The organism is Corallococcus sp. AB045 (assembly GCF_003668895.1).
Taxonomy (GTDB): Bacteria; Myxococcota; Myxococcia; order Myxococcales; family Myxococcaceae; genus Corallococcus; species Corallococcus coralloides.
The window spans coordinates 1-103,241 of the sequence record NZ_RAWN01000005.1; the positions used below are offsets into that span (position 1 = coordinate 1).

Genomic DNA, 103,241 nt, shown 5'->3' on the forward strand with positions numbered 1-103,241 from the left:
CCTCCCCCTCCCTGCCGCCCCGGCTGTGCGTGGGCGTGCTGTCCGGCACCAGCGTGGACGCGGCGGACGCGGCGCTGTGCCGGGTGGACGGCACCGGCGCGGACGTGAAGCTCCAGCTGCTCGCGCATGTCTCCCATCCCTTCACGCCGGACCTGGTCGCGCGGGTGCTGGGTCCGCAGGACGCCCGGAGCCTCTGCGCCCTCAACTTCGAGCTGGGGGAGCGCTTCGCCGAAGCCGTGCTGGCCGTCATCGCGCGCGCGGGCGTGAAGCGCGAGGACATCCACGTCATCGGCTCGCACGGCCAGACCATGGCCCACCTGCCTTCGGACCTGTCCGCCATCGCCTCCACGCTCCAGATTGGCGAAGCGGCCGTCATCGCCGAGCGCACCGGCCTGCCCGTCGTCAGCGACTTCCGCACCCGCGACATGGCGGTGGGCGGCCAGGGCGCGCCGCTCGTGCCCTACCTGGACTGGGCCGTCTTCCGGAACCGCGAACGGCCGGACGTCACGCGCGCGTTCCTCAACCTGGGCGGCATCGCCAACATCAGCGTCGTGGGCGAGCACGTGGACGACACGCTCGCGTTCGACACCGGGCCCGCGAACATGGTGCTGGACGGACTGGCGCGCCGGGTGACGAAGGGCCGGCTCGCGTGCGACCGGGACGGGAGCCTGTCCTCCCAGGGCCAGGTGATCCCCGCGCTCATGGAGGAGCTGCTCGCGCATCCGTTCCTCGCGCGGCCGCCACCACGCAGCGCTGGCCGCGAGGGCTTCGGAGAACCGCTGGTGGACCGGCTCTGGGCGGCGGCCCCGGAGCAGCCCCACGACTTGATGGCCACCGCGCGGGCCTTCACCGTGGAGGCCACCGCGCGCGCCTTCGACACCTGGGTGCGGCCTCGCTTTCCCCGGCTGGAGGCGGTGTATGCCTCCGGCGGCGGGACGCGGAATCCGGTGCTGATGGCGGACCTGCGGGCGCGTCTGGCCCCGGTGCCGCTGGAGCGGCTGGACGTGCTGGGCTTCCCCGAAGAGGCGAAGGAAGCGGCCCTCTTCGCCCTGCTCGCGGCCGAGCACCGGGCCGGGACGCCCGCGAATGTTCGCCCGGCAACTGGCGCCGGGCGCCGAGTCGTTCTAGGTAAGCTGACACCGTGAGCAGCGTGAACCTGATGGCCCGCGAAGTGGCCGCGAAGATCGTCTTCTACGGCCCCGGCCTGTCTGGGAAGACGACGACCCTGCGAAAGGTCTACGAGACCGTTCGCCCGGCCCACCGCGGCGAGATGATGTCCATCGCCACCGAAGGCGACCGGACGCTGTTCTTCGACTTCCTGCCGGTGAAGGTGGAGCGCGTGGGCGACTGCTCCGTGCGCCTGGCCCTCTACACCGTGCCCGGGCAGGTCTTCTACAACGCCACCCGCAAGCTGGTGCTCCAGGGCGCGGACGGCGTCGTGTTCGTGGCGGACTCGCAGGCGGAGGCCATGGACGCCAACCGCGAGTCGCTGGCCAACCTGGAGGAGAACCTCCTGGAGAACGGCATCCGCCTGGACCGCTTCCCACTGGTGATGCAGTGGAACAAGCGGGACCTGGACAACATCCTCTCCGTGGAGGATCTGCGCCGGGAGCTCAACCCGCGCGGCGTCCCCGACTTCGAGACGGCCGCCGCCAACGGCCGCGGCGTGATGGACGCGCTCAAGACCATCACCCGGCTGGTCATCAAGGACCTGCGCGCCAAGCGCATCGTCCCGCCGCCACCATCGCCGCCACGCCCGTGCCCCGCACGCTGACGACGCCCGCTCCGCCGCGCGTGGAGCCCGCCGCCGTGCCCGCCATGGCCGTGGCGCCGTCCACGGGCAGCAAGCTCCTGGGGCCCACCAGCGCGCTGGCGCCGGGGGACCTCTTCGACCACGCCCGGGCCGCGGAGGCCGCCTTCACCGCCGGGGACTACACCACCTGCGTCACCGCCTGCACCGACGCCGTCCGCCGCGCCATGGCGTTCGCGGGTGAAGGCTCCCTGGCCCAGCAGGCCTTCCTGCTGCACGTGGACGGTTCGGACCTGCTGCGCCTGCAGGGCCTGTCCACGCTGCCGCAGCTGCGCGTGGACGACGCGGCGTTCGCGCTCTACGTCCTCATGCAGGTCTTCGTGCGACTCAACGCCGTGGGGCTTCCGACCGCCGGGTGATGCGCGCGTGGGCCCGGCTCGAGCCCGGTGCCCACGGCGCTTCCGTTCAGCGCGGGAGCGTGAGCTGCAACAGCCCCATGCGGTGCAGCTTCGCCAGCGTCTTGAGCGTCTCCAGCTCTCGCGCGGGGCTGGCCAGCACCAGCGTGGACACGTCCCACGTCCCGCTGACGAGCCCGGCGATCTGCCGCTCCTCCGGCTTGAGCATCACCATCGCCTGGGGGGCCTGGATGAGCTGCGGCACCACCAGCGGCGGCAGGTCCGCGTAGAGCGCGGCCACGTGCTCGCGCTGCACCAGGCGCGCGAACTCGCGCACGCGCCGGTCCGCGGGGTCGCTGGCCAGCAGGGACGCGCAGACGATGCCGGCCGCGTCGTACTGGCCCTCGCGCATCAGCACCGCGCCCTTCTCCAGCATCTCCGCCACCGGATCCGCTTCCACCTGCGGCGCGCCGTCCACCTCCACCAGCTTCGCGCGCAAGAGTTCGTGCACCCGGCGCGTCACCGACGAGCGCGACACGCCCATGGACAGCCGCAGCCGCCCCAGGTTCTGCGGCGTCGTCGTCAGCGCCAGGATGATCCGGTGCATCAGCGGCTGGCTGGGGCTGGGCGGCGACAGCGCCTTCACGCTCAGCGCGTCGATGGGCAGCGCCTTGTCCACGTCCCCCTGCTCGTCCACCCAGCGCAGGGACTCGAAGAGCAGCTCGCGGATGCTCATGTCGGACGGCACCCAGTCCTCACCGGTGCGGTCCGCGTCCTCCGTCCAATGGAAGGTGCCCTGCCCCGCGATGGTCAGGTCCGTCATCGCCGCGAACAGCTCCTCGCGGCCCAGGTCGCGCACCCACCTTGCCTGGACACCGTGCGCGTCGAAGGCCGCGTCCACGTCCGGCGTGCGCGCCAGTTCGTCGAACGCCGCCAGCACGCGCGTGCCCGCCGCCAGCTTCGGCAGCGACAGCAGGCGGGCCACCCGGCCGCGCAGGCCTTCGCTCGCGGTGGCGCCCACCTGGCCGGACAAGAGGAACAACTTGCGCTCGCCTGCCTCCCACGACAGCTGGAGCGTCCCCGTCTTGCGGGAGCTGTCCAGCCATTGAAGGAACTCGGGGAGCGGGTAGCTGAAGAGGTCGCCGTGGATGGCCATGCGTGTCGGATTCGAGGATACAGTCCCAGGCCGTGCGCGTCGCGGTCCTGTTCATCGACGGGGTGGGCATCGGACGGAAGGACCCGGCCGTGAACCCGCTCGCGGACCGCGACCACCTCCTGGCCTGGTTCCAGGACGCCCCAGTCCCCGTCCTGCCCCATGGCGGCATGGGCCTCCCGGTGGACCCCACCTTCGGCGTGCCCGGCCGGCCCCAGTCCGCCTCCAACCAGACGGCCATCCTCACCGGGGACCCCGCCCCCGTCCTCGTGGGCGGCCACGTGCTGGGCTACCCCAACACCGCCCTGAGGGATTTGCTCGCGGAACGCTCCATCGTGCGGCGCCTCAAGGCCGCGGGCCGCACCGCCACCTTCGCCAACGCGTATCCCGCGCCGTATCTGGACGCGCTCGGCGTCCCCCGGCGTCCGTCCACGTCCCCGCCGGAGTTCACCCTGCCGGAGCGCGCCGCGCGCAAGGTGCGCCCCTCCGCCGCGAAGCTCGCCTTCGCCGCGGGAGGCGAAGCGCTGCGCACGCTGGACGACGCGCGGGCCGGAGACGGCCTCACCCACGACATCACCGGCGCCGCCGCGCGCGCGCACGGACTGGACGTGCCCCACCGCACGCCCGGCGAGGCCGCGGCCCTCTTCTGGCGCATCGCGGGACAGGCGGACTTCACCTTCTTCGAGCACTACCTCGCCGACGAGGCCGGCCACGCCCAGGACTTCACGGCCGCCCGCCTGGCGCTCGATACCTTCGACGCCTTCCTGCGCGCCGTGGCGGCCACCCGGCCGGACGACGCGCGCGTGTTGGTGTGCAGTGACCACGGCAACGTGGAGGACCTGTCGGTTCGAGGACACACCGTGCACGCCGTGCCCATGCTCTACTTCGGCCCCTCCGCCCCGGAGGTAGCGTCGTTCTCCACCGTCGCGGACGTGGGCCGCACGGTGATCCGCTGGCTCGGGGCCAACTAGAGGGACGCTGGATGCGGGTGGGCGGTACCGGACGATGGAGCCAGTTGCCCGCCCTGCTCGCGGTGACGCTGCTCCTTTCCGCGTGCGCCTCCGTGCAGAAGGCCCCCAGCCCCGCCGCCACGCTGGCGCTGCCCGGCGGTGAGTTCCTCTTCGAGCACTCCGCGAAGGACGCCCAGTCCGCGGACATGGTCCGCCGCGCCGTGGAGAACGCCGGGCCCCACCTGGCCCGCTGGGGCATCTTCCAGGAGCCCGTCACCCTGGTCATCCACCCGAACCACGCCGCCCTGGAGCGCGCCGCCCGCCGCTCCGGCTACGACTTCCTGCGAGCCTGGGCCCGCTACGAGCAGGTGGAGGTCCAGAGCCCCCGCACCTGGACGCGCGCCGGCGCCACCCAGAAGCAGGTGGACGAGCTGCTCCTGCATGAGCTCACCCACAGCCTCATGTGGCAGGCGTCCGCCACCGTGTCGGACTGGACGAAGAAGGGCATCCCGCTGTGGTTCAGCGAAGGCATGGCCTCCTACACCGCAAGCCAGGGCTACCGCGTCCCCAGCCTGGAGGACCTGGCCCGCTTCCTCCACCAGTACCCCCAGGCGGATCCGCTCGCCCGCGCCGAGTCGCTCTACGAGACCGAGAACGCCACCGTCTACGGCGCCGCCCACCACGCCTTCGCCTTCCTCATGGAGCGCTACGGCGAAAAGCGCGTCCGCGGCGTGCTCACCGCCATGCGCGGGGGCCAGGACTTCACCGGAGGCTTCCTGGAGGCCATCGGCCTGCCCGTGGACGCCTTCCTCCGAGACTTCCGCCGCTACGTGTACCTGCGCGGCTTCAAGGGGGGCCGGCTGACCCCACCTCCGGCCCCTCCACGCCCGGAAGGGCGTGGAATTCCTGGGAATCCGCAGCTCAAAGCGCCATCCACCCCACATTCGCCCACTTCCACGCCACCGGACACAACTCCGGAGGCCCCAAGTCCGACAAGTTGAGCAAGCCCGCTATGCGTGGGCCGCCGGAGGATTGCCCCGTGACTGATTCCAAAATCAACCGCCCGACCCGCACCTCGTCCCCCGCCACGGGAACCACCACGGATGCCGCCACGCTGGCGGAGCGGCAGAAGGCCGCCGCCGCGAAGGCCGCCGCCGCGAAGCGCAACCAGTCTGGCTTCGAGTCCACGCCCGCGTCCGGCGCCCGCGCCCCGGTGGCTGGCACCGGCAACCTGGCCCGCTCCGCCAACGCGAGCGCGCTGTTGGGCGCCGCGCCCACGTCCGCGGTGAAGAACGGCGCGACGGTGGCGAACCCCACCCCCCGCACCATCACCTTCACGTACGACGCGGGCCCGCACGCGGCGCTCACCAACCCGAAGCTCAAGGGCAGCTGGGACGCGGACGGCCGCTACAACGCGCAGTGGTCCTCTGGCGGCATCCCCATGAAGTCGCTGGGCAACGGCAAGTACGAGGCCACGGTGAAGGTGGCGGACGACGGCCTGGCGCGCAACTGGGAGTGGGGCGTCAGCGTGGACGGCCCGTCCGGCAAGGACCAGTGGGCGGTGATGGGCGAGGGCAACCTCAAGTTGGACCTCTCCAAGCCCACCGCGTCCTACTCGCCCACGACGTACCACACGATGGGCGCGCAGAAGTCCGGCCAGGACGTGAACTTCAAGTTCTGGGCGCCGGACGCGCGGGCCGTGCAGGTGAAGGTGACGGACAAGCAGGGCCACGAGCAGCGCATCCCCATGACGCGCGACGAGGGCGGCAACTGGACCACGCAGGCCAAGGGCGCGTGGTCGCAGATGGAAGGCAAGGCCTACGTCTACGAGGTGGTGGACTCCACGGGCGCTGTCAGCGACCGGCCGGACCCCTACGCGCGCCGGATGATGGGCGAGCAGCGCGGCCTGGACCGGCTCTACCTGGACCCCACGCGCGGCAAGGAGGTGGACCGCTACTTCACCGGCGCCACCGGCCTGATGCGCTTCGACATCGACAGCGCGGAGGACGCGGACAGCGCGTACCTCGTCCTCAAGGACGGCGACGGCAACCCGCTCAACAAGCAGCAGCTCCAGGAGCGCCTGGGCAAGTTCGACGACACCCTCATCGACAAGCTGCACGGCGGGAAGCTCAACGACTTCTGGTCTCGCAACGTCTCCGACGACGGCCGCATCAAGATGACCAACCAGGCCGGCGCCTGGACCGCGCTCGTCAACGACCCGGACAAGCTGGTCGGCCTGCGCTACGAGTTCCAGGTGTTCGACAAGGACGCGCAGGGCAAGCTGCACCTGCGCGACGACGTGAACAACGACGGCAAGCTGTCCGATGTGGAGCGCCGGGCGTCGACGGAGAACGACCCCTGGAGCAACCTCATCACCAAGGGCAGCGGCGTGGACTTCCGCGGCTCCATCCTCACCGACCCCACGACGTTCCAGTTCAAGAACGACGACGTCCCGCGTGAGAAGGATCCGTCCAAGTGGGTGGTGTACCAGCTCCACGCGGGCAGCTTCCTGGGCGAGGCGGGCAACGCCAACCGCTCCACCATGGAGGACCTGATCAAGAAGCTGGATTACTTCAAGGAGCTGGGCGTCACCACGCTGGAGCTGTTGCCCACCAACGAGGTGGAGGGCCCGCGCAACTGGGGCTACCTGGGCGTCAACAGCCTGGCCACGGAGAGCTCCTTCGGCTTCGAGGACGAGAACGGCCAGTGGGTGGAGGGGGATGAGGCCCTCAAGCGCTTCATCGACGCGGCCCACGGCAAGGGCCTGAACGTGGTGTCGGACGTCGTCTACAACCACGTCTTCGGCGACCACAACGGCCTGTGGAACGTGGGCGGCCCCAGCAACCCCTACTTCAACTGGGCCAAGCAGCCCGGCCAGTTCGAGCAGCGCGACACGCCGTGGGGCGCCGTGCCCGCGTACAACACGCCGCAGGTGAAGCAGCTCTTCGTGGACCACGCCGTGCAGCAGATCGCCGAGCTGAAGTTCGACGGCCTGCGCTTCGACTTCACGGAGCCCATCAAGGGCACGGGCGGCAAGGACGGCTGGGAGATGCTCCGGGAGATCAACCGCCAGGTGCACTTCCTCAACCCCAACGCGTGGACCGTGGCGGAGCAGTTCGACTACGAGCCGGACATCTCGCGCCCGGCGAAGCCGGACGGCACGGGCGGCGGCTTCGACGCCCAGTGGTACACGGAGTTCCAGCACAAGCTGGTGCGCGACAACAGCAAGCCGGGTCTGATCCAGGCCGCCTCGCGCGGGATGAAGACGGACGTGGACGCGTTCGTGAACCTGATGACGAACCCGCGCGGCCTGGACGGCTGGAAGCACGCGCTGTCCATCATCTCCAACCACGACGAGGTGGGGAACGCGGAGCGCACCCTGGACACCGCGGAGGGCGCCAACCCCACCGACTTCCCGGACAACTGGTCGCGCGGCGCCGCCCGCTTCGCCGCCGGCATCGGCATGGCCGGCCCCGGCATCCCCATGTTCTTCCAGGGTGACGAGTTCGGCGCCCAGAACCCCTTCAAGTGGGGCAACCCGTCCACCTGGGACAGCGACTGGAGCTGGCAGGACGTGGGCAAGGGCGTGGACTTCGGCAAGGTGACCTTCAACGACACCACCAAGGCCACCTACGAGCGCCTCTTCGAGCTGTCCCCGGACGCGCGCGCGAAGGACAGCGCGTACAAGGCCTTCTCCGCGGACGACAAGAAGCTGTTCGCGGAAGTGGCCGCCCTGCCCGCCTCCGAGCGCAGGGACGCGATGCTGGACGTCACCCGCCGGCAGTCCTTCAACTTCTACAAGGACTCCATCGGCCTGCGGAACAGCAGCGACGCCTTCAGCGCCGCGGCCGAGGTGAAGCGCGTCTACACCCACAACGACGACAGCGTGATGGCCTTCACGCGCAAGTCGGGCAACGAGGAGTTCCTCGTGGTGGGCAGCCTCAACAAGAAGAACCTGGAGGGCTACTCGCTGCCGCTGCCCCCGGGCCAGTGGAGGGAAGTGCTGAACAGCGACGCCGCGGCGTACGGCGGCGGCAACTTCGGCAACTACGGCGCCACGCTGAACGGCGGGAACACCCCGGTGAACATCCCCGCCGCCGGCTACGTGGTGATGAAGAAGGTCGGCTAGTCCTTCTTCACCTCCGGTCCGGCCGTCCCCTTCTGCGGGGCGGCCGGGCTGGGAAGCAGCGGCGGCCGGTCCTTGCCCTCCATGGTGCGCTGCAGCTCCAGCTCCTGGAGCAGCACCGCGGGCGCCACGGTGGACACGGGCACGTTGCCGCTCTCCGCACCGCAGAAGCCGTTGAACACGCCCAACCGCTGGCCCGTGGCGAGGATGCGGTTCACGGACGACAGCGGCGTGCCCACGATTTCAACCCCGCGCACCAGCGTCTCCTCGCCGGTCTTCACGTCCACGCGGTACACCATGCGCGGCACGCCCTTGAAGGCCTGGTAGCCGTAGCTGGACGTGTTGGTGTTGCCGCCGGTGATGTCGCGGATGATGAGCCCGTACGGCTTGCCCTGCCGCTTCGCCTCCGCGATGAGCAGCTTCTTCAGCTCCGCGTCGCTCACCTGCTTCGTGCTGTCCACGATGAGGTTCGCCATGCGCGCCACCGGCTGGAGCGTGCCCTGGCCGCGCCCGTGGCCGTTGGACTTGGGGAAGCCCTCCACGGGGTGACGGCTCATCAGGTAGCCCTTGAGCACGCCCTTCTCCACCAGGCTCACCGGCTGCCCCTTCACGCCCTCTTCGTCGTAGAGGTAGTAGCCATTGAGCGGCTCACCGTTCACCTCACGCTTGGACGGATCATCCCGCAGCGACAGGAACGCCGGGAGGATCTGCTTGCCCTCCTGTCCCTTGAACGTCTTTCCGTCGGTGTCGCCGTCCTGCCGGTCCGCCTCCAGACGGTGGCCCAGCGTCTCGTGGAAGAGCACGCCCGCGGCCTCCGGCGCCAGGATGGCCGGGCCCGCGTACGGGGTGATGGCCGGCGCCTGCCGCAGCGCGAGCAGCTCGTCGATGACCTTCCGAGCCGCCGCGTGCACGCGCGCCTCGTCGGGCAGCCCCGCCTCCGTGGGCAGGTAGAAGCTGCGCGAGTTGTCGAGCAGCTGTCCATCCGGCGCGCGCGTCACCGCGGAGACGTGCAACGCGTAGAGCGTCTCCTCCGTGATGAGGCGCGTGCCTTCCGAGGACACGAACAGCCGCGTGATCTTGTCCGCGGTGATGCGCACCTCTGAATCGAACAACTCCGGATGCGCGTTGAAGCGCGCGGACACGTCGCGCGCCAGCTTGCGCCACTTCTGGCGATCAAACGGGAACGCCACCGGCGGCTGCACGTAGGTGGCCGGCGTCTCCTTGGAGAAGGACGCGGGGCGCTTGGGATCCTCCACCGAGTAGACGTCCTCGCCCTTCTTCTTCAGGTACTGAAAGAGGGCGGCCTTGTACTTCTCGTCCGTGACGAGCCACAGCGCCGTGCGCAGCGCGAGCGGTGAGTCGTCCTGCGGCCCGTCCTTGCGCGCGGTGAAGCTGGAGCCCTTGCTGGTGCTGAAGCCGAAGTCGAGCGAGTCCGCCACGGAGCTGTCGTAGTCGTAGCTGCCCACGCGCACGTCCACGCCCAGCTTGCGCTCGCGGTAGTCGTCGTCCTGGAACAGCGCTCCGTAGCGCGCGATGATCAACCGCGACTCGTAGTCCTTCACGCCATAGCTCAGGAAGTACGGCGCTTCATGACCGTTCACCTTGAGCTGCTGCTGGTTGCGCTGAAGCTCCGCGCTCATCGCGTCCAGCAACGGCGCGCGAGGGTCGGGAGCGGGCGCCGCGCCCATCAGCAGGGACGCAGCCATGAACAGCGGGAACAGGGGGCGGGAGGAGCCAGGCACGGCCACGCACTGTAGCCAGAAACGCGGCGAGGGCCCTCCCCTCACGCGCCAGGCGTGAAGCGAGGACCCTCCTGCCCGCATGCCCTGTTCGCTACAGGCTTACGCCTTGACGATCTTCTCGCGGCCCTGGGTGACGCTCTTGGTCGCGTTGCGCGTGTCGACGACGATGTTCGAGCGCTGGACCAGTTCGTTGTAGTCGATGTGCGAGTGGTCGGTGAGGATCATCACCGCGTCGTACTGGCTGAGCGTCTCCGGGTCGAGCGGGACGGACTTCATCTCCATGTTGAAGCCGTGGCCCTTGTGCAGCTCCTTCACGAACGGGTCGTGGTAGGCGATCTCCGCGCCCTTCTCCTTGAGGAGCGTCATCACGCGCAGCGACGGGGACTCGCGGTGGTCGTCGATGTCCTTCTTGTACGCCGCGCCGATGCAGAGGACCTTCGCGCCGTTGAGGACCTTCTTGTTCTGGTTGAGCGCCTCCATCGTGCGCTGCACCACGTAGTAGGGCATCTGCCAGTTCACCTCACCGGCCAGCTCGATGAACTTGGTGTGGAACTCGAACTCGCGCGCCTTCCACGTCAGGTAGAACGGGTCGATGGGGATGCAGTGCCCGCCCAGACCGGGGCCCGGGTAGAACGGCTGGAAGCCGAAGGGCTTGGTGCTGGCGGCCTGGATGACCTCCCACACGTCCACGTTCATGCGGTCGCAGAGCATCTTCATCTCGTTGACCATGGCGATGTTCACGCAGCGGTAGATGTTCTCCAGCAGCTTGGCCAGCTCCGCCACGCGCGTGGACGACACAGGCACCACTTCCTTCAGCGCGCTGCCGTAGAGGGCGACCGCCACCTCCAGGCACGCGGGCGAGTAGCCACCCACGACCTTCGGAATCGTCTTGGTGTTGAAGCCCTTGTTGCCCGGGTCCTCGCGCTCGGGGCTGAAGGCCAGGAAGAAGTCCACGCCCGCCTTGAGGCCGTTCTTCTCCAGCAGCGGCTTGAGGACTTCCTCGGTCGTGCCCGGGTAGGTGGTGGACTCCAGGATGAAGAGCTGGCCGGGGCGCACGTACGGCGCCAGGGCCTCGCCCGTCTGGATGATGAAGGTCATGTCCGGCTCACGCGACGCGGTCAGCGGCGTGGGCACGCAGATGACCACGCAGTCCAGCTCGCGCGACTTCGCGAAGTCGTTGGTCGCCTTGAGCTTGCCCGCGTTGGTGAGCTCCGCCAGCGGCGCGCTGGGGATGTGCTTGATGTAGCTCTCACCCTTGGCGATCTTGTCGATCTTGCGCTGGTCGACGTCCAGCCCCGTGACCGGGAAGCCCGCTTCCGCGAAGGCCATGCCCAGCGGAAGACCGACGTACCCGAGACCCACCACGCCCACCTTCGCTTCCCGATTCTGAATCCGACCCAGCAACGGGTTGCCAACCATCACGCGCATTGTCGTTACTCCCAGCAGTTGACGTGCTGCCTCGCCGGCTCACACGTCCCGACCCACACCAATCACCTGAAGACGAACACCCACCCCAACCATGCCGGAGGCGTCAGCTGCCTCCGGAACTCCACCGACACCGCCGGCACCACGCGCCCATACGCAGGCGAGTAGCGAGACGGCACGAGCAGGGTCTCCAACCCCTGCCCGAAGAGCACCCAACCCGCGGGTGCATCCGCCGGTCCAATCTCCAGGGCCCGTGCATCGAAGGCCTCCGGGCCCTCCTGCACGCGCCCCGCCCGCGCCACCACTTCCGCCGCGGGCTGGCACCACCGCGCCTGCGCATCTGGCAGGTGCAAACGTCCGACCACCTCATGACGGCCCGTTCCGACGAGCCGGTCCCCCACGGCCAGCGCGCGCACGTGCCGGTCGAGGAAGAAAGTCCTCTCGATCCCTACCGGGGCCGGCAGGTGGCGGTAGCCGTCATGGCGCACCACCAACCGGTCATGCTTCGCGCCGGGCTGGAAGGCCACGACGCGAGCCCGGGCATCCTCCGGCAGCGCGAACAGCCGCGCCGGATCCAACGGGGCCTGCTCCGCCCCATCCACCTGAAGCGTGTTGTGCGCCGCGGTGCTCCGCATCGCGTTGCGCAGGGCCGGATCCCGCGTGTACGAACCCGTGCCTGAATCGACGATGACAGGGCGGCCGGCGAGGTGAAGCTCGAAGGAAAGCTTGTCGTTGTGGCTGTGTCCTCCGACGCCCCGCTGCCCCTGTTTTCCGGCCGAGACGGTGAGCACGACCCCTTCGCCGCGCAAGATGTGGAAGCCACCTTCCGAAAAGCTTACCGACGCGGGCACCGGAGCCACGGGCAGCGCGTTGAAACGCACCAGGCCCGCGTCGCCCACAAGCCACGCCGCCTCGTCCGGGAACACGCCGCCGCCCAGCCCCGCGTCGTTGAAGAGCGCCGCGCCCAGCCCCGCGAGGTAGCTGTGATCCCCGTCCTCGCGATCCTGGAACGGGAACACGCGGCCGCTGTCGTTGTCGCCAATCTGCGGCGCCAGCCCGGCTTCCGAAGACCACGCGCGGGCCGCGACGAACATCAGTCGCAGCCGCGCTTCATACGCGGGGCCCAGAGACACGCCCGCGCCGCGAGCGATGAGGTAGGCCAGGGTGAAGAGCTCCACCGACAGGCGGTGATAGGGAATGGAGCCCTCGAAGGACGTGCCCTCGGGGTGGACCTGCGCCTCCATCTGCGCGCGCAGGCCGTTCGCCGCGAGCGCCACCTGCCGGGGCGCGCCGGGCAGCTCCGGGAAGAGCAGCCCCACCACCGCGAGCCCCACGTAGTTGGAGACAAGGTGGTTGTTGGGCACCGCGCTGGTGTCCTCCAGGTGGGCCTCCACCCAAGCGCAGTGCTCCGCGAGCGCGCCCAGCACGGGCACCAGGAACTCCGGACGGCGCACCTGGGGCGCGTCCGCGAACATCGCCAGCGCCTGCGCGATATTCGCCGCGCGCAGTGCAATCTCCATGGGGCACGTCCAATGGACGCCCATGCCCACGGGGTTCGCCTGCAGGAAGTCCAGCGTCTGCGCGACGAATGCCGTGGCGAAGCGCGAGCGCTCCGCTTCCGTGTCCGCCACCCACGCGCCCTGGGCCAGGGCCAGCACGCTGTCCAGCCGGGCCATCACCCACGGGTACTTCGGATCCATGCCCGTCACGTGCAGCGGCATGCGCTCCACCGGATCCACCGGATAGTGCCGGCCGCTCACCGGCTCCAGGGACCAGTCCACCGGCTTGCCTTCACCGAAGGCCACCTGCGTGCCGAAGACGTCCCACTCCTGACGGAGCGCCTTCGCGGCGCGCTCCAGCGTGCGCGCCTTCGCGCCCGGAAGCTTCTGGATGGCGGCGCGAGCGGACTCGCGCTGCGACAGTTCGCACCAGGCCCGCGATGTGCGGTGATCCAGCGCGAGCGTCACCAGCTCCTCGGCGCGCGTGGCGCCGAACGACTCCAGCAGCTGCGCTTCGTCCACCTGCTCCCGGCGGCGGTACAGCGCCTGCCGTGCGACCTTCTGGACCCGGCGGACCGCGCTCTTCGCGAGCGCCCCAGGCGCCATCCGAGCCATCGTCGCGTAGTAATCGAGAGTACCCATCCGCCCCTTCCCGCCCAGCCTGACGTGGGCAGGTGATAGCAAGCGGCTGGCCAAAACCTTTTCCCAGCAAGAGCAAGGGTTTGGCGTGAGGGGGCTGCCCATACGGCGGTAAAAATGTCCGCCAGTGCCGATCACGGTGGGTAAAGGATTGCTGCCTGGTGCGGAACGGAAGTGCTCCCCGGTGGAGCCATTGCGCCTCTTGACGGGCATGGCCATTCCTTGGCGCGTGCGGGCTGGGGCTTGGATGGGGCGGCGCATCGAGGACGACCTCGATGCCAGGATGGAAACGACGCTGACGGCGGTGGCCGAGCAGGCGCTGCGCGGAGGAACGCGCGCGGGCCTGGAGGCTCTCCTCAAGGCGTCCTTGCGGCTGACCGGCGCGACCGGCGCGGCCCTCTATGAAGGACGCGTGTGCGTGATGAAGGTGGGCAATGTCCCCGCCCGTCGCGCGGATGCCACGAAGCGGTCCTCTGTCTTGGAGATCTGGCCCGCCCCCCTGACGACGTCGCAGCGGAGCGTGGTGAAGCGCTTCAGCGCGTTCGCCCCGGCGCTGCTCGCGGCGCACGCGCGCGAGGTGGCCCAGGGCGCGCGGCAGGCCCGGCTGCTGGAAGCAAAGCGGCGCCTGGAGCGGACCGTGGCGGTGCAGGACAAGCGGCGCTCGCGCGCGGCGCACGACCTGCGCACGCCGCTGATGGTCATCAAGGGCTACGTGGACATGATGCTCAAGGGCACCGGCGGACCGCTGGGCCCGCAGGCGCAGCGCTACCTGGAGCGGATCGCCAAGGTCGCCGCGGATCAGAAGGAACTCATCGACCGGCGCCTGTCACCACCCGTGCCGGGCCTGGATGACCTGCGCCCCGTGCTGACGCACGCCTTCGCACCCACGCGAGGCCGCGCCGCCGCCATGCTGACGCTGCCCGCGGAGCGGACCGTGCCGGTGAGGGGCGCCCGGGCGGAGTGGGAGCTGCTCGCCCGCACGCTCGCACGGGGCTCCGCTGGCGCTGTCGCCGTGGACGTCCACCTGGGCCCGGCCCAGGAGGCCTCCCAGTGGCTGCTGCGCGTCCGGGCCTGCCCTGGCGCGGCCCTGACGGCGCGGACGCAGGCCATGCTCCAGCAGCTCGCGGAGCGCCTGGGAGGCACGCTGGCGGTGGCCGTGGAGCCCCGGCTGGAAATCACCCTGGTGCTGCCAGGGGATGACGCCTTTCCCGTACCCGCCCACCGATAGGGGACATCGGGCCAGCGCACGAAAGGTAGGCAGAGGTCGCAACTCGCCTACCTGCAAGTGCGATAAAAGGGAAAGCGGTTTTCCTTCCTGACCCCGAAAGCCTCCCCCATGAAGCTCAACCGAAGCTCGAGCGTGCGCTCCACGCAGTCGACGCCGCAGCCGCGTCGCGGCAACTCCGTGGACTCGAAGCCCAACACGACGACGTCGCCGTCCTCGACGCCGACGAAGCCCACCCGGTCGAACTCGGCGCCCCCGACGGCCAACCGGCCGCCTTCCGACATGTCCACCGGCAGCCCGTCGCGCACGCGCCCGCGCAACCCGGAAGGGGCGGCGAAGGTGAACGGCACGGACGTGGGCGCCGCGAAGAAGCCCACGACCAACAGCGAGATCCGCGCCTGGTACAAGCAGCAGGTCGCCGGCATCCCCGCGAACGACGCGAAGCTGGCGGCGCAGGGCGCGTCGCTGGAGGACCGCGCGAAGGCCGCGCACTCCATCCGCCATCAGGCCCGCGTGGACGCGCGCCAGTTCATGGGCACGTTCGAATCCGCGATGCTCAAGGCGCGCGACTTCTTCAAGTACGGCCGGCTGGACGGCCCCTCGTTCGAGCAGCTCGTCGGTGAGGCCAAGAAGAGCGGCTTGAGCGAGGCGCAGGCGTACGACAAGATCATCAACAGCTCGCAGCGTACCAACCAGGCCGTGGACAACATCTACGCCAAGCCACAGGCAAAGCTATGACGGCTGATCAACTGATGAAGCAGAAGCTGGAGTGGGTGAAGACGTCGGACCCGCTCCACCCGCTGCGCACCAAGGCGGAGGGCAAGGAACTGCGCCTGCGCATCGGCGACTTCCCCGAGGAGTCCATGTACACGCTGCTCGTCGACGACCAGGAGGTCACCGAGTTCGACGACTGGCCCAAGGCGTGGGTCCGCCCGCGCTGAAAGAGCGGCTCGCAGCTGAAAGAACAGACGCCCTGTCCCTCGCTCCAGGCGAAGGACGGGGCGTCGTCGTTTCCAGAGGCCGCCCTGCCCGGCTCTCAGCCAGGCAGCAGCTGGCGCACGAGCTCCAGGAGCTTGCCGCGCTCCACCTCGCGCTTGACGAGGTAGCCGTCCGCGCCCGCTTCCAGACCAGCCGCGCGGTCCTCGTTGCTGTCCAGCGACGTCACCAGGATGATGGGCGTGCGCCGGAACATGGGGTGGCCCTTCATCCGCCGCGCCAGTCCTACGCCGTCCAGCCGGGGCATCTGCCAGTCGCTGACCACCAGGTGGCAGTGCACGCGCTCCAGCACCTGCCACGCCTCCTCGCCGTCCGACGCCGTCACCACCGGGTAGCCGGCGATCTCCAGCAGGGACTTCATCGCGAAGCGCGTGGTGAGCGAGTCATCGCACACCAGGATGCGCGGCAGCTTGGATTCGCCGCTGGAGGTGCGCGTGTCCGGCTTGGCCGCGCGCAGGAGCTCCGGCGCGTTGAGCACCGGCACCACGCGGCCGTCGTCCAGCACCGCCGCGCCCGCCAGGTGCGTGACGTCCCGCAGGTGCTTGCCCAGTGCGCGGACCACCAGCTCCTGCTGCCCCACCACCTCGTCGATGGCGTACAGCACGCGCTCCTCACCCAGGGACAAGAGCACCGCCGTCTGCCGCCGGCCCGACTCCAGCGCGAGCGGCATGCGCGGCAGGCCGATGGCCTCCGAGAGCGACAGGAACGTGAGCTGCTCGCCGTCCAGCCGCGCCACCACGCGCCCGGCCACCGTGCCCACGTCGTCCGCGTCCAGCCGCAGCACGCGCTTCACGGTGTCGGAGGGGATCGCGGTGACGGTGGTGCCCGTGCGCACCAGCAGGCCCAGCGCCGCCGCCAGCGTCAGCGGCAGGTCCACGATGAAGCGCGTGCCCTTGCCGGGCGTGAACTCCACGTCCGCGCTGCCCTGCAGCCGCTGCGCGGTGGCCAGCACCACGTCCAGGCCCACGCCGCGGCCCGACGTGGACGTCACCTCGTCACGCGTGGAGAAGCCCGGCTGGAAGACGAGCCGCGCGGCCTGCGCGTCCGACAGCTTGTCCGCCGCCTCCTGGTTCATCAGGCCCCGGCGCACCGCCGTCGCGCGCACGCGCACCGGGTCCAGGCCCCCGCCGTCATCCTCCACGATGACGCCGATGCGCGTGCCCCGCGCCTCCACCCGCACCACCAGCCGGCCCGTCTCCGGCTTGCCCGCCGCCTTGCGCGCCGCGGGCATCTCCAGCCCGTGGTCGATGGCGTTGCGCACCAGGTGCACCAGCGGATCCTTCAGCGCGTCCACGATGCGCCGGTCGAGCCGCACGTCGGTGCCGCCCAACTCCAGCGTCACCTCCTTGCCCAGCCGCGAAGCCGTCTCTCGCACCGTGCGCCGCAGGGGCTCCAGCACCTGCGAGGCCGGCACCATGCGCAGGTCGCGCAGGTCGTCGCGGATGACCTGACCGATGAGCGCTTGCTGCTCACCGTCGCGGTGCGCCTCCTTCGCATGCTCCAGCAGGCGCTTCTGCATCGTGCGCATCAGGCCCACGCCCGTGCGCAGCGGCTCCAGCGCGGGCCCGCCGCCGGACATGGCCAGCTGCGACGCGGCGCGCTCCAGGTGCAGCAGCACCTCATGCGCCTGATCCGTCAGCGACCGGAAGCCCTCCGTGCGCCGGCCCTGCTGCGACCGCCCGGACACCAGGTGCTCCACCTGGAGCGCCAGCGAATCCAGCGTCTTCACCGACACGCGCACCGCGCGGTCCACCGTCCCGGCGCGACCTTCCGGAGCCGGCGTGCTCGCGCGCGCCGCGGGCTTCGCGGCGGGGGCCGGAGCCAGCTTCACGGGCTCGGGCTCCTGGACCGCGACCGCGTCCTCCGCCACGCTCAGCGCCATGCGCAGGTCCACCAGCGCGCCCGCCACCTCCGACGCCGCCTGTCCCGCCGCGTCCCCACCCTCCTCCATGCGCGTGAAGCCCAGCGCCGCGGCCTCCGCCAGCGAGGCCACCGCGTCCGCCTGGACGGACTCCGCGCTATGGCGCAAGGCGTGCGCCTGCTCCACCGCCGCGCGCACCGCGCCCGCCCGGTCCTCCACCTTGGGGGACACCAGCGTGCTCAGCGCCGTCTCCAGCGCCACCAGCGCCTTCAGCCCGTCCTCACCCAACGGGCCGTTGATGGCGGCGTCGTCGGACCCGGGGGCGGCCGGCTCCTCGTGGCCCAGGGCCTTGAGCAGCGAGCCCACGCCGTCCACCACGGGCTGTTCGCCCGCGTCGCCCCGGTTGAGGGCGTTCTCGATGGCGGAGAGGCCCCGAAGCATCGCCTCCACGGCGCCCCGGGAGATGGGCTGATCCACGTCGACGTGGGACAACCCGTCCTCGATGGCGTGGACGATGCGTTCGATGTCGTCCAGCCCCAGGCTCGCAGCGGAGCCCTTGAGGCTGTGCACCACGCGCTTGAGCGACGGCAGCAGGTCCGCGTCGCGGGCGCTGGCAGGCTGCTCCAGCCCCAGCACCTTCGACCCGATGGCCTGAATCTGCTCGCGCGTCTCCGCGGCGAACACCGGCCAGATGCTGCGCAGCAACTGCGGATCCATGAAACCCCAGTCCCCTCTAGCCGCGCCGTGCGGCCGCCGGGTTGCCCAGCTGTGTGAGGTCCAGCACCGTGAGCCGGTCCGACGTCAGGAACAGGAACGGCCCCGGCGGCGGCTGGGACAGCTCCGCGCGCGGCAACTCCAGCCGTCCGTCCACGACCTCCGCCGCCAGCCCGAACGCCTCGTCCTCCACTTCCACCACCACGACCTTGCTCAGGTCGGACATGCCCCCGCCCTCCAGCCCCAACAACTGCCGCAGGTCCAACACCGGCACGATGCGCGAGCGCGACAAGAGCGCCCCCAGCACGTGGCGCGGCGCCCCGGGAAGCGAGCACATCCCGCGCGACTCCAGCACGTGGTCCACGTAGTCGATCTTCACCGCATAGCGCTCGCCGCCCACATGGAAGGCGAGCACCGTGACGACCTCCTGGCGCGTCTCGTGGCGCGAGTTGGCCAGCGCCACCGCGCGCTGATGCAGCACCTCGCGCCGCCTGTGGGCGCTCACCACCGTGGCGCCTTCCAGCAGCATCTGGGCCGCGTCGAGCGAGGCCTTCAGCTCGTCGAAGTCGATGGGTAAGAGCTTGCGGTCGTCGTTGGACATGGGCGGGCGGTCAGTACTTCGTGGCCGGCAGCTTGAGGATGTCCCGCACCTTGGAGCGCAGGTCGTCCACGGACACCGGCTTGTTGAGGAACGCGCTCGCGCCGACGAGCTTCCCCTTCTGGCGGCTCGCGTCGTCCTTCAGCGACGTGAGCAGCATGAAGGGCGTGTCGTGCAGCTTCGGGTCGCCTCGGATGGCCGCGCACAGCGCGAAGCCGTCCATCTCCGGCATCTGCACGTCGGAGATGATGAGGTCCGGCTTCTGCTCGCGCGCCCGCTTCAGTCCCACCGCGCCGTTGGGCGCGTCCACGAAGTCCAGCCCCCACCCCATCAGGTAGACCTGCAGGAGGTTGGTGATGGTCTTCGTGTCCTCCACGATCAGCACCTTCGCTGCCTTGCGTGCCCCACCCGTCACGTTGCTGTTCATAGCTGGTACCTGCCTACAAGTTCAGAGAAGCGCTTCGACAAGATGGAGAGGTTGCCGGCCACCTGCTCGATGCGCCGGGTGCCCTCCACCGAATCACTCATGGCGGACGTCAGTTCGCCCATCGCCGTGGCGATCTGCTCCACGCCAATGGTCTGCTGCCGCGTGTTGCCCGCGATCTGCCGCGCCGCCCCGGACGACTCGCGGATGACCTCCGACAGGCCCAGGATGGTGGAGCCCGCGCCACGCGCAAGATCCATCGCCGCCTGGGCGCGCCGGCTGCCCTCGTCCGTCGTCGTCACGGCCACGCGGGTACCCTTCTGCACCTCACCCAGGAGCACGCGCACCTGCTCGGCCGCCATGCGGGACTGCTCCGCCAGCGTGCGCATCTCCGTGGCGACCACCGCGAAGCCGCGCCCGTGCTCGCCCGCCTTCGCCGCCTCGATGGAGGCGTTGAGGGCCAGCAGGTTGGACTGCTCCGCGACGTCCTTCACCTGTCCGATGATGTCGCTGATCTGCAGCGTGCGCTCGTTCAGGTCGGTGATGGACAGGGCAATGGCCTTCACCTGTTCGCCCAGTTTCTCCATGCCCTCCACGCTCTCCGTGACGACCTTCTGTCCCTGAGCGCTGAGCGACTCCGACTTCTGCGTCTGGGCGATGACCGCGTCCGCGTAGGACGTGGCCTGCTTGGAGGTCTGGGCGATCTCCGCCACCGTGGTGCTCGTCTCGTTGATGGCGGACGCCTGCTGGTGCGCCATCGCGGACTGCTGCGTGGACGTGGCCAGCACACCCGCGGCCTCGTGCTCCAGGTCCGTGGCCGCGCCGCGCAGGTCGTGCAGCAGGTGCACCAGCGCGTCCGCCATGGTGGCGAAGCTGCGCGCCAGTTCGCCAATCTCGTCCGTGCCGGTGGTGTCGATCTGCTGGCGCAGGTCCCCCGCGGCGATGCCCACCGCCGCGCGAGCCAGCCGCTCCAGCGGCTGGATGAAGAGGCTGGCCATGCCGGCCGCCGCCAGGAGGCCCAGCACCAGCACCAGCAGGCCCAGGCCCGCGGTGCGCCAGGTGCTGGAGGACAGCGAGTCCGCCAGCGCCTCGCGGTCCAGCGCCAGCTGCACGGTGCCCACGCGCTTGAGCATGCCGCCCGGCGGGCCGAAGAGAATGGGCGCCGTCGTCTCCACCACGGGCAGCTTGCCGGCCGTCAGCAGGCGGTCCACCACCCCGTCACCGTCCGCGGGCTCCACGGCGGCGGCGGTCGCGAAGTGCTCGCCCGCGGAGCGCGCCAGCACCTTGCCGCCCGCGTCGCGGATGACGATGTAGGCGATGTCCGGCACGCTCTTGAGGGCCGCGTCAGTGCCCGCCTGGAGCATCACCGCGTCGTTCGCCGCCGCGGACGCCCCCACTGCGAACGCCATGCCGATGCTCACCGCGCGCGAGCGCTTGGTGAGCTCATCCAGCAGGCCGTCGCTCATCTGCATCCAGAACGCGAAGGTCAGGATGCCGACCAGCACGATGCCGAAGATGCCCGTACCCCCGAGGATCTTCGTCCGCAGGCTGAGCCTGGTCGAATCCGCCCCTTGAGGCGACGCCATCTTCAAACCTTTCGCTTCCACGTTGTCCCCACCTCACGTGTACCGGCGCGCCCCACGACATCAGCGCGCACCCTGCCAGCCCATCTGCGAAGGACGGGGGGCCAGCGCCTGCCGCAAGCCTCCCGCCGTCATCGTCGTCTCCACGCCTCGCAGCGGGTGCTCGTCATCCAATCCATCCAGCGCGCGCAACGCGTTCTGCCGCGCGCGCTCCGCGTCCTCGCGCCGGTCCAGCCGGCTGTAAAGCGCCACCAGCGTCGCATGTCCCAGCGCCAGCTGTGGCTCCAAGTACAGCGCCTTGCGCACCGCCTCCACCGCCGCGTCCAGGTCGTTGCGCGACTCGGCCACCATCGCCAGGAGCAGGTACGCCTCCGGGGACAGCGCCCGCGCCGCCTCGCGCGCCAGCGCCTCCGCCTCCTCGAAGTGGCCCGCGTGCGCCGCCTCCAGCGCCCGCGTCAGCAGGCCCGCGTCCTTTGCCGCGCGAGCCGCCGGCGTGGCGGCCTGAGCCCGCGGGGCTTCCGGCACCGGAGCCGGGGTGGACGGCCGTGCCACGTAGGCCGGCATGGGCGCGGGCGTGGGGCGGCGGAGCGAAAGCCGCAGGCTGCCCGGCACCGGCGTCTGCCGGCCGAGCGCGGCGGCGGTGAAGGCCGCTGGCGCGTCGCGACGCGGAGGGGCCACGGTCGCGGACTCGCCCGCGGTCCACGGCTGCTCCAGGGGCATGCGCAGGACGGGGGTGCCGTCCACGTCCAGCGTCTCCAGCCCCATCCCGTTGGTGAGCGGCACCTCCGCGGGCGACACGAAGAGCAGCCCCCCCGGCGCGAGCGCGCTCAGCAGCCGGCTCAGCACCGCGCGCACCAGCTCCGGCGTGAAGTAGATGAGGACGTTGCGGCAGAAGATGGCGTGGAAGCCCAGGGACGGCACCGCGTCCGTGGCCAGGTTGTGGCGGCGGAAGTCCACCGTGCGCACGACCTCCGCGGAGACGGTGTGCTGCGTGTCATTTCCCGTCGCGCCCGGGTGCGGCACCAGGAAGCGCTTCTCCAGGTCCGGCTCGATGCGCCGCAGCGACCACGGGCTGTACACGCCGGCCTTCGCGCGCTGCAGGGCCCGGCCGGACACGTCCGTCGCCAGCACGCGGAAGCGCCCGCCGTTGCCCAGCCCCGCGGCCATCAGCGCCATGGCGATGCTGTAGGGCTCCTCGCCGCTCGCGCAGCCCGCGCTCCAGACGTGGAACGGGCCGCCCTGGTGCAACCGGGCCCGCGAGGCCAGCGCGCGCAGGTGCTCCGGGTGGCGGAAGAAGTAGGTCTCGCCGATGACGGCGTGCTCGATGAACGCCTCCACCGCCGTCGGCTCGCGAATGAGCAACTGGCGCAGGAAGGCCGCCTCGGACATCTGGCGCGTCAGCGCCGCGCGGGCCAGCGCGGGCTCCAACGAGCGACGCAGGCTGCTCGCGAGCGTCAGGCCGCAGGCGCCCTGGAGCACCTCCTCGACCTTCGCGAGCGTGGCGTCGTCGAGAAGCCCTTCGCTCACAGGCCCTCCGTGCCGTTCAGCAGCGCGCTCGTGCGCAGGAGCGGGCGCAGGCCTTCCGGCGTACGGCACAGCCCGGCCATCAGCCCCGTGCCGTCCCAGGGCAGCTTCTCCTCGCCGCTCTGCGAGCCGTCCACCAGCACCGGCGTCTCCACCAGGTCCTTCACCCGGTCCACCAGCAGCGCCACCATGCGGCCCGCGTCCACCACCACCAGGAGCGAGTCCAGATCCGGCGTGCGCTTGACGCCCAGCAGGCGCGCCACGTCCACCACCACCGCCGGACTGCCGCGGTAGACAAACGAACCGGACACGTGCACCGGCGCGCCGGGCAGCGGATCCAACGCCACCAGCCGCACCACCTCCTGCACCTGCTTCGCGGGCACGAGCGCGGTCGTGTCGCCTGCCTCCACGGTCAGGTAGAGGCCTGGCAGGCGAACCTCTCCCTGCAGGGAGACGAGCTCCTGGCGCAACTGGTTCTGCTCCGCCTCCAGCGCGCTCAGGCGCTGTTGCACGGAGACCCGACGTACCTGCGGAGGAACGGGGACTCTGGGGGTTTCGGCCATCGAAGAACTCGGCCCGCCGGATGGCAGGCAGGAAGAAAAACCGTAATCCGGGAGCCCTGTCCAAAGCAATGCGGGCTTACCCGAAGGTCGCGACTCACATCCCCCCCTGCGACCGGGGTCGCGCTTGCCCCGACGTGGTGGATTCCGGACCCCCTTGGCGTGCGCCGCACCGGCGAGTTGTGCTTGGATATAGAGGCGCTGCTTTTGCCGGAGAAACCATTTTGCACGCAGCTTCTAGGGGATACGAATGATCAAGAGCGATTCCCCGAGCCCTGAGGCGCCGGGAACGGATCCGCTCATCGGCCGGACGTTGAACGGCCGCTTCAGCATTCTGGAGCCCCTGGGCGTGGGTGGAATGGGCAAGGTGTACCGCGCCCTGCAGGCCCCCTTGGAGCGCGTGGTCGCGCTCAAGGTGCTCAACCCCAACTTCCCGACCAGCCGCGACCCCGGCTTCCAGAAGCGCTTCCTGCGCGAGGCGTCGCTGACGTCGAAGCTGCGGCATCCGAACACCGTCACCGTCATCGACTACGGGCAGACGGACGACGGCATCTATTACATCGCGATGGAGTACCTGGAGGGTCGCACGCTCCAGCAGGTGCTGGGTCAGGCGGGCCCGCTGCCCTGGGCGCGCGCGGTGTCGGTGGCGCAGCAGGTGTGCCGCTCCCTGCGCGAGGCGCACGCGCTGGGCATCATCCACCGCGACCTGAAGCCCGCGAACATCATGATCCTCAACGAGGCGGATCAGGACCTGGTGAAGGTCCTGGACTTCGGCCTCGTGAAGTCCGTGGCGCCGCAGGAGGGGCCAGTCAGCCCTGAAATCACCCAGAACGGCACCTTCCTCGGCTCGCCGCAGTACATGGCGCCGGAGCAGGCGCGCAACGTGGCGGACGCGCGCAGCGACGTATACTCGCTGGGCATCATGCTGTTCCAGATGCTGATGGGTCGGCCGCCCTTCATCGCGCGCGACCACATCGAGCTCATCTTCGCCCACTACAAGGAGCCGCCCCCCACCTTCCAGTCCGTGCGCCCGGATCTCGCGGTGCCGCCGGAGATTGAGATGGTGGTGCGCCGCTGTCTGGAGAAGGACCCGGTGCGGCGCTTCCAGACGATGGACGAGCTGCTGGAGGGCCTGCGCGAGGCGCACATGGCCGCGGGCGGCAACAGCGGCGTGTTCCGCCGGCTGGGCGGCGCCTCGACGACGGGCCCCTACCCCTCTCCGCCGACGACGGGCCCCTACGCGTCCCCGCTGTTCGCCAACGTGGGCAACGCGGAGCCCGCGGACGGTGGGCTCGCGGTGGACATCAGCGTGGAGGTGCCGGCGGACGTGCAGCGCGCCCGCCAGCGCACGCTCATGATGGGCGCGCTGGGTGGCGTGATGGTCGCGGGCCTGGTGGGCATCACGCTGTTCTTCCTGCGCGGCGGAAGCCCCGAGGAGAAGCCCGCGCAGCCGGTGGCCCAGGCCACGGCCCCCACCGCGCAGGCCCCGGTGGCGGAAGCCCCCACGGCGGCGCCCGCGCCGGGCAAGGTGCGCTTCCGGCTGATGAGCCAGCCGTCCGGCGCGCGCGTCTATTACAAGGGCAAGGAGAAGGGCGTGACGCCCTTCGTGATGGAGCTGCCCCTGGGCAGCGAGGGCAGCATCACCGCGGAGCTGACCTTCGCGCTGGAGGGCTACCAGACGGAGACCATCATCACCGGCGGCTCCGGTGAGGTGGTGCTGTCCCAGAAGCTGACCAGGCGCCGGGGCGGCGGTGAGCGCCCGAGCCGCGTGGACCTGGCCACCGCCTCCACCCCCGAGGACTTCGAGAACGTGGCCCCGGCGACGCCGGGTGGACTCGCGGCGCCGGTGATGATGCAGGCCGCGAACCCGTCCACCCCCGCGGCGGTCCCCGCCACGACGACGGACAAGGCGATGGGCGCGTTGGGCGCGTCCGCCGCGGCGCCGGTCAGCGCGGCAGGCAGCCTCGCGGTGCCGTCGCTGACGACCGGCGCGCTCGCGCCCGTCAACCCGAACGCCGTCATCCCCTTCAACGACGCCATGGAGCGGCCGATGCTGGTGGAGGAGGGCCGGGACATCGCCTACACGCGCGAGGCGCTCGCCATCAAGGCGGAGGGGCTCGTGGCGGTGCGCTGCACCATCACCAACAAGGGGCGCGTGGAGAACTGCCGCATCCTGAAGATGGTGCAGCACATGGATAAGGCGGTGCTCGACGCGCTCCAGTCGCGCGTCTACAAGCCCATCCAGTACCAGGGCCGCCCGGCGAACGTGGACTACACGTTCACCATGCGGCTCGTGTCCCCGCGCCGCTGAAAAAAGCGACGCGCCTCCACCGCGTCCTCCATCTCATCAAGGGCCGGTGGAGGGCACGAGCGGCGGCGACGGAGGGACGGACGGGGTGGCGCCTCCAGGAGGCACGCCCCAGTCCACCACCGGCCAGCCCCGCCGCCGGGCCTCGCGGCGCAGCCGGTGGTCCGGGTTCACCACCACCGGGCGCCCCACCACCTCCAGCACCGGCAGGTCCGAGTACGAGTCCGTGTAGAAGGCGCACGTGGACAGCGGCACCCCCGCCTCCTTCGCGGTGGCCTCCGCGTAGAAGCGCTTGCCCTCGCCGAAACACACGGCCCCCAGCGGGCGTCCGGTGTGCAGCCCCGCCGCGTCCACCTCGAAGCGGTTGCACAGCACGCCGTCCAGGCGCAGCTCGCGCGCCACCAGGTCGGAGAGGTAGCCCGAGGAGGACGTCAGCAGTACCAGCCGGTCTCCGGCCTCGCGGTGGGCCTCCAGCGCGACCAGGGCCCCGGGCCGGTACTGCCCGCGCACGGCCTCCGCGTAGAAGTCCGCGGAGCGCGCCTCCAGGGCCTTCGCGTCGGAGCCCGAGAGCAGCGCCGTGGCGCGCAGGAGCACGTCCTGCATGGCCACGAAGCCCAGGTGGTAACGGGCGAGCAGCATGCTGGCGCGCAGGGCCTCCCAGCGGGAAATGTGGCCCAGCGCCAGCTCGCGGCGCACCCAGAGCGACGCGGAGTTGGCGGCGAGCAGCGTCCTGTCCAGATCGAAGAAGGCGACGGCCACGGTCAGAGTCTAACCGCGCGGTCCGCCCGGGGCAGCACCAGGGAGACCGGCCCGAGGGGCCGTTGACCGCCTGCCCCTGCGCATCAGCGCCACGCCCCAGAGCAGCACGGCGGCCATGCCCGGTCCTCCCGCGGAAGCGCCGCAGCCGGTGCCCCTCCCGTCCGCCACGAGCTTCAGGCCCGGGTCCTCTGGGATGCGGCACTGCGTGGGCGGCAGGCCGCGCGGATAGGCCGAGCAGAAGCCGGCCGCGGAGCCCGCGTCGATGACGCGCTTGGAAGTCTCGCCCTGGGAGGCCGTGGCCTCCATGGTCGAGCCCGCGGAGAAGACGTGGTCCAGCCCGACGACGTGGCCAATCTCATGCGTCATCGTGTTCTGCACGTCCGTGGCGACGCAGCCGGTGGACGGAGTGCCCGAACACGGAGAGCCATTCACGGTGGTGAAGAGGAAGCTGGGACCGTAGTCCGTCTCCGCCGCGTTGAGCTCGATGTCCGAGTCCACCACGCGCCCGTCCTTGAAGCTGAACGACGACGTGGTGAGCCCGATGGTGGCGCCCCCGTGCGCCCAGCACTGGTAGACGTTGCCGCACGTCTCCTCCTCCCAGCACGCGTCGTCCGGCGGGGCGACGTCCTGGCAGTTGCGCTCTCGGAAGGTGACGACGTTGTAGTTGTCGAAGGGGTGTTCCTCGTCGTAGCCAATGTCGACGGAGCGCGACCAGTCCTCGCCCCGGATGAAGCGGAAGTCGCTGCACGTCGCGGACAGCGCCCGCCACGCGTCGAAGGCCGCCTCGATGGCGACGACCTCCGAGTCCCCGGGCGTGCGCGTGCTGCCGGCCGCGTCCAGGTGGTAGACGTAGTCACGCCCCGGCCACACCAGGCACAACGGCCGGCCCGGCACGAGCGTGCGCTTGAAGTCCTGCTGCGCGTCCGCCGCTCCCGCGCACAGCAGCACTCCCAGGAGCAGCAGGCGACAGCTCACCGTCCACCCCTCCGGCGGCGCGCCAGCAGCGAGGCCGCGGCCAGCAGCGGCAGCACCGCCAGTCCGCCGGTCGCCGCGGTGCAGCCGTCGTCACCCTCCCCGTCGCCGTCCCCATCGCCGTTCCCGCTGCCCTGCACCGGGAAGCAGGGCTGGCTCGCGCTGCCCTTGGGGTACGCGGCGCACACGAAGCTGCGCGAACCCGGGTCGATGTTGCGCTTGGACGTCTCGCCCGGAGGGGCGCTGGGGTTCATCGTGGAGCCCGTCGCCAGCGTGTGGTCCAGGCCCACGAAGTGGCCCACCTCATGGGTGGCCGTGTTCTGCACGTCCGTGTCCACGCAGTCCGGCGTGGCCACGATGCCGCACGGTCCGCCGTTGCCGGTGGTGAAGTTGAAGCGCGCGGCGTTGAAGGAGATGTCCGAGTCGTAGACGATGCCCGTGCGCTCGTCGTACGTGGTGAGCGTGATGGCGATGGTGCCGTCGCTGTCGTCCCAGCAGTCGTACGTGTTCGCGCACGTGTCCTGGGTGAAGCAGGCGTCGTTGGCGTCCACGACCTCGCGACAGGCGCGGCCCCGGAAGAGGATGAGGTTGATGTTGTCGCCGGAGCGGTTGTAGCCCACCGTCCGGGAGTTCACGCGCGAGCCCTCCGCCAGCGTCAGGTTGCCGCAGCTGGCGAAGATGTCCTGCCAGCTCTGGAACGAGCGGGTGATGGCGTCGAACTCCGTGTGGTTCGTCGCCTTCGGGTTGCCCACGGTGCTCTGCTGCCAGGTGACCTTGGACTGCGTCCAGTACAGGCACTGCGTGGCTTCATCCCCAGGGGACACGCGGCTGCGCACGTACGGCGCGGAGCTCTGTCCCATCACCGCCGCCAGCACCACCCACGACGCGAGCGCGCCCATCACTTCGCCCCCTTCTTCGCGGGCGCCGCCTGCTGCGCCTGGACCGCCGCGCGCACGGACGCCTTCAGCTCCTCCAGCGTCACCGGCTTCGCGCCGGACACCGTCTCCTGGCGCGTCTTCGGATCAATCAGCACCGCGTCCCCGGTGGACGCCGGCACCGCCATCGCGCCCGGGCCGGTGCGCTGCACCTGGTACTTGCCCTGCGCCATGCCCGACAGCTGGAACGTTGCCGCGCCGCGCTTCTCCAGGAAGACGACGACCTCCTCGCCCTCGGAGAAGGACGCCAGGCCACCCACCACCTGGCCAATGTCCCCCACCCGGCCTCCCGGCTGGGTGACGACCACCGTGCCGCCGGGCTGCCCCTTGAGGGCCTCCGTCACTTGAATCTCCACGTCGGTGACGATGCGGCGCTTGTCCCCGCTCCAGCGGCTCTGCACGCGCCGGACGACGCCCTGCACCACCGCGTCCGACGTCTGCGCCATCTGCGGCAGGTCCGCCCGCAGCATCGTGGTGGCCCCCACCGGCAGCCCTCCGAGCAGGGTGGCCAGCACCACCGTGCGAACCGCGTGTCGAATCGACATGGATAGTCTCCTTGGCCGCGCAGCCTAACCCCAAGCGGGCGGCTTGCGTTGACCCTCGTGCACCCGTCCTGCTATCGCGCGCCTGCCCATGGCTCCGTCAAAACCCCGCGTCCGCTTCGCTCCGTCACCTACTGGATACCTCCACATCGGAGGCGCCCGTACCGCGCTCTTCAACTACCTCTACGCGAAGCGCTACGGCGGCACCTTCATCCTGCGCATGGAGGATACGGACCAGGAGCGCTCCACCCCGGAGTCCGTGAAGGCCATCCTGGACGGACTCAACTGGCTGGGCCTGGACTGGGATGAAGGTCCCGGCAAGGAGGACCCGAAGTACGGTCCCTATTTCCAGACCCAGCGCCTGGACACGTACCGCAAGCACGCGGACCAGCTCCTCGCGGAAGGAAAGGCCTTCCGGTGCTACTGCACCCGCGAGGAGATTGCCCAGCGCCGCGAGGCGGTGGAGAAGGCGAAGGGTCAGGGCAGCTACCGCTACGAGGGCACCTGCCACGACCTGAAGGGCCCGCCCCCCGGCAAGAAGCAGGAGGACGCCGTCATCCGCTTCCGCATGCCCGCGGGCGAAGGCACCGTGTCCTTCGACGACAAGGTGCTGGGCACCATCACCAAGGCGCACTCGGACCTGGATGACTGGGTGATGATGCGCGCGGACGGCATCCCGCTCTACAACTACGGCTGCGTCATCGACGACCACCTGATGGACATCACCCTGGTGTCGCGCGGCCAGGAGCACGTCAACTCCACCTTCCCGCAGCTGATGCTCTACAAGGCGCTGGGCTGGACGCCGCCGGACTTCGCGCACCTGCCGCTCATCCTGGGGCCGGACCGCGAGAAGCTCTCCAAGCGCAAGCATCCGGAAGCGGACGTGATGCTGCACAAGCGCACGGGCATCATGCAGGAGGCCCTGCTCAACTTCGTCATCCGCCTGGGCTGGAGCCACGGCAACGACGAGGTCATCACCCGCGAGCAGATGGTGGAGTGGTTCGACTTCGACGGCGTGGGCAGCACCTCCGGCGTGTGGAACCCGGAGAAGCTCCAGTGGCTCAACCAGCAGTGGTTCAAGCTGCTGCCCCCGGCCGTGGTCGCGGAGCGGCTCGTCCCCTTCCTGGAGGCCCGCGGCTTCCAGGCGAAGGGCGACGCGCGCCTGGAGCCGCTGGTGCTCGCGCTGCGCGAGCGCTCGCGCACCCTGGACGAGATGGCGAACACCGCGTCCATCTACTTCAAGAGCGGCGTCACCCTGGATGAGAAGGCCGCCGCCAAGCACCTGAGCGGGGACTCGCTCAACCTGCTGCGCCAGGCCCGGGAGAAGCTGGCCGCCCTGCCCGCCTGGACGGTGGAGCCGCTGGACGGCGTGGTGAAGACGGTGAGCGAGGCGGCCCAGGTGGGCATGGGCAAGGTGGCCCAACCCCTGCGCGTGGCCATCACCGGCAACACCACCAGCCCCGGCATCGGTGAGACGCTGCTGCTCGTGGGGCGCGATGAGGCCCTGCGGCGCATCGACGCGGCGCTCGCTCGCGGGACGTGACATTGGCGGTGGACGCGCGCATCGCCGGGCCCTATCTTGGCCGGCGATGACGCGACCGCTTGACAGCCTGAGACCGCATTTCTATAAGGCGCGCCCGCTCGGGGCGGTGCTGCTGGCCCTCTGGGCAACGGCTTCCGGCGCCGAGCTGGTGAACGGCGCGCAGATTCCGGATGGTGCCCAGAAGGTGGGCGAGAACAGGTACCGGGCTTCGCGAGACTTCGAAGCGACGCTCGACTACTACAAGAACGTCTACCCGACCTCGAGCTACCCGAGGCGGTCGATCGTCAACCAGCCGGGCGTCAAGGCCGTGCACATCTCCAACCCCTCCGGGAAGAACTTCGAGGGGCTGAATATTTACGAAGCGAACGAAGAGGTTCGCATCTATGTCGTCCCGCTGCAGGGGGCGGCGAAGCCGGCGAAGAAGACTGATGGCAAGCCGGTCAGGAAAACGAAGTAGTTGAAGTCAGCAGCAGAAGTCGGTAGTAGAAGCGCCCGCAACAACGCAGCCGCAGCACGCAGCGCCTTTGGGGAATCGTCTAACGGCAGGACAGCAGACTCTGACTCTGCTTATCTAGGTTCGAATCCTAGTTCCCCAGCTGAAAATCTCCGGTTGACTGGTCAGAACGGAGAATGTAGGAAGCAGCAGCAGAAACGAAGCGGTTGTAGGGAAGCAAGCCGGCCCTGTCGTCTAGTGGTTAGGACGGAGCCCTCTCACGGCTCAAACTCGGGTTCGAATCCCGGCAGGGTCACTCAGAGACGCCCACCTTCGGAAACGAAGGTGGGCGTTTCGCTTTGCGGGCTATGGCATTCCGCCCTGCCCTCGCGGACAGAGCTCCAGCGGTTCCGCGTCCAGGTGCCTGGACGCGGCCCGGAGCTCCGGTGGCCCCGGGGTTTGGGCGCTGCTCCTCTTCAGTTCGGGGTCGCGATGCTCTGGCGGAAGGTGTCGAGCGCGGCGGTGAGCCGCTGCTGGGCGCGCTGGATGCCCCGGCGCATCAGCAGCATGCGCACCTTCTCCGGCAGGACGCGGGCGGCGTTGGACTGGCCGTAGCCCACCAGGTCCATGCGCAGGGTGATGGCCTCCAAGAGGTCGCTCAGGTCGGCGTCCGCGCCGGCCAGGAGCACCACGTCCGGGGAGCGGCCCTGGAGGCGCTCCGCCAGCGTGTGCCACTGGGGGTCTCCGGTCTCCACCACCACCACGTCCGCGCTCTCCAGTTGGGGCGAGTACGGCGGCAGCTCCACCACCTCGAAGGACGCGTCGCGCAGCACCTTCACGGCCTCGGCGCTGCCCACCACCGCGACGTTGCCGCTGTGGCCCAGGCGTACCGCCTGCTCGTAGTTGCGCAGCTCCGTCTCCAGCGCTTCGTGCGCGGGCTCGGGAGCGTCCCGGCCCGCATCCAGCAGCGCCGCCGCCTGCCGGGCCATCTCCCGGGCGCCGTCGCGCGTGCGCACGCGCTCCGAGCGGCGCTCCAGCGCGGCGCGCACCTTGGCGCGCAGCACGCGCAAATCATCGAAGGGCTTCACGATGTAGTCGCTGGCACCGGCGGCGAACGCGGCGATGACGGACTCGGAGCTGGCGTAGGCGGTGATCATCACCGCCTCCAGCGCGGGCTGCATCCGCCGCGCTTCAGCGATGAGCTCCACCCCACCCATGCCGGGCAGGTTCTTGTCCGTCACCAGCACGTCGAAGCGCTGGTCCTTCAAGAGGACGAGCGCCTCCTCCGCGCTGCCCACGGGGGAGACGATGAGGTCCGCCTCCCGCCCCAACAGGCGCACGCAGATGTCCAGCACCACCGGCTCGTCATCGACCAGCAGCACCTTCGAGGCGAGCGTCCCCCGCCCTTCCCCTTCACCTTCACCGGTCTCAAACGGGAGATCCATGAATTGGGAGGATCGCACAGCTCTCGTCCAACTTCGAGGGTGGGGAACAGGCGCGGCCACTATGCTCTCCCGGTGAGCTTCGAAGACGCGCTGCGGGAGAACCGGGTGCCACCGCGGCTGGGGGACGTGCGGCTCTTCTACGACGGGGGCCGGCTGGTGGGGGAATCCCTGCCCCCGGCCTGGACGCTGCGGCTGTTGCCCACGCTCCTCGTGGCCCTGGCCGCCGTGTGCACGGGGGTGGGGTTTCTGCTGCTCGTCCTGGACTCGGCCCGGACACCGGGCGCCGCGACCCTGCTGCTCGTGCTGGCGGGGGGCCTGGTGGGCGGCGCGCTGGTGCTGGAGGCACGGCTGCGGCGGAGGCGCTTCGTGCTGCACTTCAAGACGGAGTCGCTGCGGCTGGAGACACTCGCGTGGGCCCCGGGCGCGGCGCGCACGGAGGTGTTTCCCTTCGACGACGTGCGCGCGGTGCACATCGTCCAGCCTCCGAAGGGCGGATACGCACTGGTGGTGGAGTACGGCCCGGAAGCAGCGCCCCGGCGCGCACTCCTGGTGCGGGACGTGCGGTCACAGGAGAGCGACACCCTCTACCGGGTGTGGCGGCTCCTGCACAACGCCTTCGGGCTCAAGGGAGCAGGGCTCGCTTGAAGGTGAGCTCGATTTCGGTGCCCTCGCCCGGCGTGGACGCCAGGCGCAGCTGACCGCCGAACTGCATCACCAGCTCGCGGCAGATGGACAGGCCCAGCCCCGTGCCGATGCCCACGGGCTTGGTGGTGAACAGCGGCTGGAACACCTTCTCCTGAAGCGCCACGGGGATGCCGCAGCCGTTGTCCGACACGGTCAGCACCACGTCCTCGTCGCGCGCCGCCCACCGCACGTCGATGCGGCCCGGACGGCCCGTGCCCTCCATGGCCTGCGCCGCGTTGACGATGAGGTTGAGCAGCACCTGGCACAGCTTCACCGGCCCGAAGACGATGCGGATGGGCTCGCCGTTGCTGGTGAGCCGCGCCCGGTCGCGCACCTCCGCTCGCGCCAGCTTCACCGCGAAGGAGACGACTTCCGCCACCTCCGCGGTGGCCTCCATGTCCTCGCCGCGCGCCTGCGCGCGCAGGCCCAGCGCCACCCCGCGCAGGTGGCTGGCGCCCTCGGACAGGTCCTTGATGAGCGACGGCAGGTCCTCGATGGTGGAGGACACCTCCGTGTCCGGATCCGTGGCCAGGTGCCGCGACACGTACTGCACCACCCGCTCCATGTCGCGCTGGAGCGACGACACGTTCTGCGTGAGGTAGCCCACCGGGCCCATCAGCTCGTGCGCGATGCCCGCCGTCACCTGCCCCAGCGTGGCCAGACGCTCGGACTTCATCATCCGGCCTTCCACTTCGCGGATGCGCAGCTCCAGCCGGGCAATCTTGAGCGCGTCCTCCAGCGCCGCCAGCAGCTCCGCGCGGTCCCACGGCTTGACGAAGTAGCGCGTCACCTGGCCGCGGTTCACCGCGTCGATGACGGCCTGCATGTCCGCGTACGCCGTCACCAGCATGCGCCTGGCGTCCGGCGCGATGCTGCGGGCGCGCTCCAGGAGCTCCACGCCCGTCATCCCCGGCATGCGCTGGTCGGACAGCACCACGCCAATCTCCGAGCGCCGCTGCTCCAAGAGCGCCAGGGCCTCGTTGGGGGACGAGCACCGGAAGATGCGAAACCGCTGCCCGAAGTTGGCGTCGAACACCCTCAGGTTGAGGGCGTCGTCGTCCACGTACAGCACGGCGGGCAGGTCCGAGGCGTTCATGGAGCTCCTCCAGACCATGGCTTCCTCATCCGGAAGACAGGCTGGTCGCGCCGAAGATAACGCGCACGTCCGTCAGCGCGCCTGGGGGTACCTTGTACCCAGGCCGAAAGCGAACGTCGCGCGACAGCACTCCGCCTCAGACGGAGGCGTTCCCGAGCGCGAGGGCCACCGTGTCCACCGACGGGAAACGGCCCCGCGGCAGCGAGCCCAACAGCGACACCACATGGGAGGGCGCGTCGTTCTCGCGCGCGACCCAGACCAACTGCTCCGCGGTGAGCGGGTACACCGCGCCGCGCAGCGCCTGCTGCAGCGAGTGCGCCAGGGACACCGCCGGAGTCAGGGGCGCCGGTGAAGGCTCCACCTCCCGCAGTCCAAGTCCCAGGCGCTCGCGAGTCATGTCGTCGTTCATTGAGTAAGAAGTTAAGCAGCGAACCGCGCCGCCTGCCGACCTTTTTTCGCCGTCCGAAGGGAGTCAGGCAGGCAGGCGCTCTGCCCCTCCATCCCACCGGGTGGCCACGCCAGCGTGGGCATCCCACCGTACCGCCACGGAAGTCCTACCCACACCCCCGACCCCGGGGAGGAGTGACGCACCATGGCGAACAAGAAGAACGAAGACGTGAAGCCGGTGAAGCACGTGGAAGCCACGCGTCCGGAGCCGTGGCCCGGCATCCAGGGCCGCAGCCGCGAGCACGAGGAGGAGCTGGAGACGGGCACGCGCCGCGCGGACCAGGCGGACGTCACGGAAGCCCAGCGCAAGTTGGAGAAGGACGTCGAGCCGGACGAGCCGGCGCGGGAGTAGCCCAGGCCATGCCCCGCCCCCGTGCGTGTCACACGGGGGCGGAGGCGGCGGACCGCTCGACCGCTAGAACAACAGCCGCGAGGGGTGCTCCAGCAGGCCCTTCAGCTCGCGGAGGTACTCCGCGCCGGTGGCCCCGTCGATGACGCGGTGGTCACCCGACAGCGTCACCGTCATCATCTTGCGCACCGCCAGCTGGCCGTCACGCACCACGGCCTTCTCCGCCACGGCGCCCACCGCGATGATGGCGGACTGGGGCGGGTTGATGACGGCGATGAACTGGTCGATGCCGTACATGCCCAGGTTGCTCACCGTGAGCGAGCCGCCCGTGTACTCGGCGGGCTTCAGCGAGCGCTTGCGGGCGCGCTCCGCCATGTCGCGAGACTCGGCGGAGATGGCCTGCAGGCCCTTGAGGTCCGCGTCGCGGATGATGGGGGTGATCAGCCCGTCCTCGATGGCGACGGCGATGCCCACGTCCACGGTGCCGAAGTGCAGCACCTGGTCGCCCTGGAGCGACACGTTCATCTTCGGTGAACGGCGCAGCGCGATGGCCGCCGCCTTCACGATGATGTCGTTGACGGACACCTTGAGGTCCAGCGCCTTGGCCTCTTCGCGGATCTTCACCGCGGCGTCCATCTCCACCTCCACCGTGAGGTAGAAGTGCGGCACGCCGGGCTTCACTTCCGACATGCGCTGGCCAATGACCTTGCGCATGGAGGACATGGGCACCGCCTGCGGCTCCGGACGCGTACCGAAAGCGCGAACCTCCGGCTGGGCCCCGGCCTTCTTCGCCGCCGGCGCCTGCGCGGGAGCCTTCGCCAGACCCTGGCCCAGCGCCTGCTCCACGTCGCGCTTCACCACGCGGCCCAGCGGGCCCGTGCCGCGCACCTGGCTGATGTCCAGCCCGCGCTCCTGGGCCATGCGCTTCGCCAGCGGGCTGGCGCGCAGCCGGCCGCCAGCGCCGGACGTCGCCCCCTGGGGAGCCTGGGGCTCGCGGCGCAGCGGAACGACCTGTCCCCCGGCGGGCGCGGACGGAGCCGCGGCGGCGGGGACCTTCGGAGCGGCCGGAGCGGAGGCCCCGGCCTTGGCGCCCTTGGGCGTGAGGAACGCGATGGGTGCGCCGACCTTGGCCATGTCGCCCGCCTGCACGGTGATGCGCGCGAGCGTGCCGTCGTCGTACGCCTCCACCTCGAGGTTGGACTTGTCCGTCTCCACCTCGGCGATGGCGTCCCCGGAGGAGACCTTGTCCCCCTCCTTCTTCAGCCACTTGACGATCTTCCCCTCCGTCATCGTCGGGGAGAGGGACGGCATCAGGATGGCAATCCCCTCGCCCGCGCCGCTGGCGGCGGGAGCCGGGGCCTGCTCGGGAGGCTTCGGGGCGGCGGCCTTGGGGGCCTCCGCCTTCTGGGGCGCCGGGGCCGAAGGCGCACCACCGGTGGCCTTCTCACCCTTCGCGCCGAGGAAGCCGATGGGCGAACCCACCGTGGCGACCTCGCCCTCGGGCACGGCGATTTGGATGAGGTAGCCGTCGTCGAAGGCTTCCACCTCGAGGTTGGACTTGTCCGTCTCAACCTCGGCGATGGCGTCTCCGGAGGAGATCTTGTCTCCCACCTTCTTCAGCCATTTGACGATCTTCCCCTCCTTCATCGTAGGGGAAAGGCTGGGCATCTGGATGGGCGTCGCCATACGCGTTCAGGCTCCCTCGCGGTACAGGACCTTCTTGATGGCGGCGATGATCTTGGGCGCGTCCGGCTGGGTCGCGTTCTCCAGGTTCGCCGCATAGGACATGTTCACATCCAACCCGGTGACGCGCACGACCGGCGCGTCCAGGTCGTCGAACGCCTGGGACTGGATGAGGTCCACCACGGACGCGCCAATACCGGCCAGCGCCCAGCCCTCCTCGCAGATGACCACGCGGTTCGTCTTGCGCACGCTCGCGAGGATGGCCTCCTCGTCCAGGGGCCGCAGGGTGCGCAAATCCAGCACCTCCACGCTGATGCCTTCCTTCGCCAGGGCCTCCGCGGCCTCCATGCAGAAGTAGTACATCCGGCTCCAGGTGATCAGCGTGACGTCGGTGCCCTCACGCTTCACGTCCGCCTTGCCCAGCGGGACGATGTGCTCGCCCTCCGGCACCTCGCCCTTGATGGCGTAGAGGCGCTCGCCCTCGAACATGACCACCGGGTTCTCGTCCCGGATGGCGCTCTTGAGCATGCCCTTGGCGTCCGCCGGGGTCGCCGGGGCAATCACCTTCAGGCCGGGGAAGTGCGCGTAGTTGGCCTCCAGCGCCTGGCTGTGCTGGCTGGAGAGCCGGCCGCCCGCGCCGCCCGGGCCGCGGAACACGATGGGGCAGCGCAGCTGGCCGCCGCTCATGTGGCGCAGCTTGGCCGCGTTGTTGACGATCTGGTCCATCGCCAGGATGGCGAAGTTCCAGGTCATCATCTCCACCACCGGACGCAGGCCCACCGCCGCCGCGCCCACGGAGAGGCCCGTGAAGCCCAGCTCGCTGATGGGCGCGTCGATGATGCGCGCGCTCCCGAACTTGTCCAGCAGGCCCTGGGACACCTTGAACGCGCCGTTGTAGCGGCCCACTTCCTCGCCAATGAGGAACACATTGGCGTCGCGCTCCATCTCCTCGGCGAGCGCCTGGTTCAACGCTTCGCGATACATCAACTCGGGCATCGTCGGCTCCGAACTCGAATCTCGAAAGGGTAGTGGCTTAAGGGAACGTGAGCGCTAGCGGATCAGGCCCGCCTTCTTGTCCGCCTGCTCGGCCTCGGCGCGGGGCTCCAGGTCCCACGTCACCTTCAACTCCTGGCCCGTCGGGTACTTCGGCCAGTTGGTGACCTTCACGCCCAGCACGCGCTCGCGCGGGCGCACATCCTCCTCGCCCGGCTCCACGATGGTGTCGCGCCACAGCTCGTCCACGCTGGGCTCGGGCGACTCGTCGGCGAACTTCACCGCCGCGTCCACCGCGCGCTTCTCCTCTTCCTCGATGGCCTCGAAGTCCGCGTCCGTGAGCTTGAAGCCCTGCTTCATCGCGAACTCGCGCAGCTTCGGGATGGGATCGCCCTTGCGCTCTTCCTCCACCTCCTGCTTGGTGCGGTAGTTCGCCGGGTCCGCCATCGAGTGGCCGCGGAAGCGATAGGTGTTCGCCTCCATCAGCACGGGGCCCTTGCCCGCGCGGCAGTACTCCGCGGCGTCCTTCACCGCCTCGTACATCTTGAGGACGTCCATGCCGTCCACCGCTTCGCCGCGCATGCCGTACGCGGAGGCGCGCTTGTGGATCTCCGGCACCGCGGACGTGCGCGCGATGGCCGTGCCCATGCCGTAGCGGTTGTTCTCGCAGATGTAGATGACCGGCAGCTTCCACTTCTGCGCCATGTTGAAGGTTTCGTGGAACGCGCCCTGGTTGGCGGCCGCGTCGCCGAAGAAGCACACCGTGACGCGATCTTCGTTCCGGTAGCGGCTGGCGAAGGCCATGCCCGCCGCGAGCGGAATCTGCCCGCCGACGATGCCGTAGCCGCCGTAGAAGTGGTGCTCGATGTCGAAGATGTGCATCGAGCCGCCCTTGCCCTTGCTGTAGCCGGAGCCCCGGCCGAACAGCTCCGCCATGACCATCCCGGCGTCGCTGCCACGCGCCAGCGGCTGGCCGTGGTCGCGATAGGCGGACAGCATGTAGTCATCCGGGCGGATGGCCTCGTTGCAGCCCACCGCCACGGCCTCCTGGCCGATGTAGAGGTGGCAGAAGCCGGCGATCTTCCCCAGCGTGTACTGCTGGCCGGCCCGCTCCTCGAAGCGGCGCAGGAGGTACATCTTCCGGTACATCGTCAACAACAGGTCCTTCGAGTACGCGCTGGCCACCGCGGCATGCCTCCGTCTGGGCCGCCCCTTGAAGACCCGAGGGGGAAGGGCGGCGAACGCCGTGCGCCTCTTAGCGCGCGGCCAAGGGACTTCCAAAGCCTTTCAGAAACCGTCGTCCACCGTGCCTTTCTTTCAGGCGCGGTGCGTCACGTCCTCCATGGAGAAATGCGGCACCGACACGATGCCATCCTTCAATTCCACGGCCCTTCCCGAGTGGTCCGTGGCCAGGTGGATGACCGTCGCCTCCGGGAAGCGGTGGCGGTAGTCATTGGCGTGCGTGGGTTCATTGTCGAACGCAGCCACCACGATGCCCATGCGGCCCAGGCGCGCGTGCGCCTCGCGCTTGAAGGCGTCGTCGTCCTCCGCGAGCGTGGGCTTCATGACCAGGTGCACGCGCCCGTCCGTGCCGGGGGGCGTCACCATTCCGCAGCGCGCGAGGCATGACACGGTGCCTTCACGCATCGCTTCATGGCGGCCCGTCAGGTAGACGACCTGCGCGCCCGTGGCGGCCACCGCCTGGGTGAAGGCTGCCGCCCCTTCAATCGCCTCGTCGGAGACGCAGTAGGCGCTCGTGAAGAAGCGCTCCTGCCAGAAGGCGCGCGCGTCCGCGTAGCGCTGCTCCACCTCCGCGTCCTCCATGCCGCACGCGCGCATGGCGGCGCGCATGTCCCAGCCGGTGTCCCAGTGGCGCGGCTCGCACACGGAGAGCAGGTGCAGGGACCGCGCGTCGCCGTACTCTCGCAGGATGCGCGCCTGGCGGGGCCGGTTGTCGAAGAGGGTGGAGTCCAGGTCGAACGCCAGGACGGCCTGGGGACCGAGCGAGCGGGCCTTCTCCAGGATGCCGAGGAGCGTGTCGCGCCAGTCCTGCCGCACGCGTTGCTTGAGATCTTCAAAAGCCATGGACGCCGGAAGATACATGCCCCCGGCGCGAGGCTGGCCATCAAATCACGCGCCCTGGCGCCACGCGGCCGGCTGGATGGGCACCGACCCCGCGGGCTCCGAGGCCCCCACCGGAGCCTCTGGGGCCCGGGCGAAGTTCTGCATGCGCTGGATGCCGTTGCGATCCAACACCAGGCGGACCAGCTGCGCGGATTCATGACGCACGCCGTCCTCCATCACCGTGAAGCGGAAGACCAGGTCCACCGGGTAGCGCTTCGCGCCCCGGATGTGGCCCACGGAGAAGTCCCCCAGGTCCACGTACTCCAGCGCGAACTCCGGCTCGTCCATGTCGCGCAGGAAGCGCCCCACGTTCAGCCGGAGGATGTCCGTGACCCCCGTGAGGCCACGCTCGGAGCGGGGCAGCAGGCGCGCGTCCAGCACGATGCGCTTCTGGTAGCGGATGACGGCTTCCGACAGCTCGCCCTGGGACACGGTGAGGAAGTCGTCCTGCAGCCGCAGCGACGACACCGCCTGCGGTACCTTCACCGCCGCGCCGTAGTCCACGCGCTCCTCGCACGTGCCAATGGCGCGCGCCGTGACGGGGTCCACCAGGTCCGTGGTGCGGTCGTACAGGTGCGTGGCGGCCACGCGGCTGAACATGCGCCGCAGCCCTTCCTTGATGCGGTCCTTCATCATGTAGCCGACCACGGCTATCAGGAAGAAGTTGAGGCTCACCTGCGTGAAGCGAACCTGCGCCCAGAGCGCCACCGACGTGGCGAAGGCCATGGCCACGCCCGCCGCGATGGCGAACAGCACCTCCTCCCAGCCCTGCCGCCCCGAACGCCGGCGCGAGGACAGGAAGAGCACGTTCATGCAGAACTTCTTCAGGAAGCCCAGCCGCTGCATGTACTCCTCGTTGTCCCCCGTGGGGCTCAACACGGAGCGCAGCCGGTGCTCCTTGCGATAGGACTCCTCGCGCAGCACCGCCTCCATCAAACCCTTGCGCAAGGGCAGCCACGGCCCCGTGCGCGGCAGCGCGTCCATGTCCGCCACCGCGCGGCGGAAGAACTGCTCCACCAGCAGGCTCACGTACTCGTCCACCAGCCGCAGCGACGCGCGCGTCTTCTCCTGGAGCTTCGCCTCACCGGTGGCGCGCAGCCACGCGCGGAAGCGCTCCAGCACCACGGGCACGGAGTCTCCCGCCTGCCGCACCACCGTCTCCAGGTCCACCCTTCCCGCCTCGCCCGTCTTGGCGTCACAGCGCGTCTCCACCGTGGTGGCGAACCTGCGCAGCGCGCCGCGCAGCACGCATGAGAAGAGCTTCGCCTGGTAGACGACGTCCGCCTCCGGCGCCACGCCCGCGCGCTGCCACGCCTCCAGCTTCACCAGCGGCGAGCCCTCCGACGACAGGAGCTCCCCCAGCCCCATCACCGGCGTCTTGAAGCGCACGTAGTTGTGGATGTCCGCGTAGAAGTCCGCGCGCGGGTACGTCTCCGCGTCGATGTTCAGGCTCGACGGCAGGAAGAGGTAGGCCTCCACCAGGTAGCGCGTCTCGTCCGCGCCCGTGGGCTGGTACTCGAGCTTGATTTCAAACTGCTTGCGGTCGTGGACGTCAAACCGGCTGTGGAGCGCTTCGGGGGCCTGGGACACAAACTCCAGTCTATGTCACAGGCCTGTCACACGGGAGCCACCCCCACCAAAGGATGGAGAAGCGTCCGGGGCGGCACACCGGACGCACTCCGCCGGAGCCTCAACCGTTGGTGCCCGTACGAGAAGAGGACGCGCCCGGCACGGCGCCCGGGACGACGTCGCCCACCGGCAGCGGGGCCGCCTTGGGCTGGGGCTTCGCGTTCCACACCCGCGTCGCCAGCACCAGGCCCACGATGGCCAGCGGCAGCATGGCCAGGGGCCAGGGCTTCCAGTTGGCTGGGTCCTTCATGGCGTCGCCGGTGGGGAGGATCATGCCGTAGACGAGCGCGTGGATGGCCGTGCCCGCGTACACCGCGCCGTCGATGATGCCCACCACGATGCCCGCGTTCTTCTTGCCGCCGAAGTCCATGGTGGCCGTGCCGGACAGCATGCCGTGCACGCCGATGACGCACAGGGACATGAACACCACGGACCAGCCGGCGCCCGGCGTTCCCAGCAGGAACACCGCGCCGATAGCGCCCAGGAGCAGGCCTGCGTAGAGCACCGCGGACACGGGGCCGCGGCGCGAATCGAAGATGCGGTCGCTGATGACGCCCGCGAACATGCCGCCCAGGATGCCGGCGACGCACGACAGCATGCCCCAGTTGGAGGCCACGAAGCCGCCGGACTCCCCAATGGCCTTGGCGTACTTGGGGAACCACTGCATCACCGCGTTGCGCAGGAAGCCGCTGCAGAACTCCACGCCCAGGATGATGAGGATGACGCGGTTGCTCAAGAGCTTGCCGAACATCTGCGGCACGCTGAGCGCCGGGCCCGTCTCCCCGCTGGAGGCGTCCGCCGTGTCGAAGTCCGGGTGGCCCGTCTGGGACGGCGTGTCGCGGATGACGAAGAAGTCCAGCACCAGGAAGGCCACGAGCAGCGCCGCGGGCACGAAGAACACCCACCACACCGGCGCCGCGTCCGCGATGAAGCGGCACCAGTCGAACGCGAAGTACAGGCCCAGCGAGATGAGGATGCCGAACACGCCGCCCAGCTGGCCGCGCTCACGCACGTGGAACCACGACGCGTTCACCTTGACGATGGAGACCGCGCCGAAGCTCTGGAAGTACATGTTCACGCTGTAGAGGAACGCGAGCCACGCCACCACGCCGCCCGGCGGGGCCCAGCCGTTCTTGAGCACCGCGTACACCAGGCCGCCCATGGCGATGTTCGCCACCGCGCTGCCGCCCGCGGACAGGAGGATGGTGAAGCGGCCGCCCAGCTTGTCCGTCAGCGGGCCGTTGAGGAGGAAGGCCGCGCCGTACGTGAGCGTCCCCCAGAAGAAGATGGTGGCGAAGTCCGCGTTGGACGTCTGCGCGCCCATGGCGCTGGTCGCCACGTTGACGTTGTAGCGCCCCATGTAGAGGAACGCGTACGTCAGGCCCAGGGGGAACCAGTTGAAGAAGCGGCGGCGGCGGAACGCATCGGTGTGCCCCAGCTCCACCTTCGGCAGCCGCGAGAGCACCAGGCCAATGGCCCCGAGCAGGATGACGATGGGGAGCAGCTGGGCCAGCCACGGGGGCAGCGACGACATGCGACGAACCTCGCCTGCAGGAGGAAGCGGAACGGGGCAGCACCCTACCCCGTCCGTCCTCGGCCCGGAAACAGCAAGCGGCGTCAGGAAAGCCGGGCGAGCAGCCGCGTGAGGGAGACCTCCGTCTTCGCGTCCGCGATGTCACCCCGGCGGCACGCGTCGAGCACCGCGCCCACCGGCCGCCATTGCAGGTGGATGCCCTCCTCCAATGGAGAGCCGTCTCCCTCCACCTCGCCCTGCGCCACGCCGGTGACGTCCACCGCGGCCGGGAAGACCTTCTCCGACAGGATGCCCGGCGCCAGGAAGAACGCGCCGCCCAACAACTGGATGTCCTCCGGCCGCACCGTGTAGCCCGCCTCCTCCTTCACCTCCTCCGCCGCGCGGCGGCGAAGCCCCTCCTCGCCCTTGTCGGCGGGCTCCAGCAGGCCCGCGACGATTTCCTCCACGCGCAGATGGCTCACCGTGTCAGGCACGGTCATGGACGCGGTCTGCTCGCGGCGGAAGTACGCCGCGGGGCGCAGGTTCATCCGCGTCAGGACTTCCACGTTTCCATCCGGCGCGCGGCGGTAGATGAGCACCGACACCGCGTCCAGCCGGGGCCGGTCCACCACATCCACCCGGTAGACCGGAGACGACGAGCCATCCGCGCGCCGGTTGCGGCAGCGCAGCCGACGCACTCGGAGGAAACCTTCGTCACAACGCGCCGTGGCGGAGAAATCCTCGATGATCTCGATGTCAGTCACATTGGAACTGCTGGGACGCATGTCTGCCTGCTCTCCTGGTGTCCTGGTAGGTGGAGGTGCCACGGTGGCGTTGCTTGCCCGTGCACCCTTGATCCCGTAGGTTGCGCCGTCCTCAAGTCGTCACTCCCTACGAATCACGGATCCGCCACGAATGTGTCGCGCACTGCTCGGCCTCTTCTGCGCCTGCGCCCTGGCCCTCGCCTCGTGCATGCCTGTGCTGGAAGGCCAGGATTACCACCTTGAAGGTCAGGAGGTGCGGCTTACCCTCCTCCATACCTCTGACATCCACTCGCGGCTCGTCCCGTACGACTTCACGCCGCTGAAGACGGACCAGGACCTGGAACTCATCCCGGAGGCCGGTCCTTTTGGCGGTGCCACGCGCATCGCATCCATCCTCAAGCGCGAGCGCGCCAAGGGCGACCGCGTCCTGCACCTGGACTCTGGAGACTGCTTCCAGGGCGCGCCCATCTTCAACGTGAACACGGGCGAGGCGGAGTTCCGCTTCCTCTCCGAGTCCCGCCTGGACGCCGCCGTGGTGGGCAACCACGAGTTCGACGCGGGCGCCCTCAACTTCGTCCAGAAGGCGCGCAACTTCGCCAACTTCCCGCTGCTGGCCGCCAACTACTACTGGGACGACCCGAAGACGACCGGCACCAACGGCGCTTCCATGGTGACCAGCCCCTACACCATCCGGACGGTGAAGGGCCTGCGGGTGGGCGTCATCGGCATGGCGAACATCTCCTCGCTCAACTCCATCGTGGAGGGCGGCAACAGCCTGCAGGTGACGCCGCTGGAGCAGAACGAGGCCGCGCGCTCCTATGTGGAGCTGCTGCGCCCGGTGACGGACCTGATTGTCATCGTCAGCCACCTGGGCCTCACCGAGGACCAGGATCTCATCCAGGGCTACGAGGCCTACTATGAGTACGGCCGCGCGAAGCCCTTCATCAACCGCTCGCGCGACGCGTGGAAGGTGCTGGAGTGGTTCGGCCCCGAGGGCAACGACAAGTCGGTGGTGCGCGTGCACATCGCGGGCGTCAGCGGCATGGACGTCATCCTGGGCGGCCACCTGCACGTGGTGCTCAACCCGCCGCAGCTGGTGACGGACCCCGCCGGCCGCAAGGTCGTGCTGTCGCACTCGGGCGCGTTCGCCAAGTACGTGGGCCGCCTGGAGCTGGTCGTGAAGATGCCGAACCAGCGGGGCGAGGCCGAGGGCGCCGAGGTCGTCAGCCAGGACTACCACGCGTTCCCGGTGGACAGCCTCTGGTGCAACGAGGCGATGCGCAGGCTCCGCTTCGAGGACGGCGTCTTCTGGGATCCGGGCAAGTTCATTGAAGCCCCGGGCGTGCGCGAAGCCATCGCGGAGTGCGGCCGTCAGGAGGACGCCCAGACGACGGACCTGCTCATCCCGTACCTGCTGGGCATGGACGTGAAGCTGCAGCTCACCTCCATCTTCTCCTACGCCCCCCTCGACGTGCAGCGGCGCAACAACTCCAATGGCGGTGACTCGCCGCTGGGCAACATCGCCGCGGACTCCATGCGCAAGCGCAACCGCGTGGAGGCGGAGATGGCGCTCACCAACTCCCTGGGCATCCGCGACAACCTCTACGCGGGCGTCGTCACGCAGGAGGCGATGTTCAACGTGTTCCCGTTCGAGAACACCATCAACATCATGTACCTGTCCGGCGTGGAGATGCAGGAGATGTTCGACTTCGTCACCGAGCGCTCCGCGGAGCGCGGGTGCGTGAGCCAGGCGCAGATCTCCGGCGCGCGCTTCACCATGGACTGCGCCCAGGTGCAGCTCAACGACCTGCGCGTCGCGTGCACCCCGGCGACAGTGGCCACGGACTGCCCCCAGGAGGGCCGCGAGGGCCACGCGCCGTGGCAGTGCCTGGAGGACACCGCCGGTTCGCGCTGCTGGGCGCACCCGGGCATCGACATCCAGATCAACGGCAGGCCGCTGGACACCAACGGCACGTACAAGGTCGCGGTGAACGACTACATCGCCAAGGGCGGCTCCGGCTTCACGGTGCTCAAGCGCAACACCACGCGCATCGAGACGGGCATCAGCCTGCGCGACTCGCTCATCGGGTACATGCAGGGCTTCTGCAGCTGCGACGACCTGCTCAACGGCCGGGAGACGTCCAGCAACGGCACGCGCTGCGGCTCGCTGGTCAACGGCCAGTGGACGGTGGATGAGAAGACGCTGAACTCCTGCAAGGTGTCCAAGGCCTTCGAGGACGGGCTCGACAAGACGGTGGGCAGCTGCTCCTGCCGGGATCTGCTCAAGGTGACCACGAACGCCGCCGAGCAGCCGAAGGCCATGGCCCAGTGCGGCCTGCCGGACATGACGCGGGACGCGGCGCTGGCGGAGTGCGCGCTGCCGCAGGGCCCGTACACCGGCCGCTGCACCTGCCGCGACCTCCTGACGGGTGGAAACCCCACCTGCGGAACCATGACGAGCCAGCTGCGGTCGTTCTGTGAGAAGCCCACAGCCATGCCCATCGCGAGCGCCATCGAGGATGGCCGCATCGGGCGGAGGGTGAAGTAATGAAGCAACTCTTCCTGCTGTCCACGCTGGCCCTGGCGGCCGGCTGCTACACCAAGGAGTCCGAGGCTCCCACCGGACTCACCTCCTTCCGCGTGGAGGTGACGAGCATCACCACCGCGGGTTCCGCCACGGCGCTGCTGCCGGTGGTGAACGCCTGCGTCGCGAAGTACGGCAACAACCAGGCGGCGGTGCCGCTCGAGGTGCGTGGCACGACTGACTGCCCCTACACCCTGCCCCGTTCGGACGTGGACATCGGTCTGTCCATCACCGCGATGGACGGCACCGGCGGGGAGATGACGTCCTTCAACGGGCCGGTGTCCTTCCGGGTCATCCCGGGCGACCTCACCGGTGAGTACGGCCAGCGCTGGACGCAGCTCACCAACGGCAAGGGCACCGGCACCGTGCGCGTGGCCCACCTGTACGGTGAGACGCACGTCTGGGTGCAGGACCAGGACCTGGAGCTGATCTACGCGGACGGCGGCGTGGTGGGTGACCTGGCCCAGCTGCCCCAGGAGCCGGCCATCCGCACCCTCGCGACCGGCCTGTCCCCGAGCATCCGGTTCGAGGAGCCCTCCCTCGCCACCATCAATCTGCCCGAGGGCGGCTCGGAGACGAGCGTCTTCGTCAAGCAGTTCATGCGCGTGGGCCGCAATCCGGAGTCCGGCGAGCCGCTGACGCAGAACTGCGACCCGTCCGACCCCAACAACGGCAAGCCGATGATGCTGCTGGTGACGGGCACGGACTCCAGCGGCTTCTACGTCACGGACATGACGGCCTGCCGCGTGGATGAGAAGAGCGTCACGGGCGCGAACATCCAGACCGCGGAGCCGGACGGCTTCAACCCGGGCCGCTTCAACAGCATCTACATCTACAACTACTCCTTCCCGGAAGGGCTGGACTCCGGCGACCTGCTCTGGACGCTGTCCGGCACGGTGGCGGAGTTCACCAACACCACGCAGATGAGCTTCCCCGCCTGGACGCTGCGGGAGAACGTGCGCCTGCTGCCCCAGGACCAGTGGAACAAGTACCTGGACCAGGTGCCGCCGGTGGAGGTGAACGGCCGGCTGTGCGGCTACAGCGGCTCGCCGTACCTGGACGACATCCTGTGTGGCTATAGCTACAAGAACTACAAGATGGAGAGCCTGGAGTCGTCGCTGGTGAAGCTGCGCCGGGTGAAGTTCCCCAAGGTGTTCCGCAACTGCGACGCCAACGGCAACAACGACATGCCCATGTTCTGCCCGGTGGGCAGCAGCGCGTCTCGCAGCTGGCAGAACTGCTTCGCGGAGCCGCCGGATGATCCGGACCTGCCGGAGCGCAAGTGCGTCATCGACTGCACGCTGGGCATCGGCGAGTACGCCGGCACCATCTGCGCGGAGAAGACGACGTACACGAACTTCGGCCAGTTCGTGGTGGAGATGAACGCCACCGGTCCGGCGTCCATGGGCATGGACGAGTCCGTCCCCAACCGCATCATGAACGTCACGGTGGGCACCACGCCCGTGCGGCCGGACAAGGCGCTGCCCCAGGGCTACCGGATGAACATCATCTGCAACCAGCCGGTGCGCGCGCGCTTCGGCCAGGTGAGCGTGACGGCGGACCAGACGGACACGCTCATCGCGGCCAACACCCGCTACGAGTACACCCTGAAGGACTCCGAGGTGACGGTCGCGCTGGTGCGCGACGCCGCCGCCACGGCCAACGCCGCGTGCAAGGTCGCGCCGGACACGCGCTCGCGCATCAGCCTGCAGATCAAGGACGCGGTGCCGGACCTGAACCCGGACTGCAACGAGAACGACGCCGACGCGGCGAAGGCGCTCCAGTGCAAGCAGCTGCGGGCGGCCACCTTCGACGTCGTGGGTCACCTGAAGCACGTGGGTCCGGCGCGTCCGCGCTGGAACGTCCTGCCGAGAGATCAGGACGACCTGTGCTGCTATCCCGGGCCCGGGATGGAGTGCCCGAAGCCCATCAAGCCGTGCCAGTAGCCACCATTCACCTTTGAGCAGTCGCATTGCGCGCCCCGGCGGTATGCCGGGGCGCTGGGAGGAGCGGTCTCCCCCGGACCGCTTCCTGGAGGGACATTGAAAACGTTGCAGACGCTGGCCCTGGCGGGCCTGACAACCCTTTCCGCGCCCGCTTGGGCCGGGGACTTCGTGGACACCCGTTTGTCGTTCGTCTTCGCGGACGACAACGTGCTTGCGGGCGCGGGAGAGACCACTCCCAACAGCCCCAACGCGCGCTTTGGCGCGGGCAACCAGAACACGCAGTTCTACGACAACTTCAACACCAAGTTCTCCGGCTTCGAGTCGCTGTCGAACGTCGTGCTCTACAAGCGCATGCCGGCGTTCTTCGAGGGCCTCACGACGGAGGCGGCCCTCACGCTGCTGGTGCTGGAGCGCCCGTCTGGTGGTGTCGACATCCTCGACAACTCCAGCTACGTGCGCCTGAACTACCAGCCGCCGGGCTGGGGTGAGAAGGAAGGCATCTCGCTCACCGGCTTCCCGGTGTCTGCGGACCGCTTCCGTCTGGGCTACGCGTACCGCATCTCGTGGGGCGGCAGCCCCATCTTCACCAACCGCGCCACCGCGGCGGGTGTGCCGGGCGCCAAGCTGCAGCTGACGCGCGACCGCTGGTACGCGTACGTGGGCGGCAAGACGGCGCTGGTGCTCAACGACCTCATCCTGGAGCAGGAGACGCTCTACGGCGTGATGGCCGGCGCGGGCTGGGACATCCTGGAGACGCTGCGCGTGGAGGCCGGCGGCGGCTACTTCCAGAAGGGCATCGTCCCGGGCCTGGCGAACCAGTCCATCGAGGCGGGCGTCAACGCGGCCGGTGTGTCCGGCCAGATTGTCTACCACGTGGGTGTGCCGGTGGGCACGAGCGTGGACTTCCGCCTGTACAAGAACGACCCGGAAATCTACCAGCGCTTCTTCGCGCCGGAGACGTACCCGGGGGGCCTGTCCTACTCCTTCTCGCTGGAGGGCAGCTACCTCACGCAGACCCTGCAGGACCCGGACAAGTTCGGCGCCACCAAGCCCCAGGGGGCCACGGCGCTCGCCTTCCAGGGCCGCGCGAAGCTGAACCGCTTCCGCTTCAACGCGCTGGCGCTGGTGCGCAGCCTGTCCTTCATCCAGTTCGACGTGCCGGGCTTCCCCCCGTTCCAGGACTTCCCCACGGGCACGGTGCTGAAGCCTGAAGTCTTCGGCGCGGTGGGCGTGGACTACAACATCGCGGGCCTGCACCTGACGCCGGGCTTCATCATCGGCGCGCAGCAGCCGGCGTCCTTCCGCAGCCCGGTTCCGCTCGTGGGCGGCAGCAACCCGCCCCCCAGCCTCACCGGTACGCGCACGGTCGTGGTGCGTGACGCCAACCAGCTGAGCATCCTGCCCAGCACCTGCGGCGGCACCAACGCCTGCGAGGCGGAGCTCATCTGGTCCGCCAAGGCCACCTTCCGGTGGGACCTGTCGGAGACGGTCGCGGCGGTCGGCGAGGTCTACTACACGTACGACACCAACCGGACCACGTTCGAGGACGACGTGACGGGCATCGCGCAGCCGAACTTCGAGAAGCCGCACGCGCTGGGCTTCAACACGCTGCTGCAGGCGCGCTTCTAGGCCGCCCTGCCCGCTTCCGGGCAGCTTCGCGGGGCCCGCCGTGCTTCACGGCGGGCCCTTCGTGTTTCTAGAAGGCGGACGTCATCCGCACCACCTCGTCGAAGGCGGTGAGGCCCTGCGCCAGCTTGCGCACGGCGGCCTCGCGCAGCGTGCGCATGCCACCGCGGCGCGCGGCCTGCGTCAGGTGCTCGTAGGGCGCCTCGCGGGCGATGAGATCCCGCACCTCGCGGTTCGTGGAGACGATTTCGAAGACGCCGGTGCGGCCGGAGAAGCCGGTGCCGCGGCAGCGCACACACCCCGCGCCCTTGGACAGCTTCACGCCGCCGGGCAACAGCGGCAGCGGCACTTCCAGGGCCAGGAGCTCGTCCGGCGTGAGCACCGCCTCCTCCGAGCAGTGCACGCAGACGCGGCGCAGGAGGCGCTGGGCCATGACGCCCAAAAGGCTCTGCGCCAGGAGGAACGCCGGCACGCCCAGGTCCTTCATGCGCGCCACCGCGCCCAGCGCGTCGTTGGTGTGCAGCGTGGAGAGCACCAGGTGGCCGGTGAGCGCGGCCTGGATGGCGTTCTCCGCCGTCTCCGCGTCGCGGATTTCGCCCACCATGATGACGTCCGGATCCTGGCGCAGGATGTGGCGCAGCGCCCCCGCGAAATCCAGGCCCACCTTGGGCTGCACCTGCACCTGGTTGAAGGTGTCCCACACCATTTCGATGGGGTCTTCAATCGTGGTGACGTTGACGTCCGGCCCCGCCACCGCCTTGAGCGCGGAGTAGAGCGTCGTCGTCTTGCCGCTGCCCGTGGGGCCCGTCACCAGGATGAGGCCGTGGGGTTGATCAATCCACGACTCGAAGTGGCCCTTCTCGTCCGGATCGAAGCCCAGCTGGGCGATGTCCTGCACCAGCGTCTCCGGGTCGAAGATACGGATGACCACCTTCTCGCCGAAGGCGGTGGGCAGCGTGGAGACGCGGAGCTCCACCTCGCGGCCGTCGCGCTCCGTCTTGATGCGGCCGTCCTGGGGGCGGCGCTTCTCGGAGATGTCGATGCGCGCCAGCATCTTCACGCGCGACACGATGGGCGGGTGCACCTGCGCGGGCAGCGTGTAGACGGGGTGCAGCACACCGTCGATGCGCAGGCGCACCACGGCGGTGGCGCGCTTGGGTTCGATGTGGATGTCCGACGCGCGGTTGTCGAAGGCGTAGCGCAGCAGGTAGTCCACCGCCTGCACCACCGGCCTGTCTGACGCCTCCAGCTCCTGCGTGCCGCTGAGCGACACCAGCTGCTCGAAGTTGGCGATCTGCGCGTTCGCGCCACCGAAGTCGTCCGCGGCCTTGGCCAGCGTCTTCTTGAAGCCGTAGATGTCCGCGATGGAGCGGAGGATGTCCGTCTTCGCGGACAGCACGGGCTCCACGGGCTCGCCGGTGAGCCGGTGGAAGGACTCGAAGAGCTCGCGGTCGAAGGGGTTGGCCACCGCCACGCGCAGCCGCCCCTGTTCGGTGCGCTCCAGGGGCAGCAGCACGTGCTTCTGCGCGTAGGGCCGGGACACCGTGCGGGTGGCCAGCGCCATGTCCATCTTCAGCGGATCCAGCTTCCGGTAGGCCAGCCCCGCGGCGCGCGCGGCGGCCTCCGTGACGCGGTCCTCGTCCAGCACGCCCCGCCCCCCCGGCGCCGGAATCTGGAAGGCCGCGACCACCTCCACGGGCGACACGTCATACCGGGCCGCGTCCTTGCCCGTCCCCCCCTGAGCCTTGAGGACACGGGCGCGCGCGGCGGGCTCCCGCGCCAGCACCTCCTGCGCCTGCTGGGGTGTCAGCAGGCGCTGGGCGACCATGGCCTCCAGGAGGAAGCCCAGGGTGAAGTCCGTGGCGCCGCGCGAGGGGCCGCTGCTTCCGGGGGGAGCCGCCTGGGTCACACGTTCCTCCTTCTGCGGGTGGCCAGGAGCAACACCCCGAGCCCCACGAGGAATGCCGCGGAGGAGGGGGCGCTCTGGCAGCCGCAACCGCCGGGGTCGTTCGTCGAGCCACCCGTGCCACCGTCCACTGGCGGAGGCGGCGGCGTGCCACCGTCACTGCACAGGGTGCAGGTGCCGCCGTCCGTCTGGGCATACGGGTCGTAGCACTGGCCGCCATTGCCGCAGTACAGGCCATTGGGACAGTCCTGGTTGCTGCGGCAGGCGGCGATGCAGGCGGTCCCTTCCGCGAACGGCACGCACTGGAGCGGCGAGGCGCAGGTGTTCGCGCCGCAGTCGCGGAAGCAGAAGCGGTCCTCGCCGGTGCCCGCCGGGCGGCAGGTGCTGCCGGGGCTGCACGAGCAGGTGGACACCGAACACGGCTCCGTGCACACGCCCTGCGGGTTGCCGTTGAGCTTGAGGCACGTCTGGTTGGTGCCGCACTCCGAATCCTGGAGGCACGGGTCGCCGACGCTGCGCGTGCCCGTCTTCTGCTGGATGCAGGCGTGGTCGCACGAGCGGCAGGCGTGGTTGCTGCCGCAGTCGCTGTTGGTGGCGCAGTCGGCGACACACACGTCGCCCCCGTTGTCGGGCAGCGTGTTGCAGGTATAGCCCTCGCGACAGTCCCCCTTGCCCGGGCGGCAGTTCTTCAGACAGCGCTTGCCCACGGCGCCCACGCTGGTGCACGTGGAGCCGATGGGGCAGTCCGCGTTCGCGATGCAGGACTCCGTGCAGTAGCCGTCCGTCCACGCCGGGAAGGCGGTGGTCTTGTCCGCATCCGTGAGGCAGCGCGATTCCGGCGCGCCGCAGGTGCTGGCGTTCGCGCAGGGGTTGCCCACCTTCGTGGTCGACCCGAAGGCCTCCGGCAGACAGGCGAACTGCGAGCCGGGGATGAGGGTCGACGCGCGGCACTGGTAGGGGTCCGGGCAGGCACCGGGCGTACCGACCGGGCACGGCTTGGAGCAGATCTTCTGCGAGGCGCCGCTGGTGGTGGACTGGGCGGTGACGCAGGTGAGCCCCGCGCCGCACGCGGTGGTGTCACAGGGCGAGCCCACCGCGCCCGTCTGGGGATAGCGCTGGCAGAACGCCCCCCGGTCATACGACGACAGGGCGCGGCGCTGGGTGCCGGTGTCCAGCGTGATGTACATCACCGCGTCCGAGTAGAAGTACGTGCTGCCCAGGCCCAGGCACTGGCCCACCCCGCGCATCACCGCCGACTGGATGTCGATGAAGCCCGCCGGCGTGGGGGAGAGCGTGGTGAACTTGTAGCTCACGGCGTTGAGGAAGATGTCGCACTGATAGACGAGGCCACCGTGGGTCAGCGGCACCGCGGCCACCACGCTATTGCTGGCGTTGAGCACGTCCGAGAACTCGGCGCTGTTCGGGTCCGTGACCCAGACGGCGGCGACGCTGAAGCCGTCCAGCCGGTCATTCACGTTCGGGATGGGGACGATGGTGGAGCGGCCCTTGTAGGTGAAGGCGGGCCACGCGCAGTCCACGTCCTGCCAGGCCTGGAAGGCCTTCTTCACCGCGTCTTCCACCAGGGACAGGTCATTGCCCCCGGGCTGGGTGTTGCGCGCGTCCACGTAGTACGGGAACGGATCCTGGCTGTTGTTGAGCACCCAGTGGTCCAGGTACTGGTAGCCCAACTGATCCTGGGCGTGCGCTGTCGCGGCCAGCGCCAGCAGTCCAAGGAGGAAGACACTCCGCTGCGTCCCACGCTTCATCACCCGCACCTCTTCACGTCACGTCCGCACGGGGCGCTCCGCCTGGGCGCCCGGACGTCACCGGGCGGACAGTCTACCCGTGAACGGCGCGAACGGTGGCATCCACCAGCGCTTCGGGCGTGGGGCGCTCGGCCACGGCGGCCACGGGGATGCCCAGCTGCGTCAGCGCCGTCGCCGTGGTGGGGCCAATGGCCACCACCTTCGCGGAGGCCAGCGGCTCACGGCCCACTCCCTCCACGAAGGCCTCCGCGGTGCGCGGCGAGGCGAAGAGCACCACCTGGGGCGGAGCAGCGACCAGTTGGGCCAGCGCCTCTGGTTCGACGGCGGCCGGCGCGCTGCGATAGGCCGTCACGCGGGTGACACGCACGCCCAGGTCGCGCAGGCCGTCCTCCAGCTCCCGCCGCCCCTCCTCCGCCGCGGGCAAGAGCACGTCGTCCTCCGGCCCCAGCACGTCGCGCAGGGCGGTGAAGAGCGCCGCGCCGGTGCCCTCGTGGGGTTCGGCCTCCACCTTCAGGCCGTAGCCCTCCACGGCCCTCGCGGTGCGCGGCCCCACGGCGGCCAGCTTCACGCGGGACAGCCGGTCCAACGTGCCGGCGAGCCGCAGGGCCTCCAGGAAGGCCTCCACGGCGGAGGGGCTGGCGAACACCACCCAGTGGTAGCGCTGCACGTGCTCGGCGGCGGACGCGAGCGGGCGCGGGTCCTCCGGCGGATGCAGCTCCAACAGCGGCAGGCTGAGGACGTCCGCGCCCTCGTCCTCCAGGAGGAAGCACAGCTCTTCGGCCCGCTCACGGGGGCGCGTCACCAAGATTCGGATGCCATCCAGTCGCCGGTCCACGGGCCGGCACTCTAGGCGCGGGGCGCGCCTTCGCGGCGGCCGAAATCGCGCAAGATGTCTCCCGCCCCGCGCGACAGGAGTTCGTCCGCGAGCGCCTCGCCCAGCCGCTCCGCTTCCGGTACGGGCCCCTTCACCTCGGCCCGCACCACCAGCGAACCGTCCGGCCGGCCCACCAGGCCGCGCAGGTACACCTGGCCGTCCTCCACCGTGGCGTGGCCGGCCAGGGGCACGGTGCAGCCGCCCTCCAGCTTCGCCAGGAAGGCGCGCTCGGCCCGCACGGCGTTGCGCGTGGCGATGTCCTCCAGGGGCTGAAGCAGCGCTCGCACGTCCGCGTCCGCCTCGCGGCACTGGATGGCCAGCACGCCCTGCCCCACCGCCGGCAGGCTCTCCGCCACCGGCACCACCTGGGTGATGTGGTGGTCCAAGCCCAGGCGCTTGAGCCCCGCCGCCGCGAGCATGGCGCCCGCGAGCCGCAGGTCGCGCGTCTTCTGAAGGCGCGTCTGCACGTTGCCACGCAGGGAGACGATCTCCAGGTCCGGCCGGCGCGCGCGCAGGATGCAGCTGCGCCGCAGCGAAGACGTGCCCACCTTCGCGCCCGCGGGCAGCATCGCCAGCGTGTGCCCGTCCGGGCTGCAGAACGCGTCGCGCGGGTCCTCGCGCGCCGGCACCGCCGCCAGGATGAGCCCCTCCGGGAACACCGACGTCATGTCCTTGAGGCTGTGCACCGCCACGTCCGCGCGGCCATCCAGCAGGGCCTGCTCAATCTCCTTCACGAACAGGCCCTTGCCGCCCACCGCGGACAGCGGCGCGGACAGGAAGCGGTCGCCCTCGGTGGACATCTTCACCAGGGTGACCTCCAGGCCGGGGTTGCGCTCGGTGAGGAGCGAGGCCACGTGATTCGCCTGCCACAGCGCCAGCGGGCTCTCCCGCGTCGCGATGCGCACCGTCTTCATCGCCGGCTCCCGGTGGCCACCACGGTGTTGCGCGCCTCCTGAGGGGGCGCGGTGGGCTCTTCCGGAGCGATGGCGGCGGCCTCCGCCTCCGTGAGGCCGAACAGCTCCGCGGCGGCTCCCGCCAGCCGGTTGCCCTCACCCTGTGGGCCCACGGCGCGCAGGCGCGCGGTGGGCTCATGCAACAGCTTGTTCACGATGGCTCGCCCCATGGCTTCGATGCTCTTCTTCTGCTTGTCGGTGAGCCCGTCGCCCATGCCCAGCAGCGTGCGCTCCACCTCCGCGCGGGCAATGGCCTCCGCGCGCTGACGCAGGCGCGCCAGCACGGGCATGCCGTCGCGCAGCGCGCGCTCCCGGGCGAAGCGCGCCACCTCCTGCGCCACCAGCCCGCCCGCCTTGTGCGCCTCTTCCGCGCGCGCGGCGGTGTTGTCCGCGACGAACTTCTGGATGTCGTCCACGTCGTACGCGTGCACCCAGTCCAGCGTGCCCACCGCCGGGTCGATGTCGCGCGGCACCGCCAGGTCCACCATGAACAGCGGCCGTCCCTTGCGCGCCCTACTCAGCGCGCCGACATTTTCGCGCGTGAAGATGGGCACCGGCGACGCGGTGCTCGTCACCACCACGTCCGCGGCGCCCAGCAGCGTGAAGAGCTCCTCGAAGGGCTTCGCCACGCCGCCCACCTCCGCCACCAACGCCTCCGCGCGGGCGAGCGTGCGGTTGGTCACGATGAGCTTCCCGGCGCCCGCGTTCTTCAGGTGCCGCGCCGCCAGCTCCCCCATCTCTCCCGCGCCCACCACCAGGACGGTCTTGTCCTTGAGCCCGTCGAACACCTTGCTCGCCAGCTGCACCGCCGCGGACGCCATGGACGTCGCCGCGCGGCCCACCGCCGTCTCCGTGCGCACGCGCTTGGCGCAGCCGAACGCCGCCGCGCACGCGCGCGTCAGTTCCCCGCGCACCGCGCCCGCGCCCTGGCCTCGCTCGAAGGCGTCCTTCACCTGCCCCAGGATCTGGGCCTCGCCCAGCACCATGGAGTCCAGGCTGGCCGCCACCCGGAACAGGTGCACGAGCGCCGCCTCTCCCTGGTGCTCGTACAGGTGCTCCAGCGCCTCCGCGCCGCCCAGCGAGTGCAGCGTCTCCCGCGCGCGCTCCCGCGCCAGGTCCGCGCTGGGGGCCGCCAGGTACACCTCCACGCGGTTGCACGTGGACACCCAGAGCGCCTCCACGGGCGCCTGCGCCAACCGCTGCAACACTTCCGTCTGCCGGGCTTCGGGCAATGCCAGCCGCTCGCGAACGCCCAGGGGCGCGGTGCGGTGTGACACGCCAATGCAGATGAATTCCATGGCTACGGCATCCCCGGGCCAGCGGCGGACAGATCGTAGGACGACAGGAAGGAGACCAGCACCAGGCAGAAACCGGCCATGGTGAGCAGCGCCACCCGCCGGCCGCGCCAGCCGGCGAAGATGCGCGCGTTGACGAGCGCGGCGAACATGCCCCAGGCGACGAACGTCGCCACGTGCTTGGCTTCGAGCGCCCAGGCGAGCCCCCGCAGCGTGGTGGTGAACAGGGCGCCGGTCGCCAGCGTGAGCGACAGCGCGATGAAACCCCACACGACAAGCCGCCGGTTGAGCGTGTCCAGGAACTCCAGGGACGGCAGCCGCGAGAAGAGCAGCCCGAAGTGCTTGGCCTTCACCTCCCGCTCCATCAGCAGGTACATGACGCCTACCCCCGCCGCCACGCCAAAGGCCGTCATGCCCAGCAGCGCGATGGTGACATGCACCGGCAACAGCGGCTGGCGCACCGCGTCCGGCAGCGGCGTGGACCCGCCATGCAGCAACATGCCGATGAGCAGCACCGCCACCGCCAGCGGCGTGAGGAACGCGCCAATGACGGGCTTGCGGTAGCGCACGTCCAGCGCCAGGAACAGCGCCAGCAGCAGGAAGGCGAAGGTGGACATGCCCTGCGCGGGGCCCACCAACCGGCCCCCCTGCGCGCTCAGCAGTTCGATGAGCGCAACGCAATGCATCAGCAGCCCGGTCCCCACCAGCACCCGGCCGGTGACGGCGAGCACCTGGGACTGGCGGACCAGGAAGGCGAGGTAGACGAGCGCGGCCAGGCCGTAGGCGTGGCAGGCGAGCGAGACGAGCGTATGGCTCATGGCGGCAGGCTCATAACCCCGGCCGAGGAGGCATTCAGTCCTGCCTCAGCCCATTTTACATTTTATTGAGAATGAAGGCCGCCAGCAGGTCGGTCTCCGAATTGGGCTTGCGCTCGGGAGCGGGCGCCCCCACTTCCGCCACATAACCCGGAACCACTTCGTATGCGGAGTCCCCGACCAGGATGGAGTCGGCCATCTGCTCAGCCCCCAGCCGGCCGAGCTGCTCCTCGGTCTTCACCCGGGATACCAGTTGGTGCGTGTCCTCCCCGGACACCAGCTGCACCACATGGACGGCGGGCGTGAGCGGCCAGGCGCTCCCACCCTCGGCGGCGACCACCAGGCGGCCCTCGCGCAGGTCTGCTTTGTCCTCCAGCGCCCACTCCTCGAGCTGGGCCTGGGACAGGAAGAGCTTCGTCACGCCGCGCAGACTACACCACCCTCATGTCCGGCGGGCCCGGAAATGGGGTGCAACCTCCGGCCAGATGCGGCATCCGTTCCACCGGAAGCGGCCCGGCCTTCCCGTCCCCCGAGGCATCCGCCGGACGCGAAGCTAAAGGACGTATCCTACTCAAGCAGTAGACACGAGGTGACGACATGGCTGGCGACGTGATCAACATCGGTGATTCGGACTTCCAGAAGCAGGTCCTGGATTCGCAACAACCCGTGCTCGTGGACTTCTGGGCCACCTGGTGCGCGCCCTGCCGCGCCATCGCGCCCTCCGTCGAGGCGCTGTCCGCCCAGTACAAGGGCCAGGTGACGTTCGCGAAGATGGACATCGACGCGAACCAGGACACGCCCCAGAAGTATGGCATCCGCTCCATCCCCACCCTGTTGCTCTTCAAGGGCGGCAAGGTGGTGGACCAGATTGTCGGCGCGGTGCCGAAGTCGCGCATCGAGGACGTGGTCCGGAAGAATCTCTGAGCCCATGTGTTCCCGGTGACGGGCCCGCTCCACGGCCGTCTCCCTCGTCCCCTCCCACCCATGGTGCCCCTGGCCCTCATCGCCAGGGTTCGCGCCCGGTGAGAGGGGACGTTGCTTATGGGCTCCCAACCAGACACCCGGGCGTGACATGGCTGGCGGTTCGATATGTCTGTAGAAAGACAACTCACCGCGACGGTAAGGGCTTTCACGTACCGGGTGCAGCGCGCCCCCTGACGCAGACGTTTCTCTGCTCTTGAGACAAACGCCCGACAGGGACGGATGGACGATCCTCCCGTCATGTTTTGTTCAACAGACATTGAAATTGCATTACGAGTCAAACACGACCCCAACATGTCTTGTTGACAGAGTTCGCCACAACAGACACAAGTCGCGAGTACACGCCTGTCTTGATTGGCGAGTTTCTACAGGAGTTTTCATGGCACGCCTTCGTAAAGAATTGACCTCGCAAGCACCGCTGACCCCTGCCCTGACGTCGTGGGCGGAGGCCCTGGGTGATGCCATCGGCCGCGGCATGCTGCGCGCGCTGAACACGGGGATGCCGGGCATGGGCGCCGTCGCGGCGTCGCCGGGCAATGGCGCGGTGATGGCGGGTCGCCGCCGCGGCCGTCCCCCCAAGACGGTGGCGGGTGGGCCGGTGCCCATGGACCGCCGCTGCACGGTGAGTGGTTGCACCCGCGAGCAGCGCTCCAAGGGTCTGTGTTCCGCGCACTACCAGGCCGAGCGCCGTAGGCAGATCGCCACCGGCAAGCCGGCCTGAAGGCGGCGTACCCGGGCCCTACTCGCCGCGCCAGGGGTCTCCGGGCGTGGTGGCCTTGAGCAGCTCCCAGGCCGCCATCACGTCGATGACCCGCTCCAGCTCATTGGGCAGGGAGCGGGCGCGCTGGGACTTGAGGTAGTCCTCGGTGAAGGCTCTCAGGCGCATGCCCAGGAAGAGCCGGGCGAGCGCCACCTCCGTCTGACCTGAGAAGTCCAGGAAGCGCAGGGCGAACCCGCTGCGGCCCTGGTCCTCCGGGCCACGCTCCTCCCGCACGATCTCCGCGCGAGCCTCCACGGGGGCGGCCCCCTCCTCCAGCGCGAAGCGCGCGCGCACCACCGTGCCCATGGGCAGGAAGAAGGTGCTCGCGAGGAAGGCGCCGCTGACGCTCACGTTCACGGACGTGAGCCCGGCGGAGAAGCGCCGGCCGCCCGCGTCGTCCTCCACCCAGAGGTCGAAGTGCGTGGCCAGCTGCGCGCGCGGGAAGTGCCGGTGCTCCGGCTCCCCCTGGTTCATCTCGATGCGGGGCACCGCGCCGGCAGTGGGCACGTTGCGAGTGGTCCCCACCGGCGCAACGAGCGGCCGGGGTGCCTGCGTGTCCTCCGGCCCGCGGACCGCCGTGCCGGCCTTCGCCGTCGTCACACCCTTCCTCTGCACCACCATCGGAAGCCTCCGCGGCCGTCAGAACATGTGACGGCGCATGCTGATGTTCACCAGCAGCCCGATGCACAACATCACCGACAGCATCGAGGAGCCGCCGTAGCTCATGAGGGGCAGCGTGATGCCCGTCACCGGCAACAGGCCAATGACCATGCCGATGTTTTCGAACACCTGCCAGAAAAGTGTGGCCACCACCCCCACCGCAACGAACGCTCCAAAACGGTCTCGTGCGTTGAATCCCACGCCCAACCCGAGAATGAAGATGCCGCCGTAGAGCACGAGCAACAGGAGACAGGAGAAGAAGCCGTGCTCCTCGGCCCACACGGAGAAGATGAAATCCGTGTGCTGTTCCGGCAGGAAACGCAGACCTGTCTGGGTTCCCTCACGCCAACCCTTGCCGGTGAGGCCACCGGAGCCCACGGCGATCTTGGATTGCGCGGCGTGATAGCCGCTGCCACGCAGGTCCGCTTCCGGGTCCAACCACCCGGAGATGCGCTGGCTCTGATGTTTCTTCAGGTGGTGGCGCACGACGGTGGTGCGCGGCTCGGGCATCTCCCGGACGTAGTCGTTCCAGATGATGAGGCCGCCCACCAGCACACCCGCCACGATGGTGGCGGCCAGGTACCAGCGCACCTTGCCGAAGAGGATGACGGTGCCGGAGGACAGGAAGATCATCAGCGCGGTGCCCAGGTCCGGCTGCACCAGCACCAGCGTGAAGGGCACCATCACCACCAGCACCGGCTTCCACAGCCGTACGAGCCCGTAGGACGGCTGATTGGGCTGGAAGTCGTCGTGGTAGACCTTGGCCAGCATCAGCACGACGCCAATCTTCATGAACTCCGCGGGCTGCAGGCGGAACGGGCCAATGACGAACCAGCTCTCCGCGCCCTTCGCCGTATGCCCCACCAGCCGCAACGCCAGCAGCGCCAGGATGTTGAGCACGTAGATGGGGAGGGCCATCCGCTGAATCCAGCGGTAGTCCACCAGGCACACCATCAGCACCGCGCCCAGGCCCACGCCCAGGTAGAGCGCCTGGCTGGTCCACACCGGCGCCATGGGGGGCCGGGACGCGGACGCCAGGTTCCAGATGCCCAGCGCGCACACGCCCAGCACGCACACGACGAGCCCCCACGGCACGTGGGGCATCATCCGGCGCTCAATCCGCAGTTGCACTGTCGTCTCCGGTTTCCGAGGGCGGCTGGATGGGCTCTCCCGGCAGGTTCACCCGCGGCGGGGGCACCACGGCGCGGGTGAGCGCCGCTTCATCCAGGCTGGGCGCCGGCGGCAACGACGGCGTGTAGGGCTGGTTGGCGCGGGGCGGCGGTGACGTCGCGTCCTGCGCCTTCAAGTCGAAGTACTTCTTCATCACGGCCAGCGCCGTGGGCGCCGCGTCCACGCCGCCGTGGCCGCCGTGCTCGTTGAGCACCACCACGGCCAGCTCCGGCTTGTTCGCGGGCGCGAAGCCGGCGAACCACGCGTGGTCGCGCTCGAAGTAGCTCATCTGGTGCGTCTTCAGACGCACGGTGCCAATGCGCGTTACCTGCGCGGTGCCCGTCTTGGCCGCCACCAGGAAGTCCGCGGGCAGGCCCGACTTGAGCTTCGCGCGGTACGAGGTGCCGCCGGGCTCCTGCGCCACTGCCTCCAGGCCTTCGACAATGGCCCGCAGGTGCGCGGGGTTGATGTCCACCTTCGACACCACCTCCGGCTTGAACTCCTCCATCACCTGCCCGTCCAGGTTCTCCAGCCGCTGCACCATCTGCGGCTTGTAGAGCTTCCCGCCGTTGGCCACGGCCGCGTACACCAGCGCCAGTTGCAGCGGCGTCACGTTGACGTCGCCCTGCCCCATGGCGCTGTTGAGCGCCATGCCCTTGGTGTAGCCGCCCGGTGAGGCTTTGTCGTGGTACGCGCTGGACGGCATGATGCCGGGCACCTCCGCCACCACCGCGATGCCCGTGGGACGCCCCAGGCCCAGCAACTTGCCCATCTCCGCGATGGGGTCCAGGCCGATGGTGTCCGCCACCTTGTAGAACCACGAGTCGCAGGACGCCTTCATCGCGCCCCGGGCGTCCAGGGGCCCGTGGCCGCTCTCCTTGTGGCAGCGCCACACGCGCGCGCCCAGCCGGTAGCCGCCGGAGCAGTTCACCACCGTCTCCGGGCGGAACAGGCCGGACTTGAAGGCGGCCAGCTGCGAAATCACCTTGAAGGTGGAGCCCGGGCTGTAGTGCTCCGCGGCCACGCGGTTGATCATCGGGTGGAGCGGATCTCTCGCCAGCGTGGCCATCTGCGACGGCGTCACGCGGCCGGTCAGGAGATTCGGGTCGAAGCCGGGGCGGGACACCAGCGCCTTGATGAAGCCGGTGTTCACGTCGATGGCCACCACCGCGCCCGTCACACCCGGGAACGAACGCTCCGCCTCTTCCTGCAGGCGCATGTCGATGGAGAGCACCACGTTGCTGCCGGCCGTGGGCGGAATGACGGCGTTCTCCCCCAGCTTTTCGTTGAGCTCTTCAATCGTCTGGCCGCGCGCGTTCACCACTTCCTTGCGCACGCCGTCCTGCCCGCGCAGCTTGGACTCGAAGTAGCGCTCCAGGCCGCGCCGGCCGATGTAGTCGCCCAGCGCGTACTTCGCGCCGTCCCCGTTGAGGCGCTCCAGCTCCTCCTGGGTGATTTCGTTCATGTAGCCCAGCACGTGCGACAGCACCATGTCCGCGCGGTAGTTGCGGTGCGGCACGGGCACCACCTCCACGCCATCCAGGATGTCGCGCCGGGCGTTGAGCCGGTCGTACTCGTCGCGCGTCAGGTCCACGCGCACCGGCACCGGCTGGAAGGGCGCGTTGCGGCGGCTCGCGCGGACCAGGTCCTCAATCTTCTTGCGCTGCTCGGGGTCCCACTGGAGCAGCTCGCCCAGGCGCGGAATCACCTGCTCGAAGCAGTCCGTGCAGAAGGCCGGCGTGACGAAGGCGTCGAACGACGGACGGCTGTCCACCAGGATGGTGCCGCGCGCGTCCTTGATGACGCCCCGGTCGGCGCGCAGGCGCACCTCCTTCACGAAGTTCGCCACGCTCTTGGCGGCGTACTCGTCATGGCGGATGAGCTGGAGCCGGTACAGCTGGATGGCCAGCGCCACCATGCCCAGCGACATGGCCAGGCCCAGCCACAGGAAGCGGCGCTTCAGGTCCCGGCCCGGGGTGTTGTTGCCAATGGTCGGAGGCGTCAACGGAGCAACCCCACCGGGCGCTCCTGCGCCACTTCGAACCGCTTGAACACCGGGAAGAGCAACAGGGCCGCCACGCCCGTGAGCGCCAGCTGCACCGGCATGCCGGAGAGCAGCGGCGCCGTGGAGCCGTCCTTCACCGTGAGCCAGGTGAAGAACGTGGACAACAGGCCGTGCCCCAGGTCCGCGCCCATGGCGAACAGCGCGAAGGCCACGGGCCCTCGCACGTCCACGAACGACGCCACCAGCCGGCCCACCAGGAAGGTGAACACCGCGAGGAACGTGAACAGGCCCGTGGGCTGGCCGCTCATCAGGTCCAGCAGGTAGCCCACCGCGAAGGCGGAGCACGCCCCTTCGGTGAGGCTCGCCCGGAGCGCGAGGAAGGCCACCAGCACCACCGTGACGTCCACGCGGCCCAGCACCAGCCCCGCCTGCTGGACGAACACGGACTCCAGCGTGAGCAGCACCAGCGCCAGGATGACGGTCACCAGGAACTTCATTTCTGCATGCCCTCCGTAGCCGCCCCGCCGGTGGCGTTCATCGCACTGTACGGACTGCCCACCACCAGGACCTCCTCCAGCCGGCTGGTGTCCACCGCGGGCGTGATGTCCGCGCCCTGGAACATGCCGTGCTCCTTCTTCTCCAGCTGCGTCACCCGCCCCACCACCAACCCCGGAGGATAGATGCCATCCGTGCCGGAGGTGATGATGAGGTCGCCGTCCTCCACGTCCTCCGTGCGCAGCATGTTCTCCAGCGTCAGGGGGCCGTTGCCCGCGCCCGCCGCCGTGCCGCGCGCCCGCGAGCGCTGCACCCGCACCGCCACCCGGCTCTGCGGATCCGTCACCAGCGCCACGTCCGCATAGCCGCCCGTGGACCGGATGACCTGCCCGACGATGCCGTCCGGCGTCACCACAGACATACCCCGGAACACCCCGTCCTTCTCCCCGCTGCTGATCCGCACCGACAGGAGCTTCGCCACCGGATTGACGCCCACCACCCGCGCCGGAATCTCCGGCCCGGGCACGGCCTCCGCGTACGCCAGGAGCTTGCGCAGCCGCCCGTTCTCCGAGCGCGCCTCGCCCAGCGCCTGCACCGTCGCCCGCAGCTGCAGGTTCTCCAGCCGCAGCGCGTCATTGTCCTGACGGACACCGCGCAGGTCCAGGTAGTTGCGCACCGCAGCCACGACGCCGTCGATGCCGGCGGTGAGTCCCTGCTGCACGGGGGCCGTGAGCGCGATGACGCCCCGGTCGACGAAGTTCGGGTCGCGGCCCCGTCGCCCGCCCAGAAGGAAGGCGCCGAGCGGGTACAGGAGGAGGGCGGCCACGAGGAGGAAGCGGCGGTACCGCTTGAGAAGAGACAGCACGGACGGGGGCTTTCCCGGGGTGGGCGAAGGACGCGGGTGGAAGGGGAGAGGGTCGGGCTAAGCTGGCTGAATCGCTTGCATTTTCCGGTCTGTTGTCCTAGGCAGTCAAGGCCCGGATGAGGGGGTGTTGACACTCATGCATCCCCACCGGCCGGGCTACCAACAACACGGCGCCGCGAGACCTTCCGCAAGGTGAATCGCGGGCGCTTCCGACCGTGAAGTGACCACAATGGACGGTTTGAATCCCCGGAAGGTCTTCTCCCTCCTGTTCATCATCGGCATCGCCGTGGTGTTCACGCTCCAGTTCGGCCCTGGCAGCAACGGGTTCGCTGACACGGGCAGCCAGGCGCCCACCGCCAGCGCGGTGGCCACGGTGAACGGCAAGGAGATTCCTGTACGCGACTTCAGCATGGCCTGGTCGCGGCAGATGAACTTCCTGCGCTCGCAGGGCAACCCCATCCCGGAGTCGATGGCCCGCCAGTTCGGCCTGGACAAGCAGGTGCTCGACCGGCTGGTGAACGCGGAGCTGCTCGCCCAGTCCGCGGAGCGCCACGGCATCACCCCGTCGGATGAGGAGCTGCGCAAGCTCATCCACGAGAACACCGACTTCCACACCAAGGAAGGCGCGTTCGACTTCGCCCGCTACCAGCAGGTGCTGCGCGACTTCTACCGCCGCACGCCGCAGGAGTACGAGCAGGAGCTGCGCCGCCAGATGGCCGCCCAGAAGATGCTGGACGTGGTGCGCACGGGTGCCGTGGTGTCGGACGACGAGGTGCGCGCCCGCTACGAGAAGGAAGGCAACCAGGCGAAGCTGGTGTTCGCCCGCTTCCTGCCCACGATGTACGCGGACAAGGTCCCCGCGCCCACGCCCGCGAAGCTCGCGGAGTTCCAGAAGACGCACGAGAAGGAGATCGCCGACTATTACGCGGCGAACAGCTTCGTCTACAACGTGCCGGAGCGGATCCGCGCCCGTCAGCTCCTGGTGAAGGTGGCCCCGGACGCGACGCCCGAGCAGAAGGCCCAGGCGAAGGCGAAGGCGGAAGGCCTGCGCAAGGAGCTGGACGGCGGCAAGGACTTCGCCACGCTGGCCAAGGAGAACAGCGACGACACCGCCACCAAGATGAAGGGCGGCGAGCTGGGCTGGGTGGAGCGCACCACGTGGGACCCGGCGCTGGCCGACGCGGCGTTCGCGCTGAAGGCCGGGGAAGTGACGCAGCCGGTGGAGTCCGCGCTGGGCGTGCACCTGGTGAAGGTGGAGGAGAAGAAGGAAGCCCAGGCCAAGAAGCTGGACGACGTGAAGGGCGAGATCGCCACCAGCCTCTACAAGCAGGAGCAGGCAAAGGGGCTGGCGAAGGCGGAGGCCGAGAAGGCGCTGGCCGCGGCGAAGGCCGGCAAGTCCCTGAAGGAGCAGTTCCCGGTCCCCGCCGGCCAGCAGCCCGCGCTCTTGCGCTTCGAGGCTGAGACCAGGCCGGAGGCCGTGGAGACGGACAGCTTCACCGCGCAGGGTGACTCCGTGCCGCACCTGGGTCCGGCGCCGGGCCTGGTGAAGGCCACCTTCGAGGCCAACGGCCCGGTGGTGCTGGGCGAGGTCTTCACCGTGGGCGAGGCGAACATCGTCGCGCAGGTGGTGGAGCGCGAGAAGCCGGACACCGCGGGCTTCGACAAGCGCAAAGAGGAGCTGCGCACCCAGGCCCGTCAGGCCAAGCAGATTGAGCTGACGGAGTCCTTCCTCAAGTCGCTGAAGAAGAGCGGCAATGTCGTCACCAACAACGAGGCCATCGACTCGGTGTTGGGCGCCGCGGGGTAGTCACCCTCCGGAGCGGGCGTAGGGGACCTCCAGCGGGGTCCCCTCCGCCGAAGGGGCCTCGGCGACCGCGATGCGGTCCCGGCCCCGGCCCTTGGCCGCGTACATGGCGAAGTCCGCCGCGCGGATGAGGTCCGTGGCAGTGGTCGCGTGCCCCGGGAAGGAAGCCACCCCGACGCTCGCGGTGAGCGCCACGTCCAGCCCCTGCTCGCGCAGGAATCGCTGGGCGCGGAACGCCTCGCAGATGCGCTGGGCGATGACCTTCGCCCCTTCCGTGTCCGTCTCAATCAACATCACCGCGAACTCGTCGCCGCCGTAGCGGAAGACGGCGTCCAGGTTGTGGCGGCCCAGGCTGATGAGCAGGTCCCCCACCTCCTTGAGCGTGGCGCTGCCCACCAGGTGCCCGTGCCGATCGTTGATGGACTTGAAGTGGTCCAGGTCCAGGAACACGAGCGACAGCGGGTGGCGGAAGCGCGCCGAGCGCTTCACTTCCTGCTCCAGCTGCGCGCGCAGGTGCCGCGCGTTGAAGCAGCCGGTGTGCTCGTCCGTGATGGTGAGCTCCTGGACGCGGCGGAAGTTGCGAGCGTTCTCGATGGCGATGGCCGCGTAGTCCGCGATGGCGGACAGGGCGGTGAGGTCGTCATGCGTGAAGCCGGGCTCGGTGGGCCCGTTGACCAGCTCAATCACGCCCAGCACGCGCTCGCGCGCCACCAGGGGCACGGCGAGCAGCGAGCGAGTGTGGAAGGCGGAGGCCTCATCGAAGCGGGGCGCGAAGCTGGAGTCGCCGGCCACGTCGTGGACGAGCCGCGCGACGCCGGAGGAGAACACCGCCCCGGCGATGCCTTCCCCCGGGTTGAGCTGGAGGCCCTTGAGCGCTTCCGCGCCCTCCCCCACGGCGATTTCGAAGTAGAGCTTTCCGCTGCGCTCGTCCTGGAGGATGAGCGACCAGTTGCGCGGCTTGAGCAGCGCACTGACCTTCTGCATCACCAGCGCGAGCACTTCGCGCAGCTCCAGCGTGGAGGTCAGCGCCTTGGCCATCTCGTTGTAGGCGGCCAGTTGCTCCACTGTCCGCTTCATGGCCGACAGGAGGTCCGCGGGGTTCATCGAGGTGCCCTCTGGAGCGCAAGTCTGCTAAGGCCCGCGAGCGCGAAACATCCCGCACCCGCCCATGGATCCAACCGAACGCTTCGTTCTCGCCTCCGCATCGCCCCGGCGCAAGGATTTATTGGCCCAGTTGGGCCTTCGCTTCACCGTGGCGGCGGCGGATATCGATGAAACGCCGATGGCCGGAGAAATTGCGTCGGACTACGTGCTCCGGCTGGCCGTGGAGAAGGCCCGCACGGTCGCCACCCGACACCCGGACGCATGGGTGCTGGCCGCGGACACCACCGTGGCCCTGGGGTCGGAGCTGCTCGGCAAGCCCCGGGACGCGGCGGAGGCGCGGCAGATGATCGCCCGGCTGTCCGGCCGGATCCATGAGGTCTTCACCGGCATCGCGGTGGCGGGCCGCGCCCGGGACGCCCAGGTGGTGCGCACGCAGGTGACCTTTCGCACGCTCTCGACGGATGAGATTGCCTGGTACGCGGACACCGGCGAGCCCCTGGACAAGGCGGGCGCCTACGCCATCCAGGGCAAGGGCGGCTTCCTGGTGCATGGCATCGAGGGCAGTCACTCCAACGTCGTGGGCCTGCCCCTGGGAGAGACGCTGGCGTTGCTGAAGCGCGTGGGCATGCCGCTGCCCTGGACGGAAGGTCAGCGATGAGCGTGGCGGACAACCTGGCGCGGGTGCGCGAGCGCGTGGCGAAGGCCTGCGCGAGCGCGGGACGGCCGGAGTCGTCGGTGACGCTGGTGGCCGTGTCCAAGCTCAAGCCCGCGGCGCTCATCCGCGAAGCGTATGCCGCGGGGCAGCGCGACTTCGGGGAGAACTACGCCCAGGAGCTGCGGGACAAGGCCGAGGAGCTCAAGGACCTGGACGGCCTGCGCTGGCACGCCATCGGCTCACTGCAGACGAACAAGGTGAAGTACGTGGCCCGCGTCGCGCACGCCTTCCATGCGCTGGAGCGGCTGGACGTCGCCACGGAGCTGTCCAAGCGGCGAGCGGGCAGCCCTCCCCTCCCCTGCTATGTGGAGCTCAACCTGGGCGGCGAGGACACCAAGCACGGCCTCACCCCGGACGCGCTGGGCGGCTTCCTGTCGCAGGTGCGCGAGCTGCCGAACCTCCAGGTGGTGGGGCTGATGGCGCTGCCGCCGCCCACGGATGACGTGGCGCGGATGCGCGAGGGCTTCGCCCGGCTGCGCGAGCTGGCGCGGGCGCATGCGCTGACGGCCCTGTCCATGGGCACCACGCACGACTTCGAGCAGGCCATCCTGGAGGGCGCCACCGCCGTGCGCGTGGGCACCGCCATCTTCGGCGAGCGCGCCTGAGGTCCGCTCACAGCTCCCGGAACCGCACCCGCCCCTCCTGGTTGACGAGCGCCTTGTACTCACAACCGCAGTAGTTGCAGCGCACCTCGTCCCCGTCGGTGAACGTCTCGTCCACCGGGTTGTTGGCGTTGCAGCCGGGACAGTCGAACTCCTTCAACACGCGGCTGCCGCCGGCGCCCGACTCCTTGGCGAAGTCGTCGTCGTCGAACTGGAAGTCGTTGGCCATGGGCCCGGACGCTAGCACCGGGCGCGGCGTCCGGGGGTGGCCTGCTGGGCATCCAGACGGGCACGCGGGACTGTCCGCCATTTGTCAGCGCCCCTTGCGGGCGTGTACCCCTGCGGGCCGCCATTTCCGTCCCCTGTCAGTCTTTCACAGGCGCGTCCGGAGGGCGGCCGGACGGCTTTGAATGCTGTCCCACGGCCGTCCGTCCTGGAAATGTCCGGTGGCTGGGGCGGTTGAGGGGCACGGTTGGCTTGGGCGGGCCGGCCACCTAACTTGCAAGCAAGGGAGCACACCCGATGCGCAGTCTGTCCAGGTGGGGGTTCACGGCGGCGGTGGTGGGACTCATGGGGTCCACGCTGGCGCATGCCCAGCAGCCCACCGGCGCGGCGTTCGGCCCGGGTGAGCAGGCCCAGTACCGGGTGCGTTACCTGGGGCTGACGGCCGGCACGGCGACGGTGACGGTGGGCGCGCCCATGACGCAGTGGGGCCAGAGCGTGTGGCCCATCGTGTCCATGGCGAAGTCGGACGACCTGGTGGGCGTCTACCCCATCAAGAGCCGCTTCGTGTCGTACTGGGATGCGGGTGCCCAGCGGGTGACGGGAAGCGATCTGCACTCGGAGGAGAACCGCAAGCGCCGCCGCCAGCGCATCCAGATGTCGGCGGACGGAGCGGGCGCGAAGGTCATCAAGCAGAAGGAGAGCGACTCGCCGCGCGAGTCCGAGCACACGCTGCCCGAGGGCACCATGGACGTGGCGGGCGCGACGTTCGCGCTGCGCGGCCAGGAGCTGGTGGTGGGCCGCTCCTATTCATATCCGGTGTTCACCGGCAGCAAGCAGTTCACCATGAGCGCCACGGTGGAGGGCCGCGAGACGGTGACGACGCCCGCGGGTGCTCGGGACACCTTCCGCGTGCGCGTGCACACCGACTTCGGCGGCAAGCTGGAATCCAAGCGCGACATGGTGGCGTACCTCAGCGCGGATGCGCATCACGTGCCGGTGCGCATCGAAGCGGACTTCGCGCTGGGCACCGTCGTGGCGGAGCTCACGGACTACAAACCGGGCCGAGTGGTGGCGGCGGTGGCCCGGGCGGACAACTCGGGCGACTGAAAAGCGTCGTCCGCCAACCAGGGGAAGGCAGGGGGCATGGGCGTGGGTTGGGCATGGGCAGTGGCGGCGGCGCTTTCCGCCGCGCCGGGCGGCGTGCAGGTGGTGTCGCCGCTGGTGAAGGTGCGGCCGGACGCGACGCCGAAGGGCGCGAAGGAGGCCCGCCTCAGCGCGGCCCGGGGTGAATGCGAGGGCACGCAGCTGGTGCTCCCCCAGGGCGTGACGCGCGTGACGATGAAGCCGCTGGCCCTCAAGGGGCCGGGCGCGCCGCTCACCGTGGACGCGTGGCGCGAGGCCTACCTGGACGTGAAGACGCCCTCCAACGGAGAGGGCAAGGCGGGCCCGTGGCCCGACGCGCTGGTGCCCCTGTCCGCGCCCGCCAATCCCAGACATCCCACGGTCGTCTACGTGGAGGTCTGCGTTCCGGCGAAGCAGGCCCCGGGCACCTATACGGGGAGCCTGAGCGCGGCGGTGGATGGGAAGGAGCTGCCGGCCGTTCCCTTCCGCGTGGAGGTGCAGCCCTTCGCGCTCCCCGCGACGTCGTCGCTGCCCAACAGCTTCGGCATCTCGCTGTACAGCATCGCGAAGGGGCACGGCATCCCGGCGGAATCGCCAGACGCGAAGGCGCTCCTGCGCGAGTACGGCAAGACGCTGCTGGAGCACCGCGTGAGCGCGCACGGAATGGGCATGGACCCGCCGCCCGCGAAGTTCCAGGACGGCCGCGCGGTGCTGGACTGGACCGCGTACGACGCGGAGATGGCGCCCTTCCTGGACGGCAGCGTGCTGCCCTCCGGCGCGCGCTTCACCACGGTGGACGTGCGTGACAACCGCAAGGCCTCCACGGACGCGGAGAAGTCCGCGTACTACCGCGCGTTCCAGAAGCACTTCCAGGACAAGGGCTGGAAGGCGCAGCTCTTCTTCTACGCCAAGGACGAACCCAAGCCCGCGGACTTCCCGCTGGTGAAGGCGCAGTCCAAGCGCGTGCGCGACGCGGGGGCGGACATCCCGGTGCTGGTCACCACGGCGTTGAACCCGGCGCTCCTGGGCTCCGTGGACATCCTCACGCCCATCATCAACTGCTTCTACCCGCGCGAGGGCCCACAGACGTGCCACCACGTGGCCAACGCCGCGACCGCGCGCACGCGGCTGCCGTCGCGCGCGAAGGTGTGGTGGTACCAGAGCTGTATGTCCCACGGCTGCACGGGCGGCCCGCCGCCGGACAAGGCGCTGGACCAGGCGTACAGCGACTGGGCTTCGTACATGGTGGACCACCCCGCCCCGCTCAACCGCGCCATGGGCCCGCTGGCCTTCGAAAGCGGCGTGGACGGCGAGCTCTATTTCGACACCGTCTTCGCCTACAACACGAAGAAGGATGTCTGGGCGGACCTCTTCGAGTTCGGAGGCAACGGCGACGGCACCCTCTTCTACCCGGGCACGCCCGCGAAGCTGGGAGGCACGCAGCACCAACCCGTGGTGTCCCTGCGGCTGAAACACATCCGTGACGGCCTGGAGGACTACGAATACCTGCGCCTGCTCACGTCGCTGGGCGACGGCGCCTTCGCGAAGGCGGCGGCGAAGCGGCTGGCGAAGTCCGGGTACGAAATCTCGCGGGACCCGGCGGAGTGGGAAGCGGTGCGCAAGGAAGTGACCGAGCGCATCGTGAAGCGTCAATCGGCTGAACAAGCGAAGCGCTCCGGACGTCGGACTTCCGGGGGAACCCCGTAGTCACTCCCCCCTGGGAGGAAGCAGAATGAAACCCATGCGCACCCTCGTCGCGGCCTGCCTCGCCTTCAGCGCCCTTGGCGCCATCCCGGGTCAGGCCCAGGAGGCCCTGCCCCGTCCGTTGAACATCCTGCGTCCGCCCACGCTCCCGGGGCCGGCGGACTCCGCCGACCCGGAGAAGCCCGCGGCGACCGCGGAGAACACCGGCGACGCGTCCGCCACCCCGGCTCCCAACGAGCCCGTCGTCTCGGTGAAGCCGTGCGAGCAGGGCCTGCCCGTGTTGCGCTCGCCGCTGGCCTTCAAGCCGGGGGAGCTGCTCGAGTTCGACATGGACGCCATGGGCGCGAAGGCGGGTAAGCTCACCATGCGCGTGCAGCGCCCCGCCAACGGCTCGCTGCCGGTGCTGGTGGAGGCGCAGACGAACACGCTGTTCTCCAAGGTGCGCCGGGTGCGAGGCAGCGCGACCAGCTACCTGCACCCCAAGACGCTGCGCCCCTCGCGCTACACCGAGGAGGCCGTGGAGAACGAGCAGCGCCGCAAGGTGAACGTGGACTTCGGCGCGCAGGACAAGAGCGTCAAGGTGGACTACCAGATTGGTGACCGCCCCAAGGGCCACTACGACTACGCCTTCGACAAGGACGGCCTGGACGTCGCGGGCGCCATCTACCTCATCCGCCAGCTGCCCCTGAAGAAGGACCTGCCGGTGTGCTTCGACGTGTACGGCATCCGCCGCATGTGGCGCATGACGGCCACCGTGGTGGAGCGCGAGCACGTGTCGCTGCCCCTGGGCGAGTTCGACGCCTGGCACCTGGCCGGCACCGCCGTGCGCCTGGACCGGCCGTCGCAGACGCGCGACGTGCACGTCTGGATTACCGACGACGACCGCCGCCTCCCGCTGGCCGCCGTGGGCGCCATCGACCTGGGCGCGGTGCGTCTGACGCTGTCCGGCGTGAAGCGCCCCGGTGAAAAACCCATGGAGGCGCAGGGCAAGGAAGATCTCAAGTGGTGACACGGGGTTGAGCCCCCGCCCCGGGCCCGCCTCCCACTGGGAGCGCGGGCTTTTCATTGACCATGAATTGGGACTGACCTGAACCAGAACCGGTCCAATGGCTCGCAGAAGGACTCGCGGCTCGTGTTCGACACGACGCGCCTGGTGCTGGAGGCGGGGCTGGTCGAAGCGCTGTACCTGACGAAGAAGCTGGGCCGGAACGTGGAGCTGTCCGTGGGCCGCTTCGCCTGTGCGGGGGCGACACGACCCTCGACGACCGCACGTCGCGGGCGTTCGCGCAGCCGTCCCCCAAACCGACGGGCGGGCCCGGACGCTGGAAGAGGCCGTGCTGTGGCACGGCGGCAAGGCGGAGCGGGCGCGGGAGGGGTTCCGCAGCCTGTCCGCGAGCGACCGGGACGCGCTGGTGCGCTTCCTCCGGTCGCTGTAGCGCCCGGCTTTCAGCCGTTGCGGATCATCCCGGCGGCCTGCGACAGGCGGCGGCGCAGCTGCGTCACCACTTCGTGCAGGTCCTCCAGGCGCTGGAGCACGTGCAGGTTCTCGCCCGCGTTCATCAGGGCGACCGGCGTGAGCGTCTCGCGGTGGAGGGCCAGGAGCAGATCGTAGAAGTGCGCCTGCACGTCGCCCAGGGCATCCAGGCCTTCACGGAGGTCGTCCTCCACGAAGTCCAGGAGGACGGTGGAGTCCTCGCGAGCAGGCAGCGTCCGGGCCAGACGCTCCACGGCCCCGCGGACGGGGTCGGTACGGCGCAACATCGCGGGGGTGGCGAGGGCTGCGACGAGAGGGGGCATGCTCAGGACGCTACAGGTCCGTAGCGGCCGGTCAATTTTCCCACCCCCTGCCCGCCGGTGCGAAGGGCCGCCCCGTCAGCGGCGCGCCTCGCGAACCTGTCCGACTGTCGGACAGGTTTGGACCGCTTCGGAGGTCCTGGCGCCGCCCCCCATCGCAGTCAGGGTAGCGGCGGCGTCGCGGAGCTCCCTCAGCGCGCGGGCCCCGCGGCACCGCCAGCCGGGGCCGGGGCCGGGGCCGGAGCCGCGGCGGGCGCGGCGTTGGCCGGGGCCGGGGTGGCCGGCAACGGAATGCTCGGCGAGGCATTGAGTGGCGCTGGCGTCCCCACGAGCGGCGCGGGCGTGCCGGTGTTGAGCGGCGCGGGCGTGCCCACGAGTGGCGGCGCCGGTGTGCCGGCGGACTGCGACAGCGGCGGCACCGTGGCGAGAATGCCCGGGCTCACCTGGGTGGTGCCCACGAAGTTGTTGAAGTCCGGGGCGGACACCTGCGGCGCGGTGAAGCCCCCCACGGACACGCCCGCCACCGTCGGCGGCGTGGCGAACGTCCCCTGCCCCACCGTGGCCGAGGAGCCCGGCGACACGCCCGACACCACCGGGGGCGGATTGGTCGGCGCCGAGGGCACGAACGAACCGCTGAACGTCGAAGGCGCCGCCGAAGGCAGGCCGGGCGCCGAAGGCGGGTTGACCGTCGTCCCCACCGTGCCACTCCCCGGGGTCACCACGGTGGGAGTCGGGCCCGTCGTGGTCGCGACGCTCGTCGTCCCCGCCGTGCCGCTGCCTCCCGTGCCCTGCGCGAAGTGCGGCGCGGGCATGGGTGCCACCGCCGCCGGGAACGCCGTGGGCAACACCGGCGTCAGCGTCCCCAGCGCCGAGGGCAACTCACCCGTCGTAGGCACCACCGCCAGCGACGGCACCCGCGTCCCCTCCACGTCGATGGACACGTTGTCGAAGAGGAACTGGATGAACCCGCGCGGCTCCGCCTGCGGCGGCAGGTTCCACACCACCACCACCAGCTCCGTGTCCCCCGGCCGCGCTTCGCGCAACAGCCGCTTCGTGTCGTCATCCGAGTACGTACCCGCGTCCAACGCCGCCGCGTGCACCAGCGCGGAGTCCGTCAGCAGCATCCCGTTGCGCCACACGCTGCCAATGCCCCAGACGGCCACCGCCGCGTGCGCACGCGTCGTGGCGCGCCAGCCAATGCCTGTTTCACCGTAGATGGGCGTGCCCATCAGCACCCCACCCTCGATGAGATGCGGCGGCGGTGGAGGGAGCGGCCCGGCGGGCGCCCGCGACATCGCCTGAACGGGCGGGAAGCCCGCCTGCGTCAGCTCCACGCGGTACTCGGTGCCACCCACGCGCAGGCTCGTGGAGAGCCGCGCCTTGTCGCCGAAGGTCGCGTTCGCCACCCCAACCCGGTCCTGCACGGAGAGCGACGCCTGCCCCGTGCCGCGCTCGGTCAGGTCACCGAATGGAAGCGTACCCTGGAAGAAGTAACCGTCCGGCTGCTCGGTCCTCGCGCTGGCCTCCCGGCCCTCGAACGTGACCCCATCGCCCCCTGGCGCCGCCGCCAGGACACCGGACAGCAAGATGCTCGTGATTGGACCCGCCATCGACGCTGCCTCCCTTGAACTTGAAGGTAGGCAGCGGAGCGGGCCGTGGCACGCCCCGGGACTAAATCAGACCGCGGGCGCGGCGGATCTGCTCGACGGTCTTGTTGTACTCGATGTCGAAGGCGCTCGTGCCTTCCTGCAGGTGCTTCAGCCGCGAGCGGGCCTCCCGGTCGATCTCGTCGTCGACGTCCAGGTGCTTCTTCATGCCCTGGAACATCTTCTGACGCAGCACGTTGTCGGGGGAGTAGACCTCCTCGACGTTCCGGCTGATGAGGAGGAACTCAATCATCTGGTTGATGACGTACTCGATGCCCTCGTCCCCCATCTTGAAGCCGCGCACGTCCGCCATCTCGCGCTTCACCTGGTTGAACTTGGAGTAGTCATATCCCCGACGCTCCAGGGCCTCGCGCGTCGCCTGGTTCACACGCTCTTCGTTGGCGAGGTACTCGCGCATGATGGCGGAGAGATCCATCTCGGCGTCGGCCACGCGCATCGGCTCCACCTCGATGTCCCCGTCCTGCATGAGCTGCTGAATGGCCTCGCGCGAGATGATCGGGATCACCTTCGGATACAGCCTCATGTCGGTCCCTCGTCCTCTTCAAACGTGCTCGGATCTTCAACCGCTATAAATCAGCGCCGAGCATGGTCGCAATGAAAAACCCTAGGAACGTCGCGGGTTCCAGCGGCCAGTCCCCCCGGCGTCCGAAGCGGAACTTAATCATGCCGCACCGGGTGGCGACCCTCCATCCGCTTTTTCGTGCACGGGTTCGGAGGCGTCATCCAGGGACGCCTCTCGCACGGGGTCCTCGGTGTCGTCCTCGGGGTCGCCATGCAGACCCGCGTGGACGCGCTCGGCCATCGCCGGGCCCACGACCTCGGTCAGCTCCTCGATGCTGGCCTCGCCCACCCGCTTGAGAGAACCGAAGTGGCGCAGCAACATCTTCCGCCGGCCCTCTCCCACGCCGGGAATGTCCTCCAGCGCGGAACGCAAGGAACTCTTGCGCATGGATTTGCCCTGGAAGGTGATGGCGAAGCGGTGCGCTTCGTCCCGCATGCGCGTGAGCATGAACATTTCCGCTGAATTCTGCGGCAGGACGATGGGATCCTTGCGACCCAGGACGAAGACGCGCTCGGGGCTCTTCGCGCTCTCCGCATCGCGGTCGAAGACCTCCTGATCGCGGCTCTTGGCCAGGCCCACCACGTCCACGCCCTCCACGCCCAGGTCCTTCATGGCCGCGTGCGCGCTGGCGAGCTGACCCTTGCCACCGTCGATGACGAGCAGATCCGGCAGGTCCCCATCCTCCAGGCCGCGCTTGAGCCTGCGGGTGATGACCTCGTACATGCTGGCGAAGTCGTCCTGCTTCTCCACCGATTTGATCTTGTATTTGCGGTAGCGCGACTTGTCCGTCTCCCCATCCGTCACGGCCACCTGTGACGCCACGATGGAGGAGCTCTGGAAGTGGGAGATGTCGAAGCACTCCATGCGGCGCGGGAAGTTGCGCAGGCCCAGCTTGGACTGGAGCCGTGACAGGACCGTGTCGGTTTCGTCCTTGGTGCGCTTTCTCTCCACGAACGCCTGCTCCGCGTTCTTCACCGCCATGTTCACCAGCTCATGCTTCTCCCCGCGCTTGGGGACGAAGACACGCACGCGCTCGCCCTTGCGCTCCGTGAGCAGGGCCTCCAGGCCGTCGGTGCCGTCACCGGGCTCCAGGGGCAGCAGGACCTCCTCGGGCACGAAGCCACCCTGGTCGTAGTAGAGGTTCACGAACGAGGCGAGCAGCTCGTCGTCCGGGAACTCCTGGCTGCCAAAGGGGAAGGCCTGGCCGCCATTGAGCCGGCCCTGCCGCACGTGCAGCACGTAGAACAGGATGCGGTCGCCCTCGCGGAACAGCGCGAACACGTCCTGGTCCTTGAAGTCCGTGGTGGCCACCTTCTGGCGCTCCAGGCTGCGCTCGATGGCGAGCAGCTGGTCGCGCACCCGCGCGGCCTCCTCGAACTTCAGCTCCATGGACGCGCGCTTCATCCGCGCGCGCAGTCCTTCGATGAGCTGCCCCGCCTTGCCCTCCAGGAACATGGCCACCTCGTCCACGCTCTTGCGGTACTCCTCCGGGGGAACCGGATGGACGCAGGGGGCCGGGCACCGTCCGATTTGGTACAGCAGGCACGGCCGCTTGCGGTTGGCGAGCACGTGGTCCGTGCAGGTGCGCAGGCGGAAGAAGCGGTTGATGAGCCGCAGCGTTTCGCGGATGGCGCCCGCGCTGGAGTACGGGCCGAAGTAGCGCGCGCCGTCCTTCTCGTACTTGCGCACCACCTCCAGCCGGGGGAACGACTGGGTGCGGTCCAGACGCAGGGAGATGAACTGCTTGTCGTCCTTGAGCAGGACGTTGAAGCGCGGCTTGTGCTTCTTGATCAGCTCGTTTTCAAGAAGGAGCGCCTCCTTCTCGTTGTGGACGAGCACCGTCTCCAGGTCGCCCAGCATCGTGTCCAGCAGGGACACGAAGACGCGGGTGTCTCCGGAGCGGTTGAAGTAGCTGCGCACGCGGCTGCGCAGGTTGATGGCCTTGCCCACGTAGATGATGGTCCCGCGCTTGTCCTTCATCAGGTACACGCCGGGCTCGGTGGGCAGCGCGTCCAGCTTCTCCTGCAGCCGGATGTCCATGGGGGCCTCGCTAGTTCTTGCGTGACCGCGAACGGGCCGCGGGCTTGGACGCCCCAGACGCGCCTGATGAACCGCCACCCGACGCGGAGGGACGGCCGCGTCCCCGCCCCTTCTTCGGCGTGGTGCCGGGCTGGTCCACCGCCTTGGGCGGCGCGCGCAAGAGCGAACGCGAGGCCGGCTTGAGCCCCAGGTCCATGTCCTTGAGCAGCTGGACGCGGTCGCGGAACTCGGCGGCCTTCTCGAATTGCATCTCGTCCGCGGCCTTGAGCATGTCGGCGCTGAACTCAGTGATGAGGCGCTTGATCTCCTTGGGCTCCAGGAGGTCGTTTTCCCCTTCCGCCGCCATGGGCAGCGCGCCCGCGCCCGCGTCGTAGTCCGGGATGTTCTCCGTGAAGTCGGTGATGTTGCTCTTCACCGACCGCGGAGTGATGCCGTGCTCCAGGTTGTACGCGCGCTGGATGTCGCGGCGGCGCGTCGTTTCCTCGATGGCGCGCTTCATGGAGTCGGTCATCTGATCCGAATACATGATGACGCGCCCGTTCACGTTGCGCGCCGCGCGGCCAATGGTCTGGATGAGCGACACGTGGCTGCGCAGGAAGCCTTCCTTGTCCGCGTCCAGGATGGCCACGAGCGACACCTCCGGGATGTCCAGGCCCTCACGCAGGAGGTTGATGCCCACGAGCACGTCGAACTCGCCCCGGCGCAGGTCGCGGATGATGGCCATGCGCTGGATGGCGTCGATGTCCGAGTGGAGGTAGCGGACCTTCACGCCCACGTCGCTGTAGTACTCGGTGAGGTCCTCCGCCATGCGCTTGGTGAGCGTGGTCACCAGCACGCGCTCGTTGCGCGACACGCGCACGCGGACCTCTTCCAGCAGGTCGTCCACCTGGTTGCCCGCGGGGCGCGTCTCCACCTCCGGGTCGGTGAGGCCGGTGGGGCGGATGATCTGCTCCACCACCACGCCCTTGGACTTCTGCAGCTCGTACTCGGCGGGGGTCGCGGAGACAAAGACGGCCTGGGGGACCATCTCCTCGAACTCCACGAACTTCAGCGGCCGGTTGTCCAGGGCGCTGGGCATGCGGAAGCCGAAGTTGACCAGCGTCTCCTTGCGGGCGCGGTCGCCACGGTACATGGCGCCAATCTGGGACACCGTCTGGTGGCTCTCGTCGATGAGGACCAGCAGGTCGCGCGGGAAGTAGTCGATGAGGCACGGGGCCGATTCACCCGGCGCGCGCCCGGTGAAGTGGCGCGAGTAGTTCTCGATGCCGTTGCAGTAGCCGACCTGTTCGATCATCTCCAGGTCGAACATGGTGCGCTGCTCCAGCCGCTGCGCCTCCAGCAGCTTGCCCTCCGCCTTGAACTTCTGGAGCTGTTCGGACAGCTCCTCGCGGATGGTGCGCATGGCGTTCTGGCGCGCGTCGGCTCCGGCGACGTAGTGGCTGGCGGGGAAGATGACGATCTTCTCCAGCTGGCCCAGCGTCTGGCCGCGCAGCGGGTCGAACTCGGTGATGCGCTCCACCTCGTCGCCGAAGAAGCTGACGCGCACGGCGCGCTCTTCCTCGTAGGCGGGGAACACCTCCACGGTGTCGCCGCGGGCGCGGAAGGTGCCTCGGTGGAAGTCCAGGTCGTTGCGCTCGTACTGGGCTTCCACCAGCTTGCGCATGAAGCCGTCGCGGCCCATGTCCTCGCCCACGGCGGCGCGGATGGCCAGGTCCACGTAGCTGCGCGCGGCGCCCAGGCCGTAGATGCAGGACACGCTGGCCACGATGATGACGTCGTTGCGGGTGCGCAGGCTGTGCGTCGCCGAGTGGCGCATCCGTTCGATGTTGTCGTTGATGGACGAGTCCTTCTCGATGAAGGTGTCCGTCGACGGGACGTAGGCCTCGGGCTGGTAGTAGTCGTAGTACGAGACGAAGTACTCGACGGCGTTGCTCGGGAAGAGCGCCTTGAACTCGCCGTACAGCTGCGCCGCCAGCGTCTTGTTGTGCGCGATGACCAGCGCGGGGCGCTTCACGTTGGCGATGAGGTTCGCCATCGTGAACGTCTTGCCCGAGCCGGTGACGCCCAGGAGGGTCTGGTAGCGGTCGCCGCGAAGCAGGCCCTCGGTCAGCTCCCCGATGGCCCTTGGCTGGTCGCCCTGCGGCTTGTGCTCACTGACGAGTTCGAAGTCCGGCATAGAGGACAGATCTAACATCCCCGCTGCCTGTGTACTGAACCTTCGTGCACGTCCGTCCGACAAAGGACGGGGCGCCCGCCTACCTCGCGGCCGGGGACTTCAGTGCCTCCAGGGACTTCAGGCGAGCGGCCTCGAACTCGTCCCCCTTGTTCCACACGGGCATCTCCGGGGCCTTCGCCACCTGGGCGCCCACCAGGAAGAACAGCCGGGTGTCCTCCACTGCGCCGGACAGGTCCCACTCCGGGCGGACCTCGTCGGAGGGCTGGTGGTAGTGCTTCGCCTCCCACTGGCCGCGCTGCTGCTTGCCCCAGCCCTCCGGCCGGCCGATGAAGTCCATGCCGCTGCCGAAGTAGGCGGCGGGAATGCCCTGCCGCGCGAAGTTGAATTGATCCGAGCGGTAGAAGAACCCGCGGTCGGAGAGCTGATCCGCCTTCACCGTGCGGCCCTGCGTCTTCGCCATCGCGGTGACGAAGGTGTCCAGCGAGGACTTGCCCAGGCCGATGACGGTGATGTCGCGCGTGCGGCCCAGCACGTTGCCGCCGTCCACGTTGATGTTCGCGGCGATGCGGCCCGGGGGCACCGGCGGATGCGCCGCGAGGTACGCGGAGCCCAGGAGGCCGTACTCCTCCGCTGCCACCGCGGCGAAGAGGATGGAGCGGCGCGGAGGCGTGGGCAGCGCGGTGAAGGCGCGGGCCACGGACAACATCGAGGCCACGCCGGCCGCGTTGTCCAGCGCGCCGTTGTAGATGACGTCCTCGCCGGGCTTGCCGTCGTCCTTCTTGCCCAGGTGATCATGGTGCGCGCTGTAGAGCACCACTTCCTTCGCCAGCGTGGGGTCGCTGCCGGGCAGCAGGCCCAGCACGTTCGCGGTGGGCCGGCGGCGCACCTCGTTGGAGAGGCGCAGGGACAGCGTCACGCCCAGCGGCACCGGGCGGAAGTCGCGCTTCTGGGCGGCGGCGCGCAGCGCGTCCAGGTCCTGCCCCGCGAGCTTCATCACCTGCTTCGTGGCGTCCTCGGTCGTCCACGCCTTCACCTGGAGGCGGGGCGCGTCGCCCGCGGGCAGCTCGAACTGCTCGCCGGTCCACGACGTGCGCACCACCTGCCACGGGTAGCCCGCGCTGGGCGTGGTGTGGATGATGATGGCGCCCGCCGCGCCCGTCTTCGCCGCCTGCTCGTATTTGTAGTCCCAGCGGCCGTACCAGAGGCGCGCCTTGCCTCCGAAGAGGCGCGGGTCGTCCTCCGGATCATTGTTGAGGATGACCAGCGTCTTGCCCTTCAGGTCCGCGCCCTTGAAGTCGTCCCACTGGTACTCCGGCGCGACGATGCCGTAGCCCACGAACACCAGCTCGGAAGCGTCCAGCTTCGCCTCCGGCGCCTGCACGCCGGACACGGCGATGAAGTCCTCACGAGGCTGGAGCTCCACGCGGCCCGCCTTCGCCTGGAAGGTCATGGTGCCGGGGCGGCTGTGGATGCCCATCAGGTCGAAGCGCTGGAGGTAGCTGCCATCCTCCGCGCCCGGCTTGAGGCCCAGACCTTCGAACTGCGTGGCGATGTACTCCTGCGCCAGCGCGTCGCCGCGCGTGCCGGGGCCTCGGCCCTCCAGCAGGTCGCTCGCGAGAAAGCGCACGTGCGCGCGCAGGAGGTCCGCGGTGATGGCCTGTTCGGCCGTCTTCTCCTGCGGCGTGACGGTGGGCGTGCCCGCCGCGAGAACGGACGCCGAGCACAGCGAGACGAACAGCGCTGGGAGGAGCCTCATGGGCCTGAGTGCGTAGCATGGCCGCACGGGCGCCCCCCAGCGGGTTTTCAGGAGGCCGGTGCCGCCACCTTCCAGGAGGTGCCGGCAGGCGTGTCCATGATGTCCACGCCCAGGACCTTGAGGGCCCCGCGCACCTCGTCCGCCTTCGCGAAGTCCTTCGCGGCGCGCGCGGCGGTCCGCTCGGCGAGCAGCCGCTCCACCTCCGCCACGTCGATGCCGCGCTCACGGACCGCGCGCTCACGGCGGCGCAGCAGCCACGCGCCCGGGTCGTCCTCGAAGAGGCCCAGGACGCGGGACGTCTCACGCACCTGCTCGCGCAGCGCCTGGAGCGTGCGGCCCACCAGCGGCTTGTCCTTCACGGGCGGCTTGTCGGTGAGCTCGTTCATGAAGCCGAAGAGCCCGGACAGCGCGCCCAGCGCGCTCGCGGTGTTGAAGTCGTCGTCCATGGCGGACTCGAACTCCGTGAGGAAGCGCGCCGGGTCGCCGTGCAGCGGGCCCTTGCCGAAGTCCTTGCCCGCCACGCGCTCGTCCACCTTGCGCAGCGTTTCGTAGAAGTACTCCATGCGCCCTTCCGCGTCCTGGAGCGCCTTCTCCCCGAAGTTGAGCGGGTGGCGGTAGTGCGTGGAGAGGAAGAAGAAGCGCAGGGCCTCCGCGTCCACCTTGGCGAGCGCGTCGCGCAGGCGCACCACGTTGCCCAGCGACTTGGACATCTTCGCGCCTTCCAGGTCCAGGAAGCCGCAGTGCATCCAGTACTTCGCCATCGTCTGGCCGGTGGCGGACTCGCTCTGGGCGATCTCGTTCTCGTGGTGGGGGAAGATGAGGTCCAACGCCCCGCCGTGGATGTCGAACGTGCGGCCCAGGAACTTCTCGCTCATCGCGGAGCACTCGATGTGCCAGCCCGGACGGCCCTTGCCCCAGGGGCTGTCCCACGACGGCTCACCGGGCTTCGCCGCCTTCCACAGCGCGAAGTCCAGCGGCTGGCGCTTGAGGTCGCCGGGATGCACGCGCTCGCCCTGGCACAGGTCGTCCAGGTTGCGCTTGGACAGCTTCGCGTAGTCGTCGTCCTTGTCGACGGCGAAGTACACGTCGCCCTTGGCCTCGTAGGCGAAGCCCTTGTCCACGAGCGTCTGGATGATGGCGACGATCTCCGGGATGGTCTCGCTCACGCGCGGGGACACGTCCGGTTCGCGCAGGTGCAGCGCGCGGGCGTCCTCGCGGAAGGCCTCCACGAAGCGCGAGGCCAGGTCCACGGGCGCCTCGCCCGTCTCGTGCGCGGCCTTGATGATCTTGTCGTCGACGTCCGTGTAGTTGCGCACGTACGTCACCTTGAAGCCCCGGTAGCGCAGATAGCGGACCACCACGTCGAACGACGTGAAGGTGCGCGCGTTCCCGATATGAATGTAGCTGTAGACCGTGGGCCCACAGACGTAGACCTTCACTTCGCCGGGCACGAGCGGCTCCAGCGGCTCCTTCTGCATGGACATCGTGTTGAAGAGCCGGATGGATGGGGGGGCCACGGTGGAGGGTCCTCCTTTGGGAACAGGGTGGGCGCGGCACTTGCGCAACGCGATACACACTCTAGGATCCCGGGTCCCACACAGGCCAGCACTTGGCGTTGGAAGCGTCGGATAGGGAGAATCGCCGCATGGCTCCGCCGAATCCGAAGCGTCCGCCGCGCCCTCCCCGCCCTCCAGGGCAGCAGGCGTCGTCGGATGACCCGTCGGAGGAGCTCCCGTTCGACGACGACGAGGTGGCGCCCCTGCAGGCGGATGATCCGCGCCCGCAGCGCGTGCCCCAGTATCCGGCGGGCCCTCGGAAGGTGAAGCGGCGGGGGCCGGGCGAGCGCAGCCGGTCCGACCGGGAGCTGACGCCCCGGTATGACTGGGCGAAGGAGTACTCGGATCCGGGCCTGACGCCCGCGTTCGTCTACGTGGAGCGGGGGCCGGGCGCCGGGCAGCTCGTGCCGCTGCGACAGGGTTCCATCACGCTGGGGCGGTCCTCCACGTCGGACCTGCGGCTCCAGCATGCGTCCATCAGCCGGCGCCATGCGCAGCTGACCCGGCGGGGCAATGTCTTCACGGTGCGCGACCTGGGCAGCCAGAACGGCACGTTCGTCAACCGCCTGCGCATCAAGGGCGAGGTGGAGATCAAGCCCGGGGACGAGCTGAGCCTGGGCAACGCGACCTTGAGGCTGCGCGGTTCCGGGGCCGGGCCGACGGAGAGCCGGACGGCGCTGGATCCGCTGCGGCCTCGCACGGCGAAGCGTCGGCTGAATGGGGTCGCCGTGGCGGTGGCCGCGGCGGTCGTGGGCTCCGCGGCCGCGGCGTTGATCAGCGTGGTGGCCGTGCGCATGGGGGACCGGACTCCCGCGCGGGCTCCAGCCGAAGGTGCGCCCGCCAGGGACCCTGGACCTCCGGTGGTGCCCGTAAAGGAGGCCCAGGAGACCGAGGCGGCGGCGCCCGCGAAGGAGGCCACCGTTGTCGAGGTGGAAGCGCCCGAGAAGGGTTCGAACCACGGGAGTCCGGGAGCGGCGAAGGTCCTCAGCGCTTCGGACATCGCGCGAAGGAGCCAGTCGGGCCAGGTGCCTCCGAGCACCGGGGCAACGGCGAAGGACGCCGCGGCAGGTGAACCCCATCCAGGCGCTTCGAGTGTGGGGCAGGTCGTTGCCGCGTCCGGACGCAAGGCGCTTCCCTCGACCGAGCCGTCAGGGGCTCCGGACGAGCGCCAGCGCGCGGACATCCTCGCTCGCTACGAATCCGGTGACGTGGCCGGGGCGTTGGCCCAGGCGAAGCGCGCGAGCCTCACGCCCCTGGTGCAGCAGCTCACCCGGTTCCAGACCGCTGAATCCGCGGCCCGGACCGCCCTGGCACAGCAGGACCGTCCCCGGGCGCTCGATGCGCTCAGCGCCGCCGTTCGGGCGGACCAGGAGCTGTCCCAGGGCTGGAGCCGACAGGGCGTCAGCCTCCGCCGCCAGCTCGCCGGGCTCTACGTGCGCACGGGGCAGGATGCCGTCCGCGCCCAGCGCTTCTCGGACGCCCGCGCGGCCTTCACCACGGCCCTTCAGTACGACGCCGACAACGCAGAGGCCCGCACGCAGCTGGCAGCGCTCGAAGCGCGGGCGCCCTGAATCCGCATGGCTTCGGGCCCGCCGAGGCGCCCCCCTCCCGGCGCGGTTTTCCAAAACCTGTCCGACAGTCGGACAGGTTTCCGCGGCTCAGCTACGGGAGGGGCTCCTGGTCACGTCCATCCAAGCCGGCCCGATTGTCGGACAGGTTTCCGCGTCCCAGCTTGAGCGGAGGCGCTCAGCCTCTTTTCCATGAGCTGTCCGACTGTCGGACAGGTTTCCGCGGCTCAGCTGGGACAGAGGGGCCAGACCTTGGCTGGCCAACCCGGTCCGACTGTCGGACAGGTTCGTGCCGTGCTCCGCTGACGGGGAGGCCCATGGGGCCCGGGCTCCAGAAACACGACGCCCCGGATTCCATCGAGGGAACCCGGGGCGAGGGGTGCGAACGCGGCGGCCTGGGGCCGCGCGTCACGCGGGGACTCAGGCGAGGTTGAAGATCTTCTTCAGGTCGGACTCGACCTCTTCCTCGGAGCAGTCCTTGGCCAGCGACAGTTCCTTGATCAGCAGGGAGCGCGCCGTGTCCAGCATCTTGCGCTCTCCGAACGACAGGTCCTTGTCGCCCTTGAGCAGGTACAGGTCGCGGAGCACCTCGGCGATTTCGAAGACGGAGCCCGTCTTGATCTTCTCCATGTACTCGCGGTACCGGCGGTTCCACGTGGTGGAGTCGACGGAGATGTCCTTCTCGCGGAGGATGGAATAGACCTGCTTGACGTCCTCTTCGCTGATGATCTCCCGGAGGCCGACCGAACCGACCTTGTTGATCGGGATCATGATCCGCATCCCGTTCTCCAGGATGCGCAGCACGTAGAACGACTGGCGCTGCCCGGCGACCTCGGTGTGCTCGATGCCCATCACCTCACCGACGCCCTGGCCCGGATAAACCGCCTTGTCACCAGTCTTGAAGCTGGTCTGCACTAACTGCCTCCTTGGAGAAAGCTTCGACCCCGGCCTTCACGCCCGCCACTACTACCACAAACCACATCCACGGGCAACGAAATCGCCTTGACCACCCGATGACAGCCGCACTACGGTGTCCGGTTTTGTGTGCGGTGTCGCTCGGTGTGTGAGCGCCGCGAGACGGACGGGGCGGTGGGTGGGGGTGGGTGTTGGTTCGTTATTCGTGGCGCGACCTGGGTACGCGTCCGTTGTTCTTTCCAGCGCTGAGCCTCTTGCTCGGCGCCCTCTGGGCAACCGGAACAGAGAGCTTCGCCGGGGTATTTCTCCTCTGCGCGCTTTGCCTGGGTGGCTTGGGCATGGCGCTCGGCCCGTTGCCTGGAGCACACCTCGCGGTGCTTGGCGCGCTGGCCCTGACGGGCGCGGGGCTTTCCGCCCTGGAGGCGCGGGTCGACGTCCCTCCCTCCTTGAAGGAAGGCGGCAGCGCGGTCCTTGAAGGCGAGTTGGAGCGCGTGGAGCGCTTCGATGGCGCCGTGAGACTGCGGCTCGCGGTGGCCCGTGCAGGGCTGATTCCCGAGCCTCCGGCGGCAGCTCGATTCCGCGTCAGCCTTTCGGGGCGGGGGGATGGTCTGGAATTGCACCCCGGACAGCGCGTGCGGGTGGAAGCGCGGCTCCTGCCGGATGCGCCTCCTTCGAATCCGGGCGAGCGGGACTTCTCGTCGGCGCGGCGGCGGCAGGGCGTGGCCTTCACGGGCGGCTTCGTTCCGGGGCGCGTGCTGGCGCTCTCCCCTGCCCCCTCCTGGCGGCTCGCGCTGGAGGACGTGCGCGGGCGGCTGACGACGGCGGTGCATGGGGTCGCGCCCTCGGCGGACGCGGCGGCGCTGTTCCTCACGCTGGCCGCCGGGCAGCGCGCGGACCTGGACGCCTCCTGGGAGGATGCGTTCTCACGGGCGGGGCTCGCGCATGTGCTCAGCGTCAGCGGGCTGCACGTGGCGGCGCTCGCGCTGATGACGCTCGCGCTGCTCAGGCGAGGGCTCGTGCGGCTGGGTGGACGCTGGCGGACTCTGGAGGCACGGCGGTGGGCGGCTCCGGCGGCGGTGCCCTTCGTCTGGGCCTATGTGCTCTTCACGGGGAACCAGGCGCCCGCGGTGCGCTCGGCGGTGATGGCCACGGCGGTGCTGCTGGGCCTGTCGCTGTGGCGGCGCGCGGATGGGCTGAACGGCCTGTCGCTGGCGGCGCTGGTGCTTGTGGCCTGGACGCCCTCCAGTGTCGTGGACCTGTCCCTCCGGCTGTCGTTCCTCGCGGTGCTGGGGCTGGTGCTGCTGTCACCCGCGCTGCGCGAGGCCCTTCCCCTGGATCGGCCGGCCCCTTCCGAGCCCCGGCTGCTGAAGCGGTGGGCCGCCCAGGCGCGTGAGACCGTGGCGCAGACGTTGTGCGCGAGCGGCGCGGCGACGCTCGTGGGGCTGCCCGTGGTCGCGGCGGCGTTCGGCCGGGTGAGCCTGGCGGGGCTCGTGTCCAACATCGTCGCCCTGCCCCTGTGCGGACTGCTCACCGGGCTCGCGGCGGGCGGCGCGGCCCTCTTCGTCGTGGCGCCGGTCGTGGCGACGCCGGTGCTGTGGGCGGGCGCCTGGGCGTCGGAGCTCCTCCTCGTGCTGACGCGGGGCTTCGCGGCCGTGCCCTTCGCGGCGGTGGAGGTGCCGGGCCTGGGGCCGTGGCTTGGCGGCGCGTACGCGGTGGGGCTGGGCGCATGGGCGCTGGGTTCGGGGCGCTGGCGCTGGCTGGGCCTGCTCGTTCCGGGGGCCGTGCTGGGTGCACTGCTGCTGCCCGTGCTCGCTCCGGAGCCCGCGCTGCGGATCACCTTCCTCTCCGTGGGCCAGGGGGACGCGGTGGTGCTGCGCTCCCGGGGACACCACGCGTTGGTGGACGCGGGCGGCGTTCCGGAGGGCGCGGATACCGGGGAGCGGTTCGTCCTGCCCTTCCTCAAGGCCGAGGGCGTGTCGAGGCTGGACCTCGCGGTGCTCTCCCATCCGCATCCGGACCATGCGCTCGGGCTCGTGTCGACGCTGGCGCAGGTGCCGACCGAACGCCTGTGGCTGTCCGCGGGGAGCGCGGAGGGGCCGCTGTCCCGGCGGATCATCTCGGCCGCGAAGGGCGCCACGGTGGAGGAGGTGGAGGTGGGGCATCCCGCGTTCGTCCTGGGTGAGGCGACGTTGGAGGTGCTGGGGCCCCCCGTGGACCGGGAGCTGATGGAGGGCGCGAACGACCGGAGCGTGGTGCTGCGCGTGCGCCATGGCGACGTCACCGTGCTGCTGGCGGGCGACGTGGAGGCGGACGGCGAGGCCGCGCTCGAGGAGGCGCTGGGCCCGGTGACGGTATTGAAGGTGCCGCACCATGGCTCGCGCACGTCGTCCACCGCGCCGCTCCTGGAGCGCACCCGTCCGCGTCACGCGGTGTTCTGCGTGGGCCGGCGCAACCGCTATGGGTTCCCCCATCCGGAGGTGGAGGCGCGCTACCGGGCCCTGGGCACCGAGTGCTGGCGCACCGACCGGGATGGGGCCATCACCCTGGAGAGCGACGGCGAGGACGTCCGGCTGGTGTCCTTCCTGCCGCGCGTGGATTCCGCGCCGCCCCCCGTTGCCGGGAGTGGGAGGCAGGCCCAGCTTGAACGGTGATGATCTCCGACGACCTGGATCTCCGGCAGCTCACCGCCCAACTCAAGGCCCGCCTGGGCCCTGGCGAGCCCGTGGGCTACCTGCGCGGCAAGTCCCTCATGCGCGACATGCTGCTCGACATGAGGGACAACCGGTTCTCCGAACTGGAGGCCGAGGAGCTCGTCGACACGCTGGAGTCCCGGGGCTTCGTGCGCTTCCTGGGCGACCCGGCGGAGCGCTCCGTGGCGGACGCACCGTGGGACATCTCGCCCCACGCGTGACGCGCCGGCCTACTGGAAGACGAGCCAGCCGAAGCGCGGCAGCGCGTGGAAGTCGCCGATGAAGAGAGGCGAGAAGGCCTGGCCTTCCACCTGCCGACGGTCGTGGTGCTCCAACCGGTAGAGGTTGAAGCGCCAGCGCTCACCGGGCTGGGGCGGAATGTGCGGCACCTCCGCGAGCCGGTTGAACGGGATGGCCATCTCCACCGTCCAGCCCTCGTCGCGGTCGGACGCGTCGTCCAGCGTGCCGCGCACCTTCACCGCCGTCTTCATGCCTGAGTCCCAGGAGCGGTCCATGCCCTGGCGCCGCGCGGGGAAGTACGCGTCGAAGATGACGTTGTGGGGCGACACCTGCAGCTCGTTGTACGTGCGCCCGTCCGCGTTGGCGTCGAGGAACACCTCCACGACCTCCTGCTCGTAGATGGAGTCGTCGCGGTTGCGCATGGTGCCCCAGATGTCCGGGTCCTCCACGTCGAAGGCCACGTACAGGTTCGCGTCGTCGTAGACGAGGCGCGCCTGGGTGCGCAGCCGCACGGGCCGGCCGTCGAAGCTGCCCGCGAGCGTCACCGGCTTCGCGCCCTTCCAGGCCTCGTCGTCCAGCGCGCCGTCGACCACCGGCGCCTTCTTCACGCGCGTGACGGTGTACTCCGGCAGCGCGGGAGGCTCACCGCCCAGGAGCGGACCGCGCATCCGGTTGCCCCCCAGCTGCATGCGCGGATCATCCACCGCGAGCCGCTCGTCGTCCCTCCAGAAGCCCAACACGAGCCGTGCGGGCGTGGCGGGCATGGCGACGGTGTGCACGTCCTCCAGCACCCGGCCCACGGGCCAGGTCTCCAGCGGCGCGGCGCCGTCCTGGAACTCGTGATCCGCGTTGGCCAGCATCTGGCCGCTCTCCGGCTCCACCACGTGCGCGAAGAAGTGGAAGCCCTGGGGTGGCGGGCGCACGGCCTGGAAGTAGTGCGCGATGCGCACCGGCTGCCCCGGCGTGGCCTTCTCCGGCGTCACGCGCGCGCCCAGGTAGACGATGGCGCCTCCGGCGAACGTGGCGCCGCTGCGGAAGGTGAGCCCCTCCGGGGCCGCGTCGAGCGTCCGCAGCGTCGTGGGCGCGGGCAGCTTGGGCGTGCGGTGAGCGGGGCCCGCCTGTTCATCGCGGCAGGCGCCACCCATGAACAGGACGGAGGACAGCAACGGGGCGAGGGCAAGGGAGCGGAGGCGCATCGAAGGAGCGGAGTCTACCCTTCCCGTCTTCTGGGAAGCGTCCTTCCTCGGGTGGGGCAGCGCGCTTCCTGTGCCTGGGCAACCCGTCCGCAAGGGAGGGCGGCCGAGCCGGCAGGCCCCCGAGGCCCGGTTGGCATGGACGAAAGTCCACCCCACTTTTCGGTCCAACACAGGGAGGGGACCACATGAGCAAGGGATTGTTGGCTGGCGCGGCGGCGGTGGCGGTGTTGGCGGCGGGCTCCGCGCAGGCGGCTTCGACGGAGCTGCGCAGGTCCGCGGACATGCGCGGCCTGACGTTCCTCGTGGGCGGCGGTGTGGAGGGTTACACCAGCGGCCTGCGCGACCAGATTGATCCAGGCCTGGGCTACGGCGTCACGGTGGCCATCAAGCCGACGAACGTGCTGGGCCTGGAGCTGGCCTACACGGGCGCCATCAGCAACTTCAACGACAGCCGCGTGCTGGCGACGGACACCAGCGGACCGGACATCGTGCGCAACGGCGCGCAGGCGGCGGTGACGCTGGGCCTGACGGCCACGCCGATCCAGCCGTACGTCATGGGCGGCCTGGGCCTGAGCCGCTACAACGTGCGCGCAGCGGCCCTGGGTTTCCAGGACGACACGGTGGGCCACGTGCCGGTGGGCGCGGGCCTGCGCCTGCACATCGGCAGCTTCACCGCGGACGCGCGCGTGAACTACAACTTCCTGTTCGACCAGGAGTTCGCGCTCACCGTGCCGCCGTCCGACGTGGACCTGGGCGGCGACGAGACGTTCAGCAGCGGCGGCCGCTACGTGGGCACCATCAACCTGGGCGCCACCTTCTAGCCAGAAGCGATGGCCACCGCCGTCCCGGCCTCCGGACATGGGGGGCCGGGGCTGGATGGGGCCTGGGGGCAACCTCGCGAAAACGCGACGTCCGGTGGCAGGCGTGAGGCTTGCTGCCGGGCGTCCGCATGCGCTTCGAATTCGAGCACCTGGGCACCCCCACCCCGTTCGAGCTGACCGAGGGCCACCACCTCCTGGGCGGCGGCCCCGACGACCATGTCCACCTGGAGGGCCTTCCTCCGGGGCTATTGACCCTGCGCATCGACTCCGGGCGGCTCATGGTGGAGGCGGTGCGCAGCTTCACCGTGAACGCGGTGCGCGTGCTGCCCGGCGTTTCGCGCCTGGTGGTGCCCGGCGAGGTGCTGGGCCTTCCGGACGGCATGTGCCTGCGCGTGCTCGCCGAGCCGAGCGCCCCCGGGCGCGGCGTGGGCACCGTCGCGGTGCTCAAGGGCCTGCTCACGGACGCGGACGCCCCGCCGTCCCGCGCCGCCTCCCTCACCTGCCTCACCGGACTGGACGTGGGCCGCTGTCACGCGCTCGCGGAGGCGCGCACGGACATCGGCAGGGGCGACGGCGCGGCCCTGAGGCTGCGCGACCGGGCCGTGTCGCGGATGCACGCGCGGATCCGCCGCGAGGACCCGGGCTTCTTGCTGGAGGACCTGGGGACGCCCAACGGCGTGTTCCTCAACGGCGTGCGGCTGGAGGCCCCAGCGCCCCTGGCGGACGGGGACGTCGTGGAGCTGGGGCGCTCGCTGCTCCGCTTCCAGGCGGCGTTCGATGAGGCCTCTGGAGAGACGCGGCCCGTGCCCCGTCCGGTGGCCGCCGTGGAGGAGCCCGCGGATGCAGCAACGCCGCGGCCTCCCGAACGAGGGCCACGGCGCCTGGAGGGATGGATCATCGCCGGGGCCGTCGCGCTGGCCCTGGGTGCGCTGCTCGTCACCTCCCTGGTGGCGGCGACCGGCTGAAGCAGCGCGCGCCCTACGCCGGCAGGGGCGAGAGGCCCGCGCGCTCCACCAGGAGCCGGGCCAGGTGCCGGTGGTGACGGAAGAAGCTGGTGAAGTGCACGAAGCCCTGGCTGCCCCGGATGGCGTAGACCGTCACCGGCCCGGGGAGGACGTCCAGCTTGCGGATGTCCGCGAAGGAGAAGCGCCGGGTGCGCACCATGCCCCGGCAGGTGATGCCCCTCGAGTCCACTTCAATGCGGGTGCGGCCGTAGTAGGTGACGGCCACCCCGAAGAAGATGACGAAGAAGGCCGCGGACAGGAACGTCTGCAGCGGCACCCCGTCGAAGTGGAACAGCCAGGCGAAGATGCCCAGCCATAACAGGCCTGCCGCAGCCATCACGGCGGCGAGCACCCTGCGCGGGCGAAAGATTTGGTGCGGCTGCTTCCCCTCCACCGTCCGATCGCGTCCGTCCATGCCCTATAAAATAGTGGGCCGGACAGTCCCTCGGACCATGCCCGTCTGCTCTCCAGGCAGACGGTCAGCGCAGGCGCTCGGCCTTCTGGCGGGACTCCTCTTTCAGCTCGGGCCGCACGTCGGCGGCGGTGGAGCGCGCGTAGCGCTCGTAGAGCTCACGGGCCTCCAGGTTGCGGCCCAGCGCGCGGTACGCCTCCGCGAGTCCGTACAGCGGCGAGGCCGCGTCCGGCTCCAGCTTCAGCGCGAACTGGTAGTCCGCCGCGGCCTCCGCGTAGCGCCGCAGCCCGATGTTGGCGCTGCCCCGCGCGATGTACGCAACGGTCAGGAGCGGCTCCTGCTGCAGGGCCTGCGTCAGCGTCTGGAGCGCGGGCGCGTAGGCGCGCTGGCTGATGTGCTGGACGCCCTGCTCATAGGCGCGGCGCGCCTGGGCCCGCGTCGTGTCCGCCACGGGGCCCGAGCCGGGCGGCTGCCCCACGGCCTGCGGCGACGCTCCGAGCTCGCCCTGCTTCACGCGCGCCCGGGTGATGTTGTCCTGCGCGCTCTGACGGATGGCGGCGTCCTGGGTGAGGCGCGACGCGGCCTCCCACTCCTCGATGGCGCGCGCGTAGTAGCCGAGCACCGCCAGCGCGTTGCCCAGCTTGAAGCGCGCCTCCACGTGATCCGGCGCCGCGTGCTCGGCGTCGAGGAAGGCGAAGGCCGCTTCGCGGTAGCGGCGCTCGCGCATCAGCGCGTCCCCGTCGCGGATCCGCGTGGCCGCCAGCACGGCCTGCGACGTGCGCTGGGGCTGGGGCTCCAGCGGACCGGGAGGCGTGTCGGTGGCCGGGCCCGGTGCGCGCGCGGCCGGGGCGGCGGGCTTCGCCTCGGGGGCCGGGGGCTGGGCGCTTGAGCCCTGGGCCCAGGCCGGCACCGCCAACGTGCCAAGCCACACCACCGCCGAGACCCCGAGCTGGAACCTGCGCGTGCGAACCATGTCCCTCTCCCGTCCTGGCCCCCGGCGGGCCAGGACCACTGCGGCCTGCGTCCTTCCTAGCTGCGGAAGGGGTTCTGCAGGAGCACCGTCTCGCCACGGTCGGCGCCCACGGAGACGCACACCACGGGCACGCCGCTGACCTCTTCCACGCGGCGCACGTAGCGCTTGGCGGCTTCCGGCAGTTCGTCGAAGGTGCGCACGCCGGCGATCTTCTCGTCCCAGCCGGGCAGCGACTCGTAGATGGGCTTCACGCGCGCCAGGTCCTCGTAGTCACCGGGCAGCTCGGTGACACGCTGGCCGTCCAGCTCGTACGCGTTGCAGATGCTGAGCGTCTTGATGCCGCTGAGCACGTCCAGCTTGGTGAGCGCCAGGCCCCACAGGCCGTTGACGCGCACCGCGTAGCGCAGCACCACGCCGTCCAGCCAGCCGCAGCGGCGCGGGCGGCCCGTGGTGGCGCCGAACTCGTCGCCCACCTTGCGCAGCCGGTCTCCCAGCTCGTCGCTCAGCTCCGTGGGGAACGGGCCTCCGCCGACGCGCGTGGTGTACGCCTTGCTGATGCCCATCACCTTGTCGATGGCCGTGGGGCCCAGGCCCGAGCCCACCGCGGCGTTGCCCGCCACGCAGTTGGAGCTGGTGACGAACGGATAGGTGCCGTGGTCCACGTCCAGGAGCGTGCCCTGCGCGCCCTCGAAGAGGATGCGGGCGCCGCGGCGGACCTGCTCGGAGAGGAAGAGGGACACGTCGTGCACGTAGGGGCGCAGCCGCTCGCCCAGGGCGGAGAACTCCGCCAGCACCTGCGGCGTCTCCAGGCGCGGCACGTCCACGCCCGCCTGGGCGCAGAGGTCCTTCAGCTCCTCCAGCGCGGCGGGCAGGCGCTCGTCGATGCGGCGGCGCAGGCGCTCCGGGTGGAGCAGGTCGCGCACGCGGATGCCCCGGCGGGCCACCTTGTCCTCGTAGGCCGGACCGATGCCCCGCCCCGTGGTGCCGATGGCGCTGCCACCGCGCGCCTTCTCACGGAAGCTGTCCAGCAGCTTGTGCCACGGGAAGATGACGTGGGCGTTGTCGGAGATGAGCAGCTGCGCGTCATCCTTGAGGAAGCCGCGCGGCTTGAGCGCGTCGATCTCTCCGACGAGGACGGCGGGATCCACCACCACCCCGTTGCCAATGACACACGTCTTGCCCGGGTGAAGGATGCCGGACGGAATCAGGTGCAGGACGGTCTTCTGCCCACCCACCACCAGCGTGTGGCCCGCGTTGTTGCCGCCCTGGAAACGGACGACCACCTGGGCGTGCTCGGTGAGAAGGTCGACGACCTTGCCCTTCCCCTCATCTCCCCACTGCGCTCCGATGACGACGACGTTCGGCATGGTGCCCGCCGCTTAGCACGCGGGAGGGGCCGGGTGACAGTGTTCCGCGAAGCCGCAGTGAAGGGCCTGGCAGGCCGCCTTGTCCCACCCCGGCCATGCCCGCGACATTTCGGCCTGGACGAGCGCTCGGACGCCCTCTGCCAGCCGGCGCACCGCCCCGGCGTCGGCGGATCCGGCCGGGAGGAATTCCGGCTCCGGGGAGGCGTCTCCCAGGAAGGCCACGCCCACCCGCACCGGCACCCCGTCGCGCACCATCCGCGCGGACGCCAGGGCCAGGGCTGTCAGCTCGTGAGCACACGCGGCCGGGCCCAGGGGGTGGCGGGCGCCCGGGCGAAGGAGCACCGCCACGGCCTCGCCGTCCGGCGCTTCCCAGAGCAGATCCACGGCGCCCTCCACGCTGGCGGAGTCATCCAGGTCCAGCACGAAGTCCAGGCCCCGGTGGATGGTGGACGCGGGCACCGCCGCGAGCTGGCGGGCGAACGTCGTGCCCAGGAAGCGCTCCACGGTGGCGAGCACGTCGCCCAGGTCGTCCTCGTCCGGATCCCGGCCCGCGCCGCGCAGGAGGTTCTCCAGGTGCGCGCGCCGCTCGGGGGCCTCCGCGTCCGGGCCCGCGAGCGACAGGTCCACCTCGCGCAACAGCCGCGTGACGAGCTGGTCCGGACGCTCCACGGGCAGCCAGCCGTCGGGCTCCACGAAGAGGGGCGCGGCGCGCACGGGGGCCTCCCAGGGTTCGGATCCGACGGCGAGCCCCATGCGGTGGAGCTGGTGGTAGCGGCGCGGGCAGGTGAGAAAGTCCTGGACCGCGCGCACGGAGGCGACCGCCGGGGCGTCGGTGAACACGGCGGCACCGGCCCCGGAGGCTTCGTCGGACATCCGCTCCAGCGCGGACTCCAGGCGGATCCGCGCCTGTTCGAGTTGCTCCTTCGTGGGCGGCTCCGGATCCGCGGGCGGCGGCAGCTGCTCCACGTCCACGTCGTTGGCGAGCGCACGCAGATCCGGATCCGCGTCCAGCCGTCGGTCCACGCGGTGCCACCACGTGTCCGTGCCCGCGCGCTTCTCCTCGCCGCCGGACAATACGAGCAGGTCCTTGGCGCGCGTGAGGGCCACGTAGAGCAGGCGCAGGTATTCGGCGTCCTCGCGGGCCTTCAGCTCGGCGCGCACGGCCTCGAAGCGTTCGGAGGTGAACGTGTCCAGCGAGTCCGGCATCCACGGCCGCAAGGCCAGGCCGAAGGAGCGCTCGAAGTAGGCCCGGGCGGACGTGGTGCGGCGGCGGCCTCCCATCCCGGGCACGATGACCACCGGCCACTCCAGGCCCTTCGCGCGGTGGATGGTGAGCAGCTGCACTGCGCGCGGGTCGCCCTCGTCCAGCAGGTCCGCCTGGGCCTCGTTGGGGTCGGAGTCCGCCAGCTGGCGCAGCTCACGCGCGAAGGCCACGCAGCCGCCCGTGCCGCGCTCGTCCCGGCGTGACGCCAGCGACAGGAGCTTCTCCACGTTCGCGCTCGCCTGCTCCGCGTAGGGCGAGCCCGCGAGTGCCTCGCGATAGCCGGTCGCGTCCAGCGCGGCCTGCAAGAGGGCATGCACGCCCAGCCGATCCCTCTCGCGCCGCAGCACGGGGATGAGCTCCAGGAAGCGCGCGAGCCGCGACTGCTCGCGCGCGGACATGGCGGCGCGGACCTCTTCATCCACCAGCCGGGGTGAGCCGAGCGACAGCGGCAGGTCCCCCGCGAGCCGGAACAGCGACGCGTCCGACAGGCCGACGAGCGGCGAGCGCAGCACCGCGGCGAACGCCAGCGCGTCGTCCGCGTCCGCGAGCAGCGCCAGCAGCGAGGCGAGGTCGCGCACCTCCTGGGCCCCGTAGAAACCGCGGCCTCGCAGCACCCGGTGCGGCACGCCGTGGCGGATCAACGCCTGCCGGTACTCCTCCAGGTGCGTGAAGGTCCGGAAGAGCATGGCCACGTCGCCGCCGCGCGCGGGACGCAGGCCCTTCTTGTCCTCCGCCATCACCGCTGGCGGAGCACCGGGCGCGAGCATCACCCGCAGCCTGCGGGCCACCGCGTCCGCTTCGTACTCGCGCAGCTCCGGGGCGGTGTCGGCCTCCGGCAGGGTGAGCCGCTCCACCACGGGCCCGTCGGCCAGGTTCGGGCGCGTGGGCGACAGGTCGTCCGTCTCGGGTTCGTAGACGACCTCGAAGGGACGGGGCGTCGCCTCCTTCGCCACGAGCAGCCCGGCGAACGCGCGGTTGAAGAAGGACAGGACACCGGGCAGCGAGCGGTAGTTGTTCTGGAGGAAGCCGCGCATGCCGCCCTCGGCTTCGATTTTATCCGCGAGGACCTTGAACACGGACACGTCCGCGCCACGGAACTCGTAGATGGACTGCTTGCGGTCACCCACCGCGCACAGGAACGCGGGCTCCAGGGGCAGCGAGGCCACCAGGTCCGCGTCCGGCGTCAGCTCGCGCGGGCCACCTTCGCGCTTCTCCGACAGGAGCAGCACCAGCTCCAGTTGCAGCCGGTTGGTGTCCTGGAACTCGTCCACCAGCAGCGCGCCCTGCCGCTCCTGCACCTGCTGCCGAAACTCCGGATGGTCGCGCAAGAGGTCGCGCGCCTTCACCAGCAACGAGGTGAAGTCGAACACGTTGCGCCGGGTCAGCTCCGCGTCGTGCCGCTCCTCCACCTGGGTCAGGAGGTCGCGGAAGGTCGCCTCGAAGGGCGCCGTGCGCCACGCGGCGTAGGCATCCTCCAGCCGCCGCACGGAGCCGTCGCTCTTGCCCTTCACCTTCCAGAGCAGTTCCTTCAGGCACGCGCCCGCGCCCTTGCGCAGGTTGGCCAGGTTGCGCGGCTCCGACAGCAGCACGGACCGCAGCAGCGGGAAGTGACCCGGCTGCATGAACGTGTCCGGCGTCATGCCCTTCAACGCGGGCTCGCACGCGGACAGGAGGTTGCTCCACTCGCCCTTGGTGTCCTGGGCTCGGGCGTCCAGGCAGAGGCGGCGGCAATCCTCGATGAGGGCCTCGAGCTGCGCCTTGTCCGCCACGCCGTCGCCCACGCGCGCCGTGGCGGCCTTGAGGCCCTCTTCGCGCAGCGTGCCGTAGACGTCCATCAGCGCGGCCACGAGCCCGTCGGAGAAGCCAGAGCCGGAGAAGCCCAGCTCCGCGCACAGCTCGCGCACGCGCGCGTCGCCGCCCTCCAGCGCGTCCAGGACCACGCGTTCGGTGACGTCCTCCAGCAGGCCCGCGGCCTCCAGCTCGTCCAGCACCTCGAAGGCGGGATCGATTCCCACCGCGGGCGGCGCACGGCGCAGGAGCTGACCGCAGAGCGAGTGGAACGTGCCCACCGTCGCGGCGCCCAGCTCCTCGCGCACCTTGCGCCACGCGTCCTGCGTGGGGAACGGGCGCTCCAGCCTCGCGAGCGACGCGCGCAGGCCCGTCTCCGCGTCGAGCGGGACGTCTCCCTGGGCCAGCGCGTCCAGGCGCTCGCGGACGCGCTTGCGCATTTCGGCGGCGGCCTTGTCCGTGAACGTGAGCATGCACAGCCGGGACGGGCGCAGCGGCTCCGCCTGCCGCGCTCCCGCGAACAGGTGCAGCGTCATCGTCACCAGGCTGTACGTCTTGCCCGCGCCGGCGCCCGCCATCAGGGCCAGGTTCTTCTCCAGCGCGAGCATGTGGGGCGCGGTGTCGCTCATCCGCTCCCCTCGTCCGAGATGCGGCGCTCGGTGATGCGGCACACCGCGCGGTAGCCGCACTTGCCGCAGTCATTGGGCCGCGCCGGGAAGTCGCCCTTGCGCAGCTGACGCACCAGCGACTCCACCGCGTTGGGCAGGTTGAGGCCGGCGGCCTCCGCCACGCGCTGGCGCACCTCCGGGTCGGTGGACAGCAGGTCCTCCAGCTCCGCGGGCGGCAGCACGGAGGACAGGTGGATGGCGTCGCCCGTGCGCAGTGAGAACCACGCCGCGTTGCGCGCGCCCACGTGGCCGGCCTCGCGCGCGGCGTAGAGGTACAGCGGGAGCTGGAAGTCCGACCGCAGCAGGTTCTCCTTCAGCGTGCGCTTGTCCAGGCGGCCCGTCTTGTAGTCGATGACGCCCACTTCCACGCCGGCCGTGTCCAGCCGGTCGATCTGTCCCTCGAAGACGATGGCGTCCTCCGCCACCATCAGCTTCACGTCGCTCCAGCGCTTGTCCTCGGCCGCCGGGCCGAAGCGCAGCTCGAAGCCTTCGGGCACCAGCGGGTCGAACGGCAGACCATGCCGCGGATCCGCGAGGATGCGCCGGGCCATGGCCTGGGCCTTCTCGCCCGCGAGCTTCCACAGCTCGTGGTGGCCCACGTGGTACAGCTCCGCGAAGTGCCGGCTGGCCTTCTTGACCGCCTTCTCCAGCACCTCTTCGGGGATGTCCTCCGGCGCCTGGCCCAGGAGCTTCTTCTCCTTGAGCGCCTGGAAGACCTCCTCCATCACGCGGTGCCAGAAGGTGCCTCGGCCCCGGGCGTCGAACTCCTCGTTGGCCACCACGGGCTCGGCCACCTTCAGGCCGTACGCGATGAAGCCCTGGAAGCCACAGTTGCCGAACTTCGACAGGGCGCTCGCGGACAGCGGGCGCTCCAGGCCGAAGTGGAACGTGTCGCGCAGCTTCTGCTCCAGTTGGGGGCCCTGCACGCCGCCGGTGAACTCGCCGGGCAGTTCGTCCTCGCGGCCGAAGAAGCGTAGGCGCGCGGCCTCCATGTGGGCCAGTTCTCGCGCGCTGCGGAACCAGTCGTCCGCGCCGAAGCGGTCCTTGAGCACCTGTCCCGCGGGGTCCGGTTCCGTGACACGCAAGGAGGGGAAGGTCAGGCCCGCCAGCGCCTCCAGCGCCACGGTGCGCCGCAGCTCCGGCGGCGTGAGCACTTCGTCCAGCGGCAGCACCGGGGGCAGCGTGCGCGTGGACCACTTGTGGCCAGTGAGCCTGCGCACCTCCTCCAGGAACGCGGAGGGCACCTGCTCCTGTCCCCCCGCGGCCTTCACCGCGAACGACAGGCTCAACGAGCCCTCCGCCGCCGCGAGCGCGCTGGCGAAGAGCAGCCGGTCCTCCGTGAGGCGCCAGGGCGCCCGGTCGTCGAACTCGCCGCCGGTGAGGCGGAACACGTCGCGGGTCAGGTGCTGGTTGAGCGCCACGCGCTCCGCGTCTCCCAACAGCGGCGACGGCGGATCCCTCCCGGGGAGCCGGCCTTCCGTGAGCCCGGCGACGAAGAGGTGCCGGAAGGTGCGGCCCGGCACCTCCGCCAGGTCCAGCACCTCCACCGCGCCCGTGGACGGGCCTCGCGCGGGCAGGTGCACGTCGCGCAGCGCGTCCGCCAGCCACCGGCCCAGCACGCGCCGGGTGATGCGGGGACCTCCGCCCACGGCGCGCAGCGAGCGCAGCAGCGCTTCCATCCGCTGGCGGAACGCCGCGAGCGCCGCGTCGTCCCGGGCCCTTGCGTCCTCGATGCGTGCGCCCAGGGTCCCGGCCTCGCGAGCCTCCAGGGGCCCCGCGGAGTCCAGCAGGCCCAGCCGCTCCACGACCTTCCACCACGCGGCGATCGACTCCGCGGCGGGGGCCTCCTGGGGGATGTGGCGGCATTCGTCGATGAGCCGCATCACGCGGTCGCGCAGCGCGCGCACGGCCATCACCTTGACTGCGTCCTCCTTGCGCTTGCCGCCCTGCGCGGCCATCCGGCGCGCGAGCCCTTCCAGGCGCACGTCGTAGGCGCCCTTGCCTCGCGTGGCGCCCAGGCGGTCGTCGCGCGCGGCGGCGAGCGCGAAGAGGGTCGCGGGTGCATCCGGCCCACCGCGCGACAGCGAAGGCACGTAGCGGCTGGAGACGAGCTCCGCCACGCGTTCGGCCGGGAAGCCGTCCTCCATCAGCACCGGCAGCTCCAGCGCCAGCCGCACCGGCCCCGCAAGCGCGAGCGGCTCACCCCACGGCAGGCGCACCGGCACTCCCAGGTCGCCCAGGGCCTCCGCGAGCCAGCCCGCCTCCGGGCCCAGGTCCCGGTACGCGATGGCGATGTCGCCCGGCGCGCTGCCCGAGTCGATGAGGCGGCGCACGTCGCGGGACACCACGCGGGCCTCCTCGCGCGCGTTCGTCGCGTTCCACACGGACAGCCCATCCACCGCGCCCTTCAGCACGTCGCGAGCGGCGCGGGGCGAGAACAGGTGCCGGCCCAGGTCCGTGAAGGGGCGGCCCTCGAAGGTGACGTCCGCCTTGAAGAGGTCCACGTGGGGCATGGTCTCGCCCCGGTTCTCGAAGGCGCGGAACAATGCCGCGAGCGCCGCGTCCGCCACCGGCGAGCCACCCACCGGCGTCTCCACGCGCAGAGACACGCGCCGGGCCTCGCACGCCGCGGCGAGCCCCATCAGCAGCTCCAGCTTCGACGGGCGCACGTCGTAGACGCCGTGGAGCACCAGCCCCGTCACCCCGTCCCAGCCCGAGGGCCACGCGCCCCGGTCCAGCGCCTCGCGAGCGCCCCGGAGCACGTCCTCGCGGTCCGCGAGCCCCAGCTCCGCCAGGCGCTGTTCGTACAGGTGATAGAGCCGAGCGAGGACCCGCGCGCGGGTACGGCGCTCCGGGGGCAGCACCTCCGCGGCGTCCTGGAGTTCGCGCGGGGAGAGCCGGCCGGCCTTCAGGTCCAGCAGCACGTCCGCCGCGGCGCGGGCGAAGGCGGGCTCGCGCACGTAGTCGCCGAACGGTGTGGGGCCCAGCGTGGCGCCCAGGCCGGCCACCACGGCGCGGGCCGCCATCGCGGGACAGGGCCGCCGGTTGAGCTCGCGCGCCCCACCCAGCGCGTGGACGAAGTCGTCCCACGTGAGCAGGTGGGTCCCCACGGCGATGCCCCGCGCACGCCGCTCCGTCCGCAGGGCAGCCTGGCGGCGCGCGGCATCAGGGAAGACGTGGAGTGTGCGGCCAGGGCGGGGCATGCGGGGCGAGGACTCTAGAACGGCCAGGGGCGCCGTTTTCATGCTCCTTTCTGCGCATTCCCACACCCTGGCCCGTTGTCCGCTCGCCTGCCGCCCTCAGAACCCGGGAAGTCCAAGGACGCGAGCCTTTCCGCCCGACCCGCGACAGCGCCGCTCCGGCTGGAGGCGCCCAGGGCCCAGAACCTGTCGGACAGTCGGACAGGTTCTGGAACACCAAGGCTGGCGCCATGGCGCCGGGGAAAACGGGCCGATGACACGCGGACGACCAAGCCGGGGCGCGACGAGCCCACGCTACCCGGATTGCGGGAAAAGGGCGGAGCGCCCTTATGCTCCTCCGCCCCATGCTTGCTTCATACCGGCCCCTCGCCACCTTCTGCCTGCTCCTGCTGGCGCCGCTGTCCCCCGCCGCCGCGCAGGACACCTCCGACGCGCCGCGCGCGCTGCGCTTCAACTGGACCCGCGACGGCATCATCACCGGCACCGCGGGCGCGCTGTGGATCTCCAGCGAGTCGGTGTTCAAGGACAACCTGGCCCCGGCGCAGTGCCGCTGGTGCGACCGTGCTCCGGACGGCACCGACCGGCTCAACCGCCTGGACCGCTGGGGCCGCGGCATCGCGGGCAACACGGAGGCGTCCCGCAAGCGCGCGGACACCTGGAGCAACATCATCGGGTTCGCGGGCGTGCCGCTGGGCCTCCTGGGCACCCAGTACGCCGTGGGACGCAGCAGTGGCGCCTCCACGGAGTTCTTCGCCCAGGACGCCACCATCATGGTGCAGAGCGCCGTCCTCGCCTCCGTCGCCAACCAGGCGGTGAAGTTCGCCGTGGGCCGCGAGCGTCCCTTCGTCCACGTCCTCCCGGAGGAGGAAAAGGGCCTCACCGCGCACCCCAGCGACAACAACCTGTCCTTCTACAGTGGCCACACCAACCTGGCCTTCTCCCTGGCCGTGTCCGCCGGCACCGTCGCCGCGATGCGCGGCTACAAGCACCAGGCCGTCGTCTGGGGCGTGGGCCTGCCGATCGCCGCCTCCGTGGGTCTCTTGCGCATGGGCGCGGACAAGCACTACCTCTCCGACGTGCTCACCGGCGCAGTGCTGGGCACCGCGTTCGGCGTCGCCGTCCCCCTGCTCCTGCACGGCCGCGTGGATGACACCGCGCCCGCCACCGCGCGGGCGTCCTCGGTGTCAATCAACCCGATGCTCGGGACCCAGATGGTGGGCCTGTCCGGCGCCTTCTAGTCACGCCTCGCCAGAAGTTCGCGAACACATCCTTCGCGGCAAAAGGCACGGACGGATGCAGCCGCGGCCCCCCGGAGTTCGCGCTCCTCTTCAGGGGGCCGGGGCGCGCTTCATGAACGACAGTGAGCGTGAAGGCCTGTCGTCGCTCGCGAAGCAGAGGAGCCTGGGGAATGGGCCATGAAGCGCCAGAGGCGCACTGCGCAGCGCCCCAGGGAAGCCCAGGAGTCCATGAAGCGCCTCGCCCACGATGCGAAATGCCCCGCGGAAGTATCTGCGGGAGCCGGTGGATGGAGCCTCACGCTGCGGGAGCCCCCCTCCGGAGACGAGGCGCCAAAACCTGTCCGACTGTCGGACAAGTTTCCCCAGGCAGCGCCCACCACGTCCCGCCCTGCGCACTCCCCACCGGCCCCACAGGGGGCAAGCCCCGGCTTGGATGAAGACACCAACTGCCCGCTGCCCAGCTCAACACGGAGGGCCTGCGCATCGAGGCACGGTGCAATCCCAAGTGGCCCGGTGTCTCCGGCGATGGGCGTGAGGCAGCAGAGGCAATGAGCATCAACGCTTGGGCGTACCCGTAGCGTCTCGTCCGGCTCGTTGGTTGGCGCGGGAGCGCCGAAGCCATGACTCTCCCCGCTGGGGTGTGCATCCGGCGCATCATCCAGCTCGGTGGCTGACGCGAAGCTTTCGGCGCCGCGCACCTCGACGCAAGGGCGTGCCTCCAGCGCCTCGGCTTGCGCGGTGGTGCCGGAGGCACGCTCCCCATCGCAAGGGCATTCCCCCTGCGCATCGTCTTGAGTGGTGGCTGACGCGGAGGCGCGGGCGCCACGCTCCTCAACGCAAGGGCGTGCCACCGGCGCATCCTCCAGCCCGGTGACTGATGCAGGCGCACCGAGGAGTCCTTCTTGAGTGAGGTGGGCCTCAGGGGACGCAGGGGACGCAGGGGACGCAGGGGACGCAGGGGACGCAGGGGACGCAGGGGACGCAGG

81 protein-coding genes, 2 tRNA genes and 2 pseudogenes are annotated in these 103,241 nt (G+C 70.1%); 33 read left to right on the forward strand and 52 right to left on the reverse strand.

The window, feature by feature from the left end:
• The coding region (locus D7Y21_RS01895; protein ID WP_370037972.1) for an anhydro-N-acetylmuramic acid kinase at nt 1–1,145 on the forward strand (1,145 nt) is incomplete at its 5' end.
• Nucleotides 1,142–2,169: pseudogene (locus D7Y21_RS43400) on the forward strand (ATP/GTP-binding protein). The gene D7Y21_RS01895 and the pseudogene D7Y21_RS43400, both read left to right, overlap by 4 nt.
• 46 nt (nt 2,170–2,215) lie before the next feature.
• On the opposite strand, the gene D7Y21_RS01905 reads toward D7Y21_RS43400, so the two are convergent.
• Nucleotides 2,216–3,301, reverse strand: a complete 1,086-nt coding sequence (locus D7Y21_RS01905; RefSeq protein ID WP_120566505.1) for a DUF4388 domain-containing protein — start codon at nt 3,299–3,301, stop codon at nt 2,216–2,218.
• Between the two features lie 32 nt (nt 3,302–3,333).
• Here D7Y21_RS01905 and D7Y21_RS01910 point away from each other — a divergent pair, with 32 nt between their 5' ends.
• From D7Y21_RS01910 to D7Y21_RS01920, 3 genes are read left to right on the forward strand one after another with little or no spacing between them, the layout of a single operon-like run.
• Nucleotides 3,334–4,269, forward strand: a complete 936-nt coding sequence (locus D7Y21_RS01910; RefSeq protein WP_121710859.1) for a metalloenzyme — start codon at nt 3,334–3,336, stop codon at nt 4,267–4,269.
• An 11-nt stretch (nt 4,270–4,280) separates the two neighbouring features.
• Complete coding sequence (locus D7Y21_RS01915) at nt 4,281–5,249, forward strand: hypothetical protein (protein WP_121710861.1); 969 nt, start codon at nt 4,281–4,283, stop codon at nt 5,247–5,249.
• Nucleotides 5,250–5,287: 38 nt separating this feature from the next.
• The gene (locus D7Y21_RS01920) at nt 5,288–8,377 is read left to right on the forward strand and encodes an alpha amylase C-terminal domain-containing protein (RefSeq protein WP_121710863.1); all 3,090 of its coding nucleotides are present in this window, start codon (nt 5,288–5,290) and stop codon (nt 8,375–8,377) included.
• Here the strand turns inward: D7Y21_RS01920 and D7Y21_RS01925 are convergent.
• From D7Y21_RS01925 to D7Y21_RS01935, 3 genes are all read right to left on the reverse strand, one after another.
• Nucleotides 8,374–10,080, reverse strand: coding sequence for a TldD/PmbA family protein (locus tag D7Y21_RS01925; RefSeq protein WP_233611921.1), 1,707 nt, complete (start codon nt 10,078–10,080; stop codon nt 8,374–8,376). The two genes, D7Y21_RS01920 and D7Y21_RS01925, sit on opposite strands and share 4 nt — an antisense overlap.
• Before the next feature lie 135 nt (nt 10,081–10,215).
• On the reverse strand, nt 10,216–11,535 hold the full coding sequence (locus D7Y21_RS01930; protein ID WP_120566557.1) for a nucleotide sugar dehydrogenase: 1,320 nt from the start codon (nt 11,533–11,535) through the stop codon (nt 10,216–10,218).
• Between the two features lie 71 nt (nt 11,536–11,606).
• Nucleotides 11,607–13,682 carry an alginate lyase family protein gene (locus D7Y21_RS01935; RefSeq protein ID WP_199724590.1) on the reverse strand — a complete coding sequence of 692 codons (2,076 nt, stop codon included), beginning with the start codon at nt 13,680–13,682 and terminating at the stop codon, nt 11,607–11,609.
• Nucleotides 13,683–13,962: 280 nt separating this feature from the next.
• On the opposite strand from D7Y21_RS01935, the gene D7Y21_RS01940 reads away from it, so the two are divergent.
• The 3 genes from D7Y21_RS01940 to D7Y21_RS01955 all read left to right on the forward strand — a co-directional run bounded on the left by D7Y21_RS01940 (nt 13,963) and on the right by D7Y21_RS01955 (nt 15,845).
• Entirely contained in the window at nt 13,963–14,907 is a 945-nt protein-coding gene (locus D7Y21_RS01940; RefSeq protein WP_233611916.1) for a histidine kinase dimerization/phospho-acceptor domain-containing protein, read from the forward strand.
• A gap of 108 nt (nt 14,908–15,015) precedes the next feature.
• Complete coding sequence (locus D7Y21_RS41355; RefSeq protein WP_147443363.1) at nt 15,016–15,642, forward strand: hypothetical protein; 627 nt, start codon at nt 15,016–15,018, stop codon at nt 15,640–15,642.
• 14 nt (nt 15,643–15,656) lie between these two features.
• Complete coding sequence (locus tag D7Y21_RS01955) at nt 15,657–15,845, forward strand: hypothetical protein (RefSeq protein WP_199724589.1); 189 nt, start codon at nt 15,657–15,659, stop codon at nt 15,843–15,845.
• Between the two features lie 95 nt (nt 15,846–15,940).
• Here the strand turns inward: D7Y21_RS01955 and D7Y21_RS01960 are convergent, their stop codons facing one another.
• From D7Y21_RS01960 to D7Y21_RS01985, 6 genes are read right to left on the reverse strand one after another with little or no spacing between them, the layout of a single operon-like run.
• Nucleotides 15,941–18,478, reverse strand: a complete 2,538-nt coding sequence (locus D7Y21_RS01960) for a response regulator (RefSeq protein ID WP_121710869.1) — start codon at nt 18,476–18,478, stop codon at nt 15,941–15,943.
• 16 nt (nt 18,479–18,494) lie between these two features.
• Nucleotides 18,495–19,076, reverse strand: a complete 582-nt coding sequence (locus tag D7Y21_RS01965; protein WP_120566496.1) for a chemotaxis protein CheW — start codon at nt 19,074–19,076, stop codon at nt 18,495–18,497.
• Nucleotides 19,077–19,086: 10 nt separating this feature from the next.
• Complete coding sequence (locus D7Y21_RS01970) at nt 19,087–19,500, reverse strand: two-component system response regulator (RefSeq protein WP_120566495.1); 414 nt, start codon at nt 19,498–19,500, stop codon at nt 19,087–19,089.
• Complete coding sequence (locus D7Y21_RS01975) at nt 19,497–21,083, reverse strand: methyl-accepting chemotaxis protein (protein WP_120566555.1); 1,587 nt, start codon at nt 21,081–21,083, stop codon at nt 19,497–19,499. Before D7Y21_RS01975 ends, D7Y21_RS01970 begins: the two co-directional genes overlap by 4 nt.
• 60 nt (nt 21,084–21,143) lie before the next feature.
• Nucleotides 21,144–22,607 carry a protein-glutamate O-methyltransferase CheR gene (locus D7Y21_RS01980; protein WP_120566494.1) on the reverse strand — a complete coding sequence of 488 codons (1,464 nt, stop codon included), beginning with the start codon at nt 22,605–22,607 and terminating at the stop codon, nt 21,144–21,146.
• Nucleotides 22,604–23,167, reverse strand: coding sequence for a chemotaxis protein CheW (locus D7Y21_RS01985; RefSeq protein ID WP_120566493.1), 564 nt, complete (start codon nt 23,165–23,167; stop codon nt 22,604–22,606). The genes D7Y21_RS01980 and D7Y21_RS01985 overlap by 4 nt, the downstream gene beginning before the upstream one ends.
• A 247-nt stretch (nt 23,168–23,414) precedes the next feature.
• Here D7Y21_RS01985 and D7Y21_RS01990 point away from each other — a divergent pair, with 247 nt between their 5' ends.
• Nucleotides 23,415–25,475 (forward strand): TonB family protein, encoded by a 2,061-nt coding sequence (locus D7Y21_RS01990; RefSeq protein ID WP_120566492.1) that lies wholly within the window; start codon nt 23,415–23,417, stop codon nt 25,473–25,475.
• A 36-nt stretch (nt 25,476–25,511) separates the two neighbouring features.
• Here the strand turns inward: D7Y21_RS01990 and D7Y21_RS01995 are convergent, their stop codons facing one another.
• The 4 genes from D7Y21_RS01995 to D7Y21_RS02010 are packed head-to-tail and all read right to left on the reverse strand — an operon-like array spanning nt 25,512 to nt 28,683.
• Nucleotides 25,512–26,231: an HAD family phosphatase gene (locus tag D7Y21_RS01995; RefSeq protein ID WP_120566491.1), complete on the reverse strand. Its 720-nt coding sequence runs from the start codon at nt 26,229–26,231 to the stop codon at nt 25,512–25,514.
• A 9-nt stretch (nt 26,232–26,240) separates the two neighbouring features.
• Nucleotides 26,241–27,206 carry a myxosortase-dependent metalloprotease, MXAN_2677/MXAN_2678 family gene (locus D7Y21_RS02000; RefSeq protein ID WP_121710872.1) on the reverse strand — a complete coding sequence of 322 codons (966 nt, stop codon included), beginning with the start codon at nt 27,204–27,206 and terminating at the stop codon, nt 26,241–26,243.
• The gene (locus tag D7Y21_RS02005; protein ID WP_120566489.1) at nt 27,203–28,102 is read right to left on the reverse strand and encodes a myxosortase-dependent metalloprotease, MXAN_2677/MXAN_2678 family; all 900 of its coding nucleotides are present in this window, start codon (nt 28,100–28,102) and stop codon (nt 27,203–27,205) included. The genes D7Y21_RS02000 and D7Y21_RS02005 overlap by 4 nt, the downstream gene beginning before the upstream one ends.
• Complete coding sequence (locus D7Y21_RS02010) at nt 28,102–28,683, reverse strand: hypothetical protein (protein ID WP_121710874.1); 582 nt, start codon at nt 28,681–28,683, stop codon at nt 28,102–28,104. The genes D7Y21_RS02005 and D7Y21_RS02010 overlap by 1 nt, the downstream gene beginning before the upstream one ends.
• Before the next feature lie 88 nt (nt 28,684–28,771).
• Between D7Y21_RS02010 and gltX the strand changes: the two genes are divergently transcribed.
• The 4 genes from gltX (at nt 28,772) to D7Y21_RS02030 (ending at nt 30,972) form a co-directional block, all read left to right on the forward strand.
• On the forward strand, nt 28,772–30,223 hold the full coding sequence (gene gltX, locus D7Y21_RS02015; protein WP_120566487.1) for a glutamate--tRNA ligase: 1,452 nt from the start codon (nt 28,772–28,774) through the stop codon (nt 30,221–30,223).
• 46 nt (nt 30,224–30,269) lie between these two features.
• Nucleotides 30,270–30,680 (forward strand): hypothetical protein, encoded by a 411-nt coding sequence (locus tag D7Y21_RS02020; RefSeq protein ID WP_120566486.1) that lies wholly within the window; start codon nt 30,270–30,272, stop codon nt 30,678–30,680.
• A 68-nt stretch (nt 30,681–30,748) separates the two neighbouring features.
• A tRNA-Gln gene (locus D7Y21_RS02025) sits at nt 30,749–30,819 on the forward strand.
• 81 nt (nt 30,820–30,900) lie between these two features.
• Nucleotides 30,901–30,972, forward strand: a tRNA-Glu gene (locus tag D7Y21_RS02030).
• A 160-nt stretch (nt 30,973–31,132) separates the two neighbouring features.
• On the opposite strand, the gene D7Y21_RS02035 is transcribed toward D7Y21_RS02030, so the two are convergent.
• Nucleotides 31,133–32,101, reverse strand: coding sequence for a response regulator (locus D7Y21_RS02035; RefSeq protein ID WP_199735341.1), 969 nt, complete (start codon nt 32,099–32,101; stop codon nt 31,133–31,135).
• 72 nt (nt 32,102–32,173) lie between these two features.
• Between D7Y21_RS02035 and D7Y21_RS02040 the strand changes: the two genes are divergently transcribed.
• On the forward strand, nt 32,174–32,746 hold the full coding sequence (locus D7Y21_RS02040; protein WP_233611917.1) for a hypothetical protein: 573 nt from the start codon (nt 32,174–32,176) through the stop codon (nt 32,744–32,746).
• Here D7Y21_RS02040 and D7Y21_RS02045 read toward each other — a convergent pair.
• Nucleotides 32,724–33,881 (reverse strand): sensor histidine kinase, encoded by a 1,158-nt coding sequence (locus D7Y21_RS02045; protein ID WP_121710880.1) that lies wholly within the window; start codon nt 33,879–33,881, stop codon nt 32,724–32,726. The genes D7Y21_RS02040 and D7Y21_RS02045 overlap by 23 nt on opposite strands.
• Nucleotides 33,882–34,017: 136 nt before the next feature.
• The gene (locus D7Y21_RS02050) at nt 34,018–34,278 is read right to left on the reverse strand and encodes a DUF2795 domain-containing protein (RefSeq protein ID WP_233611918.1); all 261 of its coding nucleotides are present in this window, start codon (nt 34,276–34,278) and stop codon (nt 34,018–34,020) included.
• Between the two features lie 195 nt (nt 34,279–34,473).
• Here D7Y21_RS02050 and D7Y21_RS02055 point away from each other — a divergent pair, with 195 nt between their 5' ends.
• Nucleotides 34,474–34,680 carry a hypothetical protein gene (locus tag D7Y21_RS02055; RefSeq protein WP_120566481.1) on the forward strand — a complete coding sequence of 69 codons (207 nt, stop codon included), beginning with the start codon at nt 34,474–34,476 and terminating at the stop codon, nt 34,678–34,680.
• Between the two features lie 63 nt (nt 34,681–34,743).
• Here the strand turns inward: D7Y21_RS02055 and D7Y21_RS02060 are convergent, their stop codons facing one another.
• The 7 genes from D7Y21_RS02060 to D7Y21_RS02090 form a co-directional block, all read right to left on the reverse strand.
• Nucleotides 34,744–36,363, reverse strand: a complete 1,620-nt coding sequence (locus tag D7Y21_RS02060; protein ID WP_121710884.1) for a pyruvate dehydrogenase complex dihydrolipoamide acetyltransferase — start codon at nt 36,361–36,363, stop codon at nt 34,744–34,746.
• A 6-nt stretch (nt 36,364–36,369) separates the two neighbouring features.
• Entirely contained in the window at nt 36,370–37,356 is a 987-nt protein-coding gene (locus D7Y21_RS02065; RefSeq protein WP_120566479.1) for a pyruvate dehydrogenase complex E1 component subunit beta, read from the reverse strand.
• A gap of 54 nt (nt 37,357–37,410) precedes the next feature.
• Nucleotides 37,411–38,538, reverse strand: a complete 1,128-nt coding sequence (pdhA, locus tag D7Y21_RS02070) for a pyruvate dehydrogenase (acetyl-transferring) E1 component subunit alpha (protein ID WP_121710886.1) — start codon at nt 38,536–38,538, stop codon at nt 37,411–37,413.
• Between the two features lie 132 nt (nt 38,539–38,670).
• Nucleotides 38,671–39,438, reverse strand: coding sequence for a hypothetical protein (locus D7Y21_RS02075; protein WP_120566554.1), 768 nt, complete (start codon nt 39,436–39,438; stop codon nt 38,671–38,673).
• 45 nt (nt 39,439–39,483) lie between these two features.
• On the reverse strand, nt 39,484–41,067 hold the full coding sequence (locus tag D7Y21_RS02080) for a hypothetical protein (protein ID WP_120566477.1): 1,584 nt from the start codon (nt 41,065–41,067) through the stop codon (nt 39,484–39,486).
• Between the two features lie 100 nt (nt 41,068–41,167).
• Nucleotides 41,168–42,640: an MFS transporter gene (locus tag D7Y21_RS02085; protein WP_120566476.1), complete on the reverse strand. Its 1,473-nt coding sequence runs from the start codon at nt 42,638–42,640 to the stop codon at nt 41,168–41,170.
• Between the two features lie 83 nt (nt 42,641–42,723).
• The gene (locus D7Y21_RS02090; protein ID WP_121710888.1) at nt 42,724–43,404 is read right to left on the reverse strand and encodes an NUDIX hydrolase; all 681 of its coding nucleotides are present in this window, start codon (nt 43,402–43,404) and stop codon (nt 42,724–42,726) included.
• Between the two features lie 232 nt (nt 43,405–43,636).
• Here D7Y21_RS02090 and D7Y21_RS02095 point away from each other — a divergent pair, with 232 nt between their 5' ends.
• The 3 genes from D7Y21_RS02095 (at nt 43,637) to D7Y21_RS02105 (ending at nt 49,542) form a co-directional block, all read left to right on the forward strand.
• A complete protein-coding gene (locus D7Y21_RS02095) occupies nt 43,637–45,931 on the forward strand; it encodes a bifunctional UDP-sugar hydrolase/5'-nucleotidase (RefSeq protein ID WP_233591875.1) in 2,295 nt (764 codons plus the stop codon).
• Nucleotides 45,931–47,913 carry a hypothetical protein gene (locus D7Y21_RS02100; protein WP_121710890.1) on the forward strand — a complete coding sequence of 661 codons (1,983 nt, stop codon included), beginning with the start codon at nt 45,931–45,933 and terminating at the stop codon, nt 47,911–47,913. Before D7Y21_RS02095 ends, D7Y21_RS02100 begins: the two co-directional genes overlap by 1 nt.
• A gap of 96 nt (nt 47,914–48,009) precedes the next feature.
• Entirely contained in the window at nt 48,010–49,542 is a 1,533-nt protein-coding gene (locus tag D7Y21_RS02105) for a hypothetical protein (protein WP_199724587.1), read from the forward strand.
• Nucleotides 49,543–49,609: 67 nt separating this feature from the next.
• Here the strand turns inward: D7Y21_RS02105 and D7Y21_RS02110 are convergent, their stop codons facing one another.
• The 7 genes from D7Y21_RS02110 to D7Y21_RS02140 form a co-directional block, all read right to left on the reverse strand.
• A complete protein-coding gene (locus tag D7Y21_RS02110) occupies nt 49,610–51,367 on the reverse strand; it encodes a GspE/PulE family protein (protein ID WP_233611922.1) in 1,758 nt (585 codons plus the stop codon).
• A gap of 77 nt (nt 51,368–51,444) precedes the next feature.
• Nucleotides 51,445–53,211 carry an MYXO-CTERM sorting domain-containing protein gene (locus D7Y21_RS02115; protein WP_120566470.1) on the reverse strand — a complete coding sequence of 589 codons (1,767 nt, stop codon included), beginning with the start codon at nt 53,209–53,211 and terminating at the stop codon, nt 51,445–51,447.
• 73 nt (nt 53,212–53,284) lie between these two features.
• Complete coding sequence (locus D7Y21_RS02120) at nt 53,285–54,046, reverse strand: uroporphyrinogen-III synthase (RefSeq protein ID WP_121710894.1); 762 nt, start codon at nt 54,044–54,046, stop codon at nt 53,285–53,287.
• Nucleotides 54,047–54,057: 11 nt separating this feature from the next.
• A complete protein-coding gene (gene hemC, locus D7Y21_RS02125; protein ID WP_120566468.1) occupies nt 54,058–54,999 on the reverse strand; it encodes a hydroxymethylbilane synthase in 942 nt (313 codons plus the stop codon).
• Nucleotides 54,996–56,336: a glutamyl-tRNA reductase gene (gene hemA, locus D7Y21_RS02130; RefSeq protein WP_120566467.1), complete on the reverse strand. Its 1,341-nt coding sequence runs from the start codon at nt 56,334–56,336 to the stop codon at nt 54,996–54,998. Before hemA ends, hemC begins: the two co-directional genes overlap by 4 nt.
• A gap of 2 nt (nt 56,337–56,338) precedes the next feature.
• The gene (locus D7Y21_RS02135) at nt 56,339–57,151 is read right to left on the reverse strand and encodes an inner membrane protein YpjD (protein WP_120566466.1); all 813 of its coding nucleotides are present in this window, start codon (nt 57,149–57,151) and stop codon (nt 56,339–56,341) included.
• Between the two features lie 55 nt (nt 57,152–57,206).
• A complete protein-coding gene (locus D7Y21_RS02140; protein ID WP_014398182.1) occupies nt 57,207–57,569 on the reverse strand; it encodes a hypothetical protein in 363 nt (120 codons plus the stop codon).
• Nucleotides 57,570–57,745: 176 nt separating this feature from the next.
• On the opposite strand from D7Y21_RS02140, the gene trxA reads away from it, so the two are divergent.
• Complete coding sequence (trxA, locus tag D7Y21_RS02145) at nt 57,746–58,072, forward strand: thioredoxin (protein WP_014398183.1); 327 nt, start codon at nt 57,746–57,748, stop codon at nt 58,070–58,072.
• Between the two features lie 436 nt (nt 58,073–58,508).
• Nucleotides 58,509–58,850 (forward strand): hypothetical protein, encoded by a 342-nt coding sequence (locus D7Y21_RS02150; protein WP_120566465.1) that lies wholly within the window; start codon nt 58,509–58,511, stop codon nt 58,848–58,850.
• An 18-nt stretch (nt 58,851–58,868) separates the two neighbouring features.
• On the opposite strand, the gene D7Y21_RS02155 is transcribed toward D7Y21_RS02150, so the two are convergent.
• From D7Y21_RS02155 to mreC, 5 genes are read right to left on the reverse strand one after another with little or no spacing between them, the layout of a single operon-like run.
• Complete coding sequence (locus D7Y21_RS02155; protein ID WP_370037994.1) at nt 58,869–59,504, reverse strand: PilZ domain-containing protein; 636 nt, start codon at nt 59,502–59,504, stop codon at nt 58,869–58,871.
• A 24-nt stretch (nt 59,505–59,528) separates the two neighbouring features.
• Nucleotides 59,529–60,656 (reverse strand): rod shape-determining protein RodA, encoded by a 1,128-nt coding sequence (rodA, locus tag D7Y21_RS02160; RefSeq protein ID WP_199724595.1) that lies wholly within the window; start codon nt 60,654–60,656, stop codon nt 59,529–59,531.
• 7 nt (nt 60,657–60,663) lie between these two features.
• Nucleotides 60,664–62,724, reverse strand: coding sequence for a penicillin-binding protein 2 (mrdA, locus tag D7Y21_RS02165; protein WP_120566462.1), 2,061 nt, complete (start codon nt 62,722–62,724; stop codon nt 60,664–60,666).
• Complete coding sequence (locus D7Y21_RS02170; RefSeq protein ID WP_120566461.1) at nt 62,721–63,221, reverse strand: hypothetical protein; 501 nt, start codon at nt 63,219–63,221, stop codon at nt 62,721–62,723. Before D7Y21_RS02170 ends, mrdA begins: the two co-directional genes overlap by 4 nt.
• Nucleotides 63,218–64,084: a rod shape-determining protein MreC gene (gene mreC / locus D7Y21_RS02175; RefSeq protein WP_120566460.1), complete on the reverse strand. Its 867-nt coding sequence runs from the start codon at nt 64,082–64,084 to the stop codon at nt 63,218–63,220. Before mreC ends, D7Y21_RS02170 begins: the two co-directional genes overlap by 4 nt.
• A gap of 229 nt (nt 64,085–64,313) precedes the next feature.
• On the opposite strand from mreC, the gene D7Y21_RS02180 reads away from it, so the two are divergent.
• Complete coding sequence (locus tag D7Y21_RS02180) at nt 64,314–65,891, forward strand: SurA N-terminal domain-containing protein (protein ID WP_121710898.1); 1,578 nt, start codon at nt 64,314–64,316, stop codon at nt 65,889–65,891.
• Here D7Y21_RS02180 and D7Y21_RS02185 read toward each other — a convergent pair whose 3' ends face one another.
• Complete coding sequence (locus D7Y21_RS02185) at nt 65,892–66,992, reverse strand: sensor domain-containing diguanylate cyclase (protein WP_120566458.1); 1,101 nt, start codon at nt 66,990–66,992, stop codon at nt 65,892–65,894.
• A 64-nt stretch (nt 66,993–67,056) separates the two neighbouring features.
• Between D7Y21_RS02185 and D7Y21_RS02190 the strand changes: the two genes are divergently transcribed.
• Nucleotides 67,057–67,650 (forward strand): nucleoside triphosphate pyrophosphatase, encoded by a 594-nt coding sequence (locus tag D7Y21_RS02190; RefSeq protein WP_120566457.1) that lies wholly within the window; start codon nt 67,057–67,059, stop codon nt 67,648–67,650.
• Nucleotides 67,647–68,312 (forward strand): YggS family pyridoxal phosphate-dependent enzyme, encoded by a 666-nt coding sequence (locus D7Y21_RS02195; protein ID WP_120566456.1) that lies wholly within the window; start codon nt 67,647–67,649, stop codon nt 68,310–68,312. Before D7Y21_RS02190 ends, D7Y21_RS02195 begins: the two co-directional genes overlap by 4 nt.
• 7 nt (nt 68,313–68,319) lie before the next feature.
• On the opposite strand, the gene D7Y21_RS02200 is transcribed toward D7Y21_RS02195, so the two are convergent.
• Nucleotides 68,320–68,538, reverse strand: coding sequence for a hypothetical protein (locus tag D7Y21_RS02200; RefSeq protein ID WP_120566455.1), 219 nt, complete (start codon nt 68,536–68,538; stop codon nt 68,320–68,322).
• A gap of 293 nt (nt 68,539–68,831) precedes the next feature.
• Here D7Y21_RS02200 and D7Y21_RS02205 point away from each other — a divergent pair, with 293 nt between their 5' ends.
• From D7Y21_RS02205 to D7Y21_RS02220, 4 genes and pseudogenes are all read left to right on the forward strand, one after another.
• Entirely contained in the window at nt 68,832–69,641 is an 810-nt protein-coding gene (locus tag D7Y21_RS02205) for a DUF3108 domain-containing protein (protein WP_121710900.1), read from the forward strand.
• Between the two features lie 36 nt (nt 69,642–69,677).
• Complete coding sequence (locus tag D7Y21_RS02210; protein ID WP_121710902.1) at nt 69,678–71,363, forward strand: DUF4091 domain-containing protein; 1,686 nt, start codon at nt 69,678–69,680, stop codon at nt 71,361–71,363.
• A 25-nt stretch (nt 71,364–71,388) separates the two neighbouring features.
• A complete protein-coding gene (locus D7Y21_RS02215; RefSeq protein ID WP_121710904.1) occupies nt 71,389–72,369 on the forward strand; it encodes a DUF3108 domain-containing protein in 981 nt (326 codons plus the stop codon).
• Between the two features lie 295 nt (nt 72,370–72,664).
• Nucleotides 72,665–72,796 (forward strand): annotated as a pseudogene (locus tag D7Y21_RS02220) (di-heme oxidoredictase family protein); the annotation flags it as partial.
• Nucleotides 72,797–72,806: 10 nt separating this feature from the next.
• Here D7Y21_RS02220 and D7Y21_RS02225 read toward each other — a convergent pair.
• The 7 genes from D7Y21_RS02225 to cysS all read right to left on the reverse strand — a co-directional run bounded on the left by D7Y21_RS02225 (nt 72,807) and on the right by cysS (nt 82,872).
• The gene (locus tag D7Y21_RS02225; RefSeq protein ID WP_121710908.1) at nt 72,807–73,157 is read right to left on the reverse strand and encodes a hypothetical protein; all 351 of its coding nucleotides are present in this window, start codon (nt 73,155–73,157) and stop codon (nt 72,807–72,809) included.
• Between the two features lie 188 nt (nt 73,158–73,345).
• Nucleotides 73,346–74,764, reverse strand: coding sequence for a hypothetical protein (locus tag D7Y21_RS02230; RefSeq protein WP_121710910.1), 1,419 nt, complete (start codon nt 74,762–74,764; stop codon nt 73,346–73,348).
• A 61-nt stretch (nt 74,765–74,825) separates the two neighbouring features.
• Nucleotides 74,826–75,344 (reverse strand): DUF507 family protein, encoded by a 519-nt coding sequence (locus tag D7Y21_RS02235; RefSeq protein ID WP_014398200.1) that lies wholly within the window; start codon nt 75,342–75,344, stop codon nt 74,826–74,828.
• Between the two features lie 138 nt (nt 75,345–75,482).
• Entirely contained in the window at nt 75,483–77,423 is a 1,941-nt protein-coding gene (gene uvrC / locus D7Y21_RS02240) for an excinuclease ABC subunit UvrC (protein ID WP_120566448.1), read from the reverse strand.
• Nucleotides 77,424–77,433: 10 nt separating this feature from the next.
• Nucleotides 77,434–79,599 carry an excinuclease ABC subunit UvrB gene (gene uvrB / locus D7Y21_RS02245; protein WP_199735342.1) on the reverse strand — a complete coding sequence of 722 codons (2,166 nt, stop codon included), beginning with the start codon at nt 79,597–79,599 and terminating at the stop codon, nt 77,434–77,436.
• Nucleotides 79,600–79,678: 79 nt separating this feature from the next.
• Nucleotides 79,679–81,355 carry a M28 family metallopeptidase gene (locus tag D7Y21_RS02250; protein ID WP_121710914.1) on the reverse strand — a complete coding sequence of 559 codons (1,677 nt, stop codon included), beginning with the start codon at nt 81,353–81,355 and terminating at the stop codon, nt 79,679–79,681.
• 47 nt (nt 81,356–81,402) lie between these two features.
• Nucleotides 81,403–82,872, reverse strand: a complete 1,470-nt coding sequence (gene cysS, locus D7Y21_RS02255) for a cysteine--tRNA ligase (RefSeq protein ID WP_121710916.1) — start codon at nt 82,870–82,872, stop codon at nt 81,403–81,405.
• 128 nt (nt 82,873–83,000) lie between these two features.
• Between cysS and D7Y21_RS02260 the strand changes: the two genes are divergently transcribed.
• Complete coding sequence (locus D7Y21_RS02260) at nt 83,001–84,482, forward strand: FHA domain-containing protein (RefSeq protein ID WP_121710918.1); 1,482 nt, start codon at nt 83,001–83,003, stop codon at nt 84,480–84,482.
• Nucleotides 84,483–84,899: 417 nt separating this feature from the next.
• Here the strand turns inward: D7Y21_RS02260 and D7Y21_RS02265 are convergent, their stop codons facing one another.
• On the reverse strand, nt 84,900–85,394 hold the full coding sequence (locus tag D7Y21_RS02265) for a CarD family transcriptional regulator (RefSeq protein WP_014398206.1): 495 nt from the start codon (nt 85,392–85,394) through the stop codon (nt 84,900–84,902).
• A gap of 338 nt (nt 85,395–85,732) precedes the next feature.
• Here D7Y21_RS02265 and D7Y21_RS02270 point away from each other — a divergent pair, with 338 nt between their 5' ends.
• Together D7Y21_RS02270 and D7Y21_RS02275 are read left to right on the forward strand one after the other, a co-directional pair.
• Complete coding sequence (locus D7Y21_RS02270) at nt 85,733–88,045, forward strand: DNA internalization-related competence protein ComEC/Rec2 (RefSeq protein ID WP_233611919.1); 2,313 nt, start codon at nt 85,733–85,735, stop codon at nt 88,043–88,045.
• On the forward strand, nt 88,045–88,305 hold the full coding sequence (locus D7Y21_RS02275; protein WP_120566442.1) for a hypothetical protein: 261 nt from the start codon (nt 88,045–88,047) through the stop codon (nt 88,303–88,305). The genes D7Y21_RS02270 and D7Y21_RS02275 overlap by 1 nt, the downstream gene beginning before the upstream one ends.
• A gap of 9 nt (nt 88,306–88,314) precedes the next feature.
• Here D7Y21_RS02275 and D7Y21_RS02280 read toward each other — a convergent pair whose 3' ends face one another.
• Nucleotides 88,315–89,520 carry a carbohydrate-binding family 9-like protein gene (locus D7Y21_RS02280; RefSeq protein ID WP_121710923.1) on the reverse strand — a complete coding sequence of 402 codons (1,206 nt, stop codon included), beginning with the start codon at nt 89,518–89,520 and terminating at the stop codon, nt 88,315–88,317.
• 185 nt (nt 89,521–89,705) lie between these two features.
• On the opposite strand from D7Y21_RS02280, the gene D7Y21_RS02285 reads away from it, so the two are divergent.
• Both D7Y21_RS02285 and D7Y21_RS02290 read left to right on the forward strand, forming a co-directional pair.
• A complete protein-coding gene (locus D7Y21_RS02285; RefSeq protein ID WP_120566440.1) occupies nt 89,706–90,341 on the forward strand; it encodes an outer membrane beta-barrel protein in 636 nt (211 codons plus the stop codon).
• A 128-nt stretch (nt 90,342–90,469) separates the two neighbouring features.
• The gene (locus tag D7Y21_RS02290) at nt 90,470–91,306 is read left to right on the forward strand and encodes an FHA domain-containing protein (protein ID WP_121710935.1); all 837 of its coding nucleotides are present in this window, start codon (nt 90,470–90,472) and stop codon (nt 91,304–91,306) included.
• Nucleotides 91,307–91,319: 13 nt separating this feature from the next.
• Here the strand turns inward: D7Y21_RS02290 and D7Y21_RS02295 are convergent, their stop codons facing one another.
• The 5 genes from D7Y21_RS02295 to D7Y21_RS02315 all read right to left on the reverse strand — a co-directional run bounded on the left by D7Y21_RS02295 (nt 91,320) and on the right by D7Y21_RS02315 (nt 101,020).
• Complete coding sequence (locus D7Y21_RS02295) at nt 91,320–91,760, reverse strand: PH domain-containing protein (protein ID WP_120566439.1); 441 nt, start codon at nt 91,758–91,760, stop codon at nt 91,320–91,322.
• Between the two features lie 64 nt (nt 91,761–91,824).
• Nucleotides 91,825–92,730, reverse strand: a complete 906-nt coding sequence (locus D7Y21_RS02300; protein WP_121710924.1) for a lipopolysaccharide assembly protein LapB — start codon at nt 92,728–92,730, stop codon at nt 91,825–91,827.
• Between the two features lie 56 nt (nt 92,731–92,786).
• The gene (locus tag D7Y21_RS02305; RefSeq protein ID WP_120566437.1) at nt 92,787–94,097 is read right to left on the reverse strand and encodes an adenylosuccinate synthase; all 1,311 of its coding nucleotides are present in this window, start codon (nt 94,095–94,097) and stop codon (nt 92,787–92,789) included.
• A gap of 12 nt (nt 94,098–94,109) precedes the next feature.
• Nucleotides 94,110–97,778, reverse strand: a complete 3,669-nt coding sequence (locus D7Y21_RS02310; protein ID WP_121710927.1) for a UvrD-helicase domain-containing protein — start codon at nt 97,776–97,778, stop codon at nt 94,110–94,112.
• The gene (locus tag D7Y21_RS02315) at nt 97,775–101,020 is read right to left on the reverse strand and encodes a PD-(D/E)XK nuclease family protein (protein ID WP_121710929.1); all 3,246 of its coding nucleotides are present in this window, start codon (nt 101,018–101,020) and stop codon (nt 97,775–97,777) included. Before D7Y21_RS02315 ends, D7Y21_RS02310 begins: the two co-directional genes overlap by 4 nt.
• A 341-nt stretch (nt 101,021–101,361) precedes the next feature.
• Between D7Y21_RS02315 and D7Y21_RS02320 the strand changes: the two genes are divergently transcribed.
• Nucleotides 101,362–102,255, forward strand: coding sequence for a phosphatase PAP2 family protein (locus D7Y21_RS02320; protein ID WP_120566551.1), 894 nt, complete (start codon nt 101,362–101,364; stop codon nt 102,253–102,255).
• Nucleotides 102,256–103,241 lie beyond the last annotated feature (986 nt).

Coding starts and splice junctions, on each gene's coding strand:
- D7Y21_RS01905 (WP_120566505.1), bottom strand. CDS start 3,301: ATGGCCATCCACGGCGACCTCTTCAGCTACCCGCTCCCCGAGTTCCTT.
- D7Y21_RS01915 (WP_121710861.1), top strand. CDS start 4,281: ATGCGGGTGGGCGGTACCGGACGATGGAGCCAGTTGCCCGCCCTGCTC.
- D7Y21_RS01925 (WP_233611921.1), bottom strand. CDS start 10,080: ATGGCTGCGTCCCTGCTGATGGGCGCGGCGCCCGCTCCCGACCCTCGC.
- D7Y21_RS01930 (WP_120566557.1), bottom strand. CDS start 11,535: ATGGTTGGCAACCCGTTGCTGGGTCGGATTCAGAATCGGGAAGCGAAG.
- D7Y21_RS01935 (WP_199724590.1), bottom strand. CDS start 13,682: ATGGGTACTCTCGATTACTACGCGACGATGGCTCGGATGGCGCCTGGG.
- D7Y21_RS01940 (WP_233611916.1), top strand. CDS start 13,963: ATGGAAACGACGCTGACGGCGGTGGCCGAGCAGGCGCTGCGCGGAGGA.
- D7Y21_RS41355 (WP_147443363.1), top strand. CDS start 15,016: ATGAAGCTCAACCGAAGCTCGAGCGTGCGCTCCACGCAGTCGACGCCG.
- D7Y21_RS01955 (WP_199724589.1), top strand. CDS start 15,657: ATGAAGCAGAAGCTGGAGTGGGTGAAGACGTCGGACCCGCTCCACCCG.
- D7Y21_RS01960 (WP_121710869.1), bottom strand. CDS start 18,478: ATGGATCCGCAGTTGCTGCGCAGCATCTGGCCGGTGTTCGCCGCGGAG.
- D7Y21_RS01965 (WP_120566496.1), bottom strand. CDS start 19,076: ATGTCCAACGACGACCGCAAGCTCTTACCCATCGACTTCGACGAGCTG.
- D7Y21_RS01970 (WP_120566495.1), bottom strand. CDS start 19,500: ATGAACAGCAACGTGACGGGTGGGGCACGCAAGGCAGCGAAGGTGCTG.
- D7Y21_RS01975 (WP_120566555.1), bottom strand. CDS start 21,083: ATGGCGTCGCCTCAAGGGGCGGATTCGACCAGGCTCAGCCTGCGGACG.
- D7Y21_RS01985 (WP_120566493.1), bottom strand. CDS start 23,167: ATGGCCGAAACCCCCAGAGTCCCCGTTCCTCCGCAGGTACGTCGGGTC.
- D7Y21_RS01990 (WP_120566492.1), top strand. CDS start 23,415: ATGATCAAGAGCGATTCCCCGAGCCCTGAGGCGCCGGGAACGGATCCG.
- D7Y21_RS02005 (WP_120566489.1), bottom strand. CDS start 28,102: ATGGGCGCGCTCGCGTCGTGGGTGGTGCTGGCGGCGGTGATGGGACAG.
- D7Y21_RS02010 (WP_121710874.1), bottom strand. CDS start 28,683: ATGTCGATTCGACACGCGGTTCGCACGGTGGTGCTGGCCACCCTGCTC.
- gltX (WP_120566487.1), top strand. CDS start 28,772: ATGGCTCCGTCAAAACCCCGCGTCCGCTTCGCTCCGTCACCTACTGGA.
- D7Y21_RS02020 (WP_120566486.1), top strand. CDS start 30,270: ATGACGCGACCGCTTGACAGCCTGAGACCGCATTTCTATAAGGCGCGC.
- D7Y21_RS02035 (WP_199735341.1), bottom strand. CDS start 32,101: ATGGATCTCCCGTTTGAGACCGGTGAAGGTGAAGGGGAAGGGCGGGGG.
- D7Y21_RS02045 (WP_121710880.1), bottom strand. CDS start 33,881: ATGAACGCCTCGGACCTGCCCGCCGTGCTGTACGTGGACGACGACGCC.
- D7Y21_RS02050 (WP_233611918.1), bottom strand. CDS start 34,278: ATGACTCGCGAGCGCCTGGGACTTGGACTGCGGGAGGTGGAGCCTTCA.
- D7Y21_RS02055 (WP_120566481.1), top strand. CDS start 34,474: ATGGCGAACAAGAAGAACGAAGACGTGAAGCCGGTGAAGCACGTGGAA.
- D7Y21_RS02060 (WP_121710884.1), bottom strand. CDS start 36,363: ATGGCGACGCCCATCCAGATGCCCAGCCTTTCCCCTACGATGAAGGAG.
- D7Y21_RS02065 (WP_120566479.1), bottom strand. CDS start 37,356: ATGCCCGAGTTGATGTATCGCGAAGCGTTGAACCAGGCGCTCGCCGAG.
- D7Y21_RS02075 (WP_120566554.1), bottom strand. CDS start 39,438: ATGGCTTTTGAAGATCTCAAGCAACGCGTGCGGCAGGACTGGCGCGAC.
- D7Y21_RS02085 (WP_120566476.1), bottom strand. CDS start 42,640: ATGTCGTCGCTGCCCCCGTGGCTGGCCCAGCTGCTCCCCATCGTCATC.
- D7Y21_RS02090 (WP_121710888.1), bottom strand. CDS start 43,404: ATGCGTCCCAGCAGTTCCAATGTGACTGACATCGAGATCATCGAGGAT.
- D7Y21_RS02100 (WP_121710890.1), top strand. CDS start 45,931: ATGAAGCAACTCTTCCTGCTGTCCACGCTGGCCCTGGCGGCCGGCTGC.
- D7Y21_RS02110 (WP_233611922.1), bottom strand. CDS start 51,367: ATGGTCGCCCAGCGCCTGCTGACACCCCAGCAGGCGCAGGAGGTGCTG.
- D7Y21_RS02115 (WP_120566470.1), bottom strand. CDS start 53,211: ATGAAGCGTGGGACGCAGCGGAGTGTCTTCCTCCTTGGACTGCTGGCG.
- hemC (WP_120566468.1), bottom strand. CDS start 54,999: ATGAAGACGGTGCGCATCGCGACGCGGGAGAGCCCGCTGGCGCTGTGG.
- hemA (WP_120566467.1), bottom strand. CDS start 56,336: ATGGAATTCATCTGCATTGGCGTGTCACACCGCACCGCGCCCCTGGGC.
- D7Y21_RS02135 (WP_120566466.1), bottom strand. CDS start 57,151: ATGAGCCATACGCTCGTCTCGCTCGCCTGCCACGCCTACGGCCTGGCC.
- trxA (WP_014398183.1), top strand. CDS start 57,746: ATGGCTGGCGACGTGATCAACATCGGTGATTCGGACTTCCAGAAGCAG.
- D7Y21_RS02150 (WP_120566465.1), top strand. CDS start 58,509: ATGGCACGCCTTCGTAAAGAATTGACCTCGCAAGCACCGCTGACCCCT.
- rodA (WP_199724595.1), bottom strand. CDS start 60,656: ATGATGCCCCACGTGCCGTGGGGGCTCGTCGTGTGCGTGCTGGGCGTG.
- D7Y21_RS02170 (WP_120566461.1), bottom strand. CDS start 63,221: ATGAAGTTCCTGGTGACCGTCATCCTGGCGCTGGTGCTGCTCACGCTG.
- D7Y21_RS02180 (WP_121710898.1), top strand. CDS start 64,314: ATGGACGGTTTGAATCCCCGGAAGGTCTTCTCCCTCCTGTTCATCATC.
- D7Y21_RS02185 (WP_120566458.1), bottom strand. CDS start 66,992: ATGAACCCCGCGGACCTCCTGTCGGCCATGAAGCGGACAGTGGAGCAA.
- D7Y21_RS02190 (WP_120566457.1), top strand. CDS start 67,057: ATGGATCCAACCGAACGCTTCGTTCTCGCCTCCGCATCGCCCCGGCGC.
- D7Y21_RS02195 (WP_120566456.1), top strand. CDS start 67,647: ATGAGCGTGGCGGACAACCTGGCGCGGGTGCGCGAGCGCGTGGCGAAG.
- D7Y21_RS02200 (WP_120566455.1), bottom strand. CDS start 68,538: ATGGCCAACGACTTCCAGTTCGACGACGACGACTTCGCCAAGGAGTCG.
- D7Y21_RS02205 (WP_121710900.1), top strand. CDS start 68,832: ATGCGCAGTCTGTCCAGGTGGGGGTTCACGGCGGCGGTGGTGGGACTC.
- D7Y21_RS02210 (WP_121710902.1), top strand. CDS start 69,678: ATGGGCGTGGGTTGGGCATGGGCAGTGGCGGCGGCGCTTTCCGCCGCG.
- D7Y21_RS02215 (WP_121710904.1), top strand. CDS start 71,389: ATGAAACCCATGCGCACCCTCGTCGCGGCCTGCCTCGCCTTCAGCGCC.
- D7Y21_RS02225 (WP_121710908.1), bottom strand. CDS start 73,157: ATGCCCCCTCTCGTCGCAGCCCTCGCCACCCCCGCGATGTTGCGCCGT.
- D7Y21_RS02230 (WP_121710910.1), bottom strand. CDS start 74,764: ATGGCGGGTCCAATCACGAGCATCTTGCTGTCCGGTGTCCTGGCGGCG.
- D7Y21_RS02235 (WP_014398200.1), bottom strand. CDS start 75,344: ATGAGGCTGTATCCGAAGGTGATCCCGATCATCTCGCGCGAGGCCATT.
- uvrC (WP_120566448.1), bottom strand. CDS start 77,423: ATGGACATCCGGCTGCAGGAGAAGCTGGACGCGCTGCCCACCGAGCCC.
- uvrB (WP_199735342.1), bottom strand. CDS start 79,599: ATGCCGGACTTCGAACTCGTCAGTGAGCACAAGCCGCAGGGCGACCAG.
- D7Y21_RS02250 (WP_121710914.1), bottom strand. CDS start 81,355: ATGAGGCTCCTCCCAGCGCTGTTCGTCTCGCTGTGCTCGGCGTCCGTT.
- D7Y21_RS02260 (WP_121710918.1), top strand. CDS start 83,001: ATGGCTCCGCCGAATCCGAAGCGTCCGCCGCGCCCTCCCCGCCCTCCA.
- D7Y21_RS02270 (WP_233611919.1), top strand. CDS start 85,733: ATGGCGCTCGGCCCGTTGCCTGGAGCACACCTCGCGGTGCTTGGCGCG.
- D7Y21_RS02275 (WP_120566442.1), top strand. CDS start 88,045: ATGATCTCCGACGACCTGGATCTCCGGCAGCTCACCGCCCAACTCAAG.
- D7Y21_RS02280 (WP_121710923.1), bottom strand. CDS start 89,520: ATGCGCCTCCGCTCCCTTGCCCTCGCCCCGTTGCTGTCCTCCGTCCTG.
- D7Y21_RS02285 (WP_120566440.1), top strand. CDS start 89,706: ATGAGCAAGGGATTGTTGGCTGGCGCGGCGGCGGTGGCGGTGTTGGCG.
- D7Y21_RS02290 (WP_121710935.1), top strand. CDS start 90,470: ATGCGCTTCGAATTCGAGCACCTGGGCACCCCCACCCCGTTCGAGCTG.
- D7Y21_RS02295 (WP_120566439.1), bottom strand. CDS start 91,760: ATGGACGGACGCGATCGGACGGTGGAGGGGAAGCAGCCGCACCAAATC.
- D7Y21_RS02300 (WP_121710924.1), bottom strand. CDS start 92,730: ATGGTTCGCACGCGCAGGTTCCAGCTCGGGGTCTCGGCGGTGGTGTGG.
- D7Y21_RS02305 (WP_120566437.1), bottom strand. CDS start 94,097: ATGCCGAACGTCGTCGTCATCGGAGCGCAGTGGGGAGATGAGGGGAAG.
- D7Y21_RS02310 (WP_121710927.1), bottom strand. CDS start 97,778: ATGAGCGACACCGCGCCCCACATGCTCGCGCTGGAGAAGAACCTGGCC.
- D7Y21_RS02315 (WP_121710929.1), bottom strand. CDS start 101,020: ATGCCCCGCCCTGGCCGCACACTCCACGTCTTCCCTGATGCCGCGCGC.
- D7Y21_RS02320 (WP_120566551.1), top strand. CDS start 101,362: ATGCTTGCTTCATACCGGCCCCTCGCCACCTTCTGCCTGCTCCTGCTG.